An 87,640-nucleotide genomic window follows, 5' to 3' on the forward strand; every position below is an offset into this window, starting at 1 on the left:
GGCGTGGCGAGCCGCGACTACGAAAGCGCAGCGGTGGCGGCCAACGTGTTCAACCGCATGGCCGCACGCGGCACGATCAAGATGGCCGACTTCAAGATCCTCTATACCAGCGACCCGTTCCCCACCACCTCGTTTGCCTACGCGCATGACCTCGCCCCCGAGTTGCGCGACAAGCTGGTGGGCTGCTTCATGAACTACACCTTCACGCCCGAGATGACGAAGGCGTTCGAAGGCGACGTGAAGTTCATCCCGTCCACCTACCTCAAGGACTTCGCCATCGTGCGCGACGTGGCCACGGCCGCTGGCGAAAGCTTCAACCGCTCGGCCTACGAAAAAGAAGCGGCCAAGGGCAAGAAGTGACCACCATGCTGCACACCGACACTCCCATCAAGCCCGGATCGCTCCAGATACGGCATCTGGCCAAGGCGTACAAGCCCGGCCACCCGGTGCTCAAGGACATCAACCTGGACATCGACGGCACGGGCCTCACGGCCATCATCGGGCCTTCGGGCACGGGCAAGTCGACGCTCATCCGCTGCATCAACCGGCTGGTCGATCCCAGCGCGGGTGAAATCTGGCTGAGCGTGGCCGGGCAGCGGCTGGACATGGCGCGCCTCAAGGGCGGCGCGCTGCGGCGCAGCCGCCGCCACATCGGCATGGTGTTCCAGGAATACAACCTGGTCGAGCGCCTGAGCGTGATGGAGAACCTGCTGACCGGGCGGCTCGGCTACGTGTCGGCCTGGAAGGCGTTTCGCCGGAAATTCCCGCGCGAAGACTTCGAACGTGCCCACGAACTGCTGGCCACCGTGGGGCTCGGAGCCTTCGCCAACCAGCGTGCGGACGCGCTCAGCGGTGGCCAGCGCCAGCGCGTTGGCATTGCCCGCGCGCTGATGCAGCGCCCCAGCGTGATGCTGGCCGACGAGCCCACCTCATCGCTCGACCCCAAGACCTCGGTCGAGATCATCCAGTTGCTGCGCGAGCAGGGGCAGCGCAACAACATCCCGGTGGTGGTCAACATCCACGACGTGGAGCTCGCCCGGCGCCATGCCGACCGCGTCATCGGCATGACGGGCGGCGAAGTGGTTTACGACGGCCCACCTTCGGGCCTCAACGGCGACCACCTGGACACGATCTACGGGGGACGCGCGTGGCAGCAATGAACCCCCTGACGAGCGCTGCACCGGCGCAGAAGGCGTTTGCCTGGAGCACGGCTGAAAAGCTCTGCTGGCTGGCGGTACTGCTGTACACCGCGTATGTGCTGGGCCAGATCGACCTCACGCAGGAGCGGCTGCTGCACGGCGTGGCGCAGGGCGCCCGCTTCCTGGCGCGCATGTTCCCGCCCGAGCTCGGGCGCATGGACATTCTTTGGAGCGGCATCCGCGAGAGCCTGCAAATTGCGGTGCTGGCCACGGCCATTGGCGTGGCGCTGAGCCTGCCCATCGGCCTGCTGGCCGCGGGCAACATGGTGCCGGGCCCGGTGCGCACCGTCACGCGGGGCTTCATCGCGCTGTGCCGGTCGCTGCACCCGGTGATCAAGGCCATCCTGTTCGTCAAGGCGGTGGGCTTTGGCCCGCTGGCCGGCATCCTGGCGCTCGTGGTCGGCACCATCGGTTTCGTCGGCAAGCTGTTTGCCGATGCCATCGAGGAGATCTCGCCCAAGCAGGTGGAGGCCGTGCGCGCCACCGGGGCATCGTTCATGAACGTGGTGCTGTTCGGTGTGCTGCCGCAGGTGATGAGCCGCTTTGTCGGCTTCTCCACCTACCAGCTCGACTCCAACCTGCGCAACTCCACCATGGTGGGCATCGTGGGTGCCGGCGGCATCGGCGGTACGCTGTTCGCGGCCTTCCAGCGCTTCGACTACGACTTCGTCTTCACCATCCTCGCCACCATCGTCTGCATCATCGTGGTGGGCGAATTGCTGGTCAACGCTGCCCGGAAGGCGCTCGATGTCTGATACCACCGCTACTCCTTTTCCCCTAGCCGCCGCCAGCAGCGGCACGTGGCAGCAGCACTCGTTCACGCAGCGCCTGCTGCGCTACGGGCTGTGGTTGTTCATGGTCTGGGCCCTGGTCCAGTCGCTGCGGCATGTCGAGGTGATTCCCGAGTTCCTGTACGACGCGCCCGAGCAGATGGGCGACATGCTCAGCCGCATGTGGCCGGTGGACTGGGGCCACTACCCCGACACCATCCACGCTGCGCTGGTGGAAACGCTGCACATGGCCACACTGGGCACGCTGCTGTCGCTGCCGCTGGCCATTCCGCTGGGGCTGCTAATGGCGTCCAACCTCACGCGCAACCGGGCGCTGAACTTCATCGCCCGCGTGCTGCTCGTCTCGAGCCGCTCGGTGAACTCGCTGGTGTGGGCGCTGCTGTTCGTCGCCATCTTCGGGCCGGGGCCGCTGGCCGGCATGCTGGCCATTGCGCTGCGCTCGGTGGGGTTCGTGGGCAAGCTCATTGCCGAAGCCATCGAACAGACGCCACACGGCCCGATCGAGGCGCTGCAGGCGGCGGGTGCATCCACGCTGGCACAGGTCTGGTACGGCTACTGGCCGCAGATCAAGCCAGCCTTCTGGTCGGTCGCCCTGCTGCGCTGGGACATCAACATCCGCGAATCCGGCGTGCTCGGGCTGGTAGGCGCCGGTGGCATCGGCATGGCGCTGGACACCGCGCTCAACCTCTTCCACTGGAACCGCGTTGCCCTGGTGCTACTCGCCATATTCGCGGTGGTGCTGATCGCGGAGGTGGTGGTGGTGCAGATCCGCAAGCAGGTGCTGTGAGCGACGGCCAATGAATCCCTGCTTTGGGAGGCGCAGCCGCGACAAGATTTTCCTATCGCTGGCGAATCGAATTCTTCGTTTGGCATCGGCTACGCCGCTGCCTAGCATCAGGCGCTCACCATTTGTAGTTCCTCACATGCAGATCAATTCACTTCCCGGAGAGCTGTTCATCTGGACCAACGTAGAGCACGAATACGAGGCAGACATGAACCACTGGTATGAATCGGAGCATCTGCGCGAACGCGTTCTGATCCCCGGATTCCGGTGGGCGCGACGCTACTGCTCCCGGCAGGGACCGCGCCGCTACCTGGCGCTGTACCGTACCGACGCTCTGGATGTCTTTTCATCACCGGCGTACCAGTTCGCATTCCGCAACCAGACCGAATGGTCGCAGCAGGTGTTCACCCGCATGCGCGACACCATGCGGCGGGTCTGCAGCGTGCCGCATGTGGGTGGAGTTGGCACGGGGCAAGGCGGCATACTCCTTGAATTGCCGCCCAACCTGTCCCACGACCTGCAGGGCCAACTCCTGTCGAATCTGGGCAAGCTTGCGGGAGTGGCTGGATTCCATTGGCTGGAGCCCGTGGCCGAACTCTCGACACCATTGCCTGGTGGCGATTTCGGCAACTTGTCGCCAATGGTGTTTGCCGACGTTCTGCAGCCTGAAGCGCATGCACAAGTAATATCCATGCTGCGCAACCTGGACCTCGGGGCTTCCACTCAAGTCCATGCCTTCGATTTCATGCGCGAAGTGCGCGCCGCTGATCTCGTGCAAGCACCGCATTGACATCCCGCGTCGGACCGAACGAGATACGCCGTGCCTGACTGCAAGCGCTTTTCATCCGTTCATGGTGCAGGTCGCGGGTCCACTCTACGATAGGAGTCAGCGTGAACACTCGATTCCTGGATGCCTTGATCTGGGTCGCCCGTCTGCGCAGCTTCCGAGCGGCGGCGGACAAGCTGCACGTCACGCAAGCGGCAATTTCCAACCGTATCTCAGCGCTTGAGGAAGAGCTGGGCGTCCAGCTGTTCGAGCGTGACAGCCGCGAGGTTCGCTTGACCGATTGTGGGCGAACGGCATTGGCGCAGGCCGAGCAGATCTTGCGGCTGGAGCGCGAATTGAAGGCGTCGGTGACCGGCCGCTCCGAGGCGGAAGGCATGGTACGTGTCGGGTGCATCGAATCGATCGCGCATTCCTGGCTCGTACCGATGGTCCGTGAGCTGGCTGTCACCCACCCTCGGCTGTCGCTCGAACTGACCATCGAGCCGACGTCGCACCTGCACGCCCATCTGCTGCGCGGCAGCCTGGATGTCGCATTGCAGACCGATGCCGTGGTCGAAGAACACATCGTCAACCGAAGCCTCGGTGCGATGACCATGGCCTGGTTTGCCGGACCGCAGGCCGCGCTGGCCATCGGCGAGTCACCGTGGGAGCAGGTGCTGGACCTGCCGGTGATCACTTTCACCCGCGGGTCGCAGCCGCACGCCAACGTGCTGCGGGACATGGAAACTGCGGGCGAGAAGGTGCGGCAGGTGCATTGCGTCACGGCCATCTCCGTGCTTCGGCAACTCGCACGGCAGGGCTTCGGCGTGGCGACATTGCCGCCCGCGGTAACGCAGGACGAAGTAGCGCGTGGTGAACTGGTGCAAGTCGCTTCCAGCATCGTCCTGCGCCCGCTCGAACTCGTTCTGAGCTACCGGCGTGATGCCACCTGGGCAGCGATAGACGTGGTCGTGGAGGGCGCACTGCAACATGCGACCCGCTTCTCGCAGTCGACGCGCAATGCCCTCGCGACGCCACCCTGAATTCAGGCCTCCTGCGCCACACGCCAAGCTTTGGTGACAGGTTTGAACGCCTCTGGGCACAGCATGCCCAAGCGCCTGGTCGCGGTCCGATCCGGGAGGAGTCTCGCCAACTCGATGGCTGGATTGCACCTTCTTGACGTGAAGTACCAAGCCCGCATTCATGCGCTCTTCCGAGGCGTGATGGCGCGTCACGGCAAAGCCTTTCACGGGTGGTGATCACGGGCTCCACAGGGCTATTGGGGCCATGGTCGGGCTGGCACCTCACTTCGGCAGCGCAGGCGACGATGCAGGTCCGAAGAAGCCACTCGTGCGCTTGCGGGCCAGTCCCTGGGACCACGGAACTGCTGAAGTTTCGTTGATGGGTGCCGATTGAATTAATCCGTTTTGCCATCGCCATGTCGACTGCGACCATTGCAGCCTCAACAACGAGGAGACGTTCATGGCTCGAAGCTTTGGTGGGAAGACTGCCGCGATGTGTTGCGCATCGGCCGCCGGGCTTCTCCTCTCGTTGGTCACGCATGCAAGCGTGTTGACGGCAGCCCGTTGGGACTTGCCCAGCGCTTGCGTCGCATCGAATGGCCGCATCGAAAACTCCATGCAATTCGCGCAGGAGATCGAACGTTCGACACCCGGTCGCCCCTTCTTGTTTGATCTCTAAAAGAGAAACCCTGACCATGCCTCTTTCCTTTGATTTCCCGGGGCGGGATGCCCATCGACGTCTCGAAGTCGAGTTCAACTGTCTGGTCGTTGCCGGCTGGACAGGTCGCGACGCACATGCCGTCGAGCACCACATCCATGAGCTTGAAGCGATTGGCGTACCACGTCCCAGTGCGGTACCGCTTTTCTACCGGGTGGCCGCCAGCCAGTTGAGCCAGGCCGATGCCGTGCAAGTGGTGGGCGATGGAACCTCGGGCGAAGCGGAACCGTTCCTCTTCTTCCACGCAGGCGAATACTTCGTGTCGCTGTCGTCAGACCACACGGACCGGACACTCGAAGCCCACAGCGTTGCGCTTTCCAAGCAGATCTGTCCGAAGCCGGTGGCGCGCAACGCGTGGCGCCTGGCCGACGTGCAAGACCACTGGGACGATCTGGTGTTGCGCTCGTGGATTGAGGAAGCCGGTGAGTTCCGCCTGTACCAGGAAGGTACGCTGGCTGCGCTGCGCGATCCTGCGGACCTGCTGGCGCGTTACGGGGCCAGCAATCCGCCGCCAGCGGAAGGCTTTGCCATGAGTTGCGGCACCTTGGGCGCCATTGGCGGCGTTCGGCCTTCCTCCAGGTTCCGGATGGAACTGCTCGATGCCCGCCTGGACCGTCGCATCACGCATGCCTACCGATGCACGGCACTGCCCGTCATCGCCTGATAGCCAAGGGCATCGCGATGTCTCAACGACCACACCCCACCCTCACCCTTCACGGTGCCCGTACGGGCATGGACGATGGCCAGACCAGTTCGCTCACGCTGACGGAATCGGCGCTGGATCACATCGCCGACCCGGCGGGAGAAGGTGCGCGTACCTTCACCCAGGTGTTCGCAGAACGCGCGTTGCGCATGGCGCAGGTCAGCGACAGCATGCGTTCGGCGGGCCAAAAGCGCTCGCCGCTGGAAGGCGTTCCCATCTCGATCAAGGATTTGTTCGACGTGGCAGGGACGCGCACGCTGGCGGGCTCCGTCGTGTTGCACGACGCCCCTGCGGCCGAGCGCGATGCTGCGGTCGTGCAGCGCTTGCTGGCCTCCGGCGCCGTCCTGGTGGGCAAGACGAACATGACCGAGTTTGCCTATTCCGGCCTGGGCATCAACCCCCATCACGGGACACCGGCGAACCCCTGGCGTCGGCATGAACAACGCATTCCCGGTGGTTCTTCTTCGGGTGCGGCGGTCGCCGTCACAGACGGCATGTGCGTGGCAAGTGTCGGCAGTGACACGGGCGGCTCGGCGCGCATTCCAGCCGCGCTGTGTGGCATTACCGGGTTCAAGCCCACGGCGCGGCGCATCCCGGCCGAAGGCCTTGTTCCTCTGTCGCCGGCGCTCGACACGGTGGGCGTGCTCGCCGCCGACGTGCAGGGCTGCGCCGTGGTGGACGCGGTACTTTCCGGCGCGTCCCCCACACCCCGTACACACCGTACACCCTCCTTGAAGCAGGCCCGCTTTGCAGTGCCCACGACCCTGGTGCAGGACGGAATGGACGCGGCGGTGGCCTGCGCGTTTCGGCACGCATTGGACCGGATCTCGGCTGCGGGGGCGCAAGTGGTCGACCTGGACGTGCCCGAATTCAGCGAGCTGGCCCACATCAACGCTGCTGGTGGCTTCAGTGCCGCAGAGTCCTGGGCCTGGCATGCCCAGCTGATCGACCGCCGTGCCGCAAGCTACGACCCGCGCGTGCTGTCCCGCATCCTGCGCGGTCGTGACATCTCCGCGCAGGCGTACATCGATCTGCTGGCCAAGCGCGCCGACTGGCAGCGCCGAATCGCGGCGCGCTTTGGCGGATTCGATGGCTGGCTGATGCCTACCGTGCCGACGATCGCTCCCGGCATTGCAGACCTGGTCGCCAACGAAGCGATGTATTTCGAATCCAACGCGCTGATGCTGCGCAATCCGTCCATCGTCAACTTCATGGACGGTTGTGCGATCTCCCTGCCCTGTCACCAGCCCGGTGCCGCTCCTGTGGGGCTCAGCCTGGCGGGGCCGCCCTTGGGCGATGCAGCGGTCCTGGACTGGGCTGCATCCATCGAAGCAGTCTTGCACTGAGGGAGGACGCTGCATCGAAAAACGCCCCCCTGCCGACCTATCCCCCTTGCACCAAGAAAGTCAACTCTCAGGAGCCATTTATGAAGACCATCTTTCACCTCCCCATTGCGCTTGTGATCGCAGGTATTGCCTGCATGGCACCCACAGCGAACGCTCAGGACGCCTACCCCTCCAAACCGATCAAGCTGGTCGTCGCATATCCACCCGGCGGAAGCAACGACATGGTCGCCCGCATCGTGGGCCAAAAGCTGTCCGAGAATTTGGGCCAGCCCGTTGTGGTGGACAACCGGCCCGGAGCCAGTGGAAACATCGGCATCGACTATGTTGCCAAGGCGCCCAATGATGGCTACACCCTCCTTCTGGCCCATGCCGGGTTGACCTCCAGCAAGCACATCTACGCCAAGCTTCCGTATGACCCTTTGAAGGACATCGCGCCGATCATCCACATTGCCGATCAGCCGAACGTGTTGATCGTTCATCCGAAGTGGTCGTTCAAGAACGTGGCAGAACTGGTGGCTTACGCAAAGGCCAACCCCGGCAAGCTGACCGTTGGAAACTCCGGCGTCGGCGGCCCGCAGGATATCTCTGCCCAGATGTTCATGCGGATGACCGGCACCGACATGCTCAGCATTGCCTACAAAGGCGGCGCACCTGCCCAGGCCGACCTTTTGGCCGGTCATATCGACCTGATGTTCGAGACGTCTCCCACTGCGGTCCCCGTCGCCAAAAGTGGCAAGCTCAGAGCGCTGGCGGTGACCGGTGACAAGCGCTTGTCCACGTTGCCAGACGTGCCGACGCTGGCGGAAGCCGGTGTAGCGAACTACAAGTACGTCGCCTGGGTGGGGTTGGCGGCACCTGCGGGCACGCCACCGGCCATCGTCACCAAGCTGAACCAGGAAGTTCAGAAAATTCTCAACACCTCGGATATGAAGAAGCAGATTGCCGACATCAGCTTGGGGATTACCGGAGGCTCGGTCAGTGGCTTCTCTTCCTTTGTGCGCCAGGACTACGATTTCTACGCAAAGATCGTGAAGGACTACAACATCACGCCTCAATAAGCTTGGGCGGTTGACTGCCAAGCCAGGCCCTAAACCGGCCCCGGCCACACCGGCTTGGCCGCACTCTCCAGCACCCACAGCGCCGCCCGCGCCCGCGTGGTTGCCACGTAGAGCATGTTGCGCTCGCGGTAAGCCTCCTGGTGCGACGCGGGGCCGGGAAAGCGCCCGCGCTCCACGAAGGGCACGGCGACAAAGGTGAACTCGCGGCCCTTGCAGGCTTCCACGCTCAGCAGGCGCAGGCTGATGGGCTCCCTGGACTGGTGCATGGCAATGCTGGCCGTTGCCAGCAGCGTCAGGCGGCCCAGCAGCTCTGCCACCGGCAGGCCGTGCGCCAGGCGGGCCAGGGCCTCCAGGCTGGCCATGCAGGCGCTGCGCTCCTGCCCGTTGATGGGCGCATCGGCAAAGATGCTGCGCACCAGCGGGTGGGTGCAGAACGCGCCGGCATCGGCAAGCACCGCCGCCCGCGCGGCAGGTTCCAGCGCCAAGGTCTTCGCGCAGGCATCGGCCAGCTCGGGGGCGGTCGGGTTCATCGTGCCGTGCGCGATGTAGCGGCGCATGCGCGCGGCGCTGCCGTGCAGCGTGGCCGCCAGCTTGCTGCCCTCGTCGGCGCCGGGCAGGCCGGCCCAGGCCGCGCTGTCGAACTGGCCCTGGGCCAGCACATCCGGGTCCACCGTGTCGTTGCGCGGGGCGCGGCGGCCGTAGTGCAGCAGGCCCTCCACCGCCGCGCCCACGATGCCGGGCGTCAGGTGCCGCTCACCGTCGTCGCCCAGCAGGGCCCACATCAGCACCAGGGCCAGCGCCACCTCGCGGCGCAGGTAGAAAGGGGCCATGCCCTGGCAACCGTAGTGCACGCCCTCGTGGCCGAACACCCATTCGAGCAGGATGCTGTCCTGCGGGTTGCGCAGCACCACATTCAGCGAGCTGTGCTGGCCTTTCTCGCCCTGCAGTGCGCCCCAGCCGTCCACGATCTGGGTGTGCAGGTCCACCAGTTGCTGCGCGCACTGCTCATCGCTGTCATAGGCCAGGTGGGCAAAGGCGTCGGAGCTGTCCGGCACCGGCGCGAACTCCACGCCGAACAAGGGGTTCAGCGCCGCGCAGATCTCCGCGCCAAAGCGGCGCGTGGTGTTGATCTGCAGCACCTCGGTGTCGGCCGGAAGGCACTCGCGCACCCGCTCCATGCCGCCGCCGAACACCGAAAACGAGCCCTCGTGGATGTGCTGGTTGAAATCCCCCGCACCCACGAAAAAGCCATTGCCGCCCTGCACCAGCTTGCGCAGCACCGCCAGCGCGCCCTCGTCCAGGTCGTGCAGCTCGTCGAACAGCACGGCGCTGTAGCGCTCCTGCAGCCATTCAAACGGCTGGTCCCAGTCCAGCGCGCCCAGTTGGCGGCACAGCTCGAATGTGCAATCGCCCTCGGCATAAAAGCGCGGCTCGTGGTTCATGCCCACGCGCATGCGCTCGTACTGGCCGTAGATGCGGTACAGGCCGTAGTCGAGGTCCTGGTCCGCGCAGAAGGCGGCGAGGTCCTGGACCGAGTCCTCCACCGCCTGGTCCAGCAGCCTCTTCTTGGCCAGCGCCTCGAACGCCAGAAAGGCGTCGATGTCCACGTTCTGCCCCAGCAGGTCGTCGTCGATGCCATCACCGCCGCCACCGCCGCTGCGCTCCAGCTCCAGCCGCAGGGCCTGCTGCGCCTGCAGGATCAGAAAGCGCCGCCGCACCGGGTCGTCGAGCTTCTCCACGGGGTCGCCCTGTTCCTTGAGCACCTGCTCGCACAACTGCTCCATGGTCAGCACCTCCATGCTGCGCGGCACGGCGCCGTGCAACTGCAGCATGCGGTCACGGATGGCCGTGACCCCGGCGCGCGAGTACGCCAAAAACAGGATGGGCGCCGCCCCCGGCGTGCCCGCCGCCTGCCGCAGCAACAGGTTGCAGGCCTTCATGCACAGCGTGGTCGTCTTGCCCGTGCCCGCCAGCGCGCTGATGATGATGGCTGGCGCCACGGAGTCGAGCACGCGCCGCTGCTCGGCCGTGGCCGTGATGCGGGCGTGGGACCAGCTGCGGGGGGACGAAGAAGCGGCGGCGGGAGAGCGTGGAGCAGGCATGGAGGCGTTGGACGGGGCAGGGCGCCATTGTCCCCGACTGGGGCCACAGCCCCTTGCCGCAAACCCCTGCGGCGGTACAGGCCCTTCGGCCTATGCGCTCACCGGCACCCCGTGGCCCGCATGTCCTGCGACTCCACCCGCTCCGTGCCGCCCGGCCGGGTGATCGCGCAGCGCGATTGGAAGTAGAACGACATGCGGTCGCGCGTGGGGGTGCCCCTCACCAGGTAGGGCAGGTTGCCCTTGTAGACCGATCCTGCCGCCGTGGCCGCTGCCTTGTCGTAAAGGCCTTGGCTGATGTTGTGCCGGTCGGCCGAGTCGTCGAACGTTGCCGCCGTGAGCCGCGCAAAGGCGTTGTGCGCCATGGCGGTATCGTGCGCGCCCTTCAGGTACCGGTCGAACCAGGCCAGCGTGTAGTAGTTGATGGCGCTTTCGCCATACCGGCTGGCCGGCCCGCCAAAGAGCGAGAAGTCCAGGTGCGTGGCTGCGCGCAGCACCAGCAGCATGCTGTCCACCCCGGCGCCGCGCAGCTCCTGGTAGCCCAGATCCTTGGGGTGGGGCTCGGCGCCCCGGCCCCGGCCGCCCTGTGTGTTGACCTTGGCGGGCTCGGGTGCTTCGGCATACGGAGCAATGGTGAAGTTGTAGTCCGCCCCGAAGCCCAGCGCCGGCGTGCGGATCGCCACGTTCGCCGGTGGGTCGATGCCGATCTTGTCCACCCAGCCGCTGCGGATGGTGGTGAGGTTGTCCCACGCCACGATGGCGGAAAGGCGCCGGTCCGTCTGCCCGATCAGGCTCGCCGTGCTGGCACCCTGCGAATGCCCTGCAATGCCTACCATGCGTGCGTCCAGCTGGTTCCAGAAAGGGAAGTAGCTGCCGTCCGCCCGCGGCGCGGCGGGGGTGGAGAACACCCAGTCCACCACGTCCTGCGTGTCCGGCCCGTGCGTGCCGATGGCGGCCGTGGTGTCCAGCGCGATGGTCATGTACCCTGCCTCGGCCAGCGTCTGGCTGGCAGAGCGGTGCAGCCGCTTGCTGCTGCCGCCGCCATGCACGATCACCACCGCGGGATAGGGCCCTTCGAAGGGCTTGAGCGTGGCCGGCAGGCCCGTGCAGGTGCCAGCGGTGCAGGGGCGGTAGATCTCCACCGCCACCGGCTTGCCCAGCCGGCCGGGGGCCGTGGCCTCGGCAAACCGAAAGCGCGTGTTGGCATGCAGCGCCGGTGTGCGGTAGGCGTCCAGCGCGGGCAGCTTGCCGGCGCTGAACAGCGCCTCGGGCTGCTGCGCGAAGTCGTCGGTGCGCTCGCGCGCGCATGCCATGTTGTCCGCGTCGCGCTGCTTCCACGCGTCGGAGCCCGGCGCGGGCGACTCGTGCCGCACGGCGCCTTTGCAGTCGTAGACCAGCGGCGCCGCGCTGTCGTCGGACCCGCCGCAGGCCGACACGGCCATCAGCGTGCCAAGCGAAAGGGCGGCCCCCATGCCGCGCCAGCGGTTGTTGTGCGTGCCCCGCATCACTTGCCACCCCCCGCGCTCAGGTTGCGCTGCATGAAGGCCGCCAGCGGCCGCACCACGTTGTTGGTCGCATCGTCATCGGCCGTCACGATGTCCACGTGCGAATAGCCCTCGCTCATGTGCACCTCGAAGCCGCCGTCCACCCCGCCGTACTGGCGGTTGGCCACCAGCGTGGCCTGGCCTGCGGGGGTGCGCGCCACGCCGGCCTTGCAACTGGGCGCGGCGCAGGGCGCAATGGCCTCGGCAAAGCCGCGCCAGATGCCGGCCACGGGTGTCAGGCCATTGGTGCCGCCAAACGCGATGACGGGAATGTTGATCTTGCGTGCCTGCGTCTGGTTCACGATGTCGGCCCGGCCGCGCCCGCCCTGGGCCACGGGCAGCGACAGCGCGCTGGTATCCAGCCCCAGGTTGGCGCCGCCGCTGCCCTCGGCATTGCCCAGCAGCAGGCCCGAGCTGGGGTAGTACCAGTCGCTGTAGGTGGTGTTGCCCAGGTACAGCGCACGCGACATGCGCTTGAGGTTGGTGGGCTCCACCTCCTTGCCCCAGGCGGGCGGGTTGGCCACCAGCGTGGCCGGCTGCGGGCCGAAGTCGCGCAACGCGCTGGCGGGCAGCGGGTCGGTATTGTCCAGCCAGGTGCGCAGGCCGTCGGCCCGCGCCGGGCCCAGGGCGCCCATCGATACGGAATAGAACACCGTGCGCTGCAGGTTGTCATCGTCCATGAAGGTGCCGATGGCCGCGCCCGCCGTCACGGGGAAATCGCGCTTGGTGAAGTCCGCCACCCGGTTGTAGACGTTGTTGCCCGCCACGCCCCCCTGGTCCGCCTGCAGCAGCGCCTGTGTGCCGTTGATCGTGCCCTCAAAGGCCATCTGCATGCCCGCGATCTCGGTCGATGCGCTCACGCGTGGCGTAAGGCCGGGGCGCGACACAAAGCCCGGCTCCGCCCCCGAAGCCACCGCCGCATACAGCCCGCCATCGGCCGCGCGCTCCACCGCATCGAGCTGCGCCGCCGTGGGCGCGCTCGTTGCCAGCGCGCCGCCCGGCCCCTCGAACAGCACCAGCCCCTTGAGCTTGGCATACCCAGGCTGCGCGGGCCCCGTGCCCGAGAGGTTGAAGTCCGTGGCCGCATAGCGCGCCACAAAGCCCGTGCCCGCCGAGTGCCCGCCCAAAAACACATTGCCATCGCGCGCCACCGTGTGCGCCGCGGTCACCACCGCGTCCAGGTCCGTGGAATGCACCTGCGGCGTCCAGTCCGCGAGGAAGGGAATTTCGCGGCTCTCATGGAACACCGCGCGCCGGCCCAGTTTGGCCGGCAGCGGCAGCCCCAGCTCGCCACCGTACAAGAAGTTCAGGCCCAGTGCCGCATCGCGCTCGCGCTCTGCGATCTGCAGGCCCTCCATGTCCTGCAGCGCCACGGAGCGGCGGTCCACCCCCCACACCTCCACAACGGCCTTGTGGTCGGCCCACATGCGGCGCACCAGGTTCTCGGCCAGGATGAGGTAGCTGTGCGACGCCGCCAGCGTGCCCGGCATCGCCACCAGCACCGCATCCACCGGCTTGCCTGCATTGGCCGCCAGCCCATAGCGTGTGTAGCGCACCCGGTTCAGGTCCGGCCCCGCCGCGCCGAACTGTGTGGCCAGCTTGCTGCCCGCCGCCACCGTGACGCCTGCCGTGCCCGGCGTGCGCGCCGCCTTGGCGCGGCTGGCCAGCTCGTGCGTGCTGATGGTGAACTCGCCCGTGGTGGTGGCACCGCCATCCACCAGCGTCTGCCCGCCACCACCGCAGGCGGTGAGGGCTGCGGCCAGGCCCAGGCTGAGCAGGGTGCGGCGCAGGGGCATGCGGGTGGTGCTGTTGTGTTTCTGGCTTGTCTTCGTCATCGTTGTCTCCACAGTGGTTGTTGGGTGAAAAAGGAAAAATGGGCGCAGGCTGGCGCTGCAGGTGCATTGCCCAGGCAATGCACACGCGTGATTCGTCACAGGTTGTTCAGGGGGCTAAGGGCCGCTCAACCCCGCCACGAGGTAGTCCAGGAACTCGGCTTGCTGGCGCTCTTCATCGCCCTTGGCCGCCAACTCCATCGCCCCGAACGGCGAGCGCCGCATGTAGCTGCGGTACGAGATGCCGTAGTACACGGCGTTCATGGTCAGCAGCAGGCGAAACTGAATCGTCTCGCGCCCCACACCAGGCATCAGCGCCTGCAGCCGCGCCAGCGTCAATTCGAGCGTGCGGCGGTGCAGGGCGGCCGAGATCTCCTGCCCCTTCTCGCCATAGTCCCACCCCAGCCGGCCGATGAAGTTGACCGCATCGCGTCCCAGCGCGGGCTCGCTCAGCATGGCGATCACGGGGCCGAAGGCTGCTTCCACCACATCGCGCACGGTGTAGCCCGGCTGGTCGGCCAAGGCCTGCAGCCGCGCGCAGGCCCGCGGCTCCAGCCACTGCTGCAGGAAGTTGGTGATCGCTTCGATCAGCTCATCGCGCCCGCCAAAGTGGTAGTGCAAGGCCGAAGGGTTCTGCGCCCCCGCCGCGATCACGATGCGGCGCAGCGACACCGCATTCATGCCCTCGCGGGCCATGAGCCGCATGGCCTCTTCGATCAGGCGGGTGCGGGTGGCTTGCGGGTCGGCGGGGGAGGGGGCGAGCGACGATGAGTCGTCGGCAGGCGAGACAAGTGCTGGCGTCATTGGGTGAATAATGCACTTGAATTAATTCATGTGCATTAGGGTTGGCCCTCAATGCATTGCATTTGTGTAGCGATCCCTCCACCAAGCGCAAAATGGCGTGCATCTTGCGATGCTGCTGGCCTGTGCCAGGCAATGCATGGCCGTGTTCGTACTCTTCCTAGCCAAGGTGCCTTCGATGCTCTCTTTCCTCCACTCCTTCCAACCCGCGCGCAGGCTGCTGCTGGCCCTGGCCGCAGCCGTGTCCATCGCCGGCTGCTCCACCGCACCCTCGGCAACCACCACCACCACCAGCACCGCGCCCATCCGCGTCAAGGTCTTCGTCGCCGCCATGTTCGAGATCGGCAAGAACACCGGCGACCGTGCGGGCGAGTTCCAGCACTGGTACGAGCGCTACTGGAAAGACGCCACCCCCATCACCGTGCCCGGCGCACTGGGCCCGGTGTACTGCAACGCCGACGGCGTGTGCGGCGCCGTGCTGGGCATGGGCAAGGTCAACTCGTCGTCGTCCATGCAGGCCATTCTGCTCAACCCGAAGTTCGACTTCGCGCAGTCGTACTACGTGATCTCCGGCGTGGCCGGCACGCCGCCGCAGCGCGGCACCATTGCCGATGTGAGCTGGGGCACCTGGCTGGTGGACTACGACCTGGGCCACCGCTGGGCGCCTGAAGAGAACACCCCCGGCGCGCCCACCTTCATGCCGCGCAAGGGCTACGAGGAATACCGCCGCTTTCAGCTGAACCCGCTGCTGGTGGACTGGGCCATGAACCTCACGGTGGACGTGCCCCTCAAGGACTCGGACAGCGCCCGTACCTACCGCCTGCGCTACCCCGACACAGCGGCCCGTCGCAGCCCCGCCGTCACCAGCGGCACCCACATGACCGGCGACACCTTCTTCCACGGCCCCGGCATGTCCCGCCAGGCCCAGTACATCGCCAAGCTCTATGGCGCGGATGACTACGTCATCACCGAAATGGAAGCCGCCGCCATCGCCCTGGTGGTCAAGCGCACCCACGGCACCGACCGGATCATGAGCCTGCGCGGCGCGGTCAATTTTGACCAGGGCAACCCGAACGAAACCACGCTGCAGCATCTGGACCCTGCGCCGGGCGAAACGGCTGGCGGCTTTGCGGAGACGGTGGAGAACGTGGCGCTGGTGGGCACGCGGGTGGTAGACCACATCGTGCGGAATTGGGGGCAGTGGCGGGGTGGGGTGCCGGCGCGGTAGGCAACCAAGCTGCTCGCCATGTATCTGTGTTGGCCGTGCCAGGCATTGGATTGAACGGCGCTTGCGATCGCGCGTAGGCGTGTGTTTTCTGGCCAGCAGGGCCTGTTCACACCCACTCCGGGCAACCCGAAGGGCCTTCGAAGCACCGCCGAGAGCCGGGGTAAAAAATGCTGAACAGCCATCGCTACAAGCGGGTCTACGACATTCAATAGCCGGTATATAGATCCCGAGACAACGCCCACTTGTGTCGGTGGGCGTTTCGTTAGCGCAGTTCCATCACTTGGTAATCGGGTCAGAACTGACCTGAAAAATGCATTGGTCATCTCATACCATATTGATCGCGGATCATGGATCTGTGAAGCGAGCCTGCGTCTGGATTACCGAGGCAGGCACGCTGCTGAAAAGATGGCCTCCCTCCTCTGATTTTGTGACGATTTGTTTGCCTGACGGCTGTGATGCGAGTCACCGCTTTTCGAGGGCCTGCGCAATACGATGGCGCTTGAGAGGCGCCCCTGCTGATCGTAAAAAACATTCGCCAGATTTCAGGGAGGGGAGGCTGTCACCGTGGCGTGCCCATCGTTCAATCGTTGCGCACGGATCTTCTGGAGAAGCTCGTTTTGGCTTCGGCAGATTCCACTAATATTTCAAAGATGGGCTTTCATATGAGATTCTTTTCGTCCTTTGGACCGCATCGCTTGCGATTCATAGTCTCCCGCCACCTGGCGCCTGTAGCCTTCAAATTCTGGCTGATGCTCGCCCTGGTGGTTGGCCTGGGCAGCGTTCACGCCGCCACGGTGGTGCACATGGCCACGGGCCCTCAAAACTCCGCAGCCGTGCTCAGCGACGGGACGCTGTGGACCTGGGGCGGCAACCAGAACGGGCAGTTGGGCAATGGCTCCACGGTGGGTGCAGACAAACCCGTGCAGATCGGCAGCGGTTTTGCCCAGGTTGCCGTGGGCGATACCTACATGGTGGCCCTCAAGACCGATGGCAGCTTGTGGATGTGGGGCTCAGTACAGCTGAGAAACCAGACCCTGAACGAGACACGGCCGGTGCAGGTGGGCAGTGGCTTTGCGCAGCTGATGACCTCGGACACCGCCAGCAAGGCGGATGGCTCTGTCTGGTACTGGGGTCATGTGAAAAAACTCGTCAAGGCAAGTGCCGGTGGCGACATGCTGGACCAGCTGACACCCGGCTACCTGCAATTGGTCAATAGCCGCAACAACGTGTTGTTCGTGCTGGGCGGCGGCGCCATACAGTTTGGTTTTGTGCCCTTGGGAGAATGGGACGTGAACAACTGGGTCCTCTGGAAGTACGGCTATGGCAGCGCCGGCCCGGTGGACAGTGGGTTTGTGCAAGTGGCCTTGGGCAACTACTCAGCTGCAGGCGTGAAAGGTGACGGAACCCTCTGGCAATGGAGCTCTAGCAATGCCCCCGCGCTGGTGGGCGGCGGCTATCACCAGGTCGCCAAAGGTTTCCTCCACACCTTGGCGCTGAAGGCCGATGGCACGGCCTGGGCCTGGGGCTCCAATACACAAGGCCAGTTGGGCAATGCCACCTTCACGGATACCCAAACCCTGCAGCCCCTTGGAGCCGGGTATGCACAGGTGGCGGCATCTGCCCACCACTCCCTGGCACTCACTACCGACGGCACGCTTCTGGCCTGGGGTCGCAACGACCTTGGGCAACTGGGCGTGGGGCCGGTGGGAATCACGCAATCGTCGCCGGTGCGCGTGGTGTTCGAGGGCGCGGGTGCATCCGGGCTGGGCACCATGGTGGCCGTAGGGACCTTGACCCGCCTGACACTGACCGCGTACGTGGAGATCCAACCCGAACACCTCGCCAGCGGCGCCAAGGGGCATCCTTACCTCGTGGCGATCACGCCTGACGGCACCATGTACACCTACTCGGTGCCCGCGTTCGACCGCCTGAATTTTCTCAACCCGCTGGCCTGGTCCGACCGGCTGCAAAACACATCCTCCGTATTGTTTGTGAACCAGGACCTGACCTCCTTGTCTGGTACCGCCTTTTTCATCGGCTATGGACTGGGTGCGACCACCGCCGAGAGCCTCGGTGAAATGCTCAACAGCTATCGATACAAGCGGGTCTACGACATTCAATAGTCGGTAGGTAGATCTCAATGCAATGTCCGCTTTCAGGGTGTTGCGCACGGCCTTTCTGAAAAGGCCCATTTGGGCTTCGGCGGGTTTCACCAACACTTCCAAGGATGGGTTTTCTCATGAGATTTCTTTCGACTTTTGCAAGACATCGCTTGCGATCCATCGCCTCGCGTCACATGGCGCCTGTGGCCTTCAAATTCTGGCTGACGCTCGCCCTGGTGGCTGGGATGAGCAGCGTGCATGCCGCCCAGGTGGTGCATATGGCCACGAGCTATACCAACTCCGCAGCGGTGCTTAGCGACGGAACGTTGTGGACTTGGGGCGACAACGAGAGCGGGCAGTTGGGCAATGGCTCCACGGTGAGTGCGGACAGACCCGTGCAGATCGGCAGCAGCTTCGCCCAGATTGCCGTGGGCAGACCGTACATGGTGGGCCTCAAGACCGATGGCACATTGTGGATGTGGGGCTCGGTGCAGCTGAGAAACCAGACCCTCAACGAAACCAGGCCGGTGCAAGTCGGCAGCGGCTTTGCGCATCTGATGAACTCAGACACCGCCCGCAAGACGGACGGCTCCATCTGGTACTGGGGCCATGCGAAAAGACTTTTCGACGCGAGTGCCGGTGGCGACACGCTAGACCGGCTGCCGCCCGGCTACCTGCAGATGGTCAACGATACCGCCAAGAACGTGTTGTTCGTGCTCGGAGACGGCGCCATACAGTCTCTTCATGTCCACTTGAACCCCTCGGACATGTACCCTGGATGGAAGGGCGGCTACGGCAGCGCCGGCCCGGTGGACCGTGGTTTTGTGCAGGTGGCCTTGGGCTCCCGCTCGGCCGCAGGCGTGAAGGAGGATGGAACCCTGTGGCAGTGGAAAGACAGCGAAGTCCCTGTGCTGGTGGACGGCGGCTATCGCCAGGTCGCCAAGGGTGCCGTCCACACGCTGGCGCTGAAGGCCGATGGCACGGCCTGGGCCTGGGGCGACAACGTATGGGGTCAACTGGGCAATGCCACCCTCACGGGCAGCGAAACCCCTCAGTCCCTTGGAGCCGGGTATTCACAGGTAGCAGCAGCCGGCGGGCACTCCCTGGCACTCACCACCGACGGCACGCTCCTGGCCTGGGGCAACAACAACGCAGGGCAACTGGGTGTGGGGCCGGTTGGACAAAAGCAACTGTCGCCGCAACCCGTGGTGTTCGCAGGCGCCGATGCACCGGGACTTGGCGCCATGGTGGCCACAGGGACCTTGACCCGCCTGACGCTGTCTGCGCACGTACAGATCAAACCCGAGCACCTCGCCAGTGGCGCGAAGGGGAACCCCTACCTTGTGGCCATCACGCCCGACGGCACCATGTACACCTACACGGTGCCCGCTTTCGACCGCCTCAATCCCGCCAACCCGCTGGCCTGGGCCGACCGCCTGCAAAACACATCCTCGCTCCTGTTTGTGAACCAGGACATGACCCACCTGTCGGGCACCGCCTTTTTCATCGGCTATGGACTGGGTGCGACCACCGCCGAGAGCCTCGGTGAAATGCTCAACAGCTATCGATACAAGCGGGTCTACGACATTCAATAGCCGGTAGGTAGATCCCAAGAAAACGCCCACCCGTATCGGTGGGCGTTTTCGTTGGCAGTGCCACGGCGAAGTGGTGTGCCTCAGCTGACCTGCTGCTTTTCCAACTTCCGCGCCAACGTCCGCCGGTGCATCCCCAGCCTACGCGCCGTCTCCGAAATATTGAACCCCGTCTCCGCCAGCACCTCGTGAATGCGCTCCCACTCCAGCGTCTTGAGCGAGCTGGAGCGGTTGGTCACGTCCACCCCGGTGTCGCCGGCTTTCAAACCAAAAGCGGCCTCGATGTCGTCGGTGTTCGACGGCTTGGCCAAGTAGTGGCAGGCGCCCAGCTTCACGGCCTCCACCGCGGTGGCGATGCTGGCAAAGCCGGTGAGCACGACGATGAGCATGGCTTCGCTGGCGGCGTGCAGCTTTTGCACGCAGGCCAGGCCGGATGCGTCGCCCTTGAGCTTCAAATCGACCACGGCGTAGCCGGGGGTGTGCTGGCTGAGCAGGGCTTCCACCTCGGGCAGGCTGGCGGCCTGGAGCACGCGGTAGCCGCGGCGTTCGAACGAGCGGGCCAGGGTGCGGGCAAAGGCCTCGTCGTCTTCCACGATGAGCAGCTGCCGCTTTTCCTTCGCATCCTTGGAGGACGCGTCTGCTGCGGAATTACTGCTGCTGGCGGTGGTGATTTCGTCCATGGCGCTCGGGTCCGGTTTGTACTAGTACGAATTCAATTTTGTCTGGCTACAAAAACGGCTACCAGCGCCCTGCATCACGCCGGCCGGTGGCCGCGCGGCAGGGCGATGGCGGCCAGGGGCAGGCGGATGCTGACCTGTGCGCCGCTGCCTTCGCCGTCGCCCGTGCGGTTGCGGGCCGTGACGCTGCCGCCCAGGGTGCGCGCCACGTTCATCACCAGGTACAGGCCCAGGCCGCTGCCGGGGCGCTGTTTGGTGGACTGGTAGGGCTCGCCCAGGTGGTCCAGCATGCCGGGCGCAAAGCCGGGGCCTGCGTCGTTGACGGTGATGCACAGCGCGGGCGCCTCGGCGGCATCGTCGCGGGTGATGACCAGTTCCACCCACTGGGGCGAGGCATCGCGTGCATTGTCCAGCACATTGAAAGCCATCTGTTTCAACGTGGTGTCCGACACCATGGGCGTGTCTTCGCCAAAGTCGTTGCGGTACGAAAACGCGGGCATGGTGCGCGTGGTGCGCCACTCCTCGGCCAGGGCATCGACAAACCTGCACACGGTGGTCTGCTCGGACTCTTCGCCGCGCGCCTCGCCGGCCGACAGCAAGATGCCGCTGACGATGCTCTTGCAGCGCTGCACCTGGGTGCGCATTTCCGCGATGTCTTCACGCAGCACCTCGTCGCCCATGAGCTCTTCGTCATGTGCCCAGTCGCCCAGGATCACGGCCAGGGTGGACAGGGGCGTGCCCAGCTCGTGCGCGGCGCCCGATGCGAGCAGGCCCATGCGCACGATGTGCTCTTCTTCCACCCGGCGTCGGCGCGCGGCGGCCAGGCGGGCGTCGCGCTCGCGCAGGTTCAGGTTGATGCGGGTGATGAACACCACCACCAAGATCGCGTTGAGCACAAAGCACACCAGCAGGCCAATGACGTACAGGCTCGACAGGCCCTGGTGCAAATCCTGCGGCAGCTCCAGCGGCAGGTGGTAGTTGGCCAGCAGGGCAAAGCACGCGGTGTTGATAGCCACCATGCTCCAGATATAGGCCCCGCGCAGCAGAATGGCGCCCAGCGCAATCTGCAGCAGGTACAAAAAGACAAAGGGGTTGCTGGTGCCGCCGCTCAAATACAGCTGGGTGGTGAGCACGGCCACGTCCACCAGCAGGGCCAGAAACAGCTCCACATTGCGCACCTGCACCCCCGTGCGCAGGCGCAGCAGGCTGACCACGTTGAACACGGCCAGGCAGCCCACCACCATCAGCATCTGGTGCAGGGGGATGGTCAGGCGCAGGCTGTGGTGCGCCACCTCGATGGTGAAGACCTGGCCGATGACAGCCATCCAGCGCAGCTGGATGAGCTGCTGGAGGTTCTTGATGCCAGCGGCGGCATCGGCAGCGCGCGGGTTGCGCAAGAACTCGGCGCTTTTGACGAGGCGATGGAGGGGCATATCGGGCGGGTAGGACGAACGGAGTCTACCTACCGGGCCGCGCTGCTGCTTCGGCGTTGTTCATGGCGCACCACGAACCAGCCCGCGCCCAGCACCATCAGCGCCAGGCCGTACCAGGTGAGGGCGTACACCGCATGGCTGTTGGCAAAGCGAATGGTGGTGAGCCCGGCGCGCGGCCAGGTGGTGCCGGCCGTGGCGGCAGCGGTGCCGGCCACTTCCACCGCTTCCGCCGTGGGGTTGGCCACGCCGCGCTGGGGCAGGCCGGCGTCGATGAAAAACGGCGCCGCGCGGGGCAGCTGCAGTGCCTGGGCGATGGCCGCCACGTCGCGCGAGAACCAGCGTTCTCCCGCGGGGTCGTTGCTGCGCAGGAAGCCGCCCTTGGGCTCGCTCATGCGCACCAGGCCCTGCACGGTGGCGGGGCCGATGTTGTCGGTCTTGCCGGTCCATTCGGCGCGCTGGTCCTGCGGTATGAAACCGCGGTTCACCAGCACCTGCGTACCATCGGCCTGCTGCAGCGCGCTCACCACCCAGAAGCCCGAGCCCAGGGCCGTGACGGCCTGGGTGAGCACGGTCTTGCCGGGCAGCCACTGGCCGCTGGCGGTGACGGGCAGGTACTCGTGCTTCTCTGCCGTGATGCCGGGCCACTCGGCGGCCGGCGGCACGGCCACGGGGGCGGCGTGCACGCGCTGGTCCACGCGCTCGATGAGGTCGAGCTTCCACACCCGCCGCTGCACCTGCCAGGTGCCCAGGGCCACAAAGCCCAGGAAGAGGGCGATGCCCAGCACCAGCAGCATGGCGCGGCGCCAGTGCCGGGGGGCTGCAGGGGCTGCCTGGGTTGCGGTCATCGGTGGTTCCTTTGTTCAGTCGATTGCACGGCCCCAAAACGGCTGCGGCCGCTGTGGGCGGCCGCTTCGCAAGGGTTGGTGTGCGCCCCGCCCCGCATCGTTGTGGGGCGTCGGGGCGCTGCACCCATCAGGGGGTGTGGTGGCCCGCTGCTGCGCCGCTCTCCGTCTGGGTGGGCGGGGTGGGCGTGGGGTGGCCCGGCATCATGTTGGCGTTCATGTGGAACATGACCCACAGCGTACCGCTGATGGCAATGGCCACGAAGACCACGGTGAAGATGGTGGACAGCAGCGTCCAGCCGCCCTCGACCTTGCCTTTCATGTGCAGGAAGCAGACCATGTGCACGAGGATCTGCACCACCGCGAAGGCGCCGAGCACCAGCACGGCGGTGTTGCGGTCGGCAATCACCTTGGCCATGACCAGCCAGAACGGGATGGCGGTGAGGATGATGGACAGCACGAAGCCGACCATGTAGCCCGAGAACGAGCTGTGCGGGCCCACGTCGCCGTGGTGGTCGTCATGGCCATGACTGTGGTCATCGTGGCCGGCGTGTGCAGTGTGTTGTGCGGCGCCCATTACAGAACTCCCATCAGGTACACGAAGGTGAAGACGCCGATCCAGACGACGTCCAAAAAGTGCCAGAACATCGACAGGCACATCAGGCGGCGCTTGTTCTCATGGATCAGGCCGTGCTTCTTGATCTGGATCATCAGCACCACCAGCCAGATCAGGCCGAAGGTGACGTGCAGGCCGTGGGTGCCGACCAGCGTGAAGAATGCCGACAGGAAGGCGCTGCGCTGCGGGCCCGCACCCTGGTGGATGAGGTGGTGGAACTCGTACAGCTCCAGCCCCAGAAAGCACAGGCCGAACACGCCGGTGATGGCCAGCCACAAGAGCGTGCCGTTCACGTTGTTCTGCTGCTTCTTGATCATCGCGAAGCCGAAGGTGATCGACGACAGCAGCAGGAAGGCCGTGTTGATGGCCACCAGCGTCAGGTCGAACAGCTGCGCGCCGGTGGGGCCGGCGGCGTAGCTGCGGCCCAGCACGCCGTAGGTGGCGAACAGCGCGGCGAAGATGAGGCAGTCGCTCATCAGGTAGAGCCAGAAACCGAGGGCGGTGCCGTTCTCGGGGTGCGGCTCGTGCGCCAGGTGGTATTCACGGCGCGGCAGCGTGGCGCCCGTGGGGCCGCCCGCCGTGATGGCGGCGGCGGCTTGGTTGTAAGTGATATCAGACATGGGCGGCGCGCAGTTGTTGGGTACGCAGGTTCTCGGTCTCCGTCACTTGCGCGGCGGGGATGTAGAAGTCACGCTTGTAGTTGAACGTGTGGATGATGGACACCAGCACCACGCCCGCGAAGGACAGGATGGCCAGCGGCCACATGTGCCAGATGAGGGCAAAGCCCAGCACCAGCGACAGCGCCGAGATGATCACGCCCGAGCCGGTGTTGGCCGGCATGTGGATGGGCTGGAAGCCAGTCAGGGGACGCGCATAGGCGTGCTTCTTCATGTCCCACCAGGCGTCGATCTCATACACCTTGGGGGTGAAGGCGAAGTTGTAGTCCGGCGGGGGCGAGGAGGTGGCCCACTCCAGCGTGCGGGCGTCCCATGGGTCGCCGGTGTGGTCGCGCAGCTGTTCGCGCTTGAGGTAGCTCACCACGATCTGGATCAGCAGGCAGCCGATGCCCAGGGCGATCAGGCCGGCGCCGATGGCGGCGATGACGAACCAGATCTGCAGCGAGGGGTCTTCGAAGTGGTTGGCACGGCGCGTGACGCCCATCAGGCCCAGCACATACAGCGGCATGAATGCAACGTAGAAGCCCACCACCCACAGCCAGAACGAGCACAGGCCCCAGAAACGGTCGAGCTTGTAGCCGAAGGCCTTGGGGTACCAGTAGTTGATGCCGGCGAACAGGCCGAACAGCACGCCGCCGATGATCACGTTGTGGAAGTGGGCGATCAGGAACAGGCTGTTGTGCAGCACGAAGTCGGCCGGTGGCACGGCCAGCAGCACGCCGGTCATGCCGCCGATGGCGAAGGTGACCATGAAGGCAACGGTCCACATCATGGGCAGCTCGAAGCGGATGCGGCCCTTGTACATGGTGAACAGCCAGTTGAAGATCTTCGCGCCCGTGGGGATCGAGATGATCATCGTGGTGATGCCGAAGAAGGTGTTCACGCTGGCGCCGGAGCCCATGGTGAAGAAGTGGTGCAGCCACACCAGGTACGACAGGATGGTGATCACGACCGTGGCGTACACCATGGAGGTATAGCCGAACAGGCGCTTCTTGCAGAACGTGGCCACCACTTCGGAGAAGATGCCGAAGCACGGCAGGATCAGGATGTAGACCTCAGGGTGGCCCCAGATCCAGATCAGGTTCACGTACAGCATGGCGTTGCCGCCCAGGTCGTTGGTGAAGAAGTTGGTGCCGGCATAGCGGTCCAGCGACATCAGCACCAGGGCTGCGGTCAGCACGGGGAACGAGGCGACGATCAGCGCGTTGGTGCACAGGGCCGTCCAGGTGAAGATGGGCATCTTCATCAGGGCCATGCCGGGTGCGCGCATCTTGATGATGGTGACGATCAGGTTGATGCCCGAGAGCGTGGTGCCCACCCCCGCGATCTGCAGTGCCCAGATGTAGTAGTCCAGCCCCACCCCGGGGTTCTGCGCCCCCAGGTTGGACAGCGCCAGCCAGCCGGCGGTGGAGAACTCGCCCAGGAACAGCGACACCATCACCAGCACGGCGCCGGCTGTGGTCATCCAGAAGCTGAAGTTGTTGAGGAACGGGAACGACACGTCGCGCGCGCCGATCTGCAGCGGCACGAGGTAGTTCATGAGGCCTGTGACCAGCGGCATGGCCACGAAGAAGATCATGATCACGCCGTGGGCGGTGAAGATCTGGTCATAGTGATGCGGCGGCAGGTAGCCCATGTTGTCGCCAAAGGCCATGGCCTGCTGCAGGCGCATCATGAGCGCGTCGGCAAAGCCGCGCAGCAGCATGACCACGCCCAGGATCATGTACATGATGCCGATCTTCTTGTGGTCGATGCTGCAGATCCAGTCGCGCCACAGGGTGCCCCACAGGCGGAACTTGGTGATGGCGGCCAGCACGGCCAGGCCGCCCAGCACGACGCCAATGAAGGTGACCAGCACGATGGGCTCGTGCGCCATGGGTATGGAGTCCCAGGTGATTCGGCCCAGGGCCCAATGCGGTTCGGTTACAACGGGTGAGGTGGACATGGTGTCAGTCTCTTAGGCGCGGATCATTGGCGGGAAAGGGTGCGGTCGTAGACCGTGGCGTGGCGCGCTTCGAGCGCGGCCACGATCTGGCCGGCGTTGTCCACGGTGCACACGTCCTGGGGCAGGTTCAGGCCCATGGCCTTCATGTAGGCCTCGCCACCGCGCTCGTCGATGGACATCATGTGGTGCATGCACATCTTGCCGTCTTCGACGCAGCGGTTGAGCACCTTGTCGTACAGGCCGTCTTCCACGCTGGCAAAGCGCTGCACGGGGTCGCGCTCGCTGGGCTTGACGAGGTTCAGGTAGGTCGCCTTGTCCAGCGCCTTGCCTTCGGTCTTGGCCTTGGCCACCCACTGGTCGAAGTCGCCGGTGCTCAGGCCGTGGAACTTGAAGGTCATGCCCGAGAAGCCCGAGCCGCTGTAGTGCGAGGCGATGCCGGGGTACACGCCGGGCTTGTTGATCACGGCGTTCAGCTCGGTCTGCATGCCGGGCATGGCGTAGATCATGCCGGCCAGATCAGCCACGTAGAAGGCGTTCATCGTGGAGGTGGCCGTGAGCTTGAACAGGATGGGGCGGTCCACCGGGGCGGCCAGCTCATTGACCGTGGCAATGCCCTGCTCGGGGTAGAAGAACAGCCACTTCCAGTCCATGGCCACGACCTGCACCACCATGGGGGTGGCCTGGGCTTCGAGCGGCTTGGTGGCCGAGATGCGGTCCAGCGGGCGGTAGGGGTCGAGCTTGTGGGTGCCGATCCAGGTCAGCGCGCCCAGCGCGATGATGATGAGCAGCGGCACCGTCCAGATCACCAGCTCCAGCGTGGTGGAGTGGTGCCAGTCGGGGTCGTAGTCCTCTTCCGTGTTGGCGGTGTTGTTCTGGCGGTACTTCCAGGCGAACCACAGGGTGAGGGCGATCACCGGCACGATGATGATCAGCATCAGCAAGGTGGCCTGGATGACCATGTGGCCCTGTTGCGAGGCAATATCGCCTGCGGGGTTGAGGACGACAGCCTTGCTGCATCCGGTGAGGCTGGCGGCCAGCGCAGTGAGCGCCACCGCAGGCAGCCATGCAGACCCGCGAAGTCGGGGAGGATTTGGCATATGAAAGGACCCAAAGTTGCGTTCGGTGCCTGCTCGGTGTCTCTTTGTGGTTACAAAAAGATTCCCTGCCGGTTCTTAGGGGTAAACGCGAATGACAATTTGGCGCTCAATGTAATAGAGCGTGCGAATTTGTCCATTGGACATTTTGTCCAAGGTCAAGTTTTTGCTCCTGTTTGGTGCTCCCGGTCAATACCGTGAATCCAGGTCAAGGGTTTGTCCTGCATGGCTCTGGGTGAAACCGCACTTGTCGGGGGCTTCGCGTGGGTGTAAAACGTGGGTGTATCAGTTACACAACAAAAGGAGCCCCTGTTCATGAGCAGTACCGCATCTGCCACCTTCCCCACGATGGGATATGAAGAGAACTCCGCTTCCCTCTCGCATGCAGACACGCATGAGGACGTGACCCCCAGTGAGATCGCCGTCGGCGTGATCATCGGCCGGTCTTCCGAGTACTTCGACTTCTTCGTTTTCGGGATCGCCTGCGTGCTGGTGTTCCCGTCGTTCCTGTTCCCCTTCATGACGCGCCTGGACGGCACGCTGGCGGCCTTTGCGCTGCTGGCCGTGGCTTTCGTGGTGCGCCCTGTTGGCACGGCCATCTCCATGGCCATCCAGCGGCGCTGGGGGCGGGGCACCAAGCTGACGATCTCGCTGTTCCTGCTGGGCGCGTGTACCGTGGGCATGGCCTTCCTGCCGGGCTACCAGAGCATCGGCACCAGTGCCATCGTCGTGCTGCTGCTGCTGCGCATCGGCCAGGGGCTGGCGCTGGGCGGCTCGTGGGATGGCCTGCCGTCGCTGCTGGCGATGTCGGTGCCCAAGCACCGCCGCGGCTGGTACGCCATGATCGGCCAACTGGGCGCGCCCGTGGGCTTCGTGCTGGCGGCCGGCCTGTTCGCCTACCTGTATGCCAACCTCACCGTGCAGGAGTTCCTGGCCTGGGGCTGGCGCTACCCCTTCTTCGTGGCCTTTGCCGTGAACGTGGTGGCCCTGTTCGCACGCCTGCGCCTGGTGGTCGGCCAGTCCTACACCGAACTGCTGCAGGACCGCGAACTGCAGCCCGTGCCCGTGCACAACGTGATGCGCGACGAAGGCAGCAACGTGCTTTTGGGCGCCTTTGCGGCACTGGCCAGCTTTGCGCTGTTCCACCTGGTCACCGTGTTCCCGCTGTCGTGGATCACGCTGTACACCGACCAGCCCGTGACCCAGATCCTGGGCGTGCAGATCGTGGGCGCCTTCCTGGCGGCCGGGGCCATCATGGTCTCGGGCTGGCTGTCGGACCACCTGGGCCGGCGCAAGCTGCTGGGCGGCATGGCAGTGCTGATCGGCGTGTTCAGCTTCATGGCGCCGGTGCTGCTCAATTCGGGCGAAGTCGGCAGCACCATGTTCCTGCTGCTGGGCTTTGTGCTGCTGGGCCTGTCGTACGGCCAGGCATCGGGCACGGTGACGGCCAACTTCTCGCCCAAGTACCGCTACACGGGCGCCGCCCTGTCGGCCGACCTGGCCTGGATCATCGGCGCCGCCTTCGCCCCCCTGGTGGCCCTGGGCCTGTCGGCCCAGTTCGGCCTGCTGGCCGTGACGGTGTACCTGCTGTCCGGCGTGGCCTGCACCCTGGGTGCCCTGAACTTGAACCGCCGCATGGAGCGGCGCGACCGATAAGAGCGGCTAACAAAACTCTTCTGGCGTCGTTGCTGCGTCTTGTCGTACTACCCGTACTGCCTGCGACGCATCGCCTGGCCAGAACCGCTCCGCTGAGTTTTGTTCTCCGCTCTCAGGTAGTTACATAAGAGAGAGCGAGGGGCGGGCCCACGGGAGGGCGGCCCCGCTGAGAAGCGATGCAAGAACCCGGTGGCTGCCATGGTGGCCACCGGGTTTTTTGTTGGGCGTCAGGGCTTGCGCCTGGGCGGTTCTTGGCTGCCCCCTGGACAGTCACCGTGAACAGGCCGCCGCGTTACTGGGATGGGACGGACTTGACGCCTTCCAGGATGAAATTGACGGGGATAAGCATCCACATCGGCTCCGCTATGCCATTGCGACGGCCCGGCTGGTAGCGCCAGCGCATGGCGGCCTCCACCGCGGATGCATCGAGTCGGGAAAAACCGCGGGAGCGGGCGACTTCTGCCTTCAAGGGCGTTCCCTGGGTGTCGATCAATACCTTCACTTCGACACGGCCCTGCTCACCCATTCGCTTGGACAGCACGGGGTACTGCGGCGGTCCGTTGTGGGCCTCGCCGGTTGCCGTAGGTATTCCGGCTGGATCTGCTGGCGACTGGATGTCCTGGGCCACCGAGATGCCGCAGCAGGCGACCCAGCCTGCAAAGATGTACGCAAGGAGTGGGCAGGGGGGGCGCTGTAGTGCCATGGGTTCAATGTGCAGGTGCGCCGGTCAGTCCTGCGGCCTGAACCCGATGGTCAGCGAAGGCGGCACGCGCCCGTCCACGTCGCGCGGCAGGGTCTCGGTCTTCTCCAGGGCGCGCAGCACGGCGTCGTCCCAGGCCTTGTTGCCGCTGGACTGCACCAGGCGTTTGCCGACGATGGTGCCGTCGGGCGCCAGGCGCACCTCGACTTCGGCGCGCGGGTTGCCCGAGACGGCGTCGGGGTAGACGATGTTGGGCTTGACCTTGGCGGCCACCTTGCCGCCATAGCTGCCCGAAGGGCCGGCGCTGCGGACGTCGTTGCCGGTGGACTTTTCGTTGCCCTCGGAACCCGCCAGCCCCTGCATGCGGCGCAGGTTGGCCTCGCGCTGGGCGGCCAGTTGCTTGGCGTCGGCCTCTGCGCGCTGCTGCTTCTTGGCGGCGGCGTCCTTGGCTTCCTTTGCGTCTTTGGCCTCTTCGGCCTTGCGCTTTTCTTCGGCCAGCTTCTTTTGCCGTTCCTTTTCTTGCTCTGCCTTCTTCTGCTCGGCGAGCTTTTCCTTCTTTTCCCGTTCCAGGCGTTCCTCGCGCTCGTCTTCCTTGCGTTCGCGCTCGCGCTTCTCGCGTTCGAGCTTCTCCGCGCGGGCCTTTTTCTCCTGCTCCAGGCGCTTTTTCTCGCGCTCGATGGCGATGTCGGCCTCGCGTGTGTCGGGCTCCACCGCGCGCGGCGGTGGGGGAGGAGGCGGTGGTGGCGCTGGCGTGGGGGCGGGCCGAGGCTCGGGCGGCTGCGGCGGGGCGGGGGGCGTAGGCGGCGTCACCTCGGGCGGCGCGGCCTGCTGGGGCACGGCGGCCCACAGCTCGGCCTGCACGGCAGGCTGGTCGGAGCTGGACTTCCAGTTCACGCCCCAGGTGAGTGCGCCGATCAGCGCCAGGTGCACCAGCACCGCCAGCGAGATGGCGCGCAGGCGGGCAGGAGGGGCTGGGGGCGCAAACTGGTCGCGGTCGTCTTGGGCGTGCATGGAAGGGGTGGAGCGCTTTTCGGGGTCGTCGGTTCCGTGGAAGGGGTGAGGGGGCGTGAGGGGCCTACCGCCTGGGGCGCATACACACAACGTGCCAGCCGCCCAAAGCGTTGTCAGCCAGTCAGTCTGGCTAGCCGCCCTGCTTGACGGAAAGCCCCACGCGCTGAACGCCTGCCTTCTGCAGGGCGTCCATGGCCTTGACCACGCTTTCGTACTGCACGCCCTTGTCGGCGGTGATGACGACGGCTGTTTCCTTGTTGGTCTGGTCCTTCTGCCAGCGGGATGCAGCATCGCCGATCTCGCGCTGGGACATGCTGCGCGTGGCCTCTGGCGTCTTGAGCTGCAGCGAGCCGTCCTTGTTGACGATGACCTGGGCGAAGACCTTGGGGGGCTTGGCGCCCTTGCCGACCTTGGGCACGTCGATCAAGCCGGGGGTGAGCATGGGTGCCGTCACCATGAAGCTGCTGAGCAGCTCCAGCCACACGTCGCTGACCGGGACCATGTTGATCTCGTTGATGGTGCGGCGGCCTCGGCCGCGGGATGCCATGGCGGGCATGGGGATTCCCTTCCTTGTTTCTTGCTCAGTGGCCGGATGCCGAGGTGGCTGGGTGCTGCGCGCCCAGGTTGCGCTGCAGGATGTTGGAGAACTCTTCAATGAAGGTCTCCTGGTGCGTGGCCACGCGGTCGATGTCGCGGGCAAAGCGGTTGTAGGCGATCACGGCCGGGATGGCGGCGAACAGGCCGATGGCGGTGGCCACCAGCGCTTCGGCAATGCCCGGGGCCACGGTGGCCAGGGTCACCTGCTCCATGCCGGCAAAGCCGGTGAAGGCGTGCATGATGCCCCACACCGTGCCGAACAGGCCCACGTAGGGCGACACCGAGCCCACCGTGGCCAGGAACGACAGGCTGGACTCGACCACGTCCATCTCGCGCTGGAAGCTGGCGCGCATGGCGCGGCGCGCGCCGTCGAGCAGCGTGCCGGGGTCGGTGATGCGGCGCTCGCGCAGTTTCTGGTACTCGCGCATGCCGCTGGCGAAGATGCGCTCCATGGGGCCGGCGTTCTTGGCGTTCTGCGCGGCGCTGGCGAACAGGTCGTTGAGGCTGGTGCCGGACCAGAAGTCGCGCTCGAAGTCCTCGTTGAGCGCCTTGATGCGCTTGAGTGCAAAGAGCTTGCGGAAAATGGCGGCCCAGCTGGCGACCGAGACGACCAGCAGCAGCAGCATGACGAGTTGCACCACCCAGCTGGCCTGCAGCACCAGGCTGAGGATGGACATGTTTTGCGAATTCATGTGGTTGAGGATGACGGTGATGAGAGTTGGTGCAGAAAGGGCTCGGTATTCTCGCGGGCCGCAGGGGGGGCGTCCAACCTGTCGATGCGGATGGTGCCTTCGCTGGGCAGTGCGGGCGAATTGTCGGTCATTCGCTGCTCTGGTTTCAGGAGCGCTTGCTGCAGTATTGTCAACGATGCGCGGCCTGCCTCCGGCAGCCTGGCGGTAACAATGAGTTCATCGCCGAGCCTGGCGGAGCGTATGTGGCCTGGCTGGCTGTGGGACAAGCATGCCGCTGGTTTTGTTCCCTTCCAGGCAGCGCCTTGCGCAAAATGATAGCGCCACAGAAAGGCGGCTGCGCAGGGTGCGGGAAGGTGGGGGGCGCCATGTCGTCGAAAGGCAGGCGCCGCCATGGGCCGAGGGCTGGCTATTCCGCTGGCGTGGCTGCAGCCCTGGTCAGCGCCGGGTCAAGGACTTCAGGGCCTTCGCGGCCCCTGCGCGCTGGATGCTTTCTGCCATGCTGCACAAGAGGCCGGTCAGGGTGTGCAGCATGCGTCTTGCGTTCCATGGAAAGAGGCAAGGGGCGGGGCGGCCACCGGTGCCCATGGTTGGCGCGGCCTCCCCGCAGGTCAGGCAGTCCATGCGGGCAGCACGTTGCATGGACTGCAAGCCGGGTCAGTTCTTCTCGCCAGACGTGATCTGCCCCGCCTTGACGGCCGTCTTGGTCTCGGCCTTCACGTCCGCGCGGTTGCGGCCATCGTTGGTGGGCTTGACCTTGCCATCGACCGGGTGTGCCTCGCCGCCGCGCGCGATGTCGCCGCGCTGCTGGGCCGCAGCGGTTTCGGCCTTGCGGTCCGCGCGCGTCTTGACGGAGTCGAGCTTGGGCTGCTGGTTGGTGCTTTCGCCGCGGGGGATGGCCCCTGCGGCATTGGCGGCCTTGGTTTCGGACTTCACCTGGTCGCGCGACTCGGTCTGTGCGTTGATCGAAGACGTGCCCAATGCCAGCACGAGTGCTGCTGCGCCGAGAAGGGTGGAGTGGATTGTCATGGCTTGCTTTCTCTGGGTGTTGAAAGGTTGGGAAAAGGTTGGGGCAGGGCTTGCCCGGTCTTGATCGCTTGCTGCCATGCGCACCAGCGCGTTCAGGATGTCCGCGCTGCTGCATGCGGGGTACCCCGGGGCAAGCAGCACAATCCGCAGGCCATACGCCGGCTTGCCCTGCACCACGCTGGACTCGCCAGGCGCATGCAAACTATGCGCGACGCGGCTTTCCAAGGCACTGACCGAATTTGCGGTTGCCCGTCTGAAATTGCTGCAAGCCCCTGTCGGCGCGATCACCGGCATGCGCCAGCCAGGGTGCCTCGGTCGGGGATGTGCGATGGACCCGTCAAGAGATCGATGCCAGGGGCATCGGCGCGAACACGGCGCCTTGCCGCGCAGCCTGCAGACCGCGGCGCCATGGCCTAGCGCCCCGGGCAGTTCAAGGGCGCTGTCTACAGAAGCGATTCTGGAATGAAGATCGACTGGATATAGAGTTTCAACCGTGTCCACGGGTCGGCGCCCGGCTCGTGTTCCAGCACCTCGGTGCGTTCCTGCGCATCCGTGCGCGTCCACTCCAGATCGCGCTGCCTGTCCTTCTTGAGCCGGACCTGGTAGGACGCCCTTTGCTGGAGAAGCTGCAGCAGGCCATGCGCCTCGGTGGCCAGCGCGGGGCTGCGTATGAAGATGCCGAACTCGGTGTTCAGCGCGTCCGAGCGCGGGTCGAAGTTGGCCGAGCCGATGAACAGGCGCTCGCGGTCGATGATGGTGGCCTTGCTGTGCAGGCGCAACGGCGTGCCTTGCATCTCGCCGGGCAAGAGCAGTTGTTGCCCCAGCGTTGGATGCAGCTCGAAAATCTCCAGGCCGGCGCGCAGCATGTTGTCACGGTAGCGCCGGTAGCCGGTGTGCACCACCGGCTCGTCCGTGGCGGCCAGGGAGTTGGTCAGCAGGCTGATCTTCACGCCCCGCGCGATGTTGGCGCGTGCACCCGCCAGCGCCTGTGCGCCGGGAACCAGGTAGGGCGACGCGATGGCGATGTCATGGCGCGCGTTCTGGAATTCCGTCCTCAGAAGATGGCGGTTGTTGTCCAGCAGCGCACCGGTGCGCAGCTGCGCAACCTCCATGTCGCCCCAGGCCTTGGCGGGCGAGTCCGCAAAGGCCTGGGCCTGGCCATACACCATGCCCACCCGGCCGGCGGCGAATTCCTCGTTCGGGGCGGGGCGTCCTTGCCGGTCGACGCCCGAGATGGGGGGCGGGGACGGTGTGTCCGCTCCGTCCACCCGCGCGGCGAAGGCCTGGCGCAGCATGTCAGGCGGCTGCGCCGGGGGCTGCACCGAGCCCAGGGTGCGCACCTGCATCGCGTTCCAGTACTCGTCGAAGAGGCTGGCCATCTGGGGGACGACAGGGCCGGCAATGAGCACGTCGTAGTCAAAGAAATTGAATTGCGAGCTGCGCAGGAAATACTCGTCGCCCAGATTCCTGCCGCCGGCAATCGCCATGGCGCCATCGGCCACGAACATCTTGTTGTGCATGCGCCGGTTGAGCCGCGCAAAATCCAGCAGGGCCGCCGCAAACCGCTGGCCCACGCTGCCGCGCTTGGGGAAAGGGTTGAAGAGACGCACCTCCACATTGGGATGGGCACCCAGGCCGTGCAGCAGGGGTTCGAGCCCATCGGTGTACAGGTCATCGAGCAGCAACCGCACACGCACCCCGCGCTGTGCAGCATCGCGCAGCTCGCGCAGCACCAGCCGCCCAGTCACGTCATCGTGCAGGTGGTAGTACTGCAGGTCCAGGGACCGCTGGGCCCGGCGCATCAGGGCGAGGCGCACCTCCAGGCCGGCCGGCCCGAGCAGCATGCGAAATCCGCTGTGGCCCGGCTCTGCGCCGTCCATGGACGCCTGGGCCAGGTGGTCCAGCGGTGCCGCGGCGGCACCGGGGGCTGCAAGGGCCGTGGTGTAGGTCCGGGGGCCTTCGTCCGGCAGGGTCGAGCAGCCTGCCAGCACCATGGCGGCTGCAGTGCAGGCATATCGCAGCAGTGGAAGCAGGAGGCGGGCAGCTCGGCGCATGCGCAGGTTCCGTGGTTTGGTCTGGTTCAGGTCCGGTGGCGTCCATGCGCCCCAATGAAGGCGGTGTGCTGATGGCGATACCCGCAGCTCGGGGGAGTCCGTCCCGGGACGTGGCCCCCGTGCAGGCAATCAGGGACCAAGGCCGCGCGCTGCGCGCACCAGGTGGCTCATTCCTTGAAGACCGGGATCGAGCCACCGGCGGTGCGCCGGTCGCCAGCGGCTACCAGGAGCAGCCGCAAGCGCTCGATGTTGGCCTCGCCCTTGGCCAGCGAGTCTGCAGAGGTGTGGACGGAGTAGCTTCCCAGGTGCAGATCATGGGGGTGTGGTGTGGCGGAACCGATCACGAAGATCGCGTCGGCATCGGGGCTGGCCTTCAAGCCGATGGGCTGAACCCCCTCCTCGAAGATGAGCATCTCGCCAGCATCGGCTGGAGTCTGTCCGGCCAGGGCACCGCTGGAGACCGCCAGCCAGGCGATCGGCTCCGTCGATGGTGGCGTGAACGTCCACTGGGTGCCGGCGGCAAGCCTCACCAGCAGGTAAGTCACACCCAACGGGGCGCGTGCCGGGCTGCGGGCGCCTTCATAGCTGCCCAGAATCACGTGCGCGGGTCCGGTGGTCGGGACGCGCCTGGCTTCAACGTACTGGCTGTCCACGGACTCGTGTTCAAGGTCGGAGCGCAACGCAATCCAGAGCTGAAATCCCTTGGCCCTCGGAGTCGTCCCGCCGGAGAGCTCTTTGCCATGCCACACACCGTTGCCCGCGCGCATCCACTCGAATCCGCCGAAGCCGATGTGGCCACTTCCGTCGGTCGGGTCATCGAATCGCAGGTCCCCCTCGGTGATGACGGTGATCGTTGCCAGCCCCGAGTGCGGGTGGATGGAGAAGCCCGTCCGCGGGTTGTGAAGGTCGATGTCGAAAAGGTCGAGGAACACGTAGGGCTTGAGCATATGGCCCAGGTCCGAGGGGCTCATCAAACGAGTGACCGGACCGTGTGTATTGCCGACCGTCCTGAAGGCGACGCGGCGAACGCTTTCGTCGGCAGCAATTGGCAGGTCTTTGACTGGGTTCATGTTTTTTCTCCTTTCAAACCGCTGTGGCGCGGCCCGGCATGCGACCGCGACTGTTCACATCGATGGGCCAGATCAGATGGGCAAGCCGCGCCGCCTGCCCCTTGCCCGCTACGGGACCTCGCTGCGCAAAGCAGCAGTCCGGCGAACCGAAGAACGGGATGGGCGCAGACCCGCCACCACCATGGAGGGCTTACTTGCCGGCCTTTGCCGCCTTGGCTGCAGACTCGAGCAGCTGCACTTCCCAGGCATAGGCGATGCCGCTGCCGCCACCGTGTTCCGCCACGACGCTTGTGAGAGGAACCGCGGTGTCCTCGCGGGCCCAGTCACGCTGCCATTCGCTGATGACGGCCATCCACGTGATGGGAACAGCGCCAGCCTGGACCAGGCGACGCACCGCCATGTCGTGCGATTCGGCCGAGACGCCGCCCGATGCATCGGTCACGACGAATACCTCGAACCCTTCGCCCAGTGCCTGGATGGCCGGCATGGCAAGGCAGATTTCGGTCCAGAGTGCTGCGAGGATGAGCTGCTTGCGGCCGCTCTTTTTCACGATGTCCGTTACCTTCGGGTCTTGCCAGGTGTTGATGAAGGTACGGTTGATGGGCTTCTGGTCGGGGTAGACGTCCTGCAGCTGCTTGATCAGGTAGCCGCCGCGTTCCTCGATCACCGTGGTGAGGATGCACGGCACATTGAAGACCTTGGCGCCTTTGGCCAGGCCGACGACGTTGTTGACGATCGTCGAGGGATCGTGGCTGTTCAGGTTCGTGAACTGGTACGGCTGGTGGTCGATCAGCACGACGATGCTGTCTTCGGGACGAAGCAGTGCGTTGAGGCCAGTCTTGGACATGGAAAAGCTCCTTGGCGTATTGGACGCTTGCGCGCCTTGGGGTTGAAGAAATACACGGCCGCACCGGTGAGAAAGTGCGCGACATCCATGTTGCCGAGGCCGCCTGGACCCGTCACTGTCCGATCTTGCGGATGACAGTTCGAATTGCTCACCTGGTGGTGCGGCCCGCTGGCCCGGCGGCGCGCCTGCGAGGCTGGATGGGCGTCGTCGCTGCAGCACGGCAAGGCGGACCAACGACGTCATACGGTTGAAGGCGAATCCGTATCAGGGCCTCAGGACCACGCGGCCGAAGGGCTTTTCCCGCTCTGCATATTCGTGGGCAAACGCCGCCTGGGAGAGCGGGAACGTTCTGTCGATCACAGCCTGGATGCGTTTGGCGGCGAGCGCTTTGAACATCCTGTCCACCATGGACCAGACCGTGGGTTTCTCGAACAGCGTACCCATGAACACGCCGAAAAGTGCCTGGTTGGATTGCATGGGCGCCCAGAGGTCCACATCCATGGCCCCGCCGCCCGCATTTCCGACAAAGACCAGGCGCCCTTCAGGGGCCAGCGCAGCGATGGAAGCGTGCAATGTGGTTCCGATGGGGTCCAGCGCCACATCGACTCCACGGTTGCCGGTGATGCGCATGACCTCGCCGACCACGTCGCAGGTCGCTCTATCGATGGCGTGATAGGCTCCCAGCGCTTGCAGCTTTCTGCATCGTGCGGCTCCGCTCGCCACGGCGAGCACATGCGCGCCCGCAAGTGCCGCGAGCTGCACGGCAGCGACGCCCAGCCCACCCGCAGCCGCCTGGATCAAGACCGTTTCGCCGCGCTGCACGCCGGCTCTGGCAAACAGGCAGTGGTTCGCCGTGCCGAACGCAATGGTTGAAACGGCAGCGTCCCGGGTTGCGACGCCGTCAGGTATGAGCCATGTCCGGGTGGCCGGAACAGCCCACAGTTCCGCGTGCGAGCCATGCATGTCGAAGGCCGCAACCCTGTCACCGATCTTTCGATTCTCAATGCACGATCCAACCGCCTGGATGACGCCCGCCGCGGCAAATCCCAGCGTCCACAATGGGTGGGGCGGCGTGTTGAGGCGGCGGTTGATGAGGTCGCCACCCTCAATGGATATGGCTTCCACGGAGATCAGCACGCCATCCGACTTGACGGCAGGATCGGGTAGTTCCACGTATTTCAGGACACCGGGGGGGCCTGCCTTGTCGTACACCGCTGCCTTCATGGTTCTGGCCCCCCGGCCATCGGCTTGAATCGTTGTGCTGGATGAAAAATGTGAAAGCCCGGATGCTGTGCATCACGGGCTTTCGTCTTATTTCTTCACGAAGGCCAGCAGGTCCTTGTTCAACTGGTCTTTGTGCGTATCGGTGATGCCGTGTGGACCGCCCGCATACTCAATCAGTTGCGCACCGGGAACCAGCTTGGCTACCGCACGCCCCGTCGTCTCGATCGGCACGATCTGGTCGTCCGTGCCGTGAACGACCAGTGTCGGGATGTTGAACTTCTTCAGATCCTCCCGGAAGTCGGAGTAGAAGAACGCGTTGATGCAGTCAAACGTGGCTTTGCTGCCGGCTTGCATGCCCTGTGCCCAGAAGCTGTCGATCAAGCCGGCGGAAGGCTTTGCGCCGGGACGGTTGAATCCGAAAAAGGGACCGCTCGCGATGTCCTTGTACAACTGGGAGCGGTTGTCCAGTGAACCCTTGCGCAGGCTGTCAAAGACTTCCGTGGGCACGCCATCGGGGTTGGTGCCCGTCTTGCCCATGATGGGCGTAATGGCGCTGACCAGTGCGGCCTTGGCTACCCGTGCGGTGCCGTGGCGCCCGACGTAGCGCGCGACTTCGCCGCCACCCGTGGAGAAGCCGACCAGCACGACACCCTTCACGTCGAATTTGCGCAGAACGGCGTCCAGGTCGTCGGCATACTGGTCGATGGTGTTGCCCTCCCAGGGCTGGCCTGAGCGACCATGGCCCCGGCGGTCGTGGGCAATCACCCGGTAGCCGTTCTCCGCCAGGAATTGCATCTGCGATTCCCAGCTGTCCGAGTTCAGAGGCCAGCCGTGGCTGAAGACGACCACTTTCCCGTTCTTGGGGCCCCAGTCCTTGACGTAGAGCTGGATACCGTCGTTGGCAGTGATGTATTGGTTCGATGTCATGGGGTTTGCGGTGGTTTTGTCGGGGGTTGCATTGGCGAAAGTCTGGAGCGCCAGTCCGCAACTGGCGGTGGCGGCTGCGAGAAGGATGCGTCTGAGTCTGTTCATGGTGGGTGGTGGAGTTGAGCGTTGGCAGTCGTTGGCAAGGGCCTCGTGGCCGGCGCCCGCAAGCGCGTGACCAGCTGCTTGTCGGGAGATACCGGATCCGATCTCTCCGCTCGCCTATCGACTGTGAAAAGTGTCCGCCCACGGCCCAGCTGGGTCACTGACTGATACTCGCAAGTCCAGTCGGAATTGCGCATGGCCCCATGCCCCGGGCGACCCGACCCAACGCTTTCGGACTGAGTGAAGCACTTTCGGACAGTGCTTTGAACGGTGGTTCTACACCAGGGAGGCCCACGCCCCCATGGGTTCAAGGTCTTCTGCGCAGATGGAAGTCTCTGAGCCTTCTTCATGCGGCCGGAGCAAGGGCGCATGCGCCATCCTGGTCAGCACCAACGACAGGGCGGCAGCCACCCGCGTCGTCGGGATTGCACGAGAGGCAGATCCTCTGTCCAGGACCTGGTGTCCTGAGTTGGAAGTTCGTTGAAGAAAGAATTCTGCCGAAATCGCTGCCAGGCTAGACGCAAAGCTTAGCCATGCCGAGTGGCATGGCGCGCATTTGTAACGACGCATGGCGGCGATTGTCGGGAGATTTATTCAACGAATTTCCAACTCGGGACACTACATACCGGCGTACGAACCGGAACACGCACTGGCTTTGAACAGAGCGGGTGCCTTCCGAGGGGGCTTGATTGCCAGGCTGTTAGGGCCTGCTCAAGGGGGAGGCATGCCATGGCCGAAGTCGGGAAACTTGTTGAAGTAGTCCTTCAGCATTTCTGTCAGCACCCGGATCTTGCGCGCAGGATGCTGGCCTGGCGGGCGCACCACGTAAGCGCCTGCCGGCCGGGTTGGATGCCGCGGCATGATCGTCACCAAAGCCCCGCTAGCCAGGTGGGGGCGCGTGAGTCCAAAAGGCAGGTAACCGATGCCTACCCCCGCCACTGCTGCGGCGAGGAGCGCAATGCCGTTGTCTGCCTTGAAGCGGCCCTGGGGCCGAACGGATACCACTTGGTCTTCATTCATCAGTTGCCAGTTTTCCGTGCCCTGCATCAGCGCTTCGTGGTCCAGGAGTTCGTCGAGTGTTTGAGGCGCGCCGTGCGCTTGGATGTAGGCTGGACTTGCCACCAGGCTTCCGTTCACCGGTCCTACACATTGGGCCACCAGATTGGAGTTCGGGAGATGGCCGACGCGAATGGCGCAGTCGTAGCCTTCGGCGACCAGGTCGACGAAGCGGTCGCTGTAGCAGGTCTGGATATGGAGCTGTGGATGCCGGCTCGCCATCTCGGCGAGTACCGGCGCGAAGTGGGTCGGGCCGAAGGACAGCGGTGCCGCCACGCGCAAGCGGCCGCGCAGTTCCCCGGCGGGAAGGATCGTCTCTCTGGCAATTTCTATCTCGGCGCACACTCGGGCCGCATAGTCGCGAAACGTCGCACCCGCCTCCGTGAGGGATGCACCTCTTGTGGTGCGGGCGAGCAACTGAACGCCCAACTGCGCCTCAAGCCGGATGAGCCGGCGGCTGACGATGGACTTGGCAACGCCAAGACGCGTGGCGGCCGCAGTGATGCCTCCCGCATCGGCAACTTCCACGAAAGTTCGCAATTCATCGATGTCCATTTGGCGTTCCTGTTTTTGCGACACAGCTTCGCAAATTTAGGTCTACCGTAGCACAAGCAAGGATGTGAAGATACGCTTGGAATTGATTTGCTCTGCGGAGCGGTCTGAGCGCCAAACCCTAGAAACGAGATGCGCCTTGAGGGCGTGTCACACGCCCTCTCATCCCGTATGCCAGACGAATTTGAACTTCCAGAGAACATGGCCATGCTGACGACCTCCAGCCGTTGCTGGAACGGCGTGACCGTCGATCTGAATGAGTTCACCTGCACGGGCAGGGTTTTGTTTCCCATGCAGGGCCACGAAGAGTCCACCCGACTCGGCGCTCTGCTCGAAGAGGTCGGACGGGACCACGCCGAGACCAGGGCGGCTGCCAACATCCCCAATCCGGTGGGCTACAAGCCCCGGCACATGTATTTCGCGCCGGCGCAACAGGAGCTGTGGGGCCACTCTGCGGATACCCGCTATGTCAAGTGCACGGCGATCAGCTTTGACCTGGACCGGCTCCAGGCGCGCCTGGGCATTTCTGAATCGCTGGGACAGGCCGACGTTCCTCGGCTCCGCCTTTTTGACGACCGGCTGTGGACATTGATCAAGCTGCTGACCGATGCGATCAACGACTCCGACCCCACCGCCCAGCTGTACGGTGACTCGCTGACGGCCGCGATTGCGGCACGGCTGTTCGAACGACCCCAGGAGTCCAAAGGGAGCGAGGCCGGGCTTTCGGCGATCCAGCTCAGGGATGCGATGAGCTACCTGGAGGCGAAGATGCCGGCGAGGGTGGAACTGGAGACACTCGCAAAGCTGGCGGGCCTGTCGCAGTCGCACTTCAGCCGCGCGTTCAAGGCGTCGACGGGGCTGGCGCCGTACCAGTGGCAGTTGCAGGCCCGCGTCGAGCGGGCGCGGGACCTGTTGTTGAACACCAATGGCTGCCTGGAGGACATTGCCGAAGCCACTGGTTTTGCGGACGCGGTCCACTTTGGCCGCACCTTCCGCAAGATCACGGGCGCCACCCCTGCCGCATGGCGCATGGACCGGCTCACCTAGTGTCCCGAGTTGGAAGTTCGTTGAATAAATCTCCCGACAATCGCCGCCATGCGTCGTTACAAATGCTTGCCACCCGGCATGGCTGTGCTTTGCGCCTAGCCTGGCAGCGATTTCGGCATATTTCTTTCTTCAACGAACTTCCAATCAAGATCCCACGCCCTTTGTGTGGCACAAAAGCGCCCGGCACCGTCCTGGCATGCGTGGCGCGGGCGGCCAGTTCCATCATCTGATGCCCACTTCTGGGACATCACACTGGAACAGGTTCCTGGGAGGGCTGGCCGGGCCAGGTGCCAACGGTTTTCAACGGGGATTCAACCGAGCAGAAGCTCAGTCAAAGGCGCGTTCGAGTTCGGCCGGAAATTCCGGGCGACCGCGCGCGTTCAACGCAGTGCCGGTCACCACCGCATTCAGCATGGGGCGATTGTCTGCAATGCGGTAGATGCTTTGGTTGAAGAGAAACCGGATTCGCCCGCTGCGCTGCAGCGCAGTGCGCACTACAAATCTGTCGCCGCTGACCAATGAGCCTTTGTAGTCGATCTCAATTCGCGTGACGACGAGGCTGATTCCGCGTTGGGACAGTTCCCCGAACTTCAGCCCCTTCGATTCCAGCAACTCGTGGCGGGCATGTTCCAGGTAGTTCAGATAGACCGCATTGTTCACTACGTGGTCCATGTCGCATTCGTAGTCCCGGACCTTCAGTTCTACTTCGAAAATCTTCGCTGATTGGTCTTGTGGGTTTGTCATAGGTCATCGATTGTCCATGGGCTACCAGCGCGCAGGTGCGCTGTCCATACCATCACCACGCTCGTATCCGTGTCCTCCCAATAGATTCTGATTGGGAATTCAAAGGGCATGTGCTGGCCTCGTGGTTGGTGCGCCGGCGCGTGTGGATGCTGTGTGCCTTGGCAGAGGGCGGGAGCCGAGCCGAGACCCGGCCTCCGCCTTCAAGCAAAGAACCGAAGCAACCACTACCCAGATCACCCCAACAAACGACGCAACCGAGCAACAGACTCCTCCAATTGCGCCATCGAATTTGCCGTGGAGAACCGCACAAACCTCTCCGTCTCCGCAGTCCCGAAATCCCGCCCCGGCGTAATTGCCACATGCGCGCGCTTCATCACCTCAAACGCAAAATCCCAGCTGCCATTCACACCCAGCCGAGAAGCAGCCTCGGTGCAATCGGCCCACGCATAGAACGCGCCATCGGGCATCACGGGTACCGACAGCCCCATGGACTGCAGCGCAGGAATAAAGAAATCCCGGCGTGCCTTGAACTCCGCCCGCCGCCGCTCGTACTCCGCAATGCTCTCGGCCTCGAAGCAGGCCAGCGCCGCATGCTGCGAAACCGTGCTCGCGCAGATGAACAAATTCTGCGCCAGGCGCTCGACCACAGGCACCATGGCCTCGGGCACCACCATCCACCCCAGCCGCCAGCCGGTCATGTTGAAGTACTTGCTGAAGCTGTTGATGCTGACGATGTTCTCGTCGATGGCCAGCGCCGTGTGGCCGAACTCTTCCTCGTACGACAGGCCCAGGTAGATCTCGTCGATCAGCGTGATGCCGTCGTGCGCGCGCACGACCTCGTGGATGCGGCGCAGCTCGCCGGGCGCGATGGACGTGCCCGTGGGGTTGGACGGCGAGGCCAGCAGCACGCCGCGGGTCTTGTCGGTCCAGGCGGCGCGCACCTTTTCGGCGCTCAGTTGGTAGCGTTCGGCCGCTGTCGTTGGCAGCAGCATGGCCTTGCCTTCTGCCGCGCTCACGAAGTGGCGGTTGCAGGGGTAGCTCGGGTCGGGCATGAGGATCTCGTCGCCCGATTCAATCAGTGCCAGGCAGGCCAGCTGCAGCGCGGCCGATGCGCCGGCCGTGACCACGATGCGCCGTGCCGGCACGTCGACGCCGAAGCGCTGTGCATACCAGGCGCTGATGCGCTCGCGCAGGGGCTCCAGGCCCAGGGCGTTGGTGTACTGGGTGGCGCCGTCGCGCACGGCGCGGGCGGCGGCTTCCTGCACCAGGGGCGGGGCGGTGAAGTCGGGCTCGCCGATGTTCAGAAAGATCATCGGCTCGCTGGTGCCCGCCACCTCGCGCGCCAGGGCCTGGGCGGCCTTGGCCACCTCCATCACGTAAAACGGTTCGATGCGCTCTGCGCGCGAGGAGAACTTCATGGTGGTCCGGTGGGTCGTGCCTTGCCTGCAGTGCTGCGGCGTGGCGGGGTATAAGGCCGCGCTGCGGTGGGGCCCGCAGCGGGTAGGTACGTAGGTGGCTGGCCGCTCAGGCCTGGGCGCCGTCGTCCGCAGGCGTTGCTGCTGCTGCGCTGGCGCCCGAGGCCTTGTCGGCGGCGACTTCGGCGGCGCGCAGGCGCGGTGCCAGGCCATTGAGCACGGCGTTCACGTACTTGTGGCCATCGGTGCCGCCGAATTCCTTGGCCAGTTCGATGCACTCGTTGAGCACCACGCGCCAGGGCACGTCCAGGCAGTGCTGGAACTCGTACACGCCGATCCACATCACGGCGTGCTCGATGGGCGAGATCTCGGCCATCTTGCGGTCCAGCAGGGGCGTGATCAGCGCGTCCATGTCGGCGGCCATCTGGATGCTGCCGTGCAGCAGCGCGTCGTAGTGCACCGAGTCGGCCTTGTGAAAGCCCGCCAGGTCGCGCGTGAAGGCGTCAATCGCCTCGGGCGCGTTGCCGCCCACCAGGTGCTGGTACAGCGCCTGCAGCGCGAATTCGCGCGCGCGGCTGCGCGCCGACTTGGAAGCCGCCTTGCGCACGCCGGTGCTCTTGAGGCCGGTGCGCGACTGCTTGGGCGGGCGCTTGGCCGGGTGGCTGCTGCTGGCGCTGGCGCCGCTGTCGTCGTTGCCGTAGTCGTTTTCGCTCATGACAGGTCTTCCAGCAGGTTGGCCATTTCCACAGCCACACGGGCCGCGTCCGTGCCCTTGTCGGTCTGGCGGGCGATGGCTTGTTCCATGTTCTCGGTGGTGATGATGGCGTTGGCGATCGGGATCTGGTAGTCGAGCGACAGGCGCGTGACGCCCGCGCCCGATTCGTTGGCCACCAGCTCGAAGTGGTAGGTCTCGCCGCGGATGATGCAGCCCAGGGCGATCAGCGCGTCGTACTCGTCGGCCTCGCACATCGCCTGCAGGGCCACGGGCACTTCGAGCGCGCCGGGTACCAGCACGTGCTTGATGTGCTTTTCCTGCACGCCCAGGGCCAGCAGCTCGGCACGGCAGGCCGCGGCCAGGCTGTTGGTGATGCTTTCGTTGAAGCGGGCCTGGACGATGCCGATGTGCAGCTTCTTGCCGTCCAGCCTGTCTGCTGTTCCTTTTTCTGCGCCAAACATAGTGGTGATCCTGTTCTTTTACTCTTTGGGGATGAAGCCGGTGATTTCGAGGCCGTAGCCGGCCATGCTGGGCATGCGGCGGGGCTGGCCCATGAGCTGCATCTTGTGCACGCCGCACTCGCGCAGGATTTGCGCGCCCACGCCGTAGGTGCGCAGGTCCATGCGGCCACGCTCGGGCGCCTGGGCGGCGCGTGCCGTGCCCTCGAACTGTTCGAGCAGTTGCTCGGCCGTTTCGCCGCAGTTGAGCAGCACGGCCACGCCCTTGCCCTGGGTGGCCAGGTATTGCAGGCTCGAATCGAGGCCCCAGGAGTGCATGGAGCGGTTGACTTCGAGCGCGTCGAACACCGACAGCGGTTCGTGCACACGCACGGGCACCACGTCGTCGGTTCCCCACTGGCCCTTGACCAGCGCCAGGTGCACCGCCTGGCTGGGCTTGTCGCGAAAGGCGTGCACGGTGAACTCGCCCGCGGCGGTCTGCAGGGTGCGCGTGCCCACCTTTTCGACCAGGGTTTCGTTGCGGCTGCGGTACTCGATCAGGTCGGCGATGGTGCCGATCTTCAGGCCGTGCTCGGCCGCGAACAGCTGCAGGTCGGGCAGGCGGGCCATGGTGCCATCGTCCTTCATGATCTCGCAGATCACGGAGGCGGGGCTGCAGCCGGCCATCACGGCCAGGTCGCAGCCGGCTTCGGTGTGGCCGGCACGCATGAGCACGCCGCCGTCCACTGCCTGCAGCGGGAAGATGTGGCCGGGCTGCACCAGGTCTTCGGCGCGCGCCTCGGGTGCCACGGCGGCCTGCACGGTGCGCGCGCGGTCGGCGGCGGAGATGCCGGTGGTCACGCCCTCGGCCGCCTCGATGGAGACGGTGAACGCGGTGGAATGCTTGGTGCCGTTGCGCGTGACCATGGGCGGCAGGCGCAGGCGCTCGCAGCGCTCGCGGCTCAGGGTCAGGCAGATCAGGCCGCGGCCGAAGCGGGCCATGAAGTTGATGGCCTCAGGCGTGACATGGTCGGCGGCCAGCACCAGGTCGCCTTCGTTCTCGCGGTCTTCTTCATCGACCAGGATGACGATGCGGCCGGCGCGCATCTCGGCCACGATGTCCTCGACGGGCGAGATCGGCACGGGGGTGAGGGGGGTGTTCATGGAGGGCTAGGGCTTTCTGTGGGGACGGCTGGCAGGCGGGTGCAGCGCAGGTTCCCGTGGCTGGAGGCTGCAGCGCAATGTGCACCCCCAAGAAACCGCCCAAAGAACATGCGATGCGGCGTAGCCGCACGTCGACGGGGCTTATTGCCCCGGAAGGCGCCGATTTTAATGCACCCGGCAGTCGAGTGCATGCGGATGGCCTTGCGCCAGGTCAGATCATGCTGCCCTGGATCACCACGTCGGATTCTGGGTAGGCCACGCAGGGCAGCACGCAGCCCTCGGCCTTCTCTTCGGGCGACAGGCCTGGCCATTCGATCTCGTAGCGCACACGCCCCTCCACCAACTGGCCGATGCAGGTGCGGCAGGTGCCGTTGCGGCAGGAGCTGGGCCAGTCGATGCCGCCCTGTTCCATGGAGACAAGCAGGGGCTGCTCGGGCCAGGCGTCGCACTGGGCGCCATCGGGCTCGACGCGGGCGGTGAAGAAGGGGATGGCGGGCTGGTTCATGCGTCGTGGTGGTGCGGGTCAGGGGGTGCGTTGCCACACCAGGAGAAGGTTGTTGGCCGGCATGGCGTGGCGCGCGGCCAGGTGCAGGCCGGCGGCTGCGGCTTCGCGTTCCACATCGGCGCGGTGGCGGATGCCCCAGCCGGGGTCCTGCGCGCGCAGGGTGGCGTCAAAGCCCTGGTTGCCCGGCGAGGTGGGCACACCGTCTTCGATGTAGGGCCCGTAGGTGACCAGCCGGCCACCAGGCGCCAGGTGGCGCGCCGCGCCCTGCATCAGCCCCGTGCAGCAGGCCCAGGGAGCGATGTGCAGCATGTTGGCGCAGTAGATCAGGTCAAAGGGCGGGGCACTGAGCGCGCCGCCATCGGGCCAGACGCTGGAGCGCACGTCCAGGCGCACGGCGGGCAGCACGTTGGCGGCACCGGCCTGCAAGGCCCAGCCGGCGATGGCGAAGAACAACTCGTCCTTCAGGTCCGTGGGTTGCCAGCTCCAGCCGGGCAGGGCGGCGCTGAAGAAGGCCGCATGCTGCCCCGTGCCGCTGGCAATTTCCAGCGCGGCACCGGTGTCGGGCAGCAGGCCGCGCAACACGGCCAGGATGGGGGCCTGGTTGCGTTCGGAGGCGGGGCTGCAGGGGAGGGCGGGTGCGGTCATGGTTGTGGACAAAAGGGATGGCGGATGCTATCAAATTGAAAGCAAATCCAGGCCTGGAGGGGCTTTGCCAAAACTGCCTTGTTTTTGGGCAATGCAGGGATAGTCCTTGCAAATCAAGCACTTGGCCTGCCTGTACAGCACTTGTCCCGACTTATCCCCATGATTGTCCAGTGCCGGGTGGGATAACCCCTGCCATTTGCCTGAAAAACAGGCAAATGCGGGGCTTGCCCTTGTGAATCAAGCACTTGGCGTGGCCATACAGAAGTTGCCAAAACTTATCCACATGATTGTCCAGGGCTGGCAGGGATAACCGGGTTCCGCGTGCCTTCCGGGACTGCCCAAAAAACGGGCGGCGCAAGGATTGTTCTTTCAAATCAATGGCTTGCGTTGGCCATACAGCAGTTGTCCCGAGTTGTCCCCGCAGTTGTCCAGTGTGCCTAGGGATAACCCGTATGCCGGTGCTCCCGGTGGCTGCCCAAAAATCAGGCGATGCAGGGATAGTCCTTGCAAATCAAGCACTTGGAGGCGCCATACACGACTTGCCAAAACTTATCCACATGATTGTCCAATGTGGGCAGGGATAACTGCGGCCTGGGTGCCGCAGGGTCAGGCCTCGACCTTGACGCCCTTCCAGAACGCCACACGGCCTCGGATTTCCTCGGCCTCGGGCTTGGGGTCGGCATAGAACCAGGCGGCGTCGGTATTCATCTCGCCGTTGACCAGGAGCGAGAGGTAGCTGGCCTGGCCCTTCCAGGCGCACATGGTCTTGTGGTTGCTGAAAGTGACGTACTCGCGCTTGAGCGAGGCTTCGGGGAAATAGTGGTTGCCTTCGACCACCACGGTGTCGTCGCTTTCGGCGATGGTCACGCCGTTCCAGGTTGCTTTCATGGGAATCATCCTTCGGGAAAAAAACGGGGGCGCATGCATGCCCGCCAGGGGCGATTGTGCTACCAGGCAGTCACGCACGGTACGGGGTTGCGGGGGGATGTCGCGTACAGTCGCTGCGCAGCCAACAACCACAGGAGAACATGCACCATGGGTATCGATTTCAAGGGCCGCGTGGCCATCGTCACGGGCGCCGGCGGCGGCCTGGGCCGCCAGCATGCGCTGGCACTGGCGGCGCGCGGCGCCAAGGTGCTGGTCAATGACCTGGGCGGCGCCGTGGACGGCAAGGGCGGCTCGGTGGGCGCGGCCCAGGCCGTGGTGGACGAGATCATCGCGGCCGGTGGCGAGGCGATTGCCAATGGCGCATCGGTCACCGACTACGCGGCCGTGCAGGCCATGGTGCAGCAGGCCGTCGACGCCTGGGGCCGGGTGGACATCCTGGTGAACAACGCCGGCATCCTGCGCGACAAGTCGTTCTCCAAGATGGAGATGGACGACTTCCGCCTGGTGGTGGACGTGCACCTCATGGGCGCCGCCCACTGCTGCAAGGCCGTGTGGCCGCACATGGTGGCCCAGCAGTACGGGCGCATCGTGATGACCACCTCGTCCACGGGCCTGTACGGCAACTTCGGCCAGTCCAACTACGGCGCGGCCAAGCTCGCGCAGGTGGGGCTGATGCAGACCCTGTCCATCGAGGGCGCCAAGTACAACATCCACGTGAACGCCCTGGCACCCACGGCCGCTACGCGCATGACCGAAGGCCTGATGCCCCAGGAGGTGCTCGACGCCCTGAAGCCCGAGGCCGTGGTGCCCGCCATGCTGGTGCTGGCGCACGAAAGCGCGCCCACGCGCACCATCCTGTGTGCAGGCGCGGGCACCTTCGAGGCGGCGCACATCACGCTGACCCAGGGTATTCACCTAGGCATGGGGCCCGAGACCCCCGAGCAACTGGCCGCACGCCTCTCGGAAGTGACCGAACGGGCGGGCGAACAAGTACCACAAAGCGGCGCAGCCCAGGGGACCAACGAGGTGAGCAAGGCCATGGCGGCCAGGGTTTAAGCCAGATCCACACGCGCAATCCCGCGGCGTGCTAAGTTCCGCCCCGATACGAGATCGGTAATAAAGATATGAGAACTTTGCAGGAACGACTGGCCGCCTACCCCGCAGATGCACTGGCAGGCATCCGCCGCGGCATCGAGAAGGAGGGATTGCGCGTGCTGCCCAGCGGGGGGCTGGCGCTCACGCCGCACCCGGCGGCATTGGGATCGGCACTCACCCACCCGCTGATCACCACCGACTACAGCGAATCGCAGCTGGAGCTGATCACCGGCGCCCACAAGGGCGTGGACGAATGCCTGCACGAACTGGCCGAGGTGCACCAGTTCGTGCACCGCGCACTGCAGGCCCAGGGCGGCGAGTTGATGTGGGCGTCGAGCATGCCCTGTGGCCTGCCCACGGACGAGACGATTCCCATCGGCCGCTATGGCAGCTCCAACATCGGCCGTGCCAAGAGCGTCTACCGCATGGGCCTGGGCCACCGCTATGGCCGGCGCATGCAGACCATCTCGGGCATCCACTACAACTGGTCGCTGCCCGGCGTGGGCAGCGATGACTACTTTGCGCTGATCCGCAACTTCCGCCGCCACGCCTTCGAGATGCTGTACCTGTACGGCGCCTCGCCCGCGCTGTGCCCTTGCATCGAGCAGGCGCGCGCGCACCGCCTGCAGGCCCTGGGCGACAAGGGCCAGGCCATGTACCTGCCGCACGCCACCTCGCTGCGCATGGGCCGCCTCGGTTACCAGAGCGACGCCCAGGCCACGCTGGCCGTGAGCTACAACGGCCTCCAGGGGTACGCCAACTCGCTGCACGAAGCATTGACCCGGCCCTACCCGGCTTACGAGACCGTGGGCGTGCGCAACCCCGGCGGCGACTACAACCAGCTCGGTACCAGCCTGCTGCAGATCGAGAACGAGTTCTACGGCACCATCCGCCCCAAGCGCACGGTGAAGACCGGCGAGCGGCCGCTGCATGCGCTGCGCGAGCGCGGGGTGGAGTATGTCGAGGTGCGGCTGATGGACCTGGACCCGTTCGTCACCGTGGGCATCACGGCGCAGACCATGCGCCTGCTGGACGTGTTCCTGCTGCACTGCCTGCTGTCCGACAGCCCGCCCGATACGCCTGAAGAGATCGCTGAGCTCAAGCAGAACCAGCACCTCACGGCCGAGCGCGGCCGCGAGCCGGGCCTGCAGCTGCAGCGCAATGGCAAGGATGTGGCGCTGACCACCTGGGGCGCCGAGGTGCTGGCCGAGTGCGTGCCACTGGCTGCCGCGCTGGATGCCACGCATGGCACCACGGACTACAGTGATGCCCTGCGCGATGCGCGTGCGCTGATGGACGCGCCGGAGCGCACACCCTCGGCGCGGGTGCTGGCCAGCATGGTGCAGGACCATGAGAGCAGTTTCGAGCGCTTCGCCTTCCAGCAGTCGGCCAAGGCGCAGGCCACCTTGCTGGCCTTGCCCTGGAGCGATGCGCAGCAGGCGCGGTATGAGCAGATGGCGCATGATTCCGTGGCGGCGCAGAAGGCCATCGAGGCGGCTGATACCTTGCCGTTTGAGCCTTGGCGGGAGCAGTACATGGCTGTTGGTGGTTTGGGCTGATAGTCTGGCTTATGGTGGCTTCTGCTGTGGGTTGAGGGCGGGAGCCGGGATGTGCGCCCGGCGGCGCAGTAACTTTCTCTTGGGCCGCCAAGAGAAAGTCACCAAAGAGAAGGCGGCCCCGCTGTCTGCGTCCCTTCGCTGCGCTGCGGGCAACCTGCGATGCTCGGTCCTGGGGTGGCGTCGCGGAACTCGCTGCGTTCTTCGAACTCCGCTCAAACATCCGCGACGAGCCAGATCACGAAGTGCGTGTGTCCTTCGGCACACGCACCCACCCCAGGCCCTGCGCTTCTCGGCGCAGCCAGAAGGGGTGGGGAGCGGGGACAAACACGGCTGCTGCTGCGCAGCTGCGCCGGGTGTCGGTTACGCGCTGCGCGCTGCCGACGAAACTGGCGCGATCGCCCTGGCGAGCCGAGCGCAGCGAAGGACCACAGGCCGAGCGAAGCAATGGCCCGAGTGGAGCCCGCTCCCACCCCCTTCTGACCGTGCCGAGAAGCGCAGGGCCTGGGGTGAGCGCGTGCCGAAGGACACGCGCATCGTTGTCTGACTCACCGCGGTTGTTTGAGCGGAGTTCACCCGCAGGGGGAACGCAGCGAGTTCCGCGGTGCACCCCAGGACTGAGCATCGCAGGTTGCCCCGGAGCGCAGCGCAGGGGACGCGGGCAGCGGGGTCGCCTTTCTTTTGGGTACTTTTCTTTGGCGACGCAAAGAACAAGTACCTCGGCCGCCGGGCCGAGACCCGGCCTCCGCCCTCAGCAAAAAACAGAAGCAACCACAAGCAAGAGGCCTGGCTCATTCTGTCCTCAACCAAGTCATAAGGGGCTTGTACCGGGCGCGCCGTCAGCCCAGTTGCAGCAGCGCCTCCTCGCGCCAGTAATCGGCCGCATCCAGAAACCCCTCCCACACACAGCCATTGCACCCCCGCCCACAGCAGCTCGTCGGTTCGGGCGGTGGTGCGCGCAAAGTGATGCCCGCCGCCCCAGCCTGCTGCTGCAACTGTGCGAACATCGCCTGGGCCGACGCAGCGTCGGTTGCGCGGGCGGGTGCGCTGCTGCTGGCGGTGGTGCCGCTCACGGCCGGCGCTTGGCCCTGCGCAGCAGGTAGTTCACGATGAAGCCACCGCCCAGCACCAGCGCGAACCAGCCCACCAGCGTGGCCTGGGCCATGAGGTCGCGCACGCTGCCCGAGCGCGCCACGTAGGGTGCCAGCAGGATCACCAGGCCGATGAGGGCGCAGGTGACGCCCTTGAACAGCATCTCCTTGTCGGCCTTGGCCTGGGTGGAGGTGCGTGGGGTGTTGTTGGTTGGCATGGAAATGAGGGCAAAAGCGGGCGCCGAAAAACCGCGCGGAAAGCGTTGGGGCAAACCGCGATTATCCTTCCCACCCTGATTCCCGCTCCGCACGCTCAAGAAAGTACCCCCCGCATGGCCATCCAGTGGTTCCCCGGTCACATGCACCTGACCAAGAAAGCCATCACCGAACGCATCAAGGACATTGATGTGGTGATCGAGGTGCTGGACGCGCGCCTGCCCGGCTCCAGCGCCAACCCGCTGCTGGTCGAGCTCACGGGCCACAAGCCCACGCTCAAGGTGCTCAACAAGCAGGACGTGGCCGACCCGGCGCGCACGGCGCTGTGGCTCGACTGGTACAACGCCCAGCACGATACGGGCGCCGTGGCGCTCGACGCGTCGGAGGCCGCGCCCGCGCGCAAGCTCATCGACGGCTGCCACCGGCTGGCGCCCAACCGGGGCGGCATGGCCAAGCCCATGCGCGTGCTGATCTGCGGCGTGCCCAACGTGGGCAAGTCCACGCTGATCAACACCCTGACCAACAAGCGCCAGGCCAAGACCGGCGACGAGGCCGGCATCACCAAGATCGAGCAGCGCATCACGCTGGCCGACGACTTCTACCTGTGGGACACGCCCGGCATGCTGTGGCCGCGCATCATCATTCCCGAAAGCGGCTACAACCTGGCCGCCAGCGGCGCCGTGGGCCGCAATGCCTACGACGAGGAACTGGTGGCACTGGAGCTGCTGCGCCGGCTGCAGCAGCACTATGCGCCGTTGCTGGAGGCGCGCTACAAGCTGGGCCTGCCCGCGGGCGCCATGGCCACCATGCAGGACGACGAACTGCTCGAAGCCATCGGCAAGAAGCGCGGCGCCATGCTGGGCGGCGGCCGGGTGAACCTGCAAAAGACGGCTGAGATCGTGATGACCGACTTTCGCACCGCCATCCTGGGCCGCATCACGCTGGAGACACCCACCGAGTTCGAGGCCTGGCGCGCTGCCGGCCTGGCCGAGGATGCCAAGCGCCAGGCGAAGAAGGACGCGCGCGCCAAGGCCAAGGGCAAGGGATCGGGCATGCGCGAGCCGTCTGCAGGTGACGGCGAGGCCGAGTAAGCCCCCCAGGGGCGCCGCCACGGGCGCTCTGCGCTGCGTCGCGCTGCCGCACGGCAATTGAGGGCTCGATAGGCGCGGTGTATCGCGTTACCATGACAGATCATCGGCTGCCATTGCCCTCACCATGCGCGCTGTTGCCCACCTGTTGCCCGCCGACCAAGAAGACGCCACCACGCAGCAACTGGTGCGCGCCGGCGCATGGGTGGTCGCGGTCACCGGCACCCTGATCTCGGCGCTGCTGCTGCTGGACACGCCCCTGTCCTGGACGCATGTGCTGCTCAACCTGGGGGCGGGTGGCATGGGCGCGCTGTCCGTGGTGCTGGGCCGCATGGGGCGCTGGCACCAGGCGGCGCTGGTGCTGGTCTGGGGGGTGTGGGGCGTCGTGGCGCTGGTGGCGGCCAGCAATGGCGGCCTGCGCGGGCCCAACCTGCTCAATTTTCCAGTGCTGATCGTGTTTGCAGGCTGGATCCTGGGCGCGCGCGCCACGCTGTGGCTCACCGGCTGCACGGGCGTGTTGCTGCTGTTCTTCCTGTGGGCCGACCTGCGCGGCTGGCTGCCCGACGCGCGCTACGGCAACCGCCTGGCCTACCTGGCCTACCTCACGGGCATCCTGGCCGTGACGGCCGCGGCCACGCTGCTGTCGCGCCGCAGCTACCTGCGCCGCGTGCAGGAGGCGCAGCAGACCGCATCGAGCCTGGCCGCCAGCGAGGCCGAGCTGCGCAAGCTGCTGCGCGCGGTGGAGCAAAGCCCCGAGAGCATCGCCATCACCGACCTCACCGGGCGCATCGAATACGTCAACGCCGCCTTCCTCGCCCGCACCGGCTACGCGCGTGACGAGGTGCTGGGCCAGCCCTCGGCCCTGGTGTCGAGCAACGGCATGGCCCCGGCGCAGCGCCTGGGCCTGCGCGACACGCTGGCGCGCGGCGAGAACTGGGCCGGCGAGCAGGTCAACCGCCGCAAGGATGGGGTGGAGATCATCGAGGCCGTGGTGGTGGCCCCCATCCGCCAGACCGACGGGCACATCAGCCACTATGTGGAGCTCAAGCAGGACATCACCGAGCGCAAGCGCGCGGCCGAGGAGATCCACCGCCTGGCGCACTTCGATGCCCTGACCAGCCTGCCCAACCGCCGCATGCTGGTGGACCGTCTGGCCACGCTGCAGTGGCGCACCGGGCGGGCAAGCTGCACACCCGGAGCGTTGCACGCCCTGGTGCTGCTGTTCCTGGACCGCTTCACCATCTTCAATGATGCGCGCGGCAGCGAGATGGGCGACCGCCTGTTGTGTGCCGTGGCGCTGCGCCTGTCGGCGCTGCTGCCCGAGCAGGGCCTGCTGGTGCGCGTGGCCGGCGATGAGTTCGCCATCGTGCTGCACGACCTGGCGACCCAGGGGCCGCAGGCCAGCCGCCGTGCCCTGGCCTTTGCCGAGCAGGTGCAGGCGCAGCTGCTGCAGCCGATGCGCCTGGAGGGCTATGCCGACGAGGCGCAGCTGGGCGCCAGCATCGGCATCACGCTGTACCCGCAGAGCCCGGCCGATTCACCCCAGGAGGCGCTGCGCCGTGCGGGCACGGCGCTGCACCGCGCCAAGCAGGCCGGGGGCGGGCGCTCGGCCTTCTTCGAAGAGGGCATGGGCGAGGCGGCGCAGCAGCGCTTCCTGGTGGAGCGCACCTTGCGCCAGGCGATTGCCGGCGATGAGCTGCGGCTGTTCCTGCAGTCGCAGGTGAATGCGCAGGGCGAGCTCACGGGCGCCGAGGTGCTGGTGCGCTGGCAGCACCCCCGCGACGGCTTGCTTGCCCCTGGCGCCTTCATTCCCATTGCCGAGGAGTCCGACCTCATCGTGAGCCTGGGCACCTGGGTGCTCGCGCATTCCTGCGCGCTGCTGGCCCTGCCCGCCATGCGCGAGCGCAAGCTGCGCCTGTCGGTCAACCTCAGTGCGCGCCAGTTCCGCCAGGCCGGCTTCATCCCGCAGCTGCGCTCGCTGCTGGCGGCCTCGGGGGCCGACCCGGCCCTGCTCACGCTGGAGGTCACCGAGGGCCTGGTGATCGACGATTTCGACGATGCCGTGGCCAAGATCCGTGAGCTGGGCGCATTGGGCGTGGAGTTCTCGCTGGACGACTTCGGCACCGGCTACTCGTCGCTGGCCTACCTCAAGCGCCTGCCGATCCGCGAGATCAAGATCGACCGCAGCTTCGTGCACGAGGCCCCCACCAATGCCGATGACGGCGTGCTGGTCGAGGGCATTCTGTCGGTGGCCAGCCACTTCGGGCTGCGCGTGGTGGCCGAGGGCGTGGAGACACGGGCCCAGGCCGACTTCCTGCGCCAGCGTGCGCCCGGCATCCTCTACCAGGGTTATCTGTTCGGCCGGCCCGAGCCGCAGGAGGACTGGCTGGCCCGGCTGGCCCCTGGACCATTGGTATGAGTCCGCGCAAAAAGAACAGCCCCCGCTGCCGGTAGCAACGAGGGCTGTGGTTCGCACCGGCCGTGGACGGCGCGGCCAGGTCGCGGTGCGACTACTTGTTCTTGTCCTTGCCGCGCGGGATCACGGCCGTCACGGGCGGCATGGGGCGGTCGGAGCCGTGCGATTCCTTCGGGATCGACGTGTCCTTCTTGGGTTTCTTGGTCATCTTGTTGCTGCGCTGTTCGCCTTTGGCCATGGGCCCTCCTGTATGGGTCTCCGGATGGGACCGCTGCGCGGAATGGTACGCCACAACCGGGGCGACCGGAACGGCCTTGGGCGTTACCCCCGTGGGGCCACCACGGCGGTGGCCTCCACTTCCACCAGCATGCCGTCGAGCGCCAGGCGCGGCACGGGGATCAGGGTGCAGGCGGGCGTGGGCGCATCGCCCCACACGCGGCGCGCGGCCTCGGTCCACAGGGCCAGGCGTTCCTCGGTGTGGTCCACCACCAGCAGCGTGAGCCGCACCACATCGTGCACCGTGGCGTCGGCCGCCTCCAGCACGCGGCGCATGTTGTCCAGGGCCTGCGCGAGCTGCTCGGCAAAGTTGGGCGAGAGCTCGCCCGCCAGGTTCTCGCCGCCCTGGCCCGAGGCATAGACCGTGCGGCCCGCGAGGGGTGCCACCACCACGTGGGTGTAGCCATTGGGGGCCGGGTCGTACACGCCCTCGGGGTTGATGTGGGCGAGCGTGGCAGCGTGGGTCGGGCTGAGGCGCTGTGCGATCTGCGGCATGGGTGACGTCCTGAAGGTCGTTGAAGAGGCTGGTAGTATTGAATCTCAAGTTAACTTGAGGTCAACGACCCACTTCAAAGGCATGGACATGAAGCAGCACGATGACGCGCCCGGCGATTCCATGGCGGAGCTGGCGGCCGACCTGTCGGTGGGCGAGGTGGCGCGCCGCAGCGGGTTGGCCGTCTCGGCGCTGCATTTTTACGAAACCCGCGGCCTGATTGCCAGCGTGCGCAGTGCGGGCAACCAGCGGCGCTACCCGCGCTCGGTGCTGCGCCGGGTGGCGGTGATCAAGGTGGCCCAGCGCATGGGCGTACCGCTGGCGGCCATCGGCCAGTCGCTGCAGGCCCTGCCCGCAGGCCGCACGCCCACGGTGGCCGACTGGCGCCGGCTGTCCGAGCGCTGGCGCGAGGACCTGGACGAGCGCATCCGCACGCTGACCGCGCTGCGCGACCAGCTCGACGGCTGCATCGGCTGCGGATGCCTGTCGCTCAAGGTCTGCCCGCTGCGCAATGCGCAGGATGCGCTGGCCCAGGAAGGGCCCGGTCCGCATTTCTGATCGGTGCGTGCGCAGCGTCCCCGCTTACCAGCGCAGCGGTGCGTTCTCGTTGTTCCAGAAAATCCAGCGGCTCACCTCCGCGTAGGGCGAGGTGCCGATGGAATAGGGGTCCAGCCCCGTCTCCGTGCGCTGCAGCACGGCCAGATAGCCGCCGTAGCTGCCCACCAGCAGTGTGCTGCCATCGGGCGAGGCCTCGATGGCGCTGATGCTGCTGCCCACATGGTGGCGCCACAGGGTGTTGCCCTCATCGTCCATGGCGTTCACGTAGCCGCTGGCATCGCCCATGACCACCATGCCGGGCAGTGTGGCCGAGGCGTAGACGCGCCAGTCCGCGTTGACGACCGTACCTTCGGTGTCCTGCGCGTCGTCCACGCGTGTGGAGGTGGTGATGCCGTTGTACAGGTGGCAGGAGTTGAACCACAGCCGCGTGCCGTCGTGCGAGAAGCGCGCGTGGTGCGGGTAGGAGGACTGTGTCTCCAGCGTGCGCAGCAGGCCGCCGTCCTGCGCGCCGAGCAGGATGTGCGTGCTGTCCTGGTCGCCCACGGCGATGAAGCGCTCGTCGGGTGACAGGGCCATGTGCAGCATGTCCATGGACAGCAGGCTGCCCTCGGGCTCGCCTTCGGCGGCATCCTCATGGTTCTTGGGCCAGGTGTAAGGGCTGCCATCGTCCTCGCCGTCCTCGCCCTCGTCGAATTCCTGGTGGTGCAGGCGCTGCACACCCTGGTTGGTGCTGATCAGGTAGATGCCCGTGGGGTTGCGCAGCAATACCCGCCGGCCGTCGCTGAACGGGATGATCTCGTCGCAGCGCCGGCCCAGCGAGCCGGCCACCAGGCCCATGGATGCGGGGATGCCTTCGTTGCCGTGCGGCAGCGGCAGCTGTGCGATCTGCGGCCCGCCAAAGCCCTGGTGCGTGGTGATGTGCGTGCCGTCGCTCTGCGCAAAGCAGCGCCCGTCCATGGACCGCCCCAGGCCCTTGAGCGCCGGCAGCGCCGTGGCCGCAGTGCCGTCGATCTGCACCCAGTGCACCGACTCGCTGTAGCCGGGCCCGATGCGCGCGAGGATGCGGCCATCGGCCAGCAGCAGGGCCGGGCCGATGAACTGGCCCTGCTTGGAGGCCGTGCGCACATAGGCATCGGGGGCAAAGGCAAAGCGTTGGCGAAAGCGCTCGGCCAGGGCCTCGTCGGCATGCCGGTTCACCACGCGGGCCAGCTGCAGCACCGTGGGGGCGCTGGCCTTGCGCGGGTCGTCGGGCAGGTCGTCGTCTTCCTCCTCATCCTCCTCTTCGCCGCTGGCGTCGCCCTCGCCCTCATGGGCGCGGGCGGTCAGCGCGAACTGGTGGGCGCGGATGGCGGCCACATAGGTCTCGCCACCGGTCTGCCACTGCCCGGACAGCAGCATCAGTTCGGCCGGGAATACGGCGGCATCGGGCAGGTCCGGCGCCAGCGGGGGCGTAGCCAGCAGGTGCACAGCGGCCTCGATGCGTTGCGCTTCTGCGCGCTGCGCTTCCTGCACCTCGTGCTCGCCGCGGATCTTCGCCTCCACCTGGGCAAACAGCCGCAGCAGGCGAGCAATGTGGTCCACCGCACCGCGGGGCAGTGCGGTCCTGGGCTCGCTCTGGCGCTGGGCGTACTTGAACTCCACCAGCGGCGGGCCGGCACGGGCCTCGTCCACGTCGAGCTGATAGGCGGCGTAGCTGTCGTCCGCGTCGTCACCGGGCCGCTGTTCGCCGTTCTCCCAACTGAGCTTGAGCGCACGGCTCCAGGGCTCGCCGTCGTGCAGGCAGGGCTGGCGCGCACCCACCCATACGTCGCCGTGCCAGGTGCCGTTCCTGTCGCTGTCCCACCAGTCGTTGTACTCCTCGGTGAAGTAGGGCAGGCTGGTGAATTGCTCGATGTGCCTGGGGGTGAGCGTGGCCTGCAGCCGGTGGTACAGCGGGTAGCCGGCGCGCGACTGTCCTACGGCGCGGCGCACATAGTCGAGCACACCGCGCCAGGCTTTCATGCAGGCCTCGCGCGCTTCGGCGGGGGCATCGTTGTCCAGCACCTTGAACCCGTCCTCCGTGCCCTCGGTGTAGCCGCGGTAGAGCAGTGTGGCGACCTGGGTGCAGGGGATGGGCTTCCTCCGCACTGCGGCCGCCAGGCGGGCCAGCAGGCCCTTGCGCGTAGGCTCGCGCTCCACCGAGAGGTAGAAGTCCCAGGTCTTCCAGACCGTGATGAAGACGTTGTCGTCGCGCTGGTCGCCATCGCCGTCCAAATGCCGGCGGCAGAGCAGGAAATCGGTCTGCCCGAACCAGCCAGAGGCCTTCTTCTCCTTGTGCGTGACCACGGGCGAGTTCACCGCTGCGAGGATGTTGGCCACGCTGATCGCCTCGTCGGCGAAGAGGTCGTTGGCCAGGGGCAGGTCGGCCTCGATCTCGCTGCTGGCGCGCACCGGGCTCTCACCGGCGCGCACGGCGGCGACCACGCGGTCACGGTCGAGCAGATCGCCGATGCCGTCCGTACCGTCGTCGATGCCATCGAAGTACTCGGGCAGGAACACCAGGCCCGCCACCTCGGCAGAAAACTCCGCCAGGCTGGGCACGCCGCGTGTTTCATCGAGCAGGAACTGCACCTGCTCGCCGCCAGCCACCTGCACCGGGTATTCATCGGTGAACAGCGCCACGCGTGCCGTGAGGCCGCCGTCCACCCGCAGCTCGCCGTGGCGGGCATGGCCCCAGAGCAGTTCGTCCACCGTGAATGCGCCCTGCACATGCAGCAGCTGCCCGCCGATGACCGCATGCTGCACATGCAGGTCGCCCAGCACCACCAGGTGGGTGGTGCCATAGGTGTTGCCGGCGGTCAGCGCGCCCTCGATGGCGAGGCTGCCCTCCACGAGGACCAGATGGGGCGCACGGCGGGTCCGCGGGGCGGCCTCCGGCTGGGCCTGTGCCAGCTGGTGCAGGCCGCCATCGGCCACCAGCGGCAGGTCCAGGTGCAGTTCAGGCCACTGCACGTCGCCGCTGATCCAGACGGCGGTCTCTGCGCTGAACTCTTCAGGATCTGCCTGCAGGCGTTCTGCGATGGAGCAGCCGGCGGGCAGCAGGTGGGCCACTTCGGCCATGGGAACAAAACGCAGGCTCGGCAGGTTGGGCTGGCTGGGCATGGTGCTTTCAGGGCAATGAACAGTCGGTCGGCGGGCATCGTACACCGCGTGTACGCGGCCACGCCGCTGCGTGCACACGCGGCCGTTTGGGCCGACAATGATGTGTTGTCTTATCAGTTAATGAAACCCTCCCACCATGAGCCAGAACCCGCCCGCGTTTGAAGTGCTGCCCCGCGACCTGTCCGCCTACCGCCAGGGCAATGTCGGCATCGACTACGTGCACCGCTTCGAATCGGGCAAGCCCGGCCCCCACGTGCTGATCAACGCACTGACCCACGGCAACGAGATCTGCGGCATGGTGGCCGCCACCCACCTGCTCGACAGCGGCGTGCGCCCGCTCATCGGCACGCTGACCATCAGCTTTGCCAACGTGGCGGCCTACGAATCGTTCGACGAGTCCCGCCCGTTCGAGAGCCGCCAGCTGGTGCACAACCTCAACCGCATCTGGTCCGCCGCCGAGCTCGACGGCAGTGGCGACAGCCCCGAACTGCGCCGCGCGCGCGAACTGCGCCCGGTGGTGGCGGCGGCCGACCACATCCTCGATATCCACTCCACCAGCCAGGACGTGCAGCCCTTCTGGGTCTACCCCGCCTACGAACGCAATGCCGCGGCCGCCCTGGCCATCGGCCTGCCGCCCGTGCACATGGTCATGCCCAAAGGTTTGGGCTCGGGCACGCCGCTGATCCAGCACGGCCGCCACGGCCAGGCCCTGGGCGATGCCGGCGTGGCCATGGTGGTCGAGTGTGGCCAGCATTTCCTGCAATCGGCGGCCGACCTCGCTACCCAGGTGGCGCAGGACTTCATCGCCCACTTCGGCCTGACTGCACCGCGCGCCGACCGCGTGGCACCGGGACCGCAGCGCCGCTTCGAGCTGCTGGAGACCTGCATGGTGCTCACGCCCGACTTCGCCTTCACCCGGCCGGTGCTGGGCTTCGAGACCTTCGCCAAGGGCGAACTCATCGCCACCGACGGCGCCGTGGAGATCCGCGCGCTGTGCGACGACTGCACGGTGATGATGCCCACGCGCGAGCCCATCGTGGGGCGCGAGGCGGTGTACCTGACGCGGCCGATCTGAGCGCCTGGGGCGGGCGGCTGGTGGGGATTCGTTCTTTGCTGCTGCAAACAGTGAAATAAGTTCGCAAAAACCGGATTCAGGTTTCGCCCTGGACTGCTGTTTCTTTCAAAGTGCCTTGCCCATACTGGGAGGCATGCTTGCCATCTTGAAAGGACGACACCGATGTTTTATGCAATCAGCGGGTTTCTGGCGCTGGCGCTGCTGGCCCTGTGGTCCGTGGCCTGCTGGAGCGCGCACGCGGTGACGCTGTGGGCGGTATCGGGCGCGGGCACGCTGGCCAGTAGTGGCCCTGCCGTGGTGGATCAGGCCGTGCTGCCCGACTGGCTAGCGGTCTGGCTGCCGCCCGCGCTGGCGCAGGAGTTCGGGTCGCTGGTCGCTTCCATCGGTCCTGTCATCCAGGGCGCGTTGGAGGCCGTGCCTGCGCTCTCGGGCGCCATCTCGCTCCTGGCCTGGGCCGTGTGGGGGTTGGGGGCGCTGGTGCTTCTGGCCCTTGCGGTGGGGGCCCACGTCCTGATTGCCTTGCTCAAGCGCAGCAAGGCGGGTGCATCGCAGGCTGCAGCAGCCTGAGTTCCGACGCAGTTTGGAAGGGCAGGGTTTCGGGTAGATTGCGGGCCTGGTTTGGCGCGGCCAAGGCCTGGCCGCCTGGGATTCTTTCCAGGGCAGCGTCAACCGCCCGGAGGGGGGCTGTCATGGCCGTGGTGGCTCCCGCGCGCCGGCCGCGCCATCCATGCGGCCCACAGGCCGCTGAGCACGATCAGCGCGATGCCCAGCAGGGTCGGCCCTTGGGGCACTTGGCCGAACACCAGCCACCCCAGCAGTGCCGCCCAGAACAGTTGGGAGTACGAGAAGGGAGCGATGGCCGACGGCGGCGCGATGCGGTAGGCCCAGACGATCAGCCACTGCGCGGTGCACCAGCTGCCCGCCATGGCCAGCAGCCAGGGCCATTGCAGCGCGAGTACCCCCGGGGCCATGCGCGCAGCGGGTAGCGCCAGGGCCAGCACGCCCAGTGCGGCCGAGTACAGGATGGTGGTGGGGGCGGGATCGCTGCTGCTGAGCAGGCGGGTGCAGAGCACGGCACCCGCCCAGGCCAGGGACGACAGCAGCGGGAACAGCATGGGGGCGTCGAATCCCGCCCCGCCGGGCTGCGCCACGACCAGCACGCCCGCAAAGCCCAGCAGCACCGGGGCATTGCGCCAGGGTCGCCAGGGCTCGCGCAGCAGCAGGGTGGAGAGCAGCGTCACATACAGCGGGGAGGCGAACACCAGGGCGGTGGCCTCGGCAATCGGCAGGGTCTTGATGCCCTGCAGAAACAGCACGGCCGAGCCGACCAGGCCGGCGGCCCGGCCCAGCTGCAGGAGCGGGCGCTGGGAGCGCAACAGCCCGGGCTGGCGCAGCGCCATCGGCAGCGCAGTGGCCAGCAGCAGTGCATAGCGCAGCCAGGCCAGTTGTCCGGCGTCGAGCCCGCTGCCTGCACGTTGGACCAGTGCGTCGGACACGGAGAAGCAGGCCATGGCGGCGACCAGGAGCACGCTGCCCTGGAGGTGGGAAGACATGGGGGCTGTAGAAGAGGGACACTAGGTCCGGCGCACGCGCAGCAGGCCGGGCTCGTGGGGCTGGGGCTCCAGCCACCAGGTCTGGGCAGGGATGGCGGCGCCCTTGGCCGTGCTGCGGGCGAAAAGCTGCAGCAGCCAGCCGTTGGCCGCCGCGGCCTCGATCCTGCCTTCGCCGATGGTGAGGTCGGCGAACTCGATGAGCACCGGGTCGCCGGCCTGCCAGTGAGTCAACCCATTGGCCGGTGTGCCGGCGAGCCGTACGCCGGGATAGAGATGGCTGTCGCCAGCCGCAAGGCGCCGGGCGCTCATGGAGGAAGCTGCTGTGCTGCTCAGCGTTCGTCGAGCGCGTCGGCCACGATGCGCATCGTGGTGGCGATGTGCTCGCGCGTGAGTTGCTCTGCATGGTCGCCGTCGCGCCGCTCCAGGGCCGCGAGGATCTCGTGGTGCTCCTTGGCCGAGTGCGCCAGCTGGTCCTTGGCGAAGATCACCGGCAGCCGCAGGCTCCAGTACTGGAATTGCGTGCGCTCGTGCTGCTCGACGAAATAGGCATTGCCCGAAAGCGCGACCACGCGGCGGTGGAAGATTTGGTTGAGCCGGTTCACCTCGCTGCGCGAGACCGCCTCGGCCGCGTCCATGGCCACGAGGATCTGGCGCAGCTCCTGCAGCGCCTCGGCCGGGGCCCGTTCGGCCGCCAACCTTGTGGCATAGCCCTCGATCGCCATGCGGCTCTCGAAAATGCTGCGCACCGCCAGCGGTGCCCCCGTGCCCACCACCCAGCCGCGGCTGCGGCTGACCAGGCCTTCGCCCTGCAGGCGCAGCAGGGCTTCGCGCACGGGGGTGCGGCCCGCCGAGAGCAGTGCGCAGATGTCGTCTTCCACCAGGCGCTCACCGGGTTTGACCTCGTGCGACAGGATGCGGTCGCGCAGCTGCTGGTGGACGTCTTGGATGATCGGCGCCGAGCCGTTGTGGTTGCGGGTCATGGGGTTCCCATTGTGGCGAATGGAAGTGGCGAACGGAATTCGGGGTGGCATCAGGCCGTGCGGCGCACTTCGAGCACCACGCCGGCACCGGCGCGCGTGTCAAAGTAGGTGAAGCCGGAGCGGTCGGCGCGGCGCCCCCGGGCGGTCGGCAGCACGCCGGCCTGCCGCGCATGGGCCTCGGCCTCGTCGCAGTCCTTCACCTCGAAACCGAGGTGGTAGACGCCTTCCCCGCGCGTGTCGAGGAATTGCCGCTGGGGCGAGTCTAGCAAGGACGGCTGGCACAGCTGCAGCTGGAAGTTTCCGAGGTCCAGGCACTTGTAGCGCATGGCGTCGGAGGCAGCCTTGTTCGGCACGTCGAAGGCCACGTAGGGCTGGCCCTTGGGGTAGTCGAACCAGGGGCCCATGCCCAGGCTCTCGTAGTAAGCGACGGCCTTGTCCAGGTCGTGCACGACGATGCAGACATGGTGCAGGTGGTGGAAGGGGTGGTTCATGGCAAAGTCTCGTTCGGTCGGTGGGAATGTCAGTGGGAGAGGTGGTGGGCCAGGAACTGGCGGCCGCGCTCGCTCGATGGGCCCTCGAAGAAGCGCCGGGCCGGCAGCACGTCCTCGACGATCTCGCCGTTGACCATGAACAGCACCCGGTCGGCGAAGTCGCGCGCCAGGGCCATCTCGTGCGTGGCCATCATCATGGTGATGCCGTCCTGGGCGAGTTGCCGGATGACTGCGATCACCTCCTGGGCCAGCTCCGGGTCGAGCGCGCTGGTGGGCTCGTCGAGCAGCATCACCGAAGGCTGCATGGCCAGGGCGCGCGCAATCGCCACGCGCTGCTGCTGCCCGCCCGAGAGCTGGTGAGGGTAGGCCTGGGCCTTGTCTGCCAGGCCGACCCGGCGCAGCAGTGCCTGCGCGGTGTCGCGCGCTTGCGCGCGCGGTTTGCGCAGCACGTGCAGCGGGCCGGCCATCACGTTGTCGAGCACGCACAGGTGGCGAAACAGGTTGAAGCTCTGGAACACCATGCCGGTGCTGCGCCGCTGCAGGCTGATCTCGTGGTCGCTGAGCTCGTGCAGCGCGTCGCCGCGCTCGCGATAGCCCACCAGGCCCCCATCGACGACGATCTTGCCGCCGTCGATGGTCTCCAGGTGGTTCACGCAGCGCAGCAGCGTGGATTTGCCTGCGCCCGAGGGGCCGAGCACGGCGACCACCTGGCCACGCGGGATCTGGGCGCTGACGTTGCGCAGCACGCACTGCGTGCCGCGGAATTTGGTTACTTCCATCAGTTCGATGGCGTTGGAGGACGGCTGGGACATGGTCTGCTAGCGGTGGGGAAAGAGTTTCTCATGCGTGGTCTGCAGTGCCGGGGCAAAGGCCGTCATCACCAGGGACCAGAAGCCCGCGACGGCCAGCAGCTCGACCACGTGGAAGTTGGCCGCATAGATGTCGGTGGAGATGCGCAGCAGCTCCAGGTAGCCGATGGCCGAGGCCAGCGAGGTGGACTTGAGCAGCAGGATGTACTGGTTGCCTGCGGCTGGCACGATGATGCGCGCGGCCTGCGGAATCACCACCTTGCGCATGAGCAGGCCGTGCGGCATGCCGATGGCGCGGGCGGCGTCGCGCTGGCCGTTGTCCACGGCCAGGAAGCCGCCGCGGATGATCTCGGCCATGTAGGCGCCCTCGGCCAGGCTCAGCCCGATCAGCGCCGCCACATGGGGCGTGATGACCGAGGTCATCGGTGCATCCAGCAGCACCCAGCTGGTGAACGGGATGGCGATGTGCAGCTGCGGGAACATGATCGGGAAGGCGTTGAACCAGAAGATCAGCTGGATCAGCATCGGCGTGCCGCGGAACAGGTAGATGTAGGTCGAGGCGAACGCCGTGAGGATGGGGTTGCCGCTCACGCGCATCAGCGCTGCGACGAGTCCCACCACGCCGGCCAGCAGCAGGGCGGTGGTGCCCAGCATCAGCGAATTGACAGCGCCTTCCAGCACCAGGCGGCTGAACAGGTAGTCCAGGAAGATGGGCAGCTTGAGCACCTGGGCCTTGATGGCCGCGTGCAGCAGGACGGCCAGGGCGGTCAGCACCAGCGCGGCAAAGATCCAGGGGCCCCAGGGGCGGCGGTGCACCACCCGGCGCGGCCGCGCGGTGGCTGAAGAGGGGGATGGCGAAGGGGTTGCGGAGTTCACACGAAGGTTCCGGTCGGGGCAGGGAAGGGGCGGCAAGCCGCCCCGGGTGCTTACTTGCCGCGCTTGGAAGCGGGCAGGTTGACGCTGATGGCCGGCAGGGCGGCACCACCCACGCCCCATTTGTCCAGCAGCTTCCGGTAGGTGCCGTCGTCCAGCATGGACTGGGTGGCCTTCTGCACCGCGTCGCGCAGCGCGGTGCGGTTCTTGGCGAAGCCCCACGAGGTGATGTACTGCGTGAGCATGTAGTTGCCGCCGACGATGCGGTAGCGGTCCGGGAACTGCCGGCCCATGTACACCAGGGCCGGGAAATCGCCCAGGTAGCCGTCCACGCGGCGCAGGTCGAGCTGCATGCGCGCGTCGGGTGCCGAGGGCAGTTGCTCCGCGCGGATGGCGGCCTTGCCGGCCTTCACGCAGCGCTCGGACGCGGCCTCCACCTGGGCCATGATGACCCGGCTGCCCAGCAGCGTGGCCACGCCCTTGCCGCAGAAGTCGTCGATGGTCTCCAGGCGCTCCTTGTTGGCCGCCAGCGCCAGGATGCTGCCGCCCGAGAACAGGTAGTTCACGAAGTCCACCTTCTGCTCGCGCTCTTCGGTGTCGCTGATGCCGCCCGAAGCCAGGTCGAAGCGGTCGGCCTCCAGGCCGGGGATCAGCGCCGAGTACTCGGCCTGCACGAACTCCAGCTTCAGGCCCAAACGCTGTGCCACCTCGGCCAGCAGGTCGCGGCTCGCGCCCGTGACCTCGCTCTTGCCCGGCTCGCGGAACTCGATGGGCGGAAAGGTCTGCTGCGAGCCCACCCGCAGCACGCCGCGAGCCTTGATCTCTGCAGGGATGGCTGCCAGCACCTCGGGCGCAAGGGGCTTGGCGGTCTGGGCCATGCCCAGCAACGGAATGGCAGTGGCCAGCAGCACCAGGCCGCAGCGCAGGGAACGCTTGATGAAATGCATGGAGAAGTCCTTTCAGGAAAGCGCAGGCAGGAGCGTGGGAAGGGGGTGGTCAGGCAGAAGGGCGGTCAGCGGCTTTCGGCGGACTTGCCGGGAATGGCCGACGGATTGGGCCGGTCGGCGCGCGGGCACGGGGCCGCCGCATCAAAGGTGGCCTGCACCGAGGCGATGTACTCGGCAGGGAACTTCCAGGCCGCAAGGCCCGTGGGGATGTGTTCCCAGTAGAAGTTCGGCGGGCGCATGGCCATGCCGGGCTTGGACAGGCGGTAGGTCCAGCAGTCGTAGGCCTTGCCGTCCTCGCCGTGCACGGTCAGGAAGAAGCGCTCGAAGTCGTCGTAGTCCTCGTTGAGCTGGTGGGGCTCGTGCTCGAACACCACGCCCAGGGCGTTGTTGCCCACGGCGTCGGAGACCCCGTTGAGGTGGCACCAGCCGCGGTCGCTGCGCTCGCCGGCCGCATGGAACTGCAGCCGGTGGTTGGCCGCGTGGGCCTTGGTGATAGCCCTGGTGGTGGGCCAGTAGCGGCGGATCTCGGGGTCGTTGAGCCAGGTGCAGTAGGCAAAGTAGTAGAGCATGGGTCGCTTTCTTTCAGGCGGGGAAAAGCCTCTTGCGAGGCGGGGAGGTGAAATCGTATATTTCTTCGTATATGTTGAATGCAAGCCTTGTGCCAGCCCAGGCAAGCACACATCAGTGGTCCTGACATCCTGTATATTTATTTGTGTACGAGAAGATATACGAAGAAATTGGGATCAATCCTGGGGTTTTCCCGGGCCTGTTGTCGGCCAGCGCCACGCACTGCTTTGGTTTGGAATGCACCCTCTCGGCGCTTTTGGGGTGATTTTGGTGCGGCCCGCCGATAAGGGCCTGCGTCTCTTGGCAGCAACGCGAGCCCGCAAGCACGGCCTGCACCGGCGGCCAGGCTTGCCAGTCCGTCAGGCCAGTTGCAGCAAGCCCGGGCCGTCGCCGCCCTGCATCTGCTGCTCGCGCGCGGTGGCCAGCAGTTCCTTGCGGGTGTTGTCGATGTGCTCCTCGAGCAATGACACCACCTTGCCCACATCGCGCGCGCGGCAGGCGGCCACCAGCTGGTAGTGGTCGGACTGCGGCTTGTCCTTGCCCGTGGCCTTGGACATGGCCAGGTGCGTGTAGCGGTCGGTGTTCAGGCAGTACTCCTCGATCAGGCGCTTGAGGCGCATGTTGTTGGCCGGGGCCGACAGCGCCAGGTGGAACTGGCGGTTGTACTCGGCCCAGTCGCTGACCACGTCGGAGCGGCTGTAGTCATCGAGGATGCGCTCCATGGTCTCGAAGTCGCGCTCCACCATGTTGGGCACGGCCAGCCTTGCCGCGTGGCATTCGAGCGCCACGCGGATGTCCAGCAGCTCGCAGATCTGCTGCACGTTCATGCCCGCCACCATGGCACCCCGGTTCAGGTGGTGCACCACCAGGCCTTCTGATTCGAGCTGGCGCAGCGCCTCGCGCACGGGGATGCGGCTGGCGTTGAACTGCGTGGCCAGGGCGTCCTGGCGCAACTGGTGGCCCGCCGGCAGCTTGCCGCTCAGGATGTCGTGGCGCAGCGCGTCGCGGATGACCTGGTGCAAAGCGCGCGGTTTGGAGGTGCGGGATCTCATGCCGCTATTGGATCAGAACTTGGTGCCCGGTTCACAACGTGATTGTCATACTGGATCCGTATGTATAGAATTGGATCCAATTGATGATTTGTTGGATCTTAAGCAAATCGAATTGGTTTCGAAGGCATGGTCTTTGGCTCCTCATGAAGGGGCCACAGCGGCTCCGCATGTCCCCTCCACCGGTTCGAAAGGCGCTCCTTCAGGCATCCCCCTGCACCCCGTGCATTGCGGCGCGAGCCGCCATCCCTTCAGCCACCTACCTACGGAGCTTCCATGTCCATGAAATTTCGAACCCTCCGAGCGCCCATGGCGTTCGCCTTCGGCCTGGCCCTCACCTCGCATGCCCTGGCGCAGGACACGGTGCAGATGGGCGCCGTGCTCTCGCTCACCGGCGCCAATGCCACGGTGGGTGAGGACGTGCGCCGCGCGGTCGCCCTGGCGGTCGACAAGGTGAACGCCGATGGCGGCGTGCTCGGCAAGAAGTTCAACGTGGTCGTGGAAGACTCGGGCGGCAACGCCACCACGGCCCTGAATGCGGCGCGCAAGCTGGTCAGCGTGGACAAGGTGCCGGTGGTGATCGGCGAGTACTCCTCGGGCATCACCCTGCCCATGGCGCAGTACCTGGTGAAGGAGGGCGTGGCCCACATCAACATCGCCAGCACCAGCGTGAAGATCCGCGACCTGGGCGCCAGCTCGTTCAACCTCATCGGGCTGGAGGACAAGGGCAACCAGTTCTCCTCCAAGGACGTGTGGGACCTGGGCTACCGCAACGTGGCCATGGTGGCGCCCAACAATGCCTACGGCCAGGGTGTGGTGCACGGCTTCAAGCAGGAGTTCGAGAAGCTCGGCGGCAAGGTCGTGACCGAGGTGCTCTACACCGCGGGCCAGTCCACCTACCGGCGCGAGCTGCAGCAGATGTCGCGCAGCAACCCCGACGCCTACATCTACACGGCCTATGGCCAGGAGTCGGCGGTAATCAACCGCGAGGCCCTGGAGCTGGGCCTGCGCAGCAAGCCCTGGTACGCCATCCTGATCTCGATGAGCCTGTCCGACACCGCGCCCGAGATCGCCAAGGGGCAGCTCGGCATGGAGGTGGGTTCGGTCTACGGCGCGGCGGGCAAGGCCTACGCCGACGCCTTTGCCGCCAAATACAAGGAGGGCATGAAGACCTCGTACACCGGCTACGCCTACGACGCGGTGCTGATGGCGGCCGCCGCGATGAACAAGGCCAAATCCACCGACACCGCCGCCGTGCAGGCCGCGCTCAAGGAACTGGGCAAGGGCGGCTATGTGGGCGTGACCGGCCCCATCGTCTTCGACGCGGAGCGCCAGCGCACCGACCCGCCTTACGCCAAGCTCAAGTACGACGGCAAGGTCGTGCCGCGCTGATCCCTCTTTTCCCTGTGCCGCGCTGCGCTTGAACCGGCGCGGCCTTCCCTGATGCCCGGCCGTGCGCATGCCCTGCGCGCGGCCGGCTCCACCGATCCGTCTCCATGCTCCAACTTCTCTTCGACACGCTGCTGCGTGCCTCGGACCTCGCGCTCGTGGCGCTGGGCCTGAGCACGGTCTACGGCCTGGTCAAGTTCCCCAACATCGCGCATGTGCAGTACGCCATGCTCGGTGCCTACGCCACCTATGCCCTGTTCGCCTGGGGCCTGCCGCTGCCGTTGGCCATTGCCATCGCCTGCGGGCTCACGGGCCTGCTCACGCTGGTGCTGCACCTCCTGGTGTTCCGCCGCCTGCTGCGCGCGGGCCCGGCCATCGCCATGATCGGCTCGCTCGCCGTGGCCATGCTGGTCGTGGCCGGGGCCCAGGGCGTGGCGGGCTCCTTCCCGCGCATGCTCAACCTGCCGATCACCGAGCCCGTGGTGCTGGGCGGCGTGCGCCTGTCGCATACGCAGATCGCCGCCATGGCCACCACCGCCGTGCTGCTGGCGCTGTTCACGCTGCTGCTGTTCTTCACGCGCACCGGGCGCGCCATGCGGGCGCTGTCGACCAACCCGGCGCTGGCGGCGGCTTCGGGCCTCAATGCCGAGGGCATCACGCGCCTGGTGAATTTTGCGAGCGGCGCCATCGCCGGCCTGGGCGGCAGCCTGCTGGCCCTGTCCACCGGCGCCCACATCAACCTGGGCCACGACCTGCTGCTGCCGGTGTTCGCAGCCGCCATCCTGGGCGGCCTGGGCAACCCGCTGGGCGCGGTGGCCGGCGCGGCGCTGATCGCGCTGACCGAGACCCTGGTCACCAACCTGAACTTTGGCTGGCTGGTGGGCAAGCCGCTGGCCTTTCTGCCGATCGCTTATCTGAGCGCGGCCTCGTTCCTGATCCTGCTGCTGGCCCTGCTGTTCAAACCCTACGGCCTGTTCGACCGCGAGGTGCGCCGTGTTTGATTTCCTGATCTCCACCTTCACCATCGCTGGCATCTACGGCCTGATGGCCCTGGGCCTGAACCTGCAGGCAGGCTATGCCGGCTTGCTCAACTTCGGCCACATCGCGTTTGCCGGCATCGGCGCCTATGCCACCGGCATTGCCGTGCAGGCCGGCTGGTCGCCGCTGGCGGGCGCCGGCTGCGGCGTGCTCGTGGCCATGCTGCTGGGCTGGTGCATCGCGCGCCTGGGGCGCCAGCTCGGCTCGGACTACTGGGGCATCGCCACCCTGGCCATCGCCGAAATCCTGCGCACCGTGGCCACCAACGAGGACTGGCTGACCGGTGGCGCCAACGGCATCAGCGCCATCCCCTCGCTGTTCGACGGGCTGGGCCGGCCCCACGGCGCACTGGCCTTCCTGGCGCTGGTGCTGGCGTTGGTGGCTGCGTGCGCGCTGCTGCTGCGGCGCCTGGCCAACGGCCGCTTCGGGCGCGCGCTGCGCCTGTCGCGCGAGGAGCCGCAACTGGCCATCTGCATGGGCTATGACCTGCTCTCGCTCAAAAGCCGGGCCCTGATGGCCGGCGCCGCCGTCACCGCGCTGGCGGGATCGCTCTACGCCCACTACATGAGCTTTGCCGGCCCCGACTACATGGTGGCGTCCGAGACCTTTCTGCTGTGGACCATGCTGATGATCGGCGGCATGGGCAACACGGCCGGCGTGCTCGCCGGGGTGGTGCTGGTGCAGGGCGCCTATGCGCTGGTGCCGTTTGCCAAGGACTACTTCCATTTCAGCTCCGACCTGGCCGGCGCGCTGCGCCTGGGCCTCATCGGCCTGATCCTGCTGGCCTGCCTGCTGTGGCGCAGCGAGGGCCTGTTGCCCGAGAAGCTGCGAAAGATGCCATGACCCCGAACGCTCCCATGAATGCATTCCTCGAAGTCCGCAGCGTCGCCAAGGCGTGCGGCGGCAACCAGGTCCTGTCGGCCGTGAATCTGCAGATCGCGCCGGGCGAGTTCGTCGGCCTGCTCGGACCCAACGGCTCGGGCAAGAGCACCCTGCGCAATGCCATCACCGGCTTCACGCCGGTGGACGCGGGCCGCGTGCACTTCGAGGGCGCGCCCCTAGAGCGGCTGGCCGCGCACCGCATCGTGCGCACCGGCATGGCGCGCACCTTCCAGCTGCCGTCCATGCCCACCAGGATGTCGGTGATGGAAGTGGCCATGGCCGCCGCCACGGCCCACCACGGCGTGTGGGACACCCTGCTGGCCACGCGCGGTGCCCGCCATGCCGAGCGCGACGCCCGCGACCGGGCCGAGCATCTGCTGCGCGAGTTGCTGCTGACCCCTGTGCGCGACCTGCCGGCATCGGCCATCTCGGGCGGGCAGAAGAAGCTGCTTGGCATCGTCTGCGCGCTGATGGCGCGGCCGCGCATGCTGCTGCTCGACGAGCCCACGGCGGGCGTGCACCCCAACCTGCGCCGCGACATCGTCACGGCGCTGCAGCGGCTCAACGCCCAGGGCATGACCCTGGTGATCGTGGAGCACGACATGCATTTCATCCGCGAGGTCTGCACGCGCTGCGTGGTGCTCGACCGCGGCGAGATCGTCGCCAGCTGCCGCCCCGACGAGCTGGCCCGCAACGAGCGCGTGCTGCAGGCCTACCTGGGCACGGCGGCAACCACCCCATCCACCGAAGCGCGCGCGGAGGCCGCATGATTGACATCGACAACGTCGTGGCCGGCTACTCGGCCGAGATCGACATCCTGCGCGGCATGAGCCTGCAGGCCCAGGCGGCGGAGATCGTGACCCTGCTGGGCCCGAACGGCTGCGGCAAGAGCACGCTGCTCAAGACCATAGCCGGCTACCTGCTGCCGCGCAGCGGCCGCATCACCCTGCGTGGCGAAGACGTCTCGCAGATCCCCGTGCACCGCAAGATCCGCCACTGCGGCCTGGGCTTCGTGCCGCAGACGGACAACGTCTTCAGCGCGCTGACCATTCGCGAGAACCTGCAGGTGGGCGGCCACTACCTGGAAAAGGCCGAGTGCGCGCGGCGCATGGACGAGCTGTGCGCGCTGTACCCGGTGCTGGCGCGCAAGCGCGATGCGCGCGCGGCCTCCATGTCGGGCGGTGAGCGGCAGATCCTGGCGCTGGCGCGCGCGCTCATGCCGCGCCCGGGCATTTTGCTGCTCGACGAGCCCTCGGCCGGCCTGTCCCCCAAGGTGCTGCACGAGGTGTTCGACGCCATCGTCCACGTGCGCAACCAGGAGCGCGTGACCATCCTCATGGTGGAGCAGAACGCCATGGAGGCGCTGCGCATCTCCGACCGCGCCTACGTGCTCTCGATGGGCGCGGTGGCGCTCACCGGCGAGGCCGGCGCGCTCATGCGCGACGAGAAGGTGCGCGAGCTCTACCTGGGCGGCCGCGCGCACTGAGCCCCCACCACCGTCCATTCCTCTTGCCTGCCGGGAGCTTCCATGCTGCTTGCCCGTTTTCCCATCAAAGTCCAGTTGCTGGCGGTCGTCGGCGTGCTGGGTCTGCTGCTGGTTGCGCTCGGCGCGTTCGGGCTGCACGCCCTGCAGCGCAGCAATGCCACGCTGCAGGCGCTGGTGTCCGACCGTCTGGCACCGCTGCAGCAACTCTCGCTGGTGACGCATGCGCTGGACATGGGGCGCTATGGCGTGGTTTCGGCGATTGCCGACCCGAGCGACATCGACCGCGACCTGGCCGCGCTGGATCTGTTGCAAGGCCAAGGCCGCAACGCATGGCAGGCCTACGAAGGGGGGCGCCTGAGCGAGCAGGAGCGCGCGCTGGCCACCCGCTTCGCACAGGAGTACGCGCGCTTCACGGCCGAAGGCGTGCGGCCAGCGGTGGAGGCGCTGCGCGCCGTGAACCTGCCCGGGGCCACGGAACTGTACGGCCAGACACTGATGCCGCTGTACCAGCCGGCCCGCGCCACGCTCGATGCATTGATGCGCGAGCAGCAGGTCGCGGGTGAGGCGCTGTACGCCGGATCCCAGCAGGCCTATGCCCATAGCCGCGCGCTCACGGCGGTGGTGATCGGCGGCGGGCTGCTGCTGGCAATGGTGCTGGGCTTCGTGTCGGCGCGCGCCATTGCCAGGCCGCTGACACGCGCCGTACGCATCGCAGAAGGCGTGGCCGGTGGCGACCTGACCCAGCGCATCGAGGTGCAGAGCGCGGGCGAGACCGGCCAGTTGCTGGCGGCGCTGCGCAGCATGAATGCCAGCCTGCAGCACATCGTGCGTGACGTGCGCGAGGGCACGGACGACATCGCCGAGGCTGCCACCCGCATCGCCCAGGGCAACGCCGACCTGGCCGGACACACGGCCACCCAGGCTGCGGCGCTGGAGCAGACCACCCAGGCCCTGCACGAGATCGCCCTGCAGGTGCAGCGCAATGCAGCGCACGCGCAGCAGGCGCGCACGCAGGCCCAATCCGCCAGCGGCGTGGCGCAGGCCTGCGGCGCGGTGGTGACCCAGGTCGTGCAGACCATGGGCTCCATCCACGGCGCTTCGCGCCGCATGGCCGAGATCATCGGCGTGATCGACACCATCGCCTTCCAGACCAACCTGCTGGCGCTCAACGCGGCCGTCGAGGCGGCGCGTGCCGGGGAGCAGGGCCGGGGCTTCGGCGTGGTGGCGGCCGAGGTGCGTGCCTTGGCACGCCGCAGTGCCGACGCGGCGCGCGAGATCAAAGCCCTGATCGACGACTCCGCCGCCCGGGTGGAAGGCGGCAGCCGCCTGGTGGCCCAGGCCGGCGACACCATGCACCAAGTGGTGGCGCGGGTGGGCGAGGTGCTGGGCAGCGTGGATGCCATCGCCCAGGCCAGCCACGCGCAAAGCGAGGGCGTGGCCCAGGTGCATGCCGCCGTGGCGCAGATGGAAGGCGGTACGCGCGACAACGCCCTGCTGGTGGACCAGGCCAGCGCCGCCGCAGCAGCACTGCGCCACCAGACCCAGGCACTGCTGCACACCGTGCGCCGCTTCATCATCGACGAGCTGCCGGCATCGGCGCTGCCATCGCCCGGCGGGCATCAGGGGGTGCAGCCATGAACGCCTTCGCCATGGCCCGCAGGCTCATGTTCTGCGCGGCAGGCCTGCTTGCGCCGGTGCTGCATGCGCAGACGGCTCTGGCGCCCATCCAGTTGGCAACCACCGCACCGTTCAGCGGGGCCTTCGCCGAATACGGGCAGGAATACCGCAAGGGTGCGGACGCCTGCCTGGCCACGATCAACGCGGCCGGAGGCGTGCGCGGGCGCCCCGTCGCCATCAGCTACCTGGACGATGGCTACGAGCCGGCGCGTGCTGTGGCAAACGCCCGCACGCTGGCCGGCAAGGGTATCTCTGCCTTCGTGAATCTGGTCGGCACCGGCTCGCTGCAGGCGCTGCAGCCCGTGCTGGCGGAGCTGAAGGTGCCGGTGGTGGGCGTTTCCAGCGGCGCCGACCTGCTGCGCGAGGAGTCGCTGCCCGGCAGCCGCTGGGTGTTCCACACCAAGGCCGGCAACGGGGACGAGTTCGAGGGCTTTGCGCGCATCCTGCCCACCATCGGCATGGACCGGGTGGCCCTGGTCTACCAGGACAACCCTTTCGGCCGCGCCGGGCTGGACAGTGCGCGCAAGGCCTTCGCGGGCCGCCCACCCGCCGAGATACGGCTCGGTGACCTGCCCGCCACGGTGGCAGAGGTGCAGCGCGCCCAGCCGCATGCCGTGGTGCTGATCGCCGCCGGCCAGGCTGCGCCGGCCTTCATTGCGGCCTACCAGGGCGCGGCCGGGCCGGGCGCGCGCGTGGCGGTGCTCAATGTCGTCGGCGGCCGTGTGCTCACCGACCAGCTGCAGGACAAGGTGGCCGGCATCATGACCTCCATGCTCTACCCCAGCCCCTGGAACGGCGCGCGCCGCGTGGTGCGCGATTACCAGGCCAGCCTGGCGCGCAGCGGCGATGCCAGCCCCTCGCTGCTGAGCCTGGAGGGCTGCATCAACCTGCGCTTTGCCGTGGAGGCCCTGCGCGCGGCCGGCGACGACCTGTCGGCCGCCGGCGTGCGCAAGGCCCTGGAGCGCGGCCTGAGTCTGGACCTGGGCGACTTCACGCTGGCCCTGCCACCCGGCAAACAGGTGGCATCGCGCTACACCTCCCTGGGCATCTACCGCGGCAATGGCCGGGTGATGGAGTGATGCCCCGTCTTCCACAACCACAACAACAAGCTCTGCTTTCTTTCCATGTCACTCCCCACGTCCGTTCTTTCCCTTCCCGCCATCGCCTTCATGGGGGGCGGCAACATGGCCAGCGCCATCATCGGCGGCCTGGTGCGCCAGGGCCACCCGGCCAGCCAGATCGAGGTCGTCGAGCCCTGGGAGCAGGCCCGCGAGGCCCTGCGCCAGAACTACGGCATCGCGGCCCAGGCCGAAGCCGGCCCGGCCCTGCAGCGCGCGCGCATCGTGGTCTGGGCCGTCAAGCCCCAGACCTTCAAGGATGCTGCGGCCCAGGCGCGCGCCCACACCCAGGATGCGCTGCACCTGAGCGTGGCCGCCGGCATCCGTTCGGACAGCATCGCCCAGTGGCTCGCCAGCGAGCGCATCGTGCGCACCATGCCCAACACCCCGGCCCTGGTGGGCAAGGGCATGAGCGCGCTGTATGCCCGCCCCGGCGTCTCGCAGGACGAGCGCCAGAGCGTGGAAGCCATCATGGCCACCACGGGCGAGTACCTGTGGGTGGACAGCGAAAAGCAGCTAGATGCCGTGACGGCCCTGTCAGGCTCGGGCCCGGCCTACGTGTTTTACTTCCTGGAAGCCATGGCGCGCGCCGGCACGGCCATGGGCCTGTCGGCCGAGCAGGCCCACCAACTGGCCGTGGGCACCTTCGTGGGCGCTTCGGAGCTGGCGCGCTGCTCGGATGAACCGCCGGCCGTGCTGCGCGAGCGCGTCACGTCCAAGGGCGGCACCACCTATGCGGCGCTGCAGTCCCTGGCCAGGGACGGGGTGGCCGATGCCTTCGAGCGCGCCATGCGCGCCTCGGAGCAGCGGGCGCATGAGCTGGGGGAGGAGGGAGCCAGCAGCCCCAGCATGCGGTCCTGATCAGCGCAGCAACCCATCCAGCAACTTCGCCACATGCACCGCCTCCCGCTGCGCCCCATCCGCAATCTGGTGCCGGCAACTCGTCCCGTCCGCCACCACGATGGCATCGGGGTTCTTGCGCACCGCGGGCAGCAGCGCCGCCTCGGCCATCTGCATCGACACCTCGTAGTGCGATGCCTCGTAGCCAAAGCTGCCGGCCATGCCGCAGCAGGAGCTTTCGATGAGCTCGGGCTTGGCTTCGGGGATCAGGCGCAGCACCTCCAGGATGGGGGGCACGGCGCCGAAGGCCTTCTGGTGGCAGTGGCCGTGCAGCAGGATGGGTTTGCCGGCGGGCTTGAGTGATGGCGCAAAGCGCCCGGCCTTGGCCTCGCGGGCCAGGAACTCCTCGAACAGGAGGGCCTGCTGTGACACCACCACGGCCTTGTCGCCCAGGCCCATCACCAGGGCTTCGTCGCGCAGGGTGAGCAGGCACGAAGGCTCCAGCCCCACGATGGCCACGCCGGCCTGGGCCAGGGGGAGCAGGGCGTCGATGAGTGCACCCGCCTTGGCCTTGGCTTCGGCCACCATGCCGGTGGCGAGGTAGGTGCGACCGCAGCAGTGGTGGCCGCCGGCCTTTTCCACCGTGTGCAGCATGTAGCCCGCCGCATGCAGTACGCGCGCGGCGGCCATCGCGTTCTCGGCCTCGAAGGTGCCGTTGAAGGTGTCGACGAACAGCACGGCGGCCTTGCGGCCGGCCTGGGCGGCGGCGATGGTGTTTGCCTTGCTGGAAAACAACGCGGTGTCCTTGCTGCGCCAGAAGGTGTCGCTGCGCCATTGCGGCAATGATCGCTGGGCCGAGAAGCCCAGCAGCTTCTCGCCCAGCCAGGCGGCGCCGGGCACGCTGTTGCGCAGGTTCAGCAGCCAGGGCAGGCGGCTGGCGATGTGTGCGTAGTCGGGCAGGCGTGCGACCAGCTTGTCCTTGAGCGTGTGGCCGTGCCTGCGCTTGTAGTGGGCCAGGAACTCGACCTTCATCTTGGCCATGTCCACGCCCGTGGGGCAGTCGCGCTTGCAGCCCTTGCAGCCCACGCACAGGTCCATGGTGTCGTGCAGGGCCTCGCTGGTGAAGGCGTCGGGCCCGAGCTGGCCCGACACGGCCAGGCGCAGGGTGTTGGCGCGGCCGCGGGTCAGGTGCTGTTCGTCGCGGGTCACGCGGTAGCTGGGGCACATGGTGCCGGCGTCGAACTTGCGGCAGTGGCCGTTGTTGTTGCACATCTCCACGGCCTTGGCAAAGCCGCCGGTCACGTCGCCGCCGGTGCCGGGGGCGGTGGTCACCTCGGTCACGGGGTCGGCCTGCACGTTCCAGGCCGACCAGTCGAGCACGGGCGTGAGGGGGATGCGCCTGTAGGGCTGGGGCGCCGTGGGCGGGGCAAAGCGGAACAGGGCGCCGTCGTCCATCTTGGGCGGGTCGATGATCTTGCCGGGGTTGAACAGGCCGATCGGGTCCAGGTGGTGCTTGATGGCGCGAAACGCCTCGTTGATCGCGGGGCCGAACTGCCACTCGATCCACTCGCCGCGGCACAGTCCATCGCCATGCTCGCCGCTGAAGGCGCCCTTGTACTTGCGCACCAGGGCGCTGGCTTCCTCGGCAATGGCGCGCATCTTGGCGGCACCATCGGTGCGCATGTCGAGGATGGGGCGCACATGCAGCGTGCCCACCGAGGCATGGGCGTACCAGGTGCCGCGGCTGCCGTATTTGGCGAAGACTTCGGTCAGGCCGTCGGTGTATTCGGCCAGGTGCTCCAGCGGCACGGCGCAGTCTTCGATGAAGCTCACGGGCTTGCCGTCGCCCTTGAGGCTCATCATGATGTTCAGGCCGGCCTTGCGCACTTCCCACAGGTTCTTCTGCGGGGCTTCATCAGGCATCTCCACCACGCTGCCAGGCATGCCCAGGTCGCCCATCAGCTCCACCAGCTGGCGCAGCTGCGGCAGCAGGGCGGCCTTGTCGGCGCCCGAAAATTCGACCAGCAAAATGGCCTCGGGCTTGCCGATCAGCGCCGTCTCCACCGTGGGGCGGAAGGCCGGGTTGGCCAGCGCCAGCTCGATCATGGTGCGGTCCACCAGCTCCACCGCCGTGGGGCCGAGCTTGACGATATGCTGCGCCGAGTCCATGGCCTTGTGGAAGCTCGGGAAGTTGACGATGCCCAGCACCTTGGCGCGCGGCAGTTCGCTGAGCTTCAGGGTCAGGCTGCGTGTATAGGCCAGCGTGCCCTCGGCGCCGATGAGCAGATGCGCCAGGTTCACGCTGCCGTCGGCGGTGTAGGGCTTTTCGCTCTGGTTGTCGAAGATGTCGAGGTTGTAGCCCGCCACGCGGCGCATCACCTTGGGCCAGCGCTCGGCGATCTCGCCGCGGTGCTGTTGGGCCAGGGCGTGCACATGCTGCGCAATGGCGCTGGCGCGTGGGCCCAGGGTGGCCAGCGGGCCGAAGTCGACCAGCTCGCCATCGCTCAGCCAGGCGCTGGCGCCCAGCACGTTGTGCACCATGTTGCCGTACGCGATGGAGCGCGATCCGCAGGAGTTGTTGCCCGCCATGCCGCCCAGCGTGGCCTGGGCGCTGGTGGACACATCCACCGGGTACCACAGGCCGTGGGGCTTGAGCTGGGCGTTGAGGTGGTCGAGCACGATGCCCGGCTCCACCGTCGCGGTGCGGGCCTCGGCGTCCAGCGCCAGCACCTTGCGCAAGTGCTTGCTGTTGTCGATCACCAGGGCCGCGCCCGTGGTCTGGCCGCACTGGCTGGTGCCTCCGCCACGCGCCAGCACGGGCACCTTGAGGTCGCGCGCGATGTCGATGGCGGTGGCGATGTCGCGCTCGGTGCGCGGCACCAGCACGCCGGCCGGCATGATCTGGTAGATGGAGGCATCGGTCGCGTAGCGCCCACGCGAACCGGCATCGAACAGCACCTCGCCCTCGGTCTCGGCCGCCAGGCGCCGCGCCAGCGCCTCGCAGGTCTCGTTGGGGGGCAGGGTGGTGCCGGCTGGCTGCAGGCTGCTGGCGGGTTCGATGCGCATGGGCGTGTTCCTAGGTGGAGGCTTGTCTCTGGGGATAAATTTCGCCGGCACGCAGCAGCTCCAGCACCGTGTCGCGCTTGCGCTGCACATGGGCCACGAGCACGCGGCGCATGGCCTCGGCGTCGTGTGCGGCCAGGGCCTCGATCATCTGTTCGTGCTCGGCCACGGCCTGCTTCCACTTGGCTTCGTTCTGGTTGGTGCGAAAGCGCAGCGACTGCACGCGGGCGTTGATGGAGCGATAGGTCGCGGTCAGCACCGGGTTGCGCGCCGCCTCGTTGATGGCGGTGTGGATGCTGGCGTTGATGCGGTAGTAGCCCGAGAGGTCGCGCCGCGCGAAGCAGGCCATCATTTCGTAGTGCAGGGCGCGCAGCTCGGCCAGCTCGGCATCGGTGATGCGCCGGGCCGCCAGCTCGCCCGACATGCCCTCCAGCGTGGCCAGCACCTCGAAGGTATTCACCACGTCGGCCTCGGTCAGCTTCACGGCCACGGCGCCGCGGTTGGGCAGCAGGTCCACCAGGCCTTCGGCGCCCAGCAGCTTGATGGCCTCGCGCAGCGGCGTGCGCGACACGCGCAGCTGCTCGCTCAGCTCCCGTTCATTGAGCTTGGCTCCCGGCGCGATCTGCCCTTCCACCAGCATGGTGCGCAGGCGCGCGGCGACCTGGTCGTGCAGCGCGAGGCGGGAGATTTCGATGATTTCAGCCATGGGTTTCTTTCTGTTTTGAATTTTGCATGCAAAAAATTGGCGGATCAATCGCTGTGTTTAAGGGTATTCCTGCATGCAATTGTGTTTTTTGCATGCAAAACTGAAGAAAGAAAGGACGCTCCATGCTTCAACTCGACTTTCACCCTACTGGCCGCCACTTCCTGCAGATCCCGGGCCCGAGCCCGGTGCCAGACCGCATTTTGCGGGCGATGAGCCTGCCCACCATCGACCACCGGGGCCCCGAGTTCGGGGGCCTGGGGCTCAAGGTGCTCTCGGGCATCCAGAAGATCTTCCAGACCCGGCATCCGGTGGCGATCTACCCCGCATCGGGCACGGGCGCCTGGGAGGCGGCCCTGTCCAACACCCTCTCCCCGGGCGACCATGTGCTGATGTTCGAGACCGGGCACTTCGCCTCGCTGTGGCAGAAGATGGCCACGCGCCTGGGCATCTCCACCGAGTTCCTCGCCTGGGAGGGCAAGGACGAGCACCTGCCCCTGGCTGGCGGCTGGCGCCGTGGCGTGCAGGCCGACCTGATCGAGGCCCGGCTGCGCAAGGACACGGAGCGCAAGATCAAGGCCGTGTGCGTGGTGCACAACGAGACCTCCACCGGCGTCACCTCCGACATCGCCTCCGTGCGCAAGGCCATCGACGCGGCGGGCCACCCGGCGCTGCTGATGGTGGACAGCATCTCGGGCCTGGCCAGCGCCGACTACCGCCACGACGAGTGGGGTGTGGACGTGACCATCAGCGGGTCGCAGAAGGGCCTGATGCTGCCGCCGGGCATCAGCTTCAACGCACTGTCGCCACGCGCGCTCGAGGCATCGAAGAAAGCCACGCTGCCGCGCGCCTTCTGGGCCTGGGACGAGATCGTGGAGATGAACAAGGACGGTTACTGGCCCTACACGCCCAACACCAACCTGCTGTACGGCCTGTCCGAAGCCATCGACATGCTGCTGGCCGAGGGGCTCGACAACGTCTTCGCGCGCCACCAGCGCTGGGGCGCGGGCGTGCGTGCCGCCGTCAACGCCTGGGGCCTGCCCATCCAGTGCGCCGACCCGGCCGTGTACTCGCCCGTGCTCACCGGCGTGATCACCCCCGAAGGCGTGGACGCCGATGCGCTGCGCCGGCTCATTCACCAGCGCTTCGACCTGTCGCTGGGCACGGGCCTGGGCAAGCTCAAGGGCCGCATGTTCCGCATGGGCCACCTGGGTGACAGCAACGACCTCACGCTGATCGCCATGGTGGCGGGTGTGGAGATGGGCATGAAGCTCTCGGGCATCGCCCTGGCCGGCAGCGGCGTGCAGGCCAGCATGGATTACTTCGCCAGCCACGCGGCGCCTGCCGCCCTCAAGAAGGCTGCCTGAGCCCCTGACCTTGTTGTTTTGATGGATTGAACGGCCGGCGTCTGTGGGAGGCGCCGGCCCGCTTGCATGTGTTTCTTTTTGCCACTGGCCGTGCACGCATGCGGCCAGGGCTTTCTGTGCTGAGTTCATTCAACCCGGCCTGCACAAAAAAGGGCCAACGAAGGAGACAAGCGATGACGATGAAGAGACGTTCCCTGATCCAGTCCGCGGGCGCGGCGGTGGCCACGCTCGGCGCCCCGCGCCTGTTCGCGCAGGAGTGGCCCAGCGGCCCGGTGCGCATCATCGTGGGCTTTCCGCCCGGGGGCGGCACCGACGCGCTGGCACGCGTGGTGGCCACCAAGCTCGCGACCATGTGGAAGCAGTCGGTCATCGTGGAGAACAAGGCCGGTGTCTCCGGCGTGCTGGCGGCCGAGTACGTGGCGCAGCAGCCCGGCGATGGCAGCACCCTGCTCATGGCGCACATCAACAGCCATGCGCTGGCGCCCAGCCTGCAGCCCAAGCTGCGCTACGACGTGCAGCGCGACTTCGTGCCCATCGTGATGGTGGGGGTCACGCCCAACCTGCTGGTCGCAGGGCCGGGGCAGAAGGCACTCACCGTCAAGGAGATCGTGGCCCTGTGCAAGGCCGAGCCGGGCAAGGTGAGCTTCGGCTCGGCCGGCCCGGGATCGGCCCAGCACCTGGCGCTGGAGATGTTCAAGCTGCAGGCGGGTGTGGATGCGCTGCACGTGCCCTACAAGGGCAGTGCACCCGCGCTGGCCGACCTCATGGGCAACCAGATCCAGTACTGCTTCGAGACCATGACAGCCGCCACGCCCCACGTCAAGGCCGGCAAGATCGCCGCCGTGGCGCAGACGCGCACCAAGCGCGCCAAGGGCCACCCCGGTGTGCCGACCATGCAGGAGCAGGGCTTTCCGGGCTTCGAGGCCACCACCTGGTACGGGCTGGCCGGGCCGGGCAAGCTACCATCGGGCGTGGCCGACGGGATCAACCGCGATGTGAACACGGTGCTGGCCATGCCCGACGTGCAGGAGCGCCTGGACACCTACGGTGCCGAAGACGGCGGTGGCACGCGCGACAAGTTCAAGGACTTCATTGCCACCGAAATCGCCAAGTGGGGCAAGGTGGTGAAGGACGGCAACGTGAAAGTAGAGAGTTGAACAACGATGGCTGAACAGGACCCGACGACCGCATTGACCCACGCCCTGGTCGCCGCATGGCAGGCCGGCCGCACCATCAGCGCCCTGCCCTGGGGCAGGGCGCTGGCCGATGCGGCGGCGGCCTATACCGTGCAGGAGGCGGTGGGCCACGCCATGGGCTGGTTCCCGCCCGGCCCGGCGCGGCACTGGAAGTCGGGCGGCCCGAACCGCCAGGCCGTGCTCACGCATGCGCCGCTGCCGCCCGCAGGTGTGCGCAGCAGCCCGGCTGACTATGGCGACATGCGGTTCCACAGCATCGGCATCGAGTCGGAGATCGCATTGCGCCTGGGCCAGCCGGTGTCGCCCGCGCAGGCGGAGGCGCTGACGCCCGAGACGGCCGGCATGTTCGTCGATGCGATGGCGGTGTCCATCGAGATCGTGGACTCGCGCTGGCAGGAGGGCGGCGAGGCACCGGCCCTGCTGCGCCTGGCGGACCTACAGTCGCACGGTGCTTTGGCGCTGGGCGAATGGGTGCCGTACGCGGCGCGCGACTGGGCGGCGCAGCGCTGCACCACGCGCATCGGCAGCCGTGAGCCCGTGGTGCGCAGGGGCACGCATCCGCTGGGGGACCCGGCCTGGCTGCTGCCCACTTGGCTGCGGCATGCCACGCGCAATGGTGCGACGGTGGCCGCAGGAACCGTGGTCACCACGGGATCGTGGGTGGGTTTGCTGCCCGCCGCCAAGGGCGAGGCGGTGGACGTGGAATTCGACGGCGTGAGCCGCGCCTCGCTCGTTCTTTAGAACGAGGAGCCGGGCTGCGACAGGAACTCGGTTTCCTCGGCGGTGGACTCGCGCCCCAGCACCTGGTTGCGGTGCGGGTAGCGGCCAAAGCGCACGATGATGTCGCGGTGCCTGATCTCGAAGGCCAGGTTGTTCTCCAGACCCGGTTGGTCGAACAGCTCCATGGCCTGGGTGTGGATGGCCAGCGACTCACTGTGCATGTAGGGCATGTAGGCAAACGCGCGCTGGGCCATGGGCAATGCCTTGTGCTGGCCGCTGGCCACGAGTTCCTGCGCCAGGGTCAGGGCCTGCGGATCCTGCGCGAAGGCGCCGGGCGTGTCGCGGTAGACATTGCGCGAGAACTGGTCGAGCACGATGATCTCGGCCAGCCGCCCTTCGGGCGTGGCGCGCCAGGGCGCCAGCTCGCACTGTTTCGCGGCCTGCAGCGTGGCGCCGAAGCGGGTGGCAATGGTCTGGTCGAGCCCCTCGTCCTTCACGAATTGCTGCTGGGGCGTGAGTTCCTGGAACCAGAACCGGAGGATGTCTTCTTCGCTGTGCATGGGCAATGGATCTGCGGATAGGGGGCCGCCATCATAGGTGCTGGCCTGCGGTTCGGTCAGCCGAACTGGTAGGAGGCCATGGCCACCTCCATGACATGGTCGACAAAGACCCGGTGGCCTACGTCGGCACCCGCGGCGCCGGCCACCACCATCAGCGGGATCAGATGGTCCTCCTGCGGGTGGGCCAGGCGGGCACCGGGCGCGTCCTGCCAGTGCACCAGCATGTCGTTGCGCTGCTGCGCGCTGGGTGCGGTGATGGCGGTGTTCAGGAAGGCTTCGAAGGCCTCGGCCACCGGCGCGGACTGCGGCCGGCCGAAGCCGCGCATGTTGTGGTAGGTGAGGCCGCTGCCCATGATGAGGACGCCCTCGTCGCGCAAGGGTGCGATGGACTGGCCGAGGCGGATGTGCTCTGCCGGGTCGTAGCTGGACTTCATCGACAGCATGACCACTGGCACATCGGCCTCGGGGTACATCAGGCTCAGGGGCACGAAGGTGCCGTGGTCGAAGCCGCGGTGGGCGTCTTCCCTGCAGCGGATGCCGGCGGCGGTCAGCAACTCGCCGACGCGAGCTGCGAGCGCCTTCGATCCGGGGGCCTTGTATTGGATGCGGTAGGTGTGCTCGGGAAAGCCGGTGTAGTCGTACTCCATGGGCGGGTGCTCGGCGGTGGAGACGGTGAACTCCTGCGCCTCCCAGTGGCCGGTAATGACCAGCACGGCCTTGGGTTTGTCGGGCAGCAGGCCGGGCATGCGGGCGAATTCGCGTGCCGTCTTGGCAAACTGCTGCTTCATGCCGTCGACCCACGGCCAGGGGCCGCCGCCGTGCGAGACGAAGAAGGTGGGAAAGGTGGGGGTGGTCATGCGGCTCCTTGGCCCGGGGAGAGGTTAGGTTCCCGGTGCGATGGATCGAATATAGGGTCCATCAGAAGGCGCACAAGCTGGCAGGGCCGGGACACACTGTCCGGCAGGCAGGACAATCGAGGCCCGCTCCACACCTTGCGGTCAGGGCTGGAGCGGAGGGCCGGTTGGGTCAGTGCTTTGTCAGGCGGATCTTGCCGTCGCGCACGTACTGGTTGTACTGGTCTTTCGGGATGGCTGCAGAGCCCACAATGTCATCTTCCACCGACCAGCTGAGCGTGGTGCTGTCGGGCGAGGTGATCAATTCCACCGGGCCTTCGGGAATGACGATGGGCGCGCCATCGCCAGGGGTGTAGGTCACATGGCCGTGGATGGTGGCGTGCTGTGTGTGTGCTGCTTGTGTCATGGCAAATCCTCGTGCGGCAGGGCCGCTATTGGTATCTGCCCATTACAGCGCTGCGCGCGACCGCGCATTGTGGGACCACGCGCCGTGCCGGTGCGGGGCGGGGGCTCAAGGCGGCAGTACCGCCTGCTGCGTATGGCGCTCGGTGCGCACCAGGTACAGCCCGCTGCCGATGATGATGGCCCCGCCGATCAGGGTGTAGGCGCCCGGCACGGCCTGCCACAGCACCCAGTCCAGGCCCATGCCCCAGGCCAGGGCGGTGTACTCGAACGGCGCGACGACCGAGGCCTGGCCATGGCGGAAGGCCTCGGTGATCGCCAGTTGGCCCAAAAAGCCCGAGACCCCCATGGCAGCCACCAGCGGCCAGTGCGATGCGTCCAGCACCTTCCACTGCGGCAGGGCCAGGGCCGTGGCGCCCAGGGCCAGCATGGCGGTGGTCCAGAACACCAGGCTGGCGCTCGAGTCGGTGCGCGTGAGCAGTCGCCCGGCAATGGCCGAGACGGCATAGCCCGTGGCTGCGCCCAGCACGGCCAGCGCGCCCACGGAGAGCATGGCCTCCTGGCTCGGGCGCAGTGCCACCACCACGCCCACCAGGCCCAGCACGATGGCCACCCAGTGCGCGCCGCGCACCTTCTCGCCCAGCACCACCGTGGACAGGGCGGTGATGAGCAGCGGGGCGATGAAGAACAGCGTGTAGGCCTCGGCCAGTCCCAGCTCGCGCAGCGCAAAGGCGAACAGCGCCAGCATGGTGATGTTGATCGCGCCGCGCAGCAGGTGCAGCGGCCAGCGCACCTTGAGCAGGCCGCGCACCTCGCCGCGCCACAGCACGTACAGCGTCACCAGGGGCAATGCGGCCAGCCCGCGCATGGAGGCGACCTGCATGGCCGGGTAGCTGCCCGACAGGGTCTTGAGCAGTGCGTCCATCACCGAAAAGCAGCCCACCGCCAGGCACATGGCGATGATGCCGCGCAGGTTGGCCGAGAGGGGCGCTGTGGTGGAGGTGGACTGGCTGGATGGGGTGGCTTGGGTGCTGGGCTCAGCCACCGGCGGCTCCAGGCGGTGCAATGGCTGCAAGGGCAGCCGGGGTGGGGTAGGGCATCATGGCGGCAATCAACACATCGTGGGCAACGGGATCGGTGCCCGACGCGGTGCGCAGGGCTCTGTAAAAAGTGTAGCCCAGGCCTGCTGCCAGCGGGCTGCCAGCATTCCCATGCCGCGAGACGCCTGCCCTACCGGCTGATCAATCGGCCTTCGTGGTTTCCTTTTCGTTGCCACTGCGCTGCGAACGGCCCTGCGTCGCGTCGTGCAGCATCGGGATGGCCCAGAGCACAGCCAGGGCCAGCACGGTGCTCAGCACCGCCGTGACCTCGCGCCCCAGGCCGGCGGCCACGCCGATGGCCGCCGTGAGCCAGATGCCGGCGGCGGTGGTCAGGCCCCGCACCTGGGACTCCCCATCGGCATCGCCCTTGAGGATGGTGCCGGCGCCGAGAAAGCCGACACCCGCGACGATGCCCTGGATCACGCGGCTGTTGTCCGCCGGGCCGATGCCGACCTGCTGCGCCACCAGCACGAACAGCGCGGCGCCCATGGCCACCAGCATGTGGGTGCGCACGCCGGCGGCCTTGCCCGCGTGCTCGCGCTCCCAGCCGAGCAGGCCGCCCAGGACGCCGGCGACCGTGAGGCGCACGACGATGCGGGTGGCTTCGCCGGCGTCGGGGACGTCGGAGAATTCGGAGGCAATGGTGGTGGCGATTTGTTGCCACCAGGCTTGGGATGCGTCAGCCATGGCGGCGGCCTGGTTGGGGAGGGCTGTGGTGGTGTGTTGTGGTTATGGGGGCGCGCATGGCATCTCCGGGTGCCGTGCCCACTGCGGGCACTGGCGACAATGTGCTTGCTTGTTGCTTGGGGCGCTAGCAGCGGAATTCGAGTTTTTGGGTAGGACGCGGCCGACGCTCGGTTGTGCGTTCATGGTTGCTGCGTGCTTTGGCTGAGTGCGGAGGCCGGGATGTGCGCCCGGCGGCGCAGTAACTTTCTCTTGGGCCGCTGTATAGACCGGGGACATAGGAAACAGGTGTGCCAGGACATACGAAACACATCCCGCTCAATTGGAGATGGTTTTGTAGTCCG

Annotated in this window: 85 protein-coding genes; 32 read left to right on the forward strand and 53 right to left on the reverse strand. The window is 66.7% G+C overall.

Annotation, left to right across the window (positions count from 1 at the left end):
• The 6 genes from ACK59X_RS00340 to ACK59X_RS00365 form a co-directional block, all read left to right on the forward strand.
• A partial coding sequence (locus ACK59X_RS00340; RefSeq protein WP_409954463.1) for a PhnD/SsuA/transferrin family substrate-binding protein occupies positions 1-360 on the forward strand: 360 nt, incomplete at its 5' end.
• 5 nt (positions 361-365) lie between these two features.
• Positions 366-1,160, forward strand: coding sequence for a phosphonate ABC transporter ATP-binding protein (gene phnC, locus ACK59X_RS00345; RefSeq protein WP_409954464.1), 795 nt, complete (start codon positions 366-368; stop codon positions 1,158-1,160).
• Positions 1,157-1,954, forward strand: a complete 798-nt coding sequence (phnE, locus tag ACK59X_RS00350; RefSeq protein WP_409954465.1) for a phosphonate ABC transporter, permease protein PhnE — start codon at positions 1,157-1,159, stop codon at positions 1,952-1,954. The genes phnC and phnE (ACK59X_RS00350) overlap by 4 nt, the downstream gene beginning before the upstream one ends.
• Positions 1,947-2,777 (forward strand): phosphonate ABC transporter, permease protein PhnE, encoded by an 831-nt coding sequence (phnE, locus tag ACK59X_RS00355; protein ID WP_409954466.1) that lies wholly within the window; start codon positions 1,947-1,949, stop codon positions 2,775-2,777. The genes phnE (ACK59X_RS00350) and phnE (ACK59X_RS00355) overlap by 8 nt, the downstream gene beginning before the upstream one ends.
• A 136-nt stretch (positions 2,778-2,913) precedes the next feature.
• Complete coding sequence (locus ACK59X_RS00360; RefSeq protein ID WP_409954467.1) at positions 2,914-3,564, forward strand: hypothetical protein; 651 nt, start codon at positions 2,914-2,916, stop codon at positions 3,562-3,564.
• Between the two features lie 101 nt (positions 3,565-3,665).
• The gene (locus ACK59X_RS00365) at positions 3,666-4,583 is read left to right on the forward strand and encodes a LysR family transcriptional regulator (protein ID WP_409954468.1); all 918 of its coding nucleotides are present in this window, start codon (positions 3,666-3,668) and stop codon (positions 4,581-4,583) included.
• Between the two features lie 261 nt (positions 4,584-4,844).
• Here the strand turns inward: ACK59X_RS00365 and ACK59X_RS00370 are convergent, their stop codons facing one another.
• Positions 4,845-5,180 carry a hypothetical protein gene (locus ACK59X_RS00370; RefSeq protein WP_409954469.1) on the reverse strand — a complete coding sequence of 112 codons (336 nt, stop codon included), beginning with the start codon at positions 5,178-5,180 and terminating at the stop codon, positions 4,845-4,847.
• 77 nt (positions 5,181-5,257) lie between these two features.
• Between ACK59X_RS00370 and ACK59X_RS00375 the strand changes: the two genes are divergently transcribed.
• The 3 genes from ACK59X_RS00375 to ACK59X_RS00385 all read left to right on the forward strand — a co-directional run bounded on the left by ACK59X_RS00375 (position 5,258) and on the right by ACK59X_RS00385 (position 8,387).
• Positions 5,258-5,944 carry a DUF2848 domain-containing protein gene (locus ACK59X_RS00375; RefSeq protein WP_409954470.1) on the forward strand — a complete coding sequence of 229 codons (687 nt, stop codon included), beginning with the start codon at positions 5,258-5,260 and terminating at the stop codon, positions 5,942-5,944.
• Between the two features lie 17 nt (positions 5,945-5,961).
• Complete coding sequence (locus tag ACK59X_RS00380) at positions 5,962-7,329, forward strand: amidase (protein WP_409954545.1); 1,368 nt, start codon at positions 5,962-5,964, stop codon at positions 7,327-7,329.
• An 80-nt stretch (positions 7,330-7,409) separates the two neighbouring features.
• Positions 7,410-8,387: a Bug family tripartite tricarboxylate transporter substrate binding protein gene (locus ACK59X_RS00385; protein WP_409954471.1), complete on the forward strand. Its 978-nt coding sequence runs from the start codon at positions 7,410-7,412 to the stop codon at positions 8,385-8,387.
• 29 nt (positions 8,388-8,416) lie between these two features.
• On the opposite strand, the gene ACK59X_RS00390 is transcribed toward ACK59X_RS00385, so the two are convergent.
• The 4 genes from ACK59X_RS00390 to ACK59X_RS00405 form a co-directional block, all read right to left on the reverse strand.
• On the reverse strand, positions 8,417-10,489 hold the full coding sequence (locus ACK59X_RS00390) for a UvrD-helicase domain-containing protein (protein WP_409954472.1): 2,073 nt from the start codon (positions 10,487-10,489) through the stop codon (positions 8,417-8,419).
• 98 nt (positions 10,490-10,587) lie between these two features.
• Positions 10,588-11,991, reverse strand: a complete 1,404-nt coding sequence (locus ACK59X_RS00395; protein ID WP_409954473.1) for a hypothetical protein — start codon at positions 11,989-11,991, stop codon at positions 10,588-10,590.
• Positions 11,991-13,865 (reverse strand): hypothetical protein, encoded by a 1,875-nt coding sequence (locus tag ACK59X_RS00400; protein ID WP_409954474.1) that lies wholly within the window; start codon positions 13,863-13,865, stop codon positions 11,991-11,993. The genes ACK59X_RS00395 and ACK59X_RS00400 overlap by 1 nt, the downstream gene beginning before the upstream one ends.
• 114 nt (positions 13,866-13,979) lie before the next feature.
• Positions 13,980-14,666, reverse strand: coding sequence for a TetR family transcriptional regulator (locus ACK59X_RS00405; protein WP_409954475.1), 687 nt, complete (start codon positions 14,664-14,666; stop codon positions 13,980-13,982).
• 175 nt (positions 14,667-14,841) lie between these two features.
• On the opposite strand from ACK59X_RS00405, the gene ACK59X_RS00410 reads away from it, so the two are divergent.
• The 3 genes from ACK59X_RS00410 (at position 14,842) to ACK59X_RS00420 (ending at position 19,588) form a co-directional block, all read left to right on the forward strand.
• Positions 14,842-15,891, forward strand: a complete 1,050-nt coding sequence (locus tag ACK59X_RS00410; RefSeq protein WP_409954476.1) for a purine-nucleoside phosphorylase — start codon at positions 14,842-14,844, stop codon at positions 15,889-15,891.
• A 569-nt stretch (positions 15,892-16,460) separates the two neighbouring features.
• Positions 16,461-18,014 (forward strand): RCC1 domain-containing protein, encoded by a 1,554-nt coding sequence (locus ACK59X_RS00415; RefSeq protein ID WP_409954477.1) that lies wholly within the window; start codon positions 16,461-16,463, stop codon positions 18,012-18,014.
• Positions 18,015-18,163: 149 nt separating this feature from the next.
• On the forward strand, positions 18,164-19,588 hold the full coding sequence (locus tag ACK59X_RS00420) for an RCC1 domain-containing protein (RefSeq protein ID WP_409954478.1): 1,425 nt from the start codon (positions 18,164-18,166) through the stop codon (positions 19,586-19,588).
• 80 nt (positions 19,589-19,668) lie between these two features.
• On the opposite strand, the gene ACK59X_RS00425 is transcribed toward ACK59X_RS00420, so the two are convergent.
• From ACK59X_RS00425 to cyoA, 7 genes are all read right to left on the reverse strand, one after another.
• Positions 19,669-20,265, reverse strand: a complete 597-nt coding sequence (locus ACK59X_RS00425; protein ID WP_409954479.1) for a response regulator transcription factor — start codon at positions 20,263-20,265, stop codon at positions 19,669-19,671.
• Between the two features lie 74 nt (positions 20,266-20,339).
• Complete coding sequence (locus ACK59X_RS00430; protein ID WP_409954480.1) at positions 20,340-21,695, reverse strand: ATP-binding protein; 1,356 nt, start codon at positions 21,693-21,695, stop codon at positions 20,340-20,342.
• Positions 21,696-21,724: 29 nt separating this feature from the next.
• Positions 21,725-22,540, reverse strand: coding sequence for an SURF1 family protein (locus ACK59X_RS00435; RefSeq protein WP_409954481.1), 816 nt, complete (start codon positions 22,538-22,540; stop codon positions 21,725-21,727).
• Between the two features lie 127 nt (positions 22,541-22,667).
• Positions 22,668-23,114 carry a cytochrome o ubiquinol oxidase subunit IV gene (gene cyoD / locus ACK59X_RS00440; protein WP_409954482.1) on the reverse strand — a complete coding sequence of 149 codons (447 nt, stop codon included), beginning with the start codon at positions 23,112-23,114 and terminating at the stop codon, positions 22,668-22,670.
• On the reverse strand, positions 23,114-23,773 hold the full coding sequence (gene cyoC / locus ACK59X_RS00445) for a cytochrome o ubiquinol oxidase subunit III (protein WP_409954483.1): 660 nt from the start codon (positions 23,771-23,773) through the stop codon (positions 23,114-23,116). The genes cyoD and cyoC overlap by 1 nt, the downstream gene beginning before the upstream one ends.
• Positions 23,766-25,775: a cytochrome o ubiquinol oxidase subunit I gene (cyoB, locus tag ACK59X_RS00450; RefSeq protein ID WP_409954484.1), complete on the reverse strand. Its 2,010-nt coding sequence runs from the start codon at positions 25,773-25,775 to the stop codon at positions 23,766-23,768. The genes cyoC and cyoB overlap by 8 nt, the downstream gene beginning before the upstream one ends.
• A gap of 23 nt (positions 25,776-25,798) precedes the next feature.
• Positions 25,799-26,872: a ubiquinol oxidase subunit II gene (cyoA, locus tag ACK59X_RS00455; protein WP_409954485.1), complete on the reverse strand. Its 1,074-nt coding sequence runs from the start codon at positions 26,870-26,872 to the stop codon at positions 25,799-25,801.
• Between the two features lie 312 nt (positions 26,873-27,184).
• Here cyoA and ACK59X_RS00460 point away from each other — a divergent pair, with 312 nt between their 5' ends.
• Positions 27,185-28,525, forward strand: coding sequence for an MFS transporter (locus ACK59X_RS00460; RefSeq protein WP_409954486.1), 1,341 nt, complete (start codon positions 27,185-27,187; stop codon positions 28,523-28,525).
• 292 nt (positions 28,526-28,817) lie between these two features.
• On the opposite strand, the gene ACK59X_RS00465 is transcribed toward ACK59X_RS00460, so the two are convergent.
• The 12 genes from ACK59X_RS00465 to ACK59X_RS00520 all read right to left on the reverse strand — a co-directional run bounded on the left by ACK59X_RS00465 (position 28,818) and on the right by ACK59X_RS00520 (position 40,386).
• Positions 28,818-29,228: an energy transducer TonB gene (locus ACK59X_RS00465; protein ID WP_409954487.1), complete on the reverse strand. Its 411-nt coding sequence runs from the start codon at positions 29,226-29,228 to the stop codon at positions 28,818-28,820.
• 24 nt (positions 29,229-29,252) lie between these two features.
• Complete coding sequence (gene tolA / locus ACK59X_RS00470) at positions 29,253-30,236, reverse strand: cell envelope integrity protein TolA (protein ID WP_409954488.1); 984 nt, start codon at positions 30,234-30,236, stop codon at positions 29,253-29,255.
• A gap of 130 nt (positions 30,237-30,366) precedes the next feature.
• Positions 30,367-30,792 (reverse strand): biopolymer transporter ExbD, encoded by a 426-nt coding sequence (locus ACK59X_RS00475; RefSeq protein WP_409954489.1) that lies wholly within the window; start codon positions 30,790-30,792, stop codon positions 30,367-30,369.
• A gap of 25 nt (positions 30,793-30,817) precedes the next feature.
• Complete coding sequence (gene tolQ, locus ACK59X_RS00480) at positions 30,818-31,525, reverse strand: protein TolQ (protein WP_409954490.1); 708 nt, start codon at positions 31,523-31,525, stop codon at positions 30,818-30,820.
• Positions 31,522-31,917 carry a hotdog domain-containing protein gene (locus tag ACK59X_RS00485; protein ID WP_409954491.1) on the reverse strand — a complete coding sequence of 132 codons (396 nt, stop codon included), beginning with the start codon at positions 31,915-31,917 and terminating at the stop codon, positions 31,522-31,524. The genes tolQ and ACK59X_RS00485 overlap by 4 nt, the downstream gene beginning before the upstream one ends.
• A gap of 262 nt (positions 31,918-32,179) precedes the next feature.
• Positions 32,180-32,551 carry a hypothetical protein gene (locus tag ACK59X_RS00490; RefSeq protein ID WP_409954492.1) on the reverse strand — a complete coding sequence of 124 codons (372 nt, stop codon included), beginning with the start codon at positions 32,549-32,551 and terminating at the stop codon, positions 32,180-32,182.
• Between the two features lie 443 nt (positions 32,552-32,994).
• A complete protein-coding gene (locus tag ACK59X_RS00495) occupies positions 32,995-34,605 on the reverse strand; it encodes a phospholipase D family protein (protein WP_409954493.1) in 1,611 nt (536 codons plus the stop codon).
• A 167-nt stretch (positions 34,606-34,772) separates the two neighbouring features.
• Positions 34,773-35,675 (reverse strand): pirin family protein, encoded by a 903-nt coding sequence (locus ACK59X_RS00500; protein WP_409954494.1) that lies wholly within the window; start codon positions 35,673-35,675, stop codon positions 34,773-34,775.
• Between the two features lie 190 nt (positions 35,676-35,865).
• The gene (locus ACK59X_RS00505) at positions 35,866-36,522 is read right to left on the reverse strand and encodes a hydrolase (RefSeq protein WP_409954495.1); all 657 of its coding nucleotides are present in this window, start codon (positions 36,520-36,522) and stop codon (positions 35,866-35,868) included.
• Between the two features lie 264 nt (positions 36,523-36,786).
• A complete protein-coding gene (locus ACK59X_RS00510; RefSeq protein ID WP_409954496.1) occupies positions 36,787-37,746 on the reverse strand; it encodes a zinc-binding alcohol dehydrogenase family protein in 960 nt (319 codons plus the stop codon).
• A gap of 87 nt (positions 37,747-37,833) precedes the next feature.
• Entirely contained in the window at positions 37,834-38,778 is a 945-nt protein-coding gene (locus ACK59X_RS00515) for an alpha/beta fold hydrolase (protein ID WP_409954497.1), read from the reverse strand.
• Positions 38,779-39,486: 708 nt separating this feature from the next.
• Positions 39,487-40,386 (reverse strand): LysR family transcriptional regulator, encoded by a 900-nt coding sequence (locus ACK59X_RS00520; RefSeq protein ID WP_409954498.1) that lies wholly within the window; start codon positions 40,384-40,386, stop codon positions 39,487-39,489.
• A gap of 204 nt (positions 40,387-40,590) precedes the next feature.
• Between ACK59X_RS00520 and ACK59X_RS00525 the strand changes: the two genes are divergently transcribed.
• A complete protein-coding gene (locus tag ACK59X_RS00525; protein ID WP_409954499.1) occupies positions 40,591-41,430 on the forward strand; it encodes a helix-turn-helix domain-containing protein in 840 nt (279 codons plus the stop codon).
• A gap of 327 nt (positions 41,431-41,757) precedes the next feature.
• On the opposite strand, the gene ACK59X_RS00530 is transcribed toward ACK59X_RS00525, so the two are convergent.
• The 8 genes from ACK59X_RS00530 to ACK59X_RS00565 all read right to left on the reverse strand — a co-directional run bounded on the left by ACK59X_RS00530 (position 41,758) and on the right by ACK59X_RS00565 (position 47,943).
• On the reverse strand, positions 41,758-42,174 hold the full coding sequence (locus ACK59X_RS00530) for an acyl-CoA thioesterase (RefSeq protein ID WP_409954500.1): 417 nt from the start codon (positions 42,172-42,174) through the stop codon (positions 41,758-41,760).
• A gap of 233 nt (positions 42,175-42,407) precedes the next feature.
• Positions 42,408-43,592, reverse strand: a complete 1,185-nt coding sequence (locus ACK59X_RS00535; protein ID WP_409954501.1) for a pyridoxal phosphate-dependent aminotransferase — start codon at positions 43,590-43,592, stop codon at positions 42,408-42,410.
• 106 nt (positions 43,593-43,698) lie between these two features.
• Entirely contained in the window at positions 43,699-44,304 is a 606-nt protein-coding gene (gene nusB / locus ACK59X_RS00540) for a transcription antitermination factor NusB (RefSeq protein WP_409954502.1), read from the reverse strand.
• Complete coding sequence (ribH, locus tag ACK59X_RS00545) at positions 44,301-44,765, reverse strand: 6,7-dimethyl-8-ribityllumazine synthase (RefSeq protein ID WP_409954503.1); 465 nt, start codon at positions 44,763-44,765, stop codon at positions 44,301-44,303. Before ribH ends, nusB begins: the two co-directional genes overlap by 4 nt.
• An 18-nt stretch (positions 44,766-44,783) precedes the next feature.
• Entirely contained in the window at positions 44,784-45,905 is a 1,122-nt protein-coding gene (gene ribBA, locus ACK59X_RS00550) for a bifunctional 3,4-dihydroxy-2-butanone-4-phosphate synthase/GTP cyclohydrolase II (protein WP_409954504.1), read from the reverse strand.
• Between the two features lie 211 nt (positions 45,906-46,116).
• The gene (locus ACK59X_RS00555; protein ID WP_409954505.1) at positions 46,117-46,410 is read right to left on the reverse strand and encodes a 2Fe-2S iron-sulfur cluster-binding protein; all 294 of its coding nucleotides are present in this window, start codon (positions 46,408-46,410) and stop codon (positions 46,117-46,119) included.
• Positions 46,411-46,428: 18 nt separating this feature from the next.
• Positions 46,429-47,055: a DUF938 domain-containing protein gene (locus ACK59X_RS00560; RefSeq protein WP_409954506.1), complete on the reverse strand. Its 627-nt coding sequence runs from the start codon at positions 47,053-47,055 to the stop codon at positions 46,429-46,431.
• Between the two features lie 606 nt (positions 47,056-47,661).
• Positions 47,662-47,943 (reverse strand): DUF427 domain-containing protein, encoded by a 282-nt coding sequence (locus ACK59X_RS00565; RefSeq protein ID WP_409954507.1) that lies wholly within the window; start codon positions 47,941-47,943, stop codon positions 47,662-47,664.
• A gap of 147 nt (positions 47,944-48,090) precedes the next feature.
• On the opposite strand from ACK59X_RS00565, the gene ACK59X_RS00570 reads away from it, so the two are divergent.
• Positions 48,091-48,999 carry an SDR family NAD(P)-dependent oxidoreductase gene (locus ACK59X_RS00570; protein ID WP_409954508.1) on the forward strand — a complete coding sequence of 303 codons (909 nt, stop codon included), beginning with the start codon at positions 48,091-48,093 and terminating at the stop codon, positions 48,997-48,999.
• Between the two features lie 68 nt (positions 49,000-49,067).
• Positions 49,068-50,597 carry a glutamate--cysteine ligase gene (gshA, locus tag ACK59X_RS00575; protein WP_409954509.1) on the forward strand — a complete coding sequence of 510 codons (1,530 nt, stop codon included), beginning with the start codon at positions 49,068-49,070 and terminating at the stop codon, positions 50,595-50,597.
• 836 nt (positions 50,598-51,433) lie between these two features.
• Here the strand turns inward: gshA and ACK59X_RS00580 are convergent.
• Both ACK59X_RS00580 and ACK59X_RS00585 read right to left on the reverse strand, forming a co-directional pair.
• Complete coding sequence (locus tag ACK59X_RS00580; RefSeq protein WP_057206723.1) at positions 51,434-51,601, reverse strand: oxidoreductase-like domain-containing protein; 168 nt, start codon at positions 51,599-51,601, stop codon at positions 51,434-51,436.
• A gap of 62 nt (positions 51,602-51,663) precedes the next feature.
• Positions 51,664-51,903 carry a hypothetical protein gene (locus ACK59X_RS00585; RefSeq protein ID WP_409954510.1) on the reverse strand — a complete coding sequence of 80 codons (240 nt, stop codon included), beginning with the start codon at positions 51,901-51,903 and terminating at the stop codon, positions 51,664-51,666.
• A gap of 114 nt (positions 51,904-52,017) precedes the next feature.
• Here ACK59X_RS00585 and ylqF point away from each other — a divergent pair, with 114 nt between their 5' ends.
• Together ylqF and ACK59X_RS00595 are read left to right on the forward strand one after the other, a co-directional pair.
• Complete coding sequence (gene ylqF / locus ACK59X_RS00590) at positions 52,018-52,992, forward strand: ribosome biogenesis GTPase YlqF (protein WP_409954511.1); 975 nt, start codon at positions 52,018-52,020, stop codon at positions 52,990-52,992.
• Positions 52,993-53,116: 124 nt separating this feature from the next.
• Positions 53,117-55,408, forward strand: a complete 2,292-nt coding sequence (locus ACK59X_RS00595) for a putative bifunctional diguanylate cyclase/phosphodiesterase (protein WP_409954512.1) — start codon at positions 53,117-53,119, stop codon at positions 55,406-55,408.
• A gap of 91 nt (positions 55,409-55,499) precedes the next feature.
• On the opposite strand, the gene ACK59X_RS00600 is transcribed toward ACK59X_RS00595, so the two are convergent.
• Together ACK59X_RS00600 and ACK59X_RS00605 are read right to left on the reverse strand one after the other, a co-directional pair.
• Positions 55,500-55,643 carry a hypothetical protein gene (locus tag ACK59X_RS00600; RefSeq protein WP_409954513.1) on the reverse strand — a complete coding sequence of 48 codons (144 nt, stop codon included), beginning with the start codon at positions 55,641-55,643 and terminating at the stop codon, positions 55,500-55,502.
• Between the two features lie 83 nt (positions 55,644-55,726).
• Positions 55,727-56,176, reverse strand: a complete 450-nt coding sequence (locus ACK59X_RS00605; RefSeq protein WP_409954514.1) for a RidA family protein — start codon at positions 56,174-56,176, stop codon at positions 55,727-55,729.
• A gap of 88 nt (positions 56,177-56,264) precedes the next feature.
• Here ACK59X_RS00605 and soxR point away from each other — a divergent pair, with 88 nt between their 5' ends.
• A complete protein-coding gene (soxR, locus tag ACK59X_RS00610; protein WP_409954515.1) occupies positions 56,265-56,732 on the forward strand; it encodes a redox-sensitive transcriptional activator SoxR in 468 nt (155 codons plus the stop codon).
• A gap of 24 nt (positions 56,733-56,756) precedes the next feature.
• Here the strand turns inward: soxR and ACK59X_RS00615 are convergent, their stop codons facing one another.
• The gene (locus ACK59X_RS00615) at positions 56,757-59,873 is read right to left on the reverse strand and encodes a WD40 repeat domain-containing protein (RefSeq protein ID WP_409954516.1); all 3,117 of its coding nucleotides are present in this window, start codon (positions 59,871-59,873) and stop codon (positions 56,757-56,759) included.
• 136 nt (positions 59,874-60,009) lie between these two features.
• On the opposite strand from ACK59X_RS00615, the gene ACK59X_RS00620 reads away from it, so the two are divergent.
• The gene (locus ACK59X_RS00620; protein ID WP_409954517.1) at positions 60,010-60,948 is read left to right on the forward strand and encodes a succinylglutamate desuccinylase/aspartoacylase family protein; all 939 of its coding nucleotides are present in this window, start codon (positions 60,010-60,012) and stop codon (positions 60,946-60,948) included.
• Between the two features lie 162 nt (positions 60,949-61,110).
• Positions 61,111-61,515, forward strand: a complete 405-nt coding sequence (locus ACK59X_RS00625; protein ID WP_409954518.1) for a hypothetical protein — start codon at positions 61,111-61,113, stop codon at positions 61,513-61,515.
• 98 nt (positions 61,516-61,613) lie between these two features.
• On the opposite strand, the gene ACK59X_RS00630 is transcribed toward ACK59X_RS00625, so the two are convergent.
• The 9 genes from ACK59X_RS00630 to ACK59X_RS00670 all read right to left on the reverse strand — a co-directional run bounded on the left by ACK59X_RS00630 (position 61,614) and on the right by ACK59X_RS00670 (position 68,220).
• Positions 61,614-62,501 (reverse strand): DMT family transporter, encoded by an 888-nt coding sequence (locus ACK59X_RS00630; RefSeq protein WP_409954519.1) that lies wholly within the window; start codon positions 62,499-62,501, stop codon positions 61,614-61,616.
• Positions 62,502-62,522: 21 nt separating this feature from the next.
• The gene (locus ACK59X_RS00635; RefSeq protein ID WP_409954520.1) at positions 62,523-62,810 is read right to left on the reverse strand and encodes a hypothetical protein; all 288 of its coding nucleotides are present in this window, start codon (positions 62,808-62,810) and stop codon (positions 62,523-62,525) included.
• 20 nt (positions 62,811-62,830) lie between these two features.
• Positions 62,831-63,481 carry a GntR family transcriptional regulator gene (locus ACK59X_RS00640; RefSeq protein ID WP_409954521.1) on the reverse strand — a complete coding sequence of 217 codons (651 nt, stop codon included), beginning with the start codon at positions 63,479-63,481 and terminating at the stop codon, positions 62,831-62,833.
• Between the two features lie 50 nt (positions 63,482-63,531).
• Entirely contained in the window at positions 63,532-63,972 is a 441-nt protein-coding gene (locus ACK59X_RS00645; RefSeq protein WP_409954522.1) for a VOC family protein, read from the reverse strand.
• Between the two features lie 29 nt (positions 63,973-64,001).
• Complete coding sequence (locus ACK59X_RS00650; protein ID WP_409954523.1) at positions 64,002-64,784, reverse strand: amino acid ABC transporter ATP-binding protein; 783 nt, start codon at positions 64,782-64,784, stop codon at positions 64,002-64,004.
• Between the two features lie 6 nt (positions 64,785-64,790).
• Complete coding sequence (locus ACK59X_RS00655; RefSeq protein ID WP_409954524.1) at positions 64,791-65,657, reverse strand: amino acid ABC transporter permease; 867 nt, start codon at positions 65,655-65,657, stop codon at positions 64,791-64,793.
• Positions 65,658-65,707: 50 nt separating this feature from the next.
• Positions 65,708-66,601, reverse strand: coding sequence for an ABC transporter substrate-binding protein (locus ACK59X_RS00660; protein WP_409954525.1), 894 nt, complete (start codon positions 66,599-66,601; stop codon positions 65,708-65,710).
• A 65-nt stretch (positions 66,602-66,666) separates the two neighbouring features.
• Positions 66,667-67,170, reverse strand: a complete 504-nt coding sequence (locus ACK59X_RS00665; RefSeq protein ID WP_409954526.1) for a gamma-glutamylcyclotransferase family protein — start codon at positions 67,168-67,170, stop codon at positions 66,667-66,669.
• Positions 67,171-67,527: 357 nt separating this feature from the next.
• Positions 67,528-68,220 (reverse strand): GntR family transcriptional regulator, encoded by a 693-nt coding sequence (locus ACK59X_RS00670; RefSeq protein WP_409954527.1) that lies wholly within the window; start codon positions 68,218-68,220, stop codon positions 67,528-67,530.
• Positions 68,221-68,493: 273 nt separating this feature from the next.
• On the opposite strand from ACK59X_RS00670, the gene ACK59X_RS00675 reads away from it, so the two are divergent.
• The 8 genes from ACK59X_RS00675 (at position 68,494) to proC (ending at position 76,668) form a co-directional block, all read left to right on the forward strand.
• Positions 68,494-69,609, forward strand: a complete 1,116-nt coding sequence (locus ACK59X_RS00675; RefSeq protein ID WP_409954528.1) for an ABC transporter substrate-binding protein — start codon at positions 68,494-68,496, stop codon at positions 69,607-69,609.
• Positions 69,610-69,713: 104 nt separating this feature from the next.
• Complete coding sequence (locus ACK59X_RS00680; RefSeq protein ID WP_409954529.1) at positions 69,714-70,607, forward strand: branched-chain amino acid ABC transporter permease; 894 nt, start codon at positions 69,714-69,716, stop codon at positions 70,605-70,607.
• Entirely contained in the window at positions 70,600-71,487 is an 888-nt protein-coding gene (locus ACK59X_RS00685) for a branched-chain amino acid ABC transporter permease (RefSeq protein ID WP_409954530.1), read from the forward strand. The genes ACK59X_RS00680 and ACK59X_RS00685 overlap by 8 nt, the downstream gene beginning before the upstream one ends.
• 14 nt (positions 71,488-71,501) lie before the next feature.
• Positions 71,502-72,296 (forward strand): ABC transporter ATP-binding protein, encoded by a 795-nt coding sequence (locus ACK59X_RS00690; RefSeq protein WP_409954531.1) that lies wholly within the window; start codon positions 71,502-71,504, stop codon positions 72,294-72,296.
• Positions 72,293-73,012, forward strand: a complete 720-nt coding sequence (locus tag ACK59X_RS00695; protein ID WP_409954532.1) for an ABC transporter ATP-binding protein — start codon at positions 72,293-72,295, stop codon at positions 73,010-73,012. The genes ACK59X_RS00690 and ACK59X_RS00695 overlap by 4 nt, the downstream gene beginning before the upstream one ends.
• A gap of 42 nt (positions 73,013-73,054) precedes the next feature.
• Complete coding sequence (locus tag ACK59X_RS00700; protein ID WP_409954533.1) at positions 73,055-74,650, forward strand: methyl-accepting chemotaxis protein; 1,596 nt, start codon at positions 73,055-73,057, stop codon at positions 74,648-74,650.
• A complete protein-coding gene (locus tag ACK59X_RS00705) occupies positions 74,647-75,768 on the forward strand; it encodes an ABC transporter substrate-binding protein (protein WP_409954534.1) in 1,122 nt (373 codons plus the stop codon). The genes ACK59X_RS00700 and ACK59X_RS00705 overlap by 4 nt, the downstream gene beginning before the upstream one ends.
• Before the next feature lie 45 nt (positions 75,769-75,813).
• A complete protein-coding gene (gene proC, locus ACK59X_RS00710) occupies positions 75,814-76,668 on the forward strand; it encodes a pyrroline-5-carboxylate reductase (protein ID WP_409954535.1) in 855 nt (284 codons plus the stop codon).
• Here proC and ACK59X_RS00715 read toward each other — a convergent pair whose 3' ends face one another.
• Together ACK59X_RS00715 and ACK59X_RS00720 are read right to left on the reverse strand one after the other, a co-directional pair.
• A complete protein-coding gene (locus tag ACK59X_RS00715) occupies positions 76,669-79,713 on the reverse strand; it encodes an FAD-binding and (Fe-S)-binding domain-containing protein (RefSeq protein WP_409954536.1) in 3,045 nt (1,014 codons plus the stop codon). It lies immediately after the preceding gene.
• A 10-nt stretch (positions 79,714-79,723) separates the two neighbouring features.
• A complete protein-coding gene (locus ACK59X_RS00720) occupies positions 79,724-80,416 on the reverse strand; it encodes a GntR family transcriptional regulator (protein WP_409954537.1) in 693 nt (230 codons plus the stop codon).
• Positions 80,417-80,538: 122 nt separating this feature from the next.
• On the opposite strand from ACK59X_RS00720, the gene ACK59X_RS00725 reads away from it, so the two are divergent.
• The 3 genes from ACK59X_RS00725 (at position 80,539) to ACK59X_RS00735 (ending at position 83,717) form a co-directional block, all read left to right on the forward strand.
• On the forward strand, positions 80,539-81,780 hold the full coding sequence (locus tag ACK59X_RS00725) for a pyridoxal-phosphate-dependent aminotransferase family protein (protein WP_409954538.1): 1,242 nt from the start codon (positions 80,539-80,541) through the stop codon (positions 81,778-81,780).
• Positions 81,781-81,953: 173 nt separating this feature from the next.
• Positions 81,954-82,937, forward strand: a complete 984-nt coding sequence (locus ACK59X_RS00730) for a Bug family tripartite tricarboxylate transporter substrate binding protein (protein ID WP_409954539.1) — start codon at positions 81,954-81,956, stop codon at positions 82,935-82,937.
• A 6-nt stretch (positions 82,938-82,943) separates the two neighbouring features.
• A complete protein-coding gene (locus ACK59X_RS00735; protein ID WP_409954540.1) occupies positions 82,944-83,717 on the forward strand; it encodes a fumarylacetoacetate hydrolase family protein in 774 nt (257 codons plus the stop codon).
• Here ACK59X_RS00735 and ACK59X_RS00740 read toward each other — a convergent pair.
• The 5 genes from ACK59X_RS00740 to ACK59X_RS00760 all read right to left on the reverse strand — a co-directional run bounded on the left by ACK59X_RS00740 (position 83,714) and on the right by ACK59X_RS00760 (position 87,299).
• Entirely contained in the window at positions 83,714-84,256 is a 543-nt protein-coding gene (locus ACK59X_RS00740; RefSeq protein WP_409954541.1) for a DUF924 family protein, read from the reverse strand. The genes ACK59X_RS00735 and ACK59X_RS00740 overlap by 4 nt on opposite strands.
• A 56-nt stretch (positions 84,257-84,312) precedes the next feature.
• Positions 84,313-85,113 (reverse strand): DODA-type extradiol aromatic ring-opening family dioxygenase, encoded by an 801-nt coding sequence (locus tag ACK59X_RS00745; RefSeq protein WP_409954542.1) that lies wholly within the window; start codon positions 85,111-85,113, stop codon positions 84,313-84,315.
• A 169-nt stretch (positions 85,114-85,282) separates the two neighbouring features.
• Positions 85,283-85,516 (reverse strand): hypothetical protein, encoded by a 234-nt coding sequence (locus ACK59X_RS00750; protein WP_409954543.1) that lies wholly within the window; start codon positions 85,514-85,516, stop codon positions 85,283-85,285.
• A gap of 105 nt (positions 85,517-85,621) precedes the next feature.
• On the reverse strand, positions 85,622-86,557 hold the full coding sequence (locus tag ACK59X_RS00755; RefSeq protein WP_409954546.1) for a DMT family transporter: 936 nt from the start codon (positions 86,555-86,557) through the stop codon (positions 85,622-85,624).
• 196 nt (positions 86,558-86,753) lie between these two features.
• Entirely contained in the window at positions 86,754-87,299 is a 546-nt protein-coding gene (locus tag ACK59X_RS00760) for an MgtC/SapB family protein (protein ID WP_409954544.1), read from the reverse strand.
• Positions 87,300-87,640 lie beyond the last annotated feature (341 nt).

This window comes from Acidovorax sp. (genome assembly GCF_046339755.1).
Classification (GTDB): Bacteria; Pseudomonadota; Gammaproteobacteria; order Burkholderiales; family Burkholderiaceae_C; genus Acidovorax.

Excerpts from the sequence above, each read along its gene's own strand:
- ACK59X_RS00580 (WP_057206723.1), bottom strand. The coding sequence starts at position 51,601 with ATGTTCGCACAGTTGCAGCAGCAGGCTGGGGCGGCGGGCATCACTTTG.
- ACK59X_RS00380 (WP_409954545.1), top strand. The coding sequence starts at position 5,962 with ATGTCTCAACGACCACACCCCACCCTCACCCTTCACGGTGCCCGTACG.
- ACK59X_RS00400 (WP_409954474.1), bottom strand. The coding sequence starts at position 13,865 with ATGACGAAGACAAGCCAGAAACACAACAGCACCACCCGCATGCCCCTG.
- ACK59X_RS00460 (WP_409954486.1), top strand. The coding sequence starts at position 27,185 with ATGAGCAGTACCGCATCTGCCACCTTCCCCACGATGGGATATGAAGAG.
- ACK59X_RS00625 (WP_409954518.1), top strand. The coding sequence starts at position 61,111 with ATGTTTTATGCAATCAGCGGGTTTCTGGCGCTGGCGCTGCTGGCCCTG.
- ACK59X_RS00505 (WP_409954495.1), bottom strand. The coding sequence starts at position 36,522 with ATGTCCAAGACTGGCCTCAACGCACTGCTTCGTCCCGAAGACAGCATC.
- soxR (WP_409954515.1), top strand. The coding sequence starts at position 56,265 with ATGAAGCAGCACGATGACGCGCCCGGCGATTCCATGGCGGAGCTGGCG.
- ribH (WP_409954503.1), bottom strand. The coding sequence starts at position 44,765 with ATGTTTGGCGCAGAAAAAGGAACAGCAGACAGGCTGGACGGCAAGAAG.
- tolA (WP_409954488.1), bottom strand. The coding sequence starts at position 30,236 with ATGCACGCCCAAGACGACCGCGACCAGTTTGCGCCCCCAGCCCCTCCT.
- phnE (WP_409954465.1), top strand. The coding sequence starts at position 1,157 with ATGAACCCCCTGACGAGCGCTGCACCGGCGCAGAAGGCGTTTGCCTGG.
- ACK59X_RS00750 (WP_409954543.1), bottom strand. The coding sequence starts at position 85,516 with ATGACACAAGCAGCACACACACAGCACGCCACCATCCACGGCCATGTG.
- ACK59X_RS00725 (WP_409954538.1), top strand. The coding sequence starts at position 80,539 with ATGCTTCAACTCGACTTTCACCCTACTGGCCGCCACTTCCTGCAGATC.
- ACK59X_RS00650 (WP_409954523.1), bottom strand. The coding sequence starts at position 64,784 with ATGTCCCAGCCGTCCTCCAACGCCATCGAACTGATGGAAGTAACCAAA.
- tolQ (WP_409954490.1), bottom strand. The coding sequence starts at position 31,525 with ATGAATTCGCAAAACATGTCCATCCTCAGCCTGGTGCTGCAGGCCAGC.
- ACK59X_RS00705 (WP_409954534.1), top strand. The coding sequence starts at position 74,647 with ATGAACGCCTTCGCCATGGCCCGCAGGCTCATGTTCTGCGCGGCAGGC.
- ACK59X_RS00735 (WP_409954540.1), top strand. The coding sequence starts at position 82,944 with ATGGCTGAACAGGACCCGACGACCGCATTGACCCACGCCCTGGTCGCC.
- ACK59X_RS00630 (WP_409954519.1), bottom strand. The coding sequence starts at position 62,501 with ATGTCTTCCCACCTCCAGGGCAGCGTGCTCCTGGTCGCCGCCATGGCC.
- ACK59X_RS00595 (WP_409954512.1), top strand. The coding sequence starts at position 53,117 with ATGCGCGCTGTTGCCCACCTGTTGCCCGCCGACCAAGAAGACGCCACC.
- ACK59X_RS00360 (WP_409954467.1), top strand. The coding sequence starts at position 2,914 with ATGCAGATCAATTCACTTCCCGGAGAGCTGTTCATCTGGACCAACGTA.
- ACK59X_RS00660 (WP_409954525.1), bottom strand. The coding sequence starts at position 66,601 with ATGCATTTCATCAAGCGTTCCCTGCGCTGCGGCCTGGTGCTGCTGGCC.
- ACK59X_RS00430 (WP_409954480.1), bottom strand. The coding sequence starts at position 21,695 with ATGCCCCTCCATCGCCTCGTCAAAAGCGCCGAGTTCTTGCGCAACCCG.
- ACK59X_RS00370 (WP_409954469.1), bottom strand. The coding sequence starts at position 5,180 with ATGGAGTTTTCGATGCGGCCATTCGATGCGACGCAAGCGCTGGGCAAG.
- ACK59X_RS00690 (WP_409954531.1), top strand. The coding sequence starts at position 71,502 with ATGAATGCATTCCTCGAAGTCCGCAGCGTCGCCAAGGCGTGCGGCGGC.
- ACK59X_RS00700 (WP_409954533.1), top strand. The coding sequence starts at position 73,055 with ATGCTGCTTGCCCGTTTTCCCATCAAAGTCCAGTTGCTGGCGGTCGTC.
- cyoB (WP_409954484.1), bottom strand. The coding sequence starts at position 25,775 with ATGTCCACCTCACCCGTTGTAACCGAACCGCATTGGGCCCTGGGCCGA.
- ACK59X_RS00620 (WP_409954517.1), top strand. The coding sequence starts at position 60,010 with ATGAGCCAGAACCCGCCCGCGTTTGAAGTGCTGCCCCGCGACCTGTCC.
- ACK59X_RS00390 (WP_409954472.1), bottom strand. The coding sequence starts at position 10,489 with ATGCCTGCTCCACGCTCTCCCGCCGCCGCTTCTTCGTCCCCCCGCAGC.
- gshA (WP_409954509.1), top strand. The coding sequence starts at position 49,068 with ATGAGAACTTTGCAGGAACGACTGGCCGCCTACCCCGCAGATGCACTG.
- ACK59X_RS00645 (WP_409954522.1), bottom strand. The coding sequence starts at position 63,972 with ATGAACCACCCCTTCCACCACCTGCACCATGTCTGCATCGTCGTGCAC.
- ACK59X_RS00525 (WP_409954499.1), top strand. The coding sequence starts at position 40,591 with ATGCTGACGACCTCCAGCCGTTGCTGGAACGGCGTGACCGTCGATCTG.
- cyoD (WP_409954482.1), bottom strand. The coding sequence starts at position 23,114 with ATGGGCGCCGCACAACACACTGCACACGCCGGCCACGATGACCACAGT.
- ACK59X_RS00510 (WP_409954496.1), bottom strand. The coding sequence starts at position 37,746 with ATGAAGGCAGCGGTGTACGACAAGGCAGGCCCCCCCGGTGTCCTGAAA.
- nusB (WP_409954502.1), bottom strand. The coding sequence starts at position 44,304 with ATGAGCGAAAACGACTACGGCAACGACGACAGCGGCGCCAGCGCCAGC.
- ACK59X_RS00635 (WP_409954520.1), bottom strand. The coding sequence starts at position 62,810 with ATGAGCGCCCGGCGCCTTGCGGCTGGCGACAGCCATCTCTATCCCGGC.
- ACK59X_RS00670 (WP_409954527.1), bottom strand. The coding sequence starts at position 68,220 with ATGAGATCCCGCACCTCCAAACCGCGCGCTTTGCACCAGGTCATCCGC.
- ACK59X_RS00520 (WP_409954498.1), bottom strand. The coding sequence starts at position 40,386 with ATGGACATCGATGAATTGCGAACTTTCGTGGAAGTTGCCGATGCGGGA.
- ACK59X_RS00475 (WP_409954489.1), bottom strand. The coding sequence starts at position 30,792 with ATGCCCGCCATGGCATCCCGCGGCCGAGGCCGCCGCACCATCAACGAG.
- ACK59X_RS00435 (WP_409954481.1), bottom strand. The coding sequence starts at position 22,540 with ATGACCGCAACCCAGGCAGCCCCTGCAGCCCCCCGGCACTGGCGCCGC.
- ACK59X_RS00730 (WP_409954539.1), top strand. The coding sequence starts at position 81,954 with ATGACGATGAAGAGACGTTCCCTGATCCAGTCCGCGGGCGCGGCGGTG.
- ACK59X_RS00640 (WP_409954521.1), bottom strand. The coding sequence starts at position 63,481 with ATGACCCGCAACCACAACGGCTCGGCGCCGATCATCCAAGACGTCCAC.
- phnE (WP_409954466.1), top strand. The coding sequence starts at position 1,947 with ATGTCTGATACCACCGCTACTCCTTTTCCCCTAGCCGCCGCCAGCAGC.
- ACK59X_RS00495 (WP_409954493.1), bottom strand. The coding sequence starts at position 34,605 with ATGCGCCGAGCTGCCCGCCTCCTGCTTCCACTGCTGCGATATGCCTGC.
- ACK59X_RS00555 (WP_409954505.1), bottom strand. The coding sequence starts at position 46,410 with ATGAACCAGCCCGCCATCCCCTTCTTCACCGCCCGCGTCGAGCCCGAT.
- ACK59X_RS00720 (WP_409954537.1), bottom strand. The coding sequence starts at position 80,416 with ATGGCTGAAATCATCGAAATCTCCCGCCTCGCGCTGCACGACCAGGTC.
- ACK59X_RS00585 (WP_409954510.1), bottom strand. The coding sequence starts at position 51,903 with ATGCCAACCAACAACACCCCACGCACCTCCACCCAGGCCAAGGCCGAC.
- ACK59X_RS00565 (WP_409954507.1), bottom strand. The coding sequence starts at position 47,943 with ATGAAAGCAACCTGGAACGGCGTGACCATCGCCGAAAGCGACGACACC.
- ACK59X_RS00600 (WP_409954513.1), bottom strand. The coding sequence starts at position 55,643 with ATGGCCAAAGGCGAACAGCGCAGCAACAAGATGACCAAGAAACCCAAG.
- ACK59X_RS00715 (WP_409954536.1), bottom strand. The coding sequence starts at position 79,713 with ATGCGCATCGAACCCGCCAGCAGCCTGCAGCCAGCCGGCACCACCCTG.
- ylqF (WP_409954511.1), top strand. The coding sequence starts at position 52,018 with ATGGCCATCCAGTGGTTCCCCGGTCACATGCACCTGACCAAGAAAGCC.
- cyoC (WP_409954483.1), bottom strand. The coding sequence starts at position 23,773 with ATGTCTGATATCACTTACAACCAAGCCGCCGCCGCCATCACGGCGGGC.
- ACK59X_RS00485 (WP_409954491.1), bottom strand. The coding sequence starts at position 31,917 with ATGGCGGCGCCTGCCTTTCGACGACATGGCGCCCCCCACCTTCCCGCA.
- ribBA (WP_409954504.1), bottom strand. The coding sequence starts at position 45,905 with ATGAACACCCCCCTCACCCCCGTGCCGATCTCGCCCGTCGAGGACATC.
- ACK59X_RS00740 (WP_409954541.1), bottom strand. The coding sequence starts at position 84,256 with ATGCACAGCGAAGAAGACATCCTCCGGTTCTGGTTCCAGGAACTCACG.
- ACK59X_RS00425 (WP_409954479.1), bottom strand. The coding sequence starts at position 20,265 with ATGGACGAAATCACCACCGCCAGCAGCAGTAATTCCGCAGCAGACGCG.
- ACK59X_RS00535 (WP_409954501.1), bottom strand. The coding sequence starts at position 43,592 with ATGAAGTTCTCCTCGCGCGCAGAGCGCATCGAACCGTTTTACGTGATG.
- phnC (WP_409954464.1), top strand. The coding sequence starts at position 366 with ATGCTGCACACCGACACTCCCATCAAGCCCGGATCGCTCCAGATACGG.
- ACK59X_RS00405 (WP_409954475.1), bottom strand. The coding sequence starts at position 14,666 with ATGACGCCAGCACTTGTCTCGCCTGCCGACGACTCATCGTCGCTCGCC.
- ACK59X_RS00745 (WP_409954542.1), bottom strand. The coding sequence starts at position 85,113 with ATGACCACCCCCACCTTTCCCACCTTCTTCGTCTCGCACGGCGGCGGC.
- ACK59X_RS00490 (WP_409954492.1), bottom strand. The coding sequence starts at position 32,551 with ATGACAATCCACTCCACCCTTCTCGGCGCAGCAGCACTCGTGCTGGCA.
- ACK59X_RS00530 (WP_409954500.1), bottom strand. The coding sequence starts at position 42,174 with ATGACAAACCCACAAGACCAATCAGCGAAGATTTTCGAAGTAGAACTG.
- ACK59X_RS00680 (WP_409954529.1), top strand. The coding sequence starts at position 69,714 with ATGCTCCAACTTCTCTTCGACACGCTGCTGCGTGCCTCGGACCTCGCG.
- ACK59X_RS00560 (WP_409954506.1), bottom strand. The coding sequence starts at position 47,055 with ATGACCGCACCCGCCCTCCCCTGCAGCCCCGCCTCCGAACGCAACCAG.
- ACK59X_RS00695 (WP_409954532.1), top strand. The coding sequence starts at position 72,293 with ATGATTGACATCGACAACGTCGTGGCCGGCTACTCGGCCGAGATCGAC.
- ACK59X_RS00665 (WP_409954526.1), bottom strand. The coding sequence starts at position 67,170 with ATGCTCTACTACTTTGCCTACTGCACCTGGCTCAACGACCCCGAGATC.
- ACK59X_RS00615 (WP_409954516.1), bottom strand. The coding sequence starts at position 59,873 with ATGCCCAGCCAGCCCAACCTGCCGAGCCTGCGTTTTGTTCCCATGGCC.
- cyoA (WP_409954485.1), bottom strand. The coding sequence starts at position 26,872 with ATGCCAAATCCTCCCCGACTTCGCGGGTCTGCATGGCTGCCTGCGGTG.
- ACK59X_RS00395 (WP_409954473.1), bottom strand. The coding sequence starts at position 11,991 with ATGCGGGGCACGCACAACAACCGCTGGCGCGGCATGGGGGCCGCCCTT.
- ACK59X_RS00515 (WP_409954497.1), bottom strand. The coding sequence starts at position 38,778 with ATGAACAGACTCAGACGCATCCTTCTCGCAGCCGCCACCGCCAGTTGC.
- ACK59X_RS00410 (WP_409954476.1), top strand. The coding sequence starts at position 14,842 with ATGCTCTCTTTCCTCCACTCCTTCCAACCCGCGCGCAGGCTGCTGCTG.
- ACK59X_RS00375 (WP_409954470.1), top strand. The coding sequence starts at position 5,258 with ATGCCTCTTTCCTTTGATTTCCCGGGGCGGGATGCCCATCGACGTCTC.
- ACK59X_RS00675 (WP_409954528.1), top strand. The coding sequence starts at position 68,494 with ATGTCCATGAAATTTCGAACCCTCCGAGCGCCCATGGCGTTCGCCTTC.
- ACK59X_RS00570 (WP_409954508.1), top strand. The coding sequence starts at position 48,091 with ATGGGTATCGATTTCAAGGGCCGCGTGGCCATCGTCACGGGCGCCGGC.
- proC (WP_409954535.1), top strand. The coding sequence starts at position 75,814 with ATGTCACTCCCCACGTCCGTTCTTTCCCTTCCCGCCATCGCCTTCATG.
- ACK59X_RS00605 (WP_409954514.1), bottom strand. The coding sequence starts at position 56,176 with ATGCCGCAGATCGCACAGCGCCTCAGCCCGACCCACGCTGCCACGCTC.
- ACK59X_RS00385 (WP_409954471.1), top strand. The coding sequence starts at position 7,410 with ATGAAGACCATCTTTCACCTCCCCATTGCGCTTGTGATCGCAGGTATT.
- ACK59X_RS00500 (WP_409954494.1), bottom strand. The coding sequence starts at position 35,675 with ATGAACCCAGTCAAAGACCTGCCAATTGCTGCCGACGAAAGCGTTCGC.
- ACK59X_RS00760 (WP_409954544.1), bottom strand. The coding sequence starts at position 87,299 with ATGGCTGACGCATCCCAAGCCTGGTGGCAACAAATCGCCACCACCATT.
- ACK59X_RS00465 (WP_409954487.1), bottom strand. The coding sequence starts at position 29,228 with ATGGCACTACAGCGCCCCCCCTGCCCACTCCTTGCGTACATCTTTGCA.